This window comes from Achromobacter sp. 1011791174, from assembly GCF_059760925.1.
Map to the genome: position 1 here is coordinate 1 of NZ_JCBANH010000001.1, position 114,289 is coordinate 114,289.

Below are 114,289 nucleotides of genomic sequence, written 5' to 3' on the forward strand. Positions count from 1 at the left end.
CCCCCATTCCCGGTAGCGGCGCGCCAGCGCCCGCGCCGACGGACACAGCACTTTCGGCAATTCACAGCGCGCGTATAGCTGCGCATAGCGCTTGCGGTTGGGCGGCGTGGCCACCACGATGTGACGGATCATCGACCACTTCACGCTGTCGCGGCCGCCATCGAGCGCGCCGCGCCGATCCCTTTCGAACCAGGTCCGGCGCGCGTAGCGCCACAGGCTCAAGGGCGTGGACAGGTCCAGCAGGATCAGACCCGTCGCACGCGCCAGGCGTTGCGGCAGACAAGAGGAATAGTTGCCATCCATCACCCAGCGCTCGCCGGCGATGGCGGCGTCGTGCAGCGTCAGGAATTCCCCGGCGGGACGCGGCTGCCAGTCGGTATGCGGCAGATGGTAGAGACGGTCGAGATGGATGGGCTCCAGGCCCTGTTTCGCCGCGATGGCATCGGCCAGCGTGGACTTGCCGCTGTTGGACGGGCCGAGGATGCAGATGCGCGGGCCTAGCGTGTCGAGGTTCATGGACGGCGGGATGGGGAAAGAGCGGCAGGCGGTCGCCGCCGGCCCGGCGGCGCCATGATGCGCCGCGCGCGCCGTCGCGGTGCCGCGCATGCACCAAGGTGGTTCAGGCGACGCGCCATGATAGCCCCGCCCCATGCGGCGCAACGCCGCCTGGCCGCCTGGCACGGGTCTTGCTTGACTGGGATGCAGGCTTGTCCACAAGCGCCTGCCCATTTCCGACCAGGAGCCCGCATGTCCCGCAACACCGATCGCCTCGCGCCCCACACCTTCAACGCCACCCGCCGCCGGCTGCTGCGCGGCGCCGCGCTGGGCGCCGCCACGCTGGCCGCGCCGGCACTGGCGCGGGCGCAACCGGGCCCGGTCATCCGCATCGGCTACTGGCCGGTCGCGGCGGGCCTGCCGTTCTATGCCGCGATCGAGAAGGGCTACTTCAAGGAAGCCGGCCTGAACGTCGAAGCGCTCAAGTTCGCGGGCGCGCAGCAAGTCATGGAAGCCATGCTGGCGGGCCGCGCCGACGGCAGCGCCAACGGCACTGGCTCGGCTAACCTGGCCATCGGCGAGATCGCCTCGCCCGGCCTGTTCAAGATCTTCGCGTCCAACCCCAGCAACGCCAAGAACGTACTGGACGAGTTCATCGTCGCGAAAGACAGTCCCATCCAATCCATCGCGGACCTCAAGGGGAAAAGGGTCGGTTCCGGACCCGGCATCCAGAATGCCACGCTGGCCAAGGCCGTGCTGGAGCGCGCCGGCGCAACCGGGGCGACCGTGGTCGAACTGGCGATCAGCCAGCACGTGGCCGCGGTCGCCGCGGGCCAGCTGGATGCCTGCTACACGCTGGAGCCCACCGGCACCGTGGGCCGCCTGAACGGCACCACCCGCGTGCTCGAGGCGGGCGTCATCGCCAAGTACGTGCTGGGCGATCCGATGGCGCCCTGGTTCGGCGGTTCGGCCTCGCTGACCACCGCGTTCCTGAAGAAGCATCCCGAGGAAAGCCGGAAATTCATCGCCGCTTATGCGCGCGGCATCGAACTGATCCGCAACCAGCCGAACGAAGCGCGCCCGTACATGAAGGGCTATACCGCCATCGAGGGCCCCATGACCGAGGCGGTGCCGCTGGCCGCCTACACGCTCTACAACGAGTTCAGCCCCAGCGATATCCAGTACTTCCAGAAGTTCTTCGACCTGTTCGCCGACAAGGGCATCTTCGCCCAGAAGGTCGACGTGGCCTCGATGCTGTACAAGGGCTGAGCCATGGACGCGATCACTTCGAGCCGCGGGGGCGCGGCGCAGGCCGCCGGCGCCCGCCACGCGGCCATCGCGGCGCAGGCTTCCCGCGCCCCGCGAACCTGGACCGCCGCGCGCCTGCTGCCGCTGATCGGTCCGCTGGCGCTGTACATCGTGTGGGACCTGGTGGTGCGGCTGCAGCTGGTCAGCCCGGTGCTGCTGCCCACGCCCGGCGCCACATTGGTGGCGCTGGCCAAGGGCATGGCCGGCGGGCCCTTGCTGGGTGACTTCCTCGCCTCGGTCAACCGGACGCTGCAGGCATTCGTCATCGCCGGCGTGATCGGCGTGCCGCTGGGCGTTCTGCTGGGCAGCAACGAGAAAGCCTACCGCAGCGTCGAGTTCCTGGTGGACTTCTTCCGTTCGACGCCGTCGTCGGCGCTGATCCCGCTGTTCCTGATGATCTTCGGCGTGACCGACATGAACAAGATCGCCATCGCCGCCTTCGCCGCGGTGCTGGTCATCCTGTTCAACAGCGCCTACGGCGTCATCAACGCGCGCAAACAGCGCGTGATGGCGGCGCGCGTCATGGGCGCCTCGCGCTGGCAGATCTTCAAGGACGTGCTGATCTGGGAAAGCCTGCAGCCGACCTTCGTGGGCCTGCGCAGCGGCGTGTCGATGGCGCTGGTCATCGTGATCGTGGCCGAGATGTTCATCGGCTCGGACAGCGGGCTGGGCAATCGCATCATCAACGCGCAGCAGGTGCTGAATGTGCGCGACATGTACGCCTCGATCCTGGCCGCCGGCGCGCTCGGCTATGTCCTGAACATTCTCTTCCTGCTCATGGAAAAGCGCGTCGTCCACTGGAGTGGCCGGTAATCATGTCCACCGTCATCAACCCCGCCATCGCGCCATCGCCCGCCCCCGCGCCCTTCGTGCCGGGGCCGGCCGGCACCCACATCACCATCCGCGGCCTGACCAAGTATTTCGCCGGCTGGCCGCTGTACGAGGACTTCAACCTCGACATTCCCAAGGGCAAGATCGTCTCGGTCTTCGGCCCCAACGGCTGCGGCAAGTCCACGCTGATCAACATGATCGCCGGCCTGATTCCCATCGATGCCGGCGAGATCCTGTTCGACGGCAAAGCGCTGGCGCAGACCAAGATCGGCTATGTGTTCCAGAACTACCGCGAGGCCATGTTCCCGTGGCTGCGCACGATCGACAACATCGCCTATCCGCTGCGGCTCGAGGGACGCGGCAAGGCCGAGGTCGACGCGCGGGTCGAGGAGCTGGTGGCTTCGTTCGACGTCAAGTTCGATCTCAAGCGCTACCCCTACGAGCTGTCCGGCGGACAGCAGCAGACCGCCTCGATCATGCGCGCGCTGGCGCCGGGACCCGAGGTGCTGTTCCTGGACGAGCCGTTCTCGGCGCTGGATTTCGAGATGACGCTGTTCATCCGCGAAAAGCTGCAGGAAGTCTTCATGCAGACCGGCACCACCATGCTGCTGGTCTCGCACGATCTGGAAGAAGCCGTCTACCTGGCCGATCAGGTGCTGCTGCTGACCAAGCGCCCCACGCGCGTGGCCGAGATCCTGGACTACGGCGATGCCCGTCCGCGCACCGTCGAGACCCTGACCGAACCCAGCTTCATCGACATGAAGAAACTGAGCCTGGAGATCTTCCAGCGCGAAGTGCGCCGCTAGCGATACACGCCCCACAGGAGCAATCCGCCATGACCCAGGAAACCATCGATCAATACGTGCGCAGCGCGCTGGCGCTGGCCGGCTATGCCCTGCGCGAGCCGGCCACGGCCGAGGTGGCGCAGCAATTCGCGCGCATCCACGACATCGCCTCGACCTTCATCGATGAGGCCCTGCCGGTGGAACTGGAGTCGGCCTCGGTGTTCCGCCCGTGAACAGCGTCGCCCTCGGCCTGGCGCGGCAGATCCGCGACGGCGAGCGCAGCGCGTCGGCGGTGCTGGAGGCCACGCTGGCGCGCATCCGCGAGGCCGACCCGCGCTACCACTGCTTCACCAGCGTCACCGAAACCCGCGCCCGCCAGGAGGCCGCCGCCATCGACGCGCGGCGCGCCCGAGGCGAAGTCCTGCCGCCGCTGGCCGGCGTGCCCTATGCGGTCAAGAACCTGTTCGATACCGCCGACGAGGTCACGCTGGCCGGCGGCCGCGTCAACGCCGCCAACCCGCCCGCGCGGCGCGATGCCGTGCTGGTGGCGCGGCTGCGCGAGGCCGGCGCGGTGCTGGTGGGCGCGCTCAACATGGACGAGCACGCCTACGGCTTCACGACAGAGAACTCGCACTACGGCGCCTGCCGCAATCCGCACGACACCGCCCGCATCGCCGGCGGCTCGTCGGGCGGTAGCGCCGCGGCGGTAGCCGGCGACCTGGTGCCGCTGACGCTGGGCTCCGACACCAACGGCTCGATCCGCGTGCCTGCCGCGCTGTGCGGCGTGTTCGGCCTGAAGCCGACCTTCGGCCGCCTGCCGCGCACCGGCTCGTTCCCCTTTGTCGGCAGCCTTGATCATCTAGGCCCCTTCGCGGCCGACGCAACGGGCCTGGCCGCGGTCTACGACGCGCTGCAAGGCCCCGACGCGGGAGACGGGGCCTGCGCCCAGTATCCGGCCGAACCCACGCTGGCGGCGCTGGCCTCGGACCGCCCCTTGCGCGTGGCCGTGCTGGGCGGCTATTTCACCCACTGGGCCGGCCCGGAGGCGCGCCAGGCCGTGCAACTGGCCGCGCGCGCGCTCGATGCCGCCGATATCGTCGAACTGGCCGGCGCGCAGCAAGCGCGCGCCGCCGCGTTCGTGATCACCGCCGCCGAAGGCGGCGCGCTGCATCGGCGCCGCCTGGTGACGCATTACGACTACTACGAGCCGTATTCGCGCGACCGCCTGGTGGCGGGCAGCCTGGTGCCCGCCGCCTGGGTGCAGCAGGCCCAGCGGGTACGCCATCGCGTCTACCGCGACGCGCTGGCGCTGTTCGCGCGCTACGACGTGCTGATCGCGCCCGCCACGCCGGTGCCCGCCACGCCCATCGGCGCCCAGGACCTGATGCTGGCCGGCCAGTGCCTGCCGGCCCGCGCCAGCATGGGCCTGCTGACGCAGCCCATCTCCTGCCTGGGCCTGCCCGTCTGCGCCGCGCCCGTCTGGCCCGGGATCGGCGCAGACGCCCATCTGCCGCTGGGCGTGCAACTGATCGCCGCGCCGTGGCGCGAGAGCGATTGCCTGCTGGCGGCCAGGCGGCTGGAGCGGGCTGGCGTCGCGACGGTCCGACAGGTCATGCCGACGCCGTTTCGGCGCCTCCAGGCGCCTTCAAATCCAGCCACGCCACCAGCAGAAAGCCACCCGTGAGCCCCAGATGCTCGAAGAAGGCATTGGCGGCCATGAAGCGTTCCTGCCCGACAGGCAGCTCCCAGAAACGCAGCGCCATGCCGGTCGCCGCCAGCGTGAAGAGGGCCAGCGCCGCCGCGCCGAGCCAGCGCAGCCGGCCCGTCAGGATCATGGCGGAAGCGATCAGCTCGAGCGCGATCACCAGCACGGCGTACACCGGCGCCGGCGACAGGCCGAAATGCGCCATCTCGCGCAGGGCGCCGGGAAAATCCGTCAGCTTCACCAGGCCGCCCTGCAGATAGGCGGCGCACAGCCCCAGATAGGCCAGGAAACGGATCGCGGCCGAACCGAACAGCGGACGCGCCGCGCCGGCGAGCCGCCGTTCCCATGCAGAAGGTGCGTTCATGGCGGCGCCCCTCACACGGCCCAGCAGGAGCAGCCCAGCGCGCCGAAGAAGCCCGACAGGTCCGAGCTGGGCGCCTGCGCGCCCCAGGCGCGCGCATGCTCGTGGCCATGCACGCCGCAGGCGCTGGCGCAGCCGCAGGCCGCCATGTTGCGATAGCCCAGCGAATTGCGGCCGGCGCCATCCGGATCGCCCCAGGCGGCGTAGCCGCCGAACAGGCGCGTGGGCGACCAGTCCGGCATGGCGGGCGGCAGCGGGTTGTCGTCCAGCGGACCGAACTCGCCGGCGCCGTAGACGACGCGGCCGCCGACCACGGTCAGGTCCGAGGTCAGAAACGAGATCTCGTCCTCGGCGCAGCTGAAATAGTCCTTGTCCGGCACGATGAAATCGGCCAGCTGGCCCGGCTCGATGCGGCCGCGCTTGCCTTCCTCGTTGGAGAACCAGGCCACGTTCTCGGTCCACATGCGCAGCGCGGTCTCGCGGTCCAGGCAGTTGCGCGCGGGATAGAGGCGCGTGCCGCCGACGGTCTTGCCGGTGACCATCCAGGACAGGGACACCCAGGGGTTGTAGGACGCGACGCGGGTGGCGTCGGTGCCGGCCGACACCTTCACGCCGCGCGCCAGCATCTTGGCGACGGGCGGCGTGGCCTCGGCCGCCGCCGCGCCGTAGCGCTCGATGAAGTACTCGCCCTGGTAGGCCATGCGGTGCTGCACGGCGATGCCGCCGCCCAGCGCGGCGATGCGATCGATGGATTTGTCGGAGATGGTCTCGGCGTGGTCGAAGAACCAGTTCAGGCCGGTCAGCGGCGTGTCGCGATGGACTTTCTCGAAGACATCCAGCGCGCGCGCGATGGTCTCGTCATAGGTGGCATGCAGGCGCCAGGGCCAGCGGTTCTGCGCCAGCACGCGCACCACTTCCTCCAGCTCGCCTTCCATTTCCGGCGGCATGTCCGGCCGCTCGACGCGGAAGTCCTCGAAATCGGCGGCCGAGAACACCAGCATCTCGCCGGCGCCGTTATGACGGAAGTAGTCCGTGCCCTGCTTGTACTGCACGCTGGCGGTCCAGTTGAGGAAGTCCTCCTTCTCCTGCTTTGGCTTCTGCGTGAACAGGTTGTAGGCCAGCCGCACGGTCATCTGATTGTCGTCGGCCAGCCGCTGGATGACGGCATAGTCGTCGGGATAGTTCTGGAAGCCGCCGCCGGCGTCGATCACGCCGGTCACGCCCAGACGGTTCAATTCGCGCATGAAATGGCGCGTGGAATTGAGCTGGTAGTCGAAGGGCAGCTTCGGCCCCTTGGCCAGCGTGGCGTACAGGATGGTGGCGTTGGGCTTGGCCAGCAGCAGCCCGGTGGGATTGCCCTGCGCGTCGCGCAGGATCTCGCCGCCCGGCGGATTGGCCGTGGTCTTGGTGTAGCCCACCGCGCGCAGCGCCGCGCCGTTGAGCAGGGCGCGGTCGTACAGGTGCAGGATGAACACCGGCGTGTCGGGCGCGACGGCGTTGAGTTCCTCGATGGTGGGCAGGCGCTTCTCGGCGAACTGATGCTCGGTGAAGCCGCCCACCACGCGCACCCACTGCGGCGCGGGCGTGATGGCGACCTGACGCTTGAGCATGGCCATGGCGTCGGCCAGCGAGCGCACGCCGTCCCAGCGCAGCTCCATGTTGTAGTTCAGGCCGCCGCGCACCACGTGCGTGTGGTTGTCGTACAGGCCGGGCAGGACGGCGCGGCGCTTCAGGTCGACGCGCCGCGTGCCGGCGCCGGCCAGCGCCAGCACCTCGGCATCGTCGCCGACCGCGACGAAACGGCCGTCCTTGACGGCGACGGCGCTGGCCCGCGGCCGGGAACGGTCCAGCGTGGTGATGCGGCCATTGTGGAAGATGACGTCCGGCGTGGCGGTGGTCATGGCGGTTTCTCCTTGGAATCGGGCAGGGGCGCGAAGGCTCAACCCTGGTCGGTGTTCTGGTCTTGGCGTTGGGGCTGGGCCTGCCGGCCGGGCAGCTGCCCGAACAGATGGCTCACGGTCTTTTCCTTGTCGCAGGCGGCGGCGAAGGCCGAGCCGTTGAGCATATGCTTGCCCACCGGAATCAGCTGTTCGCCCACCAGGATGCCAAGCAGGCCGACCAACGCCACCAGCGGCGGCGCGGGCGAACGCACTTGCAACAGGCTATAGACCACGCCGACCAGCAGCCCGGCGCCCAGGGATAGCAGATAGATCTTCATTTGGATAGTCGTCCATTCACAATTGCGGTTCATGCCAGCGTGTCCGCCAGCAAGGCTTCAACATCATCCAGCGCCGTGATGCGCAGCGTGGTTTCGTCGCGGATGGCGGCGCCATCGCCATCTTCGAGCGATACATCATTGACGGTCAGCCGCCCCTTGGACGCGACCAGATAACCGCGACGTGCACCGCCGGCGAACTGATAGGTGGCCGCCTCGCCCGCCTTGAGCGCGACGGCCAGCACGCGGGCATCGCTACGGATCGGCAACGCATCCTCGTCGCCGGCGATGCCGCTGGCCAGCGTCAGGAAATGACCGTGGCAGGCATCGCGGGCGAAGGTCTTCCTGCCCCAGCTGGGCGGCGCGCCGCGCCGGTCCGGCTCGATCCAGATCTGGACCGCGCGGGCCGGGCCGCCCTCCATATTGAACTCGGCATGGGTCAGGCCGCTGCCCGCGCTCATGACCTGCACGTCGCCGGCCCGCGTGCGGCCCCGGTTGCCCAGGTCGTCCTCGTGCGTCAGCGCGCCCAGGCGCACGCAGGTGATGATCTCCACATCCGTATGCAGCAGCGGCGGAAAGCCCGAGTCCGGCGCGAGGGTCTCGTCGTTCCAGGCGCGCAGCGCGCCCCAGCGCATGCGCGCGGGATCCTGGTAGCCGGCGAACGAGAAATGATGCGTCACGTCGAACCAGCCGCGATGGGCATGGCCCAGGCTGGCGAGAGGACGGCGTTCGATCATGAGAGGGCCTCTGGAAGTCGGAAGTGTGCGGATTCGATGCGCCGAACCGGTAGCTGCTGCCTATGCCTTGCCGCCGGTCCAGCACCGTGGCGTCAGTGTTTCAAGGCCAGGAAGTGATGCACCTCGGGCTTGTCCGGCCCGACATGAAAGCGCAGCGCTTCGGCTTGCAGGTCCGCGTCGGCGTGCGATACGCGATGATGCTGGCGCAGATGCTCGGCCCAGGATTCCACGAAGAACCATTCGACCACCCGCTCCGCGTCGCCCGTATGCTCGACCACGCCCCAGGCATAGGCGCCATCGCGCAGGCGCTCCTGCGACAGGCGCTTCATGGCGGCCAGGAAGGCGGGGCGGTCGGCCTGACGGATGCGGTACTCCACCTGCACCAGCACCGGGCCACGATCGTGCGCCACCGGCTCGGCGACCAGCGGCTCGGGCCAATGGTTCGATGCCTGCAGATCGGCCTCGCCCACCGGCAGGCGGACGCGGTGGAACAGCAGCGCGACCAGGACCAGGCCGGCGGCGCTGGCCGCCAGCGCATAGGGCACGCCGATTTCGCGCGCCACCAGGCCCCAGCCCAGGCTGCCCGCCGCCATCGCGCCATTGAACACGGTCAGGTACACCGCCAGGCCACGGCCGCGCACCCAGTTGGGCAGGATGGCCTGGGCCACGCTGTTGAAGGTGGTGAGCGCCGTGATCCAGCCCATGCCCAGCACGACCAGCAGCAGCACGGCCAGCCACTTGGGCGGCGCGAACACCAGCGCCGCCATCACGGCCGCGCTGGCCACGGACGCCAGCAGCACCAGGCCGTCCGCGTCCAGCTTGCCCAGGCGCGGCAGCAGCAGCGCGCCCAGGATCGCCCCCGCGCCCACCGCGCCCAGCAGCACGCCGTAGAAGCCCGAGGATCCGCCCAGCATCTGGCGCGCCACCAGCGGCAGCAAGGCCCACACCGCGCTGGCGAACAGGAAGAACACGGCGGCGCGCAGCAGCACGCGGTGCAGCTCCTTGCTGGCCCGCGTATAGCGCAGACCGGCGCGGAACGCGCCCAGGAAGTTCTCCGACAGCGCGCTGTCGGCGGCGGCGGGACGCTTCCACCACAACAGGGCGGCGATCACGAACACATAGCTGAGCACGTCCATGCCGTAGGTCACGGCCGCGCCGAAACTGGCCAGGATCAGGCCGCCGGCGGCCGGGCCGATGGCGCGGGCGATATTGATGCCCAGCGAATTGAGCGCGACCGCGCCCTTGAGATCGGCGCGCGGCACCAGCTCGGGCACGATCGATTGCCAGGTCGGCCCCATCAGCGCCGCGCCGATGCCGCCGACGAAGGTCAGCGCGATCAGGTAGTCGACCGTCAGCGCGCCGGTGTGCGACAGGAGCAGCAGCGTGCCGCTGACCGAGGCCAGCAGCAGCTGCACGAAGATCAGGAAGCGGCGGCGGTCCAGGATGTCGGACAGCACGCCGGCCGGTATGGCGAGCAGGAAGATGGGCAGCGTGGCGGCGGTCTGGATCAGCGCCACGGCGGTCGGGCTGGCCGACAGGTCGGTCACCAGCCAGGAGCTGGCCACGTCGCGCATGAAGCTGCCGACGTTGCCCAGCACCGTGGCCGCCCACAGCACGGCGAACACGGGCTGGCGCAGCGGCGCGAAGCTGCCTGCCGGATTAGGGGTGTTGCCGTGCGGCATGGAACGCTCCTGGATCGTTTGGGGTCGCCAGGGGCGTTCATCGCGCCGCCTGCGGTGTTCGGAAAAGAGTCGCGCCGGGCTGGCGGCTTACTTGGCCGGGTTGGGGCCGATGCGTTCGCCGTGCGTCACGCGCTCGGCCAGCTTGTGCACATGGGTGACGGCGTAGTCGATGCCCATGCCGTAGGCGCCGGAGTGTTCCTTGGCGATGCCGGTCACGGCGTCATAGGTTTCCTTGCGCGCCCAGTCGCGCTGCCATTCCAGCATCACCTGCTGCCAGGTCACCGGCACCACGCCGGCCTGGATCATGCGGTCCATGGCGTACTTATGGGCGTCGGCCGAGGTGCCGCCCGAGGCGTCGGCCACCATGTAGATCTCGTAGTCGCCTTCCAGCATGGCGCACAACGCGAAGGTGGTGTTGCAGACCTCGGTCCACAGGCCGGCCACGACGATCTTCTTGCGGCCGTTGGCGGCCAGCGCGTCGCGCACGTTCTGGTCGTCCCACGAGTTCATCGAGGTACGTTCCAGGATCTTGTGGTCGGGGAACACGGCCAGCAGTTCGGGAAAGGTGTTGCCCGAGAAACCGTCGGTTTCCACGGTGGTGATGGTGGTCGGGATGTTGAACGCGCGGGCGGCCTTGGCCAGGCCCACCACGTTGTTCTTCAGCGTCTGGCGATCGATCGACTGCACGCCGAAAGCCATCTGCGGCTGCTGATCGATGAAGATGATCTGGCTGTTTTGCGGGGTCAGGACTTCGAGGTACTTGTTGGCGGACATGGCGGGTCTCTCTTTCAGGAAATCGTTCAGGGAATGCGGCGGCATGAATTCGGGGCAACGCGCGGGCCGTCCGGGCCCGCGCCGTCAGATCGTGTCGGAAGCGCCGCTTGAAGCTCTCGTGCACGTCGTCTGTCGGTAAAGGCATATTAGGGATCGGCCAGGCGCCTGAGAATCCGCGCCATGGAATTCCATCCTTTCCATTTTTTGCATGCTCCCTGTGACGGAGACGTTTTCCAGGCCCGCCAGGCCGATGTTTTCTTGTTCGTCACATAGGCAACCGCTATCATCGACGCGACTGTTATTGCGAGAATCAGATATGAACAAGCTGCCGGATCTGGAAGGGTGGGCGATCTTCGCCAAGGTCGCCGACACCGGCTCGTTCGCCAAGGCGGCGGCCGAGCTGGCCCTGTCCCAGGCCACGGTGTCCAAGGCCATCACGCGCCTGGAAACCAAGATGAAGACCATGCTGTTCCACCGCACCTCGCGCAGCATGTCGTTGACCGAGTCCGGCTACGCGGCGCTGGAACGCGCCGCGCGCATCCTGGAAGAGGGCGAGGCGGTCGAGGCCGAGGTGACCGAGAAATCGACCAGCCTGCACGGCAAGATCCGCCTGTCGGCGCCCATGTCCTTCGGCGTCACGCACCTGGCGCCGATGCTGCCGCCGTTCATGCAGGCGCATCCCGAGGTGGAACTGGAGATCGAGTTCAGCGACAAGCAGTCGGACCTGGTGTCCGAGCGCTTCGACCTGGCGCTGCGCATCTCGAACTTGGTCGACTCCACGCTGCTGGCCCGGCGCCTGTGCTCGGTGCGCATCCTGCTGGTGGGCTCGCCTGCCTACTTCAAGCGCGCGGGCCGACCCAGGCATCCGCGCGACCTGGCGCAGCACACGGCCCTGCAATACATGTACGCGCGCAACGGCGCGAACTGGCGCTTCCGCCACGAGACGCACGGCGAGTTCTCGCAGGCCCTGCCGACGCGCCTGAACGTGAACAACGCCGAAGCCCTGGCGCCGGCCTTGCGCGCCGGCAATGGACTGGCCCTGCAGCCGGAGTTCCTGGCCTGGGAAGACCTGCAATCGGGCGTGCTGGAAACGGCCATGGATGACTGGCGGGTCGATCCGATCGCGCTGCATATCGTCACGCCGCCAGGGAGACGGCGTCCGGCCCGGGTGCAGGCGCTGATCGAGTATCTGGCGGAGCGGTTGACGGCGCAGCCTTGGGCGAGTGACGTGCAGGGGTAGGGTGCGAAAACCAAGGCGGGCGACCCCCGCACCTATGGGCTGAGCGCGAGCGTGAAGTTCTGAGTCCGACAGGCCGGAGGCAACACGTCAGGCGTCCGACCATGCGTTGTACGAGCCGAACGCCCAGACGTGGCCCTCGGGGTCCTTGCAGGAGTAGCCACGGCCGCCGTAGGGCTTGTCCTCGATGGCAATGACGACCTGTGCGCCGGCCGCCACCGCTCGCTGGTAGTGCGCGTCGGGGTCGGCAACGTAGACGATGATCTCGGCGCTGCCGACCCCGCCCAGTTCACGCGGGGACTTGCACAGGCCGGGAAACGGGTAGCGCTCCCCGGAGCTGAGCATGATGCCGCCGTTGCCCAGCGTCAGATGCGCGTGCGCGATCGTGCCGTCGTCTCCCGGCACAAGCGTGCGCGTCTCGAAGCCGAAGGCGCGGCAGAGCCATTCGATCGCGCCGGGCGCATCGTGGTAGAGCAGCCCGGGGGTGATGGTGGGGTGTGACATATCGCCTCGCTGTTTCGACGTGACGCCTGGACGCCGCCCGCCATGAAGGGGAACCAGCCAATTCCCGCACGATACTCCTCGCTTGAATCCGGGCGAAGGGCAAAAAAAAGCCCGGGAAGATCCCGGGCTTTTCCACTGACGCTCGGCGGCGACGCTTACACGTCGATATTCCCCGCCGACAAGGCATGCGCCTCGATGAAGTTGCGACGCGGCTCCACGTCATCGCCCATCAGCGTGGTGAAGACCTCGTCGGCCGCGATGGCGTCCTCGATCTGCACGCGCAGCAGGCGGCGCACCTTGGGGTCCATGGTGGTTTCCCACAGCTGCTCGGGGTTCATTTCGCCCAGGCCCTTATAGCGCTGCTTGGAGATGCTGCGGTCGGCTTCGCTGCGCAGCCACAGCATGGCTTCGCGGAAGTCGGACACGGTCTGCTCCTTGCGCTTGTCGCCTTCGCCGCGCGCGGCCAGCGAACGCGGCAGGACCTTGCCGGAGAAGCTCTTGGCGGCGCGCGACAGCACGCCGTAGTCGGAGCCGTTGATGAAGTCCGCGTCGATGATGCTGACGCGCACGTTGCCGTGGTGCATGCGCTGGATCGACAGGCGATGGCGCTCGGTGGCCGGGTCGAACTCGGCCACGATCTCCACGCCATTGCCGCTGACCGGGTCGCGCAGCGCGCCGGCCAGGCGCTTGGCCGAGTCGGCGGCGGCTTCGGCCGTGTCCAGGTTGATCTCGACGCCTTCGGCCATGGCCGACAGCGCGGCCGGGTCGAACACGCGTGACAGGCGCGCGATCACGCCGTCGGCGGCCACGTACTGGCGGGCCAGGTCGTTGAGCTCTTCGCCGCGGATGATGTTGCCACCGGAGATGATCTCGGCGTCCTTCAGGGCCAGCTGCAGCATGAACTGCGCTTCTTCCTGGTCATCCTTCAGATAGCGCTCTTCGCGGCCGACCTTGACCTTGTACAGCGGCGGCTGGGCGATGTAGACGTAGCCGCGCTGCACCAGCTCGGGCATCTGGCGGTACAGCAGCGTCAGCAGCAGGGTGCGGATGTGCGCGCCGTCGACGTCCGCGTCGGTCATGATGATGAGGCGGTGGTAGCGCAGCTTGTCGACGTTGAAGTCGGGGCCGATGCTGGTGCCCAGCGCGGTGATCAGCGTGGCGATCTGCTCGCTGGCGATCAGGCGGTCGAAGCGCGCCTTCTCGACGTTCAGCACCTTGCCGCGCAGCGGCAGGATGGCCTGGAACTTGCGGTCGCGGCCCTGCTTGGCCGAGCCGCCTGCGGAGTCGCCCTCGACGATGTACAGCTCGCACAGCGCCGGGTCTTTTTCCTGGCAGTCGGCCAGCTTGCCGGGCAGGCCGGCGCCTTCCAGCACGCTCTTGCGGCGCGTCATCTCGCGCGCCTTGCGCGCGGCTTCGCGGGCGCGGGCGGCCTCGACGATCTTGGCGCACAGCGCCTTGGCGTCGTTGGGGTGTTCCAGCAGCCAGGTTTCCAGCGTGCGGGCCACGGCTTCTTCGACGGCCGGGCGCACTTCGCTGGAGACCAGCTTGTCCTTGGTCTGGCTGCTGAACTTGGGTTCGGGCACCTTCACCGACAGCACGCAGGCCAGGCCTTCGCGCATGTCGTCGCCGGACGTCTCGACCTTGGCTTTCTTGGCCAGCTCGTTGTCGGTGATGTACTTGTTGATGATGCGGGTCATGGCCGCGCGCAGGCCGGTCAGGTGCGAGCCGCCGTCGCGCTGCGGGATGTTGTTGGTGAAGCACAGCACGCTTTCGCTGTAGCTGTCGTTCCACTGCATCGCCACTTCCACGCCCACCGTCACGCCGCCGGCCGAGGACTCGGTGGTGACCGAGAACACGTTCGGGTGCAGCACGGTCTTGCTGCGGTTGATGTATTCGACGAAGCCCTTCACGCCGCCGGAGAAGGCGAAGTTCTCTTCCTTGCCCTGGCGCTGGTCGATCAGGCGGATCTTGACGCCGTTGTTCAGGAACGAGAGCTCGCGCAGGCGCTTGGAGAGGATCTCGTAGTGGTACTCGATGTTGTTGAAGATGATCGGGTCGGCCAGGAAGCGCACTTCGGTGCCGCGCTTGTCGGTCGTGCCGGTCACGGCCAGGGGCGCGACGCGCTCGCCCTGGCGGAATTCCATCTGGTGCACTTCGCCGTTGCGGCGGATGGTCAGGCGCAGCCATTCGGACAGCGCGTTGACGCAGGACACGCCCACACCGTGCAGGCCGCCGGAGACCTTGTACGAGTTCTGGTCGAACTTGCCGCCGGCGTGCAGCTCGGTCATGACGATTTCGGCCGCGCTGCGGTGGAATTCGTCGTCCTTGTGGATGTCGGTGGGGATGCCGCGGCCGTTGTCCGTCACCGAGATCGAGTTGTCGGTGTGGATCGTGACGACGATGTCGTCGCAATAGCCCGCCAGGGCTTCGTCGATGGCGTTGTCCACGACCTCGAACACCATGTGGTGCAAGCCGGTGCCGTCGGAGGTGTCGCCGATGTACATGCCGGGGCGCTTGCGCACGGCCTCCAGCCCTTTGAGCATCTTGATCGAGTCAGCGCCGTAGCCGCTGTTCTCGGGAGTGGTGTTCTGCTGATCTGACATGTCTGTTTCGATAAAGCTTTAAAGAACGGCCTGGCGGCCGGACCGCCGGCGGGCGCGCTGGCCCGCGGGCGGCACAAACCCACGTAATGGCGGATTAGATCCGCATGGGCATGACGACGTACTTGAACTGGTCGTCTTCGGGCAGGGTGATGAGCGCGGACGCGTTGGCGTCGGGCATGACCGACCACTGGATGTTGTCGACCTTGACGTTCGACAGCACGTCGAGCAGGTAGCCGACGTTGAAGCCCACGTCCAGCGGCTCATGGCCGTAGTCGATGTCGATTTCTTCCTGCGCCTCTTCCTGCTCGGCGTTGGAGGACGAGATCTTCATCTGGTTCTGCGCCAGCTGCAGGCGCACGCCCTTGAACTTGTCCGTGGTCAGGATGGCGGCGCGTTGCAGGCTGCCTTGCAGCGCTTCGCGGCCGACCAGGAAATGACGCGAGTAGTTCGTGGGAATCACGCGCGTGAAATCGGGAAACTTGCCTTCGACCAGCTTGGACACCAGCTCGACGTCGCCGAAACGGAAACGGATCTGGCCCGGCGCCACGTCGATGGAGACGGGCTCGTCGGAGTCTTCCAGCAGGCGCTGCATTTCCAGCACGGTCTTGCGCGGCACGATGACTTCGTGGCGTTCCTTGATGCCGTCGGCCTCGGTGGAGCAGTGCGCCAGGCGGTGGCCATCGGTGGCCACGGCGCGCACGCGGCCCGGTTCGAACACCAGCAGCATGCCGTTCAGGTAGTAGCGGATGTCCTGCTGCGCCATGGCGAAGTGCACCATGTTGAACAGGTGGCGCAGCGTGCGCTGCGGCAGCGTCAGCGACACGTCCCACTGCTCGGGCTGGGCCACGGTGGGGAACTCGCTGGCGGCCAGCGTCTGCAGCGCGAAGCGGCTCTTGGCCGACTGCACGGAAAGCTTGTTGCTGGCCAGCGCCAGCTTGACCTCGCCCGTGTCGGGCAGGGCCTTGAGGATGTCCAGCAACTTGCGCGCCGCCACCGTGGTGGACTCGTTGTCCTGGCCCACGCCGAAGTCGGCATGCGTGGTGATCTGCACTTCCAGGTCGGTGGCGATGAAGGCAACCTTGTTGCCTTCCTTGCGCATCAGGATGTTCGCCAGGATGGGCAGGGTATGGCGTCTTTCGACGATGCCCGCCACAGTCGACAGCGGTTTCAGCAATGCATCGCGTGTGGTTTGTACGAGTTGCATGTTCATCCTTTTAGAGTTTGTTCCAACACGTGCAGGGTATGGTTGAGTTCCGCTTGCTTGGCGCGGGCGTCGGAGATCTTGCGCACGGCGTGCAGTACCGTGGTGTGGTCGCGGCCACCGAACAGATCACCGATTTCCGGCAGGCTTTTCTGGGTCAGCTCCTTGGCCAGGTACATGGCGACCTGGCGCGGCAAGGCGATATTGGCGGGCCGGCGTTTCGAATACATGTCGGCCACCTTGATCTTGTAGAAGTCCGCCACGGTCTTCTGGATGTTCTCGACCGTGATCTGACCGTTGGACACCGACAGCAGGTCCTTCAGCGCTTCCTTGCAGACATCCACCGTGAGCACGTCGCGGCCGTGGAAGCGGGCATACGCCAGCACCTTGCGCAGCGCGCCTTCCAGTTCGCGGACGTTGCTGCGCAGATGCTTGGCGATGAAGAACGCCACTTCCTCGGGCATGGGCACGCCCTCGGACTCGGCCTTGCGCAGCAGGATCGCCACCCGCATTTCCAGCTCGGGCGGCTCAATCGCCACCGTCAGGCCGGAATCGAAGCGCGAGATCAGGCGGCTGTCGATGCCCGACAGTTCCTTCGGGTACGTGTCGCTGGTGATGATGATCTGCTTGCGCTGCGCCACCATCGCCTCGAAGGCGTAGAAGAACTCTTCCTGCGTGCGGTTCTTGCCGGAGAAGAACTGGATGTCGTCGATCAGCAGCAGGTCCAGCGAATGGTAGTAGCGCTTGAAATCGTCGAACGCCTTGCGCTGGTAGGCCTTGACCACGTCGGACACGTATTGGTCGGCATGCACGTAGCGCACGCGCACCCCGGTGCCGGCCGCGACCATGGCGTTGCCGATGGCGTGGATCAGGTGGGTCTTGCCCAGGCCCACGCCGCCGTACAGGAACAGCGGGTTATAGGACGTGCCGGGGTTCTCGGCCACCTGCAGCGCGGCGGCGCGGGCCAGTTGGTTGGCCTTGCCGGTCACGAAGTTTTCGAAGGTCAGATCGGTGTTCAGGCGCGAGCGCTCGTACACGATGTTGGCGGCGTCGGCGTTGACAGCGGCGGCCGCGTTGGAAGCGGCGGCGGTCTGCGCAACCATCGCAGGCGGCGGCGCCGCGGCGGGCGGCGGCGCGCCCCCCGTGGGCGCGGCGCCCTGCGTCGCGGCAGGGCGCACCGGAGCCACCGGCATGCGCGGCGTGGCGCCATGGCTGGGCAGCTCGAACTGCACCTGCACCGGCCGCTCGAACCACTCCGCGGCCAACGCTTCGATCTGGTGGGAGAAATTCTTCCGCACCCAATCCAGCTTGAAGCGGTTGGGCGCGGCAACGCGCAGCACCGCCTGCGTTTCGTCGTACGCAAGCGGGACCAGCGGTCGTATCCACGCGCTGATTTGTTGGGGGGGGAGTTCCTGCTCAAGACGACTGACGCAGGTCTGCCAGAATTCTTTCATGTCGCTCTTATTCAAACCTCGATTCTACCTTGCCTGGGCATGGGTTATCCACAGGGCGGGACGGGACTGGCACTTGGCCCGGCCCTTAACTGTTTGACAAGACAGGGAAAACTTGCTGAAATGGTGGGCTTTTCCGAATTCTGTCTGTCAGAAGGTTTCGCAGAAGGCCTCGAACACGAGCCTTGCTGAATATCGCCCGGGGTAAATCCCGGCCCGAAGCCCCGTCTCAAGATCGCGCCCTCGCCGGCATGCTTATCGGCCCGCCGGCCGCGCTTCTTGCAGATACCCGCTTTGTGGATAAGCGATCAGGAACCCTCCGGGCAGGTCCCTTCTGACTTTTGTTCTTTTTGTGGATCGTCCATGAAACGCACCTACCAACCTTCCGTCACCCGTCGCAAGCGCACCCATGGTTTCCGCGTGCGCATGAAGACCCGCGCCGGCCGCGCCATCCTGAGCGCCCGCCGCGCCAAGGGCCGCAAGCGCCTGGCCGTCTAAGTCCGGGTTCCGGTTTTCCGGAAACCCCGGCTTCTTGCCCGGACCGGCCACATTGCAGGAATTCTCGCAATCCCAGCCGGGTCCGACGCAAGCGTCCGACCTGCAGTCCATGCCGCGCGCCACGCTTCCCCCGGAGGCGCGGCTGCATCGCCCCTCCGAGTTCGCCGCCGCGCTGAAAGGCCGGCGTCTGGCCCGAGGGGCGTTCTTCGTTGTGAGCGCCGCTCCCAACGATCTCCCCCCCGGCCAGGAGGCCTGCGCCCGCCTGGGCCTGATCATCGCCAAGCGGTTCGCCGCCCGCGCCTCCACGCGCAACGCCATCAAGCGGGTCATCCGCGAAGCGTTCCGCCACCGGCGCCTGGCGCTGCCGGCCAAAGACTACGTCGTGCGCCTGCAATGCAAGATGCCTCCCGCCACGCTCACCGTGCTCAAACAGACGGTTCGCGCCGAAGTAGACGCTCACTTTGAGCGGATCGCGCGATGAGCGGGGCAGGGCCGGACACCCCAGAATCCGACCCGTCGCCACGTTCGGCGGCCCGCCCCCGGGGCGGCCGTGGCCTGGCGGCGGCGCTGCTCATCGCCCCGATCCGGTTCTATCGCTTTTTTTTGAGCCCCTGGATCGGCCGGCAATGCCGTTTCACCCCCACCTGCTCGGCGTATGCGATCGAAGCGATCGAACGCCATGGCGCCTGGCGCGGCTTCTGGCTGGCGGCCCGGCGCATCGGGCGCTGCCATCCGTGGTCGCCGGGCGGTCTGGACCCGGTTCCGCCTTCCCGACAAGCGCCGGGCAAGGGAACCAAGTGCGGCGAGGGCTGCTCCCACAGCCACCGCAGCAGGCATGATTGACGCTAAACTGGCGGGCTTTGCTGGCCCGTATTCACTTCAGTAGGCACCAATGGATATCCGACGAACCGTCCTCTGGATGATTTTTTCCTTCTCGCTGTTGCTTCTTTGGAACAACTGGCAGATCCATAACGGCAAGCCGTCGCTGTTCGGCGGGCCCGCGCCCGCGGCTGCCACCGCCGACGGCCAGCAACAGGCCGCCGCCGGCAACAACGCCACCCCCTCGGTGCCGAACGCGCCCGCCAATGCCACGCCGTCCGCCCCGACCTCGGCGGTGCCCGGTTCGGCCGCTGCCGCCCCGGCCCGTTCCGAGGAAGTCGTGGTCACCACCGACGTGCTGCGCCTGACCTTCGACACGATGGGCGCCCAGCTGGTGCGCGCCGAGCTGCTGAAGTACCCGGCGACCGGCCAGGCCGACAAGCCGACGGTGCTGCTGGACCGCAGCGCCGGCCTGAACTACGTGGCGCAGACCGGCGTGGTCGGCGCGCCCGACGGCCAGAGCTTCCCCACGCACCAGACGCCGTTCCGCGTGGTCTCGACCGAGCGCCAGCTCAGCGGCGACAGCCTGGTCGTCGCCTTCGAAGGCGAGTCCGGCGGCCTGAAAGTCACCAAGACCTTCACGCTGCACCGTGGCCGCTACGACATCGACGTGCGCCATGACCTGGCCAACGTCGGCGCCGCCGCCGTGAAGCCCTCGCTGTACCTGCAGCTCGAGCGCGACGGCAACGATCCGGCCGACACGTCCAGCTTCTATCACACGTTCACCGGCATCGCGGTCTACTCGGAACAGGACAAGTTCCAGAAGATGACCTTCAGCGATATCGAGAAGAAGAAGGCCAACTACATCAAACAGGCCGACAACGGCTGGATCGCCATCGTCCAGCACTACTTCGCCACCGCCTGGGTGCCGCCGCAAGGCAAGCCGCGCAACAACGAAGTGGTCGAGGTGCAGAAGAACCTGTACGCGGCCCGCAGCATCGAGGCCGTGGGCGAGATCGCACCGGGCGCCGCGTCGCGCGTCGACTCGCACCTGTGGGTCGGCCCGCAGGACCAGAAGGCCATGGCCGCGCTGGCCCCCGGCCTGGAGCTGGTGGTCGACTACGGCTGGCTGACCATCATCGCCAAGCCGCTGTTCACGCTGATGACCTGGCTGCACTCGCTGCTGGGCAACTGGGGCTGGACCATCGTCGCGCTGACCGTGCTGATCAAGGCGCTGTTCTACCCGCTGGCCTCGGCGAGCTACCGCTCGATGGCCCGCATGAAGCAGGTCGCTCCGCGCCTGCAGGCGCTGAAGGAAAAGTACGGCGACGACAAGCAGAAGCTCAACGCGGCCATGATGGAGATGTACCGCACCGAGAAGATCAACCCGCTGGGCGGCTGCCTGCCGATGGTGGTGCAGATCCCGGTGTTCATCTCGCTGTACTGGGTGCTGCTGGCCAGCGTGGAAATGCGCGGCGCGCCGTGGATCCTGTGGGTGCACGACCTGTCGATCCGCGACCCGTTCTTCATTCTGCCCGCCATCATGATGGCCACCATGTTCCTGCAGATCAAGCTGAACCCCACGCCCCCGGACCCCGTCCAGGCCAAGGTCATGATGATCATGCCGCTGGTGTTCGGCGGGATGATGTTCTTCTTCCCGGCCGGCCTGGTGCTGTACTGGTGCGTGAACAACACGCTGTCGATCCTGCAGCAGTGGTCCATCACCCGGGCCATCCAGCGCAAGACCGAAGCCGCCGCAAGCCGCTGATCGCGGAACACGGCAATGAAAAACCGGCCTCCAGGGGCCGGTTTTTTCTTGGCTGCGTCACCCTGGAACCACCGCTGCCGCCTCGACGCGCGGCGGACTTCGGATGATGCCGCTGGCAATACCGCCAGCCGCCTATGGCGCGTGCGCCAGCACCCACAGCGCGTACTGCCGGACATACGCGCGCCGATGCGCGCAGCCGGCGGCGGCGGCCAGGATGGCCTGGCGGTCCAGGAGCAGGGCCAGGCGCAGCTGATCCTTGAACTGCTCCGAGAAATTGCCCTCGGTCAGGCGCCGGGCGATGCAGGCCACCAGCTGATCGCGGTGGGTCCGTCCCAGCTGGCAGTGCTTGAAGCGGCGCGCCAGCAGCGCCCGGATCCGGCCGTCGGACACCCCGCGCGATTCGGCCAGGAAAAAGCGCACGCACAGGTCCACCACGTCGGGCGCCTGATGGCGCAACAGCTCATCGGCCATGGCCAGCCATTCGTACTTGGAAAGGTACGGATACATGCGCGAAAAAGGGAGGAAGAAGGCAGGGCATGATAGCCCGCTTGCTAATCACATTAGCCAATGCTAATGTGTTGTCATGATCGAAAACGACATCTTCAAGGCCCTGGCCGATCCGACCCGCCGCGCCATCTTCGAGAAGCTGGCGCCCGGCGGCATGAACGCCAGCGCCCTGCGGGTGGGCATGGACATCAGCCAGTCCGCCATGTCCCAGCACCTGGCGGTGCTGCGCAAGGCCGGGCTGGTGCGCGAAGAGCGGCAAGGCCGCTTTGTGAACTACGAAGTCGATCCCGACGGCCTGGCGCTGATCGCCGGCTGGCTGTCGAAGTACCGCGCCTACTGGCCGGCGCGCGTGGACGCCCTGAAGGCCTTGCTCAAGGACATGGATCAATGAACGACACCCCCGCCCAGGACACGCAGGACGAGCAGGCCGACGCGCTGGTGCTCGAATACACGCTGGATGCGCCGCCGTCACAGGTCTGGCGCGCCGTCAGCATCCCCGCGCTGCGCGAGCAGTGGCTACCCGATGCGGTCGTTTCCGACCCCGATCCCGTCTCGGTCACGCACGAGGAAGAAATCCGCTACCGCATGCGCGACGACGCGCCGCCGTTCCTGGAAAGCCTGGTCACCTTCCAGATCGAGCCAGACGGCGAGGGCGGCACGCGCCTCAGGATCATCCATGAGCTGGCCGACGCGCGCCTGGAACGCCGCCAGCGGCCGGCCGCCAACGACGGCGAGACCTGGCTGATGATGGCCGCCTAGCGGCCGCCCGAACGGTCTCCGGGCCGGCCGCCGAGCCGCCCCGGCCTCCCTTTCCCAAGCAACACAAGGAGTTCGCTCATGAGCGGAGCGATGCAGCTCGTCCCCATGGTGGTGGAACAGTCCGGCCGCGGAGAACGGTCGTTCGATATCTATTCGCGCCTGCTGCGCGAACGCATCGTGTTCCTGAACGGCGAGGTCAACGACACGGTTTCGGCGCTGGTGTGCGCGCAGCTGCTGTTCCTGGAGGCCGAGCATCCCGGCAAGCCCATTCACCTGTATATCAATTCGCCCGGCGGCGTGATCACCAGCGGCCTGGCCATGTACGACACCATGCAGTTCATCAAGTCGCCCGTGCACACGCTGTGCATGGGCACGGCGCGCTCCATGGGCTCGCTGCTGCTGATGGCCGGCGAGCCGGGCGAACGGGCCGCGCTGCCCAACGCCAGCATGCACGTGCACCAGCCGCTGGGCGGCTTCCAGGGCCAGGCCTCGGACATCATGATCCACGCCGAGGAAATGCAGCGCACCAAGGACCGCGTCATCCGGCTGTACGCCGAGCATTGCGGCCGCAGCTATGAGGACGTCGAGCGCAGCCTGGACCGCGACCGCTACCTGACGGCCGACGAAGCCATCGAGTGGGGCCTGATCGACCGCGTGTACCGCGACCGCGCGAGCGAGGACGCGCGGGGCTGAACAACGCCCCTGGCCGGACGCGGCGAACCAGACGACAATGTCCGCATTCCCCATCCGCCTCGAACGCGATGCCCGCCGCCCGTCCCGACCCCGTCCGCGACCCCGTTTTCGCCGCCTGCGTGGTGGTCCTGCGCCGCAACCTGCCGTTCACGCTGGCGGGCATGCTGCTGACCATGGCCCTGGTGATCGCGGCATTGCAGGACGTGGTGCCGCATGCGCAGCTGGCCTGGTGGGCGCTCGGCAACCTGGCGCTGTCCGCCTTGCGCTGGCATGCCATGCGCCGCTTCCGGCCGGTCGAGGGCGAGCCCGGCATCAACGACAACCCCCGGGTGCGGCGCTGGCGCCGCATCACGCTGGTCGGGGTGCTGGCCAGCGGCCTGGCCTGGGGCCTGCCGACGGCGTACTGGCTGCAGCACGTGCCGCTGCCGCACCAGATGTTCCTGATCATCGCGCTGCTGACCATGGGCACGGGCGCCATCTATGCGTACTGCATCGATCTGCCGGTCCTCTACAGCTTCCTGCTGCCGTACTTCCTGCCCATGCTGCTGATGCTGACGGCGCTGGATCAAACGCTGCTCACGGTGATGGGCGTCGCCGGCCTGCTGTACCTGGCCGTGTCGCTGACCTTCGCCCATCGCATGCATCGCACGCAGCTCGATTCGCTGAGCCTGCGCTTCGAGAACCTGGACCTGCTACAGCGGCTGCAGAACGAGAAGATGGCGGCCGAACGCAGCGACCTGGCCAAGTCGCGCTTCCTGGCGGCCGCCAGCCACGACCTGCGCCAGCCCGTGCATGCGCTGAGCCTGTTCGTCGGCGTGCTGAAGGGACATGCGCTGCCCGCGCAGAGCCGCCAGCTAGTGGACAGCATCTCGCGCGCGGTGCAGGCGCTGGGCGGCCTGTTCGATGGCCTGCTCAACCTCTCGCGGCTGGACGCGGGCGTGGTGCGTCCGCAGGTGCAGCCGGTGGCGATCGCCGACGTGCTCGATCGCCTGCATCACGAGTTCGCGCCGCAGGCGCAGGCAAAATCGCTGCGCCTGCGCTTGCGGCCGCTCGCGGCCACGGTCTCGTCGGACCCGGCGCTGCTGGACCGCATCCTGCGCAACCTGATCCACAACGCCATCCATCACACCGAGCGCGGCGGCGTGCTGGTCGGCTGCCGCCGAGACGGCGACGCGCTGCGCGTGGAGGTCTGGGACAGCGGCCCGGGCATTCCCTTGCACGAACAGGAGCGCGTCTTCTGGGAATTCCATCAGCTGGGCAACCCCGAACGCGACCGCGGCAAGGGCCTGGGCCTGGGGCTGGCGATCGTGCAGCGCACGGCCCGGCTGCTCGGCCATCCGCTGGGCCTGCGCTCCTGGCCGGGCCGCGGCACCGTGTTCAGCCTGACGCTGCCGCTGGCCGATCCCCAGGCGCAGGCCCCGGCCCAGGCGGACGAACCGCAGCCCGCCGCCTTGCCTACGCACGGCCGCGAGCCGCTGGTGCTGGTCATCGAAGACGACGTCCAAAGCCGCCTCGGCCTGCAATTGCTGCTCGAAGGGTGGGGCTACCGCGTGCTGGCGGCCGGCAGCGTCGATGAGCTGCTGTTGCAGACCGCGCAGGACATGGACCGCGTCTCGCTGATCATCAGCGACTACCGCCTGCGCGAGCACCAGACGGGCATCGACGCCATCAAGCGCCTGCACGAGGAATACAACGACGAGGCCATCCCGGCGCTGCTGGTCAGCGGCGACACCGACCCGCAGCGCCTGGCCGAAGTGGCCGAACATGGCTGGCCCATGCAGAACAAACCGGTCGATCCGGACCGGCTGCGCAGCACCATCGCGCGCCTGCTGGCCTGAAGCGCCGGATCCCGGGCGTCGGCCTCGGGATCCGGCCGCCGCCCGGACCGGGTTCCGCTTCCGGCCTCAGGCCAGGTCGTAGCGGTCCAGGTTCATCACCTTGACCCAGGCGGCGACGAAGTCGCGCACGAACTTCTGCTGCGCGTCCTCGCTGGCATAGACCTCGGCCAGCGCGCGCAGCTGCGAGTGCGAGCCGAACAGCAGGTCGATGCGGCTGCCCGTCCATTTGGGCTGGCCGGTCTTGCGATCGCGCCCCTCGAAGGCCTCGCGCTCGGGCGACAGCGGCTTCCATTCCGTGCCCATGTCGAGCAGGTTGCGGAAGAAGTCATTGCTCAGCGCGCCCGGCCGGTCGGTGAAAACGCCGTGCCGGTCCTGGCCCACCCGCACCTCCAGCACGCGCAGCCCGCCGATCAGCACGGTCATCTCGGGCGCGGTCAGGGTCAGCAGCTGCGCGCGATCGATCAGCAGCGCCTCGGCCGGCACCGCGAAGCGCGTCTTCAGGTAGTTGCGGAAACCGTCGGCCACCGGCTCCAGCGGCGCGAAGGAATCCACGTCGGTCTGTTCCTGCGTGGCATCCATGCGGCCCGGCGCGAAGGGCACGGTCACGTCGACGCCGGCCTTCTTGGCCGCCTGCTCCACGCCCGCACAGCCCGCCAGCACGATCAGGTCGGCCAGCGAGATCTTCTTGCCGCCGGACTGCGCGCGGTTGAAGTCGGCCTGTATGGCTTCCAGCGCCTTCAACACCTTGGCCAGCTGCGCCGGCTGGTTGACCGCCCAGTCCTTCTGCGGCGCCAGCCGGATGCGCGCGCCATTGGCGCCGCCGCGCTTGTCGGAGCCTCGGAAGGTGGACGCCGACGCCCAGGCGGTGGACACCAGCTCGGACACCGACAGGCCGCTGGCCTGCACCTTCTGCTTGAGCGCCGCCACGTCCTGGTCGTCGACCAGCGGGTGGTTGACCTTGGGGATGGGATCCTGCCAGATCAGTTCCTCGGCCGGCACTTCCGGACCCAGGTAGCGGGCGCGCGGGCCCATATCGCGGTGGGTCAGCTTGAACCAGGCGCGGGCGAAGGCCTCGGCCAGTTCCTCGGGATGGTCCATGAAGCGGCGCGAGATCTTCTCGTATGCCGGATCGAAGCGCAGCGACAGGTCCGTGGTCAGCATGGTCGGCAGCAGCTTCCTGGACGCGTCGAAGGCATGCGGAATCGTAGGCTGGGCGTTCTTGGCCACCCACTGGTGCGCGCCGGCCGGGCTCTTGCTCAGTTCCCATTCATAGCCGAACAGGTTCTGGAAAAAGCCGTTGCCCCATTGCGTCGGCGTGGTGGTCCAGGTGACTTCCAGGCCGCTGGTGATGGCGTCCGCGCCCTTGCCGCTGCCATGGCTGCTCTGCCAGCCCAGGCCCTGCAGCTCCAGCCCCGCGTCTTCGGGATCGGGGCCCACGTTGGAGGCCGGCCCGGCGCCGTGCGTCTTGCCGAAGGTATGGCCGCCGGCGATCAACGCCACGGTTTCCTCGTCATTCATGGCCATGCGCGCGAAGGTCTCGCGGATGTCATGCGCGGCCGCGACCGGATCCGGATTGCCGTCCGGGCCTTCCGGGTTCACGTAGATCAGGCCCATCTGCACCGCGCCCAGCGGGTTTTCCAGATTGCGGCCCGACGGGGTCTTGCCTTCGCCCTTGCCATAGCGCACGTCGCCGCCCAGCCAGGTTTTCTCATTGCCCCAATAGACGTCCTGATCAGGTTCCCAGCTGTCTTCCCGGCCGCCCGCGAAACCGAAGGTCTTGAAACCCATGGTCTCCAGCGCGACGTTGCCGGTCAGGATGAGCAGGTCGGCCCAGGAAATCTTGCGACCGTACTTTTGCTTGATGGGCCACAGCAAACGACGGGCCTTGTCCAGGCTGACGTTGTCGGGCCAGCTGTTGAGCGGCGCGAAGCGCTGCTGCCCGCGTCCCGCGCCGCCGCGCCCGTCGCCGATGCGGTAGGTGCCGGCGCTGTGCCAGGCCATGCGGATGAAGAGCGGACCATAGTGGCCGAAGTCGGCGGGCCACCAGTCCTGGGAATCGGTCATCAGCTTGGCCAGGTCCTTCTTCACGGCGGCCAGGTCCAGGCTCTTGAAGGCTTGCGCGTAGTTGAAGTCCTTGTCCATCGGATCGGACTTGCTGGAATGCTGGCTCAGCAGGTCCAGCCGCAGCTGGTTGGGCCACCAGTCCCGATTCGTCGTACCGCCGCCGGCGGTATGGTTGAAAGGGCATTTCACTTCGCTCGACATGGGCGCTCTCCTTCGGTGATGGACGGCCGGGCGGGCCGGTCCGAACGACTATACGCGAGAGCACCATGCAGAAATATTTGATTGCTGCAATACGATCAATAGCTCATATCAATGAATATGTTCAGGATTCTTGATTTCATCAATGAGCCCGCCGGGCCCTTCCGCCCGGCTCCAACAGCACGCTAGCGCTGCATGCCCCAGCGCCTGACCGTCAACCGCTCCAGCGTGTCGAAGCCCAGGCTTTCCACCAGCAGGCCGATGATGACCACGGCCGCCAGCCCGGCGAACACCTTGTCCGTGTACAGCTCGTTGCGGTTCTGAAAGATGTACCAGCCCAGCCCGCCCTTGCCGCTGGACGCGCCGAACACCAGTTCGGCGGCGATCAGCGTGCGCCAGGCGAAGGCCCAGCCGATCTTCAGGCCGGCCAGGATGGCCGGCAGCGCGGCCGGCACCAGGATCCACAGCACGTAGCGCAGCCCCGTCAGCCCATAGTTGCGCCCCGCCATGCGCAGCGTCTCGGACACGCCCAGGAAGCCGGCGTAGGTGTTCAGCGCCAGCGCCCACAGCACGGAATGGATCAGCACGAACACCAGGCTGCCTTCGCCCAGGCCGAACCACAGCAGCGCCAGCGGCAGCAGGGCGATGGCGGGCAAGGGGTTGAACATCGAGGTCAGCGTGGACAGCAGGTCGCGGCCCAGGCGCGTGGACACGGCCAGCGTGGTCAGCGCGAAGGCCAGCGCCACGCCCGCCACATAACCCTGCACCAGCACCCGCAGCGACTGCCCGGCGCGCGCCGCCAGCTCGCCGCTGGCCAGGCCGGCCGCGAAGGCCTGCGCGGTCTGCCAGGCGCCCGGCAGCAGCAGGTCGTTATCGGTCAGGCGCGCGGCCAGCTCCCACAGCAAGGCCAGCAGCGCCAGGATGAACAGCTTGCGCACGCCGGCGCGGGCCCACAGGCGCTCGCGCCAGGACAGCGGCGCCTCGGCGGTCTGCGCGGGCAGCGGCGGCAGCGCGTATTCGATATCGGGACGCGCGGCCAGCGTATCGGCGTGGACGGAGGTGATGACGGACATGACGGATCTCGGTGATCGCAAACTGTGGATATCGCGCGCGGCAGGGCCCGCGTATTGAACGAACGCGGCAATCAAGCCGCGCGGCGAATGACTGGTGCCAGCCTCAGGCGGCGACGCGGCGCTCGGCCTCGCCCGCCCGCGCGGGCGCCTGGTCGAACAGCAGATCGTGAATGCGCCGCGTGGCCGCCTGGAAGGCGGCCGAGCCCTGGCTGTGCAGGCTGTGCGCCTGCGCGTTCAGCTCGGCGCGCACGCGGCCTGGATGCGGCGACAGCAGCAGCACGCGGCTGCCCAGCACCAGCGCCTCCTCGATGGAGTGGGTGACGAACAGCAGCGTGAAGCGCACCTCTTCCCACAGGGCCATCAGCTCTTCCTGCATGCGCCGCCGCGTCAGCGCGTCCAGCGCGGCGAAGGGCTCGTCCATCAGCAGCACGCGCGGCTGCATGGCCAGCGCGCGCGCGATCGCCACGCGCTGCTTCATGCCGCCGGACAAGGTGTGGGGATAGGCGTCGGCGAAGCCCGCCAGCCCGACCTTGTCCAGGTAATGCATGGCGCGCTCATCGGCCTCGCGCCGGCCCAGCTTGCGCGAGGCGATCAGCGGAAACGCGACGTTCTGCCGCAGCGTCTTCCACGGCGGCAGCTGGTCGAATTCCTGGAACACCACGATGCGGTCCGGGCCCGGGCCTTGCACCGGCCGGTCGTCCAGCGCGATGCGGCCTTCGGTCGGCTTGATGAAGCCGGCCACGGCCTTGAGCAGCGTGGACTTGCCGCAGCCCGACGGGCCCAGCAGGATGAAGCGCTCGGTCGCGTGCACGTCAAAGCTCACCTGATGGGTGGCGCGCACGCGCCGTTCCGGCGTCTTGTATTCGAGCGACACCTTATCCACACGCAGCAGCGGACCTTGGTTTTCAGCGTTATCCACAGGGCTGGCGGAATGGATGGACATGTCGGTTCTCCTTGGTTCTACAGCCGCCCACCTCCAGACCTCATCGGGGCCGGGCTTTACCCTTAGCTGCCCTGGGCGGTGACGGCGTCATCGAAGAAATACTCGCGCCAGCTGGCCGGCGCCGTCTTGATCGCGCCCACCTTGTGCATGAACTGCGCCAGCGGGTAGGTGTTCTGCGGCGCCAGCTTGAACTGCACGTCGGGGTTCTTGATGATCTTGATGAGGAAGTCGCGGTCCAGCTTGGCGCCGGTCACGCGCAGGTAGGTGTCGGCGGCCTTCTCCGGATTGGCGGTGGCGAACTCGGCGGCTTCCTGGAGCGCCAGCTGGAAGGCCTTGTAGGTCTTGGGATTGTCCTTGCGGAATTTCTCGGTTGCGAAGAGCACGGTGGACGAGCTGGGGCCGCCCAGCACGTCATACGAATTGAGCACGATGCGCGCCTTGGGATTCTCGGCCAGCTCCTGTTCCTGGAACGGCGGATTGCCGAAGTGGCCGGTGATCTCCGTGCCGCCGGCAATGATGGCGGCGGCGGCGTCCGGATGCGGCAGCGCCACCGAGATCTTGTCCAGCTTGTCGTAGTGCGCGTCGCCCCACAGCTTGGCCGAGGCCAGCTGCAGCACGCGCGACTGCACCGATACGCCGACGGCGGGCAGGGCGATGCGGTCGCGCTCGGTGAAATCGGCGATGCTCTTCACATTGGGATTGTTGGTCACCAGGTAATAGGGGAAATTACCCAGCGAGGCCACGCCCTTGACGTTCTGCTTGCCGCGCGTGCGGTCCCAGATGGTCAGGAGCGGCCCCACGCCCGCGCCGGCGATGTCCACCGCGCCGGACAACAGCGCGTCGTTCACCGCCGAGCCGCCGGACAGCTTGGCCCATTCCACCGAGATATCCACACCATCGGCCTTGCCATGCTTTTCGATCAGCTGCTGGTCGCGCGCCACGTTCAGCAGCAGGTAGACGATACCGTACTGCTCGGCGATGCGGATGCGGCCCTCGGCCCAGGCCGGCGAGGGCGAGGCCAGCGCCAGTACGGCGAGGACCAGGGCCAGGCCGGCGCTGGCGAGGACTTGCGCGACTCGGTCTTTTGCGGCGGCGGACAAACGCATGGTGTTCCTTGTGGATAAGTCGTGGTGCCGTGCGGGGCGTGGATTCTGACGATGCGCGGGCGCGCTCAGAACGGCGCGTCGCCCTCGATGGTGGTGCGGTACAGCTTGCGGCGCAGATGGTCGGGCGTGCCGCCGGCCAGATGGATCAGCGAGCGGTTGTCCCAGAACACCAGATCATGCTCGCGCCAGTGATGGCGATAGACATGCTCGGGACGCACGCTGTGCGCGTACAGCTCGGCCAGCAAGGCATCGCTTTCGTCTTGCGGCAGGCCTTCGATGCGGGTGGTGAAGCCTTCGCTCACGAACAGCGCGCGGCGGCCGTTCTCCGGATGCGTGCGCACCACCGGATGCGAGACTTCCTGCACTTGCGCCACCTGTTGCGCGCTCAGGTTCGGACGCCAGTTGCCTTCCTTTTGCAGTTGACCGTACTTGGCCAGGTAGGAGTGCACGGCGCGGCGGCCTTCAATCGCATTGCGCAGCGCCTCGGGCAGCGTGTCGTAGGCCAGGTGCATGTTGGCGAACAGCGTGTCGCCGCCCTCGGACGGCAGCTCCTGCGCGTGCAGCAGCGAACCCAGGCTGGGCAGCGCCTTGTACGAGATATCCGAATGCCAGTACTTGCCGGCATCGCCCAGGCCCACCGGCTTGCCGTTCTCGATGATGTTCGAGACGGTCAGGATCTCGGGATGGCCGGGCAGGTGGAACTGATGCAGCACGTGGATCATCAGCGGACCGAAGCGGCGGCTGAAATCGATGTGCTGGCGCGGCGTGATGCGCTGATCGCGGAACACCAGCAGATGATGGTCCAGGTGCGCCTGATGGATGCGGGAAAAATCCTCGCGCGTCAGTTCGCGCGACAGGTCCAGGCCAATGATCTCGGCGCCCAGCGGGCCCGGCAGCGGGCGCAGCTCGAAGGCTTGCGGCTGGGCGGCTTGCGGTTCCGCTTGCGCATCCACATCGCGCAGCAGGGCATTGCTTTGGGGCATCGATCGCTCCTGGGCGTCCGGCGAATCGCCGGACCGGATTGGGGCGGCCCGGCGATGCGCCGGGACTAGGAACGATCGATTATGAAAAGCCGGCCTTGCAACGCAAACGAAGATATTGGCGTTTGAACAAAGCCTGGCGTCATAAGGCGCGGCGTCCGCTATGGGAACGCCGCGCCTTCATGTGGACAACTTATAAGCTAGTGAAAAATCGGCATGAAAGCAGCCGCCCGCTACTTTTCCACAGGCAGGTAGGCCTGAACCAGCTTGACCCAGTACGTGGCACCCACCGGCAGCAGCGCGTCGTTGAAATCGTAGTTCGAGTTGTGCAGCTGGCACGGCCCCATGCCGTGATAGCTTTCCATGCGGTGGTCGCCATCGCCATTGCCCAGGAACAGATAGGCGCCCGGCACTTTTTCCAGGAAGAACGAGAAGTCCTCGGCACCCATGAAGGGCGGCATGTCGCGCAGCACGTGCTCGGCGCCGAACGCGTTCTCGGCCACTTGCGCGGCGAAGGCGGTTTCCTGTTCCCAGTTCACCAGCGGCGGATAGGCGCGCACGAAATCCAGCTCGCCGGTACCGCCATAGACCTGCGGCAGCGTGGTGGCGATGCGGCGCATGTCGGCCTCGATCTTGTCCAGCGTTTCCACCGAGTACGTGCGCACCGTGCCGCGCAGCACCGCCTCGCCCGGAATCACGTTGTAGGCGTCGCCGGCGTGGATCTGCGTGATCGACAGCACGGCCTGTTCCAACGGGTTCTTGCTGCGCGAGATCACGGTCTGCAAGGCATGCACCATGTCGGCCGCGACGATGATCGGGTCCACCGAGGCATGCGGCTGCGCCGCGTGGCCGCCCACGCCCTTGATCACGATGTCCCAGCGGTTGCTCGACGCCATCGTCGGACCGGCGCGAAAGCCGAACTGGTTCACCGGCATGCCCGGCATGTTGTGGATGCCGAACACGGCGTCACAGGGAAAGCGGTCGAACAGGCCGTCCTGCATCATGGCGCGCGCGCCGGCGTTGCCGCCTTCCTCGGCCGGCTGGAAGATGAACACCACGGTGCCGTCGAAGTCGCGGTGCGTGGACAGGTACTGCGCCGCGCCCAGCAGCATGGCGGTGTGCCCGTCATGGCCGCAGCCGTGCATGCGGCCGCTGATGGTGGAGCGGTGCGCGAAACGGTTGTGCTCGGGCATGGGCAGCGCGTCCATGTCGGCGCGCAGGCCCACCGTCTTCTTGCCGCTGCCGGCGCGCAGAATGCCGACCACGCCGGTTTTCCCCAGGCCCGTGTGGACTTCCAGGCCCCAGCCGCGCAGCTTCTCGGCCACCAGCGTGGACGTGCGCGTTTCCTGGAAGGCAAGTTCGGGATGGGCGTGGATGTCGCGGCGCAGCGCAGTGAGTTCGGGATGCGCGCGTTCGATTTCAGCGATGGTCTTCATGGCGGGATCCAGCGGAATCAGGCGGGGAAAAGGGAACAAGGCTGTGGATAAGCCGATGGCGGTGATTGTTCAGGTGTAGCACGGCGGGCAAGAGCCAGAGGGCGCTTTTCCGGGAAAACCCCGTGATCCCGGCCGCGATCCACGGCTGAAATCAGCCTCCACCGATCGATGGCCGTCACGCGACGGCTGCCCATCGGCCGACGCATATCAAGCGCTGGCGCTTGCCGACGCGGCCCCCTCATCGTTCAAGTGGCAGGCGCTGACATGCCCCGGCGCGATCGCGCGCAGCAAGGGCCTTTCGGTCTTGCAGCGCGGCATGGCCTGCGGACAGCGCGGATGGAAGGCGCAGCCGGTCGGCGGATCCAGCGGCGACGGCAGCTCGCCCTTGATCGGCCGGTAGGCGCGCCGGCCCGGCGTCAGCGTCGGCAGCTCCTTGAGCAGCGCCTGCGTGTACGGATGATTGGCGCGCTGGAAGATCTCGTCGGTGGGCGCCAGCTCGACCACGCGGCCCAGGTACATGATGGCCACGCGGTCCGAGATGTGGCTGACCACGCTGAGGTTGTGGCTGATGAACAGGTACGTCAGGTCCAGCTCGCCGCGCAGCCGCTCGAACAGGTTCAGCACCTGCGCCTGGATCGACACGTCCAGCGCCGCCACCGCCTCGTCGCAGACGATGACGGAGGGCTTGAGCGCCAGCGCGCGCGCGATGCCAATGCGCTGGCGCTGGCCGCCCGAGAACTGGTGCGGATAACGCTGCGCATAGCCTGGGTCCAGCCCGACCTGGCGCATCAGCCCGGCCACGTAATCGGCCTTGTCGCGCGCGGCCACCAGCTTGTGCGCCACCGGCGCCTCGCCGATGATCTCGCGCACCCGCATGCGCGGGTTCAACGAGGCATAGGGATCCTGGAAGATCATCTGCACGCCCAGCTCGTAGGCGCGCCGTTCCGGGCCCGGCAGGCCCTGCACCGGCTTGCCGCGATAGCGCAGCTCGCCCGCGCTGGGCGGCAGGATGCCCGAGACGATGCGGCCCAGCGTGGACTTGCCGCAGCCCGACTCGCCCACGATGCCAATGACCTCGCCCGGCATCACATCCAGGTCCACGCCGGCCACCGCGTGCACGACCTGCGTCTTCAGGCCCGCGCCCAGCAGGTTGGCGATGCGGCCGGCCAGGTCCACCGGCTGCACGAAGCGCAGCTCGACGCCGCGCAGCGACAGGATGGGCGTCGTAGCGTCATGCGTCATCGCGCGCTCCCGCGTGCCAGCAGCGCACCCATTGGCCGGGACGGATTTCCTGCGGCTGGGGCTCGGCCAGACAGGCGTCGCTCGCGCGCGGGCAGCGGCCCCGGAACGCGCAGCCTTGCGGCAGGTTGAGCAGCGAAGGGGTCATGCCCGGTATCGGTTCCAATGGCCGCCCGCGCGATTCCGGCGTGGGAATCGATGCGATCAGGCCGTGCGTGTAAGGGTGCATGGGATGGCTGATGACGGCCTCGGTCGTGCCGGTCTCCACCACGCGGCCCGCGTACATCACAGCCACGCGGTCGGCCAGCCCGGCCACCACGGCCAGATCGTGGGTGATCCAGATCAGCGCCGTGCCGGTGTCCTGGCACAGCTTCTGCACCTCGAACAGGATCTGCCCCTGGATGGTCACGTCCAGCGCCGTGGTGGGCTCGTCGGCGATGATGAGCCGCGGCGAATTCAGCAGCGCGATGGCGATGGCCACGCGCTGGCGCATGCCGCCGGACAGCTGGTGCGGATAGGCGCGCAGCCGTTCCTCGGGCGCGGGTATGCCGACCATGGCCAGCGCTTCCAATGCGCGCTTGCGCGCCTGGTCGCGCGATGCGCCGCCGTGCGCCTGCACCGCCTCGATCATCTGCGTGTCCACGCGCAGCACCGGGTTCAGCGTCATCATCGGATCCTGGAAGATCATCGCGATGTCGCGCCCGCGCAGCTGGCGCCAGCGGGCCGGCGCCGCGCCGCGCAGCTCCTCGCCGTTGAAGCGGATGCTGCCGTCGACGATGCGGCCCGGCTCGTCCAGCAGGCCCATCAGCGAGAAGCCGGTGATGCTCTTGCCCGAGCCGGACTCGCCCACCAGGCCCAGGATCTCGCCGGTCGCCAGATGCAAGTCCACGCCGTCCACGGCCCGGACCACGCCGTTGCGCGTGAAGAAATGCGTCTTCAGGCCGCGCACGTCGAGCACGGGTCCGGACGCCGCCGGCGACTTGTCCACAAGGTTTTCCTGCATCGCCTTCCCCTAGTCCGCGTTGCGCGGGTTGAGCACATCGCGCAGGTGGTCGCCCACCAGGTTGATGGCGATGATGGCCAGCGCCAGCGCGATGCCGGGGAAGAAGGAAATCCAGTACTGCCCGGACAGCAGGTACTCGAAGCCGTTGTAGATCAGCATGCCCAGCGAGGGCTCGGACACCGGCACGCCCACGCCCAGGAAGGACAGCGTGGCCTCCAGCGCGATGGCGTGCGCCAGGTCGATGGTGGCGATGACGATCAGGGGCGGCATGCAGTTGGGCAGCACATGGCGGAACAGCACGCGCCCCCAGCCCAGCGACATGCAGCGCGCGGCCTCGACGTATTCCTTGCCGCGCTCGACCAGCGCCGCGCCGCGCGCCGCCCGCGCGAAATACGCCCACTGCACCACGATGAGCGCGATGATCACCTTGTCCACGCCCTTGCCCAGGATCGCCAGCAGCATCAGCGCCACAAGGATGGCCGGGAAGGACAGCTGGATGTCGACGATACGCATCAGCAGCGCGTCGATGCGGCCGCCGAAGTAGGCCGCGATCAACCCCACCGTCGCGCCGATGCCGAAGGCCGCCAGCACCGACACGGCCGCCACCAGCAGGCTGGTGCGCATGCCGTACAGGATGGCCGACAAGAGGTCGCGCGCCAGCCCGTCGGTGCCCAGCCAGTAGCGCATGGCGCCGTCGCCGCTTGCGCTGCCGGGCCTGAGCTTGGAATCCATGATGTCCAGCGCGGCCAGGTCATAGGGATTCTGCGGCGCGATCCACGGCGCCAGCAGCGCCGCGCCCACGATCACGACCAGCATCACCAGGCCCAGCAGGGCCAGCTTGCTGGCGCAGAAATCCGACACGAAGCGGCGCCAGGGCGTCTGTTCGGGGCGCGCGGCGGGCGCGCTGGCAATGGCGGGCGTGGTCATCGGCGGCCGTCCAGTCTGACGCGGGGATCCAGCACCGTGTAGATGATGTCCACCACAAGGTTGAGCATGACCAGGAAGAACACGATCAGGAGCAGATACGCCACCACCACCGGACGGTCCAGGTTGATGATGGAATCGATCAGCAGCTTGCCCATGCCCGGCCAGGAAAACACGGTCTCGGTGACCACCGCGAAGGCCATGACCTGGCCGAACTCCAGGCCGGCCACCGTCACCACGGGGATCAGGATGTTCTTGAGCAGGTGCACGCCCAGCACGCGGCGCTCTGACAGGCCCTTGGCGCGCGCGAACTTGATGTAGTCCATGGGCAGGGCCTCGCGCGTGGCGGCGCGCGTCACGCGGATGATCATGGCGCACTTGGCGAAGGCGATGGTGGCCGCGGGCAGCGCCAGGCTGGCCCAGCCGTCCAGCGTCAGCACGCTGAGCTGCAGCGAGCCGATGCTGACGGTCTGCCCGCGTCCGCCGGCCGGCACCCAGCCCAGCATCACGGCGAACACCATGATGAGCATCAGCCCGACCCAGAAGTTCGGCAGCGAGAAGCCCAGCACCGAGCCCGTCATGATGGCGCGCGAGCCGGGCGCGCGCGGCTTCAGGCCCGCCAGGATGCCCAGCGGCACGCCGATCAGCACCGACAGCAGCATGGCCACCGAGGCCAGCTCCACCGTGGCAGGCATGCGCTCCAGGATCAGGCGCATGGCCGGCTCGCCGGTCAGGAAGCTGTTGCCGAAGTCGCCGCGCACCGCCTGACCCATGAAGATCAGGTATTGCCGCCACAATGGCAGGTCCAGGCCCAGCGACGCGCGGATCGCCGCGCGCTGGGCCTCGGTGGCCTCCGGACTGGCCAGCATCGACACCGGATCGCCCACCATGTAGATGCCGGCGAACACCAGCGCCGACATCACCAGCATGACCACGACAGTCTGCAACAGCCTTCTTACGATAGTCGCCAGCACGTGAAACCGCCCGCTATGCGCGTTACTTCTTCAGGGTGGCGAACTGCGCGAGGGTGACCTGGTCGGGCCGGCCCTGGTAGCGGATGTCGCCCTTCATGGCCCACACCGACAGCTCGAAGTGCACCGGCAACATCGCGTAGTCGTCCATGGCGATGTTGCTGGCGCGCGCAAGCAGGTCGGCGCGCTTGGCATCATCCATGGTGGACGAGGCTTCCTTCACCAGCTCATCCATCTTGGGGTTGGAGTAGCGGCTGCGGTTGGTGGTGCCCAGACCCGCTTCCGGATTGCGCGTCACCAACAGCGCGGTCAGCGCATTGGACATCTCGCCGCTGGTCACCGACCAGCCCGCCAGATAGGCCGAGAACGCGTAGGAATCGCGGTTCTTGAAGAACACCGGCGGCGCCATCGCGTCCACGCTGGTCTTCACGCCGATGCGCGTCCACATGGACGCGATCGCCTGCGCCACCTTGGAGTCGTTCACGTAGCGGCCCGAGGGCGAGCCCAGCGTGATCGAGAAGCCGTTGGGATAGCCGGCTTCCTTGAGCAGCGCCTTGGCCTTTTCCACATCGGCCTTGGGCGCCTTGGAATGCTCTTTGCTCGACCCGGACATGGGGTAGGGCAGCAGGTTGCCGGCGGGCAGCGCCACGCCGCCCATCACGCGCTCGACCAGCGCGTCGCGGTTGATCGCCAGCGACAGCGCCTCGCGCACGCGCTTGTCCTTCATCGGGTTCTTGTCCGTGCCCTGCACGCCGGGCGAGGGCTCGGCGTATTGGTCCAGCGCCACGTACACCACGCGCACCGAGGGGGTTTCCTCGACGTAGAGCTTCTTGTCGCCCTTGAGCTTGGGCAGGTCGTCGGTGGGGGGATCCTCGATCATGTCCACGTCGCCGGCCAGCAGCGCGGCCACGCGCGCGGCGGGATTGCTGATCGGGCGGTAGATCACCTTGTCCCACTCGGGCTTCTTGCCCCAGTAGCTGTCATTGCGCGCCAGCACGAACTCGGCGCCGCGCTTCCAGGACACGAACTTGTAGGGGCCAGTGCCCACCAGGCCGTCGCCGCTGTTCAATTCCGTGGTGGTCTTGCCCTCGGCGGCCGGCCCGGAGGCGGCCTTCTTCGACATGATGGGCAGCTGCGCCAGGTTCACCAGCAGGTTCGGCGCCACGTCCTTGGTGGTGATGCGCAGCGTCATCGGATCGACGGCCTCGGTCTTGGCGACCGAACCCAGGTACAGCGTGAAGGGCGAGGGGCTGTTCGGCACCTTGGGCACGCGGTCATAGGTGAAGACCACGTCCTCGGCGGTGAAGGGCGTACCGTCCGAGAACTTCACGCCGGGACGCAGCTTGAAGGTCCAGACCTTGCCATCCACGGTCCAGGACTCGGCCAGCGCCGGCACCGGCTTCAACTGCGCGTCGGTGGCGACCAGCGTGTCGAAGATGGTCTGGGAGATCTGCGTGTTCGGCGTCAGCGCGTGGTATTGCGGATCCATCGAAGACGGCTCGGTCTTGAGCGCGATCACCAGATCGCGCGCCATGGCCGCGCTATAGGCGCCGAATGCCAACACCACCGCGGCACTGCCGCAGGCCAATACACGCGAAAACCGAGATGCCATCGTGATCTCCCAGGATTGTTTCGGGTTTTGAACCTCTAGCCGGGCACATTAACCAGCAACCAAGCGCTCGCGCAACAGTTATATTCCCTTATTGTTATCGCCTCGCACTATTGATTTCGCCATGTCAGTCCACGCCCCCATCGCCGCCATCGCCACCGCACCAGGAAGGGGTGGCATCGGCGTCGTGCGCGTTTCCGGTGCGGATCTGTCCGGATTGGTGCGCAAATTGTTCCAGCGCGACCTCACGCCGCGCCACGCGCACTACCTGCCGTTCAAATCGATGGACGGCGAGCTGCTCGACGAAGGCATCGCGCTGTACTTCCGCGCCCCGCATTCCTATACCGGCGAGGACGTGCTGGAGCTGCAGGGCCACGGCGGTCCCGCCGTGCTGCGCCGCGTGCTCGACAGCTGCCTGGCCGCCGGCCGCGACCAGGGCCTGCGCCTGGCCGAGCCCGGCGAGTTCACCCGCCGCGCCTTCCTCAACGACCGCATGGACCTGGCCCAGGCCGAGGCCGTGGCCGACCTGATCGACGCGTCCTCGGTGGCCGCCGCGCGCGGCGCCATGGCCTCGCTGTCGGGCGAATTCTCGGCCCGCGTCAACGACCTGTCCGACCGCATCATCCACCTGCGCATGCTGGTCGAGGCCACGCTGGATTTCCCCGAAGAGGAAATCGACTTCCTTGAAAAATACCAGGCCCGCCCGACGTTGGACGCGCTGGCCGCCGACCTCGGCCGCCTGATCGCCCAGGCCCGCCAGGGCGTGATCCTGCGCGAAGGCCTGCACGTGGTGCTGGCCGGCCAGCCCAACGTCGGCAAGTCCAGCCTGCTCAACGCGCTGGCCGGCGACGACATCGCCATCGTCACGCCCATCGCCGGCACCACGCGCGACAAGGTGGTGCAGGAAATCCATATCGACGGCGTGCCGCTGCACATCGTCGACACCGCCGGCCTGCGCGAAACCGAGGACACGGTGGAAAGCATCGGCATCGCCCGCAGCTGGCAGGAAATCGAACGCGCCGACCTCATCCTGCACCTGCAGGACGCCACCCAGCCCGGCGACGAACTCGACGCCCAGATCACCGCCCGCCTGCCGCCGCGCACGCCGATGCTGAAGGTGTTCAACAAGGTGGATCTGTTATCCACAGCTTTTTCCGCCGGGCCGGGCGAGCTGGGCATCTCGGCCAAGCGCGGACTGGGGCTGGACGCGCTGCGCGCGGAGCTGCTGAAGATCGCGGGGTGGAATCCGGGCGCGGAGTCGCCGTGGCTAGCGCGCGAGCGGCATCTGCATGCGTTGCAGGCGGCGGCCGAGCATTTGGAACTGGCCGGGGAGCATGCGGAGCAGGATGACCGGGTACTGGATCTGTTCGCCGAGGAACTGCGGCTGGCGCATGACAGCTTGTCGGGGATCACGGGGAAGTTCACCAGCGATGATTTGCTGGGGGAGATTTTTTCCAGTTTTTGTATTGGGAAGTGAAACTGCTGCTGAAGCAGGCGGATCACTGTCGAACGCGCTTGGTCGAAGTGATAGGGACGGGTAGAGGAAAACCAATGACCCAACCAGACTTGAGCCTGCAACTGAACAGCCTGATCGCCACCTGGGAGAACGAGGTGGCGGAGTTCAAGCAAGCAGGTAGCGACTACAGTACCGACGATATCGGCAAGTACTTCTCCGCGCTGGCAAACGAAGCCAACCTGCGCGGAACCGATGGCGGCTGGCTGGTGTTCGGTGTGAACAACAAAAGCCGTCGCGTGGTCGGCACGGACTATCGCCCGCAACCCGAACGCCTCCACTCGTTGAAGATGCAGATTGCGGAAAATGCAGAACCTCGCATCACCTTCCGTGAAATCCATGAACTGCAACACTGCGATGGCCGCGTGCTGATGTTCGAGATTCCTGCTGCGCCGCAGGGCATCCCGATTGCCTGGAAAGGCCACTACTATGCCCGCGCTGGCGAAAGCCTGACGTCACTGGGCTTGGACAAGCTGGATGATATTCGCCACCAGACACTTGCTCAAGATTGGACGGCGCAGGTGGTTCCTGGCGCCACGCTGGATGATCTGGATGAGGCCGCGGTAAGAAAAGCGCGGGAGTCCTTCGCACAGAAGTACGCCAACCGTTTCCAATCTGGTGAGGTGGCGAGTTGGCCACTGGCATCATTCCTTGATCGCGCGCGCGTCACGCAAAGTGGCCAAATCACTCGTGCCGCACTGCTGTTGCTCGGCAAGGCTGAATCGTCCTACCGCCTGTCTCCCTACCCCGCACAACTGACCTGGAAACTGGAAGGCCAGGAACGGGCCTATGAGCACTTCGGGCCGCCTTTTTTGTTGAGCACGACGCAACTCTACCAGCGCATTCGCAACATCCAGCTTCGACTGCTGCCCCAAGATGAACTGTTGCCTATCGAGGTATCCAAGTACGACCAGAAGATCGTATTGGAGGCCCTGCACAACTGCCTTGCACATCAGGACTACACCCGCAATGGTCGCGTGGTGGTGACGGAATTGCCGGACAGACTGGTATTCGAGAATGAAGGCAACTTCTTCGAAGGACAACCCGACGAGTACATCCAGGGTGACAAGACGCCACGCCGATACCGTAATCCGGCGTTGGCCCAGGCAATGGTCGAGCTGAACATGATCGACACCATGGGCTATGGCATCCACTCCATCTATACAGGGCAGGCAAGACGCTACTTTCCATTGCCAGACTACGACCTGAGCGATCCCGGCGCAGTCAGGCTGACGATCTATGGCGGCGTGGTGGACCCGGCTTACAGTCGATTGCTGATCCAGAACACCGATCTGCCGCTGGCGGATGTGCTGGCACTTGATCGTGTGCAGAAGAAGTTGCCTATCCCTGACGAAGCCGCCACGCGCTTGCGGCGCAGCAAGCTGATCGAAGGGCGCAAACCCAACTTCCACGTATCAGCCTCCGTAGCCGAGGCGACGGCGAACAAGGCCGATTACATCCGCACCCGGGCGCAAGACGACGAGTTCTACGTCAAACTGCTGACCGATTATCTGGAGAAGTTTGGTCAGGCGACCCGTGCCGAGATCAACAAACTCCTGATGAACAAGTTAAGCGATGCTCTTGACGACAAGCAGAAGTACAACAAGATCAGTAACCTGCTGACCAGACAGCGCCGCCATGGAGTGATCGTCAACACCGGATCGGACACGGCGCCGTGCTGGCGACTGACAGAGACAAGAGCAAAGAAAAATTAGAGAGCCGCAGAGAGACGTTCTCTCAATACCATATAAATCAATAGCTTATCTCTCTGCAAAGCACCAGAGTCTAAGTCTTTGCAGAGAGCGCCAAGAAAAGGACACGAAAAATCCGCACCCGATTCAAGCTGTCCCCGATACGCTGGTTGTCCACCGACTTTTCACAAGCATGACCCCCCGCATCGCCATCATCGGCGCCGGCACCGCCGGCCTGGCCTGTGCCATCGCGCTGGCGCGCGAAGGCGCCGAGGTCGACGTCTTCGAACGCCACCCCACGCTGGCCCCCGTGGGGGCCGGCATGCTGATCCAGCCGGGCGGATTGCTGGCCCTGCGCGAGCTGGGCGCCCTCGATGCCTTCGCCCAAGCCAGCGTGCCCATCCACCGCCTGGAGGGCCGCAGCCACCGTTCCTGGCTGCTGGTCGACATCCCCTATGCGCAAGACCTGCCGGCGCGCGCCGTGACGCGGCCCGCGATGACGCGGGTGTTGCAGCAGCGCGCGGGCGAGCTGGGCGTGCGCCTGCTTCTGGACGCGCCGATCGCCGCGCTGGAGCCCTCCCGCGATCGCGTGCTGCTGCGCTGGGGCGAACATGAGCAGGTTTATGAAGGCGCGGTGATCGCCAGCGGCTCGGGCTCCGACCTGGCGCAGCAATGCGGCCTGTCGGCGCCGACCTCGCCCTATGCCTGGGGCGCCCTGAACGGCATGATCAGCGTGGCGGACTGGCAATGGCCGACCATCCTGCATCAGCGCATGCACGGTCCGCGCAAGCTGTTCGGGCTGATGCCGTGCAGCTACACCGGCGCGCAACTGGACATCGCGATGTTCTGGAGCCTGCCCGTCGCCCGCCATGCGCAATGGCAGGCATCGGACCTGGAAGCGTGGAAGGCCGAGCTGGTCCGCTTTTGGCCGCAAAGCCGTCCCGTGGTGGACCAGATCCGCGATCACTCGCAGTTCAGCTTCGCCACCTATCGTCACGCCTGGCCCAAGCGGCTGGCGCAGGGCCGCATCTGCCTGGTGGGCGATGCCGCCCACGCCATGAGCCCGCAGCTGGGCCTGGGATCGACACTGGCCATGGGCGACGCGCTGGCCCTGGCGCGCGGGCTGCGCCGCACGGGTGACATCGAAGCGGGGTTCCTGGCTTACGCGCGGGAACGGCGCAGGCGGGTGCAGGCCTTCCAGCTGCTGTCGCGCGCGCTCACGCCCTGTTTCCAGGCGGACCTGCCGGCATGGTGGCGCGATCTGGCGTTCGGGCTGAGCGTGCGGATTCCGGGATTCAAGCGCTTGATGCGGGCCAGCGTCGGCGGCTGAGGGTTCCAGCTCGCAGCGGTTTCCTGTTGCGTGACGCGCATGGTCAGCAGGTTCCCTGAATTCGATCTGCCGCGCAGCTGAGCGGCGAGTGTTCAAGCGACCTGCGGCTTATCCACAGATGCCGCTTATCCACAGCCCGTCGCTTATCCACAGGCGCTTGCGCATAGTCCTCGCCGCCGACGCGAACGGTCGGCGCTCACGACCCGTTCATCGCCCGCCGGCTTGCGGTGGCCTCATGCGCCGACCGGCCGGCGCGCCACGGACCCGCTCAGTCGTGTCCGCCCAGCAGCGCGAAATACTGCTGCTCCGCGTTGACGATGAACGCCAGCATGGCCGTCTTGATCTTGCGCGGATCGCGTTCCAGGAAACCTTCGAGCAGCGCACGCATGCCGTCGACCACGATCTTCTGCGTGCCCGGGTCGCTCAGCGTGCCCAGCCGCACCTGCTGCGCGTGGTCGGTGAAGCGGCGGATGGTGTCCTGCAGGCGCGCGTTCTGCACGGCGCCCAGCCAGACGTCGCGGAACTCCATGTTGGCCTCGATCATCAGGGCCGCGTCGCGCTTGTCGTGGGCCTTGACGGCCTTCTGGAAGGCGCGCTTGAGCGCGGCGTCCTGGCGGTCGTCCAGGATGGCGACGGCGCCCGCGGCCGCGCTGGGCTCGAGCAGGCGGCGCACTTCGAAGATCTCGTGGATGTCGTCGTTGGTCAGCGTGGGCGTGACGAAGCCGCGCGTGGTGCCGATCAGGTAGCCCTCGCTCACCAGCCGCAGCAGGGCCTGGCGCACGGGCATGCGGGTACAGTCGAACTCCTCGGCCACTTCGTAGTCCAGCACGCGGTCGTTCGGGCCGATCTCGCCGCGCTGCAGGCGCGAACGGATTTCCGCGTACACCGATTCGCTCAGCGTGGTCTGCTTTAGCGCGGTGCGGCGAGGCAATTTGACAAGCTTGGCACTGTCTTGGGCCATCGTGAACTCCCGGTGGAACATGAATTCAGAATTCAAACGAGCCGGGGAATTATACGGTGGCGTGCAGGCTGCCGAAATTGCCATGGTGATAGACCAGGCTGGGTTGCAGCGCCGCGCCTTCGGCGGGCGTGACGCGCTCGACCGCGCCGATCACGATCAGGTGGCTGGCATGTTCGATCAGCTGGAACACGCGACACGAGAACGAGACCAGCGCGTCATTGAGCACGGGCGTCTGGCCATCGGGCCGCGACCATGCGCCCAGCGCGAAGCGCGCCTCCTGGTCCAGGCCCAGCATGCCGCCGAAGGCGCGCGCCAGCCGCTCATGGCCGGCGCCCAGCACGTTGACGGAAAAGGCCATGCCGGGCGCGATGACGCGGCCCAGCGAAGTATCGCGGTTGACGCAGGCCAGCAGCGCGGCCGGCTCGGCGCTGAGCGAGCAGACGGCAGTCGCCGCCAGGCCGATGGGCGCGCCATCGGCGCCGCTGGCGGCCAGCACGGTGACGGCGCCGGCCAGGTGGCGCATGCCGGCACGGAACGCCTCGGAGGAAATGCCGGCGGCCGGCGCGCGGGGCAGGGCGGGAGCGCTCATGACGAACCTCACTCGACGCGCAGGCCGGCGTCGCGCAGCAGGGGCAGAACCCGTTCGCAGAAGTAGGGCAGCTCCTGCACGTAGTTGACGAAGGTGAGCGCCGCGCCGCCGAAGCCCGCTTCGTGCATGCGCGCCAGCTCGGCCGCGATCTGCTCGGGCGTGCCGACCAGCGGATAACTGCCGGTGCCGGCGGCGAAGCGCTGCCGGTACTGCTGGTAGGCCTGCGCGTCGTGGCTGTTGGAAAACCCCTGCTTCTGCTTCATGTGATAGTCCACCGCCGCCGTGTCCTCGTGCACGCGCGAGTAATGCTCGTAGTAGTCGCGCGCTTCCTGCTCGGTCTCGCGGCAGACCACGTGCGCGACCGTGTACACGCCGACGTCGCGCCCGGTCTTGAGCGCGCGGGCGCGCACATCGGCGATGTGCTGGCGGCCGCCTTCGATGTCGGTGAAGGTGGTGAAGAGATAGTCGCAATGCTGCGCGGCGAAGTCGCGGCCGGGTCCGCCGAAGGCGGCGTTCATGGTGACCGGGCGCGGCGATTGCAACGCGGCGGGCTTGGAGACCGCCTGCTTGAGCTGGTAGTAGCGGCCGTCGAAATCCAGCGGTCCCGTCGCGCTGTAGAGGCGCTCTAGGATCTCGGCCCACTCGCCGGCCTGCACGTAAGGCGTGTCGGTAAGCGTCTGGCCGAACATCGCGAACTCGTCGGGGTTCCAGCCGCAGACGATGTTCAGGCCGGCGCGCCCGTGGCTGATGTGATCGACCGTGGCCAGCGCCTTGGCCGCGTACAGCGGATGCACCAGCGGCACATGCACGGTCATGAATAGTGCGATGCGCTGCGTGACGGCGGCCAACGCGGCGGCGAAGGTGAAGGTCTCGAACGACCATTCGCGCGCCTGTGTCGTGCCGCCGAAGCCCTTCCAACGCGCGATGGGCAGGAAGAAGTCCATGCCGCCGCGATCGGCGATGACGGCGGCCTGCTGCACCTCGTCCCAGCGCGCGGCCCAGCGTTCCGGCACGGTGGTGAAGCTCAGGCCGCCATCAGCGTTGGCCGAGAACACGCCCAGCTTGAATGGATTCGGGCCGCGCATGGGGTTGGGCAGCAGGGCAGGGCTCGCATGCGCGCGCGCGGCCGGGTCTGGGGTCTGGGTCTGGATCATGGACGCTCCGTAGCGGAAAGAGAGGCGGAGGAAGCATGCATCGGCGCGCTGCGCGTTGTCATCGGGTAGTGGACGTTGCCGCCGTGGAAAATGGGCGAGGCTTCGAAATCGCGGCGCATCTCCATGCGCACGTCAGAGCGCAGGGCCGCGTCCAGCGCGAACGCATCGTCGAACACGACCTTGTTGCGCTGGACTGCATCCTCGCGCGGCCACCGCAGCCCGCCGCGCCAGTCCAGCCGCGTGCAGACCTCCAGTGCGCGCAGTCCCGGCAGGCGCAACATCAGCGGCACGTGCCGATCCAGGTAATGACCCAGCCAGGCATCGTGATCCTGGGCATGCCCGTGATAGGCGACCAGATAGGTGCAGCCGCCCGGCGCCGCGGCATAGCGGCGCGACATCATGGCCTGGTGGCTGATGTCCGCCTGCCCGAGCCAGGGGTCGACACGCGGGTCCAGCCAGCGCGCCAGCGCGCCCCGGGCCGTCGCCGCCGCTTCCAGCGCCAACAGATTGTCGAAATGCAGTTCCGCCACCAGCGTGGGCGGCGCTTCCGTTTCCAGGCAGGGATCGGACGCGCTGGCCGGCTCGTGCAACAGCGCCTCGCGCAATCCCGGAATGGCCGAAGCGCTCGCGGCCAGCCGGCGCACCAACGCATCACCGGCCAGCCGGCCGGCCCTGCATGTGAGGAACATCACGACGTCCATGCCCGCTCCTTTCTCCGCCTGGCGCGCCGTTCATCGCTTTGCGCGACGACATGCCAAATAAAAGAATTCTGAATTCAATTTATAGAGCTGATGCCGGATTGTCGATCAGCGTATCGGCGCACACCATGCTCGCTATCCCTGAGATCCTGACCCCGAATACGCGGCGAAATGCTCGTTTACCCGAGCTATTAAGCAAATGGGCCAGGACAGGTTTGACTTTTGCGCCAGCCATTCCTATTCTGAAAAAACATTCTGAATCCTGAATTCAAAACAAATAAACTGCGCCACAACTCGCTTCGAGCCGCGCGGAACAGGAGCGCCTTCCATGCTGTTTCCTTCCCTCAAGCCGATCCTGGCGGGCAACACCGCCATCGACCTGGTCTGGCTGGCCCTGGGCAGCGCGCCCATGGCGGAGTTCGCCGCGCATGCGCGCCCGGCCGCCATCGTGCTGGACCTGCAGCACGGCCTGTGGGAGCGCGGCACGGTCGAGGCCGCCATCGCCTCGACCGGCCAGCGCGTACCCGTCATCGCCCGCTGCGCCGACAACACCCACGCCGCCATCGCGCAAGCGCTGGACGCCGGCGCGGCCTCGGTGCTGGTGCCGCTGATCGAAACCGTCGACGACGCGCGGCGCGCGCTGGACGCCAGCCGCTACCCGCCGCGCGGCAGCCGCTCGGCCGGCGGCGTACGGCCGCTGCTGGGCGGCGTCGCCGCCATGCTGGAAGCCGACACGCAGGTCTCGGTCGGCCTGATGATCGAGACCGTGGCCGGCGTGGAAAACGCGCAGGCCATCGCGGCGCTGCCCGGGATCGACTATCTGTTCATCGGCACTGGCGATCTGTCCCTGTCGCGCGGCTCCTCCGATCCCGACGTGATCGGGCACGATTGCGCGCAGGTCTTGGCCGCCGCCCGCGCGCACGGCCTGCCTTGCGGCATCTACACCGGCAGCGCCGAGGCGGCGCGCCAGGCTCACGGCCAGGGCTACCGGATGGCGGTGGCGGCCAGCGACATCGACTTGCTCAAGCAGGGCCTGCAGTCGGCCCTGGCGGCCGCGGCGCCCGCCTAGCGCATCCCCGGCCGCGCCGCCAATTCCAGACGTCCCACTCCCGTCAGCGAGACGACCATGCGCAACAGCCTTTCCGATGCAGCCGATACGCCCGACGCCGACCGCAAGCTGTTCCGCAAGGCGGCCTGGCGCCTGATGCCCTTCCTGTTCGTGTGCTACCTGTTCGCGCAGGTGGACCGCATGAACATCGCCTTCGCCAAGCTCGACATGCTGGACGACCTGGGCTTCTCGGAAGCCGTCTACGGCCTGGGCGCGGGCGTGTTCTTCATCGGCTACGTGCTGTTCGAAGTGCCCAGCAACATGCTGCTGCGGCGCTACGGCGCGCACCGCTGGCTGGCGCGCATCATGGTGTCCTGGGGATTGGTGTCGGCGGGCATGATGTTCGTGCAAACGCCAATGCAGTTCTACATCATGCGCTTCCTGCTGGGCATGGCCGAGGCGGGGTTCTTTCCCGGCGTCATCTTCTACCTCACTGGCTGGTTCACGCGCGAGCACCGCGGCAGGATGACGGCGGCGTTCATGACCGCCATCGCGGTCGCCGGCGTCGTGGTCGGGCCGGTTTCCGGCGCGGTGCTGCATCATTTCCACGAACTGGGCGGCTATGCCGGCTGGCAATGGCTGTTCCTGATCGAAGGCGTGCCCTCGGTGCTGCTGGGCCTGGCCACGCTGTACTGTCTGCCGGTCTCGCCGGAACGGGCCCGCTGGCTGACGCCGCAAGAAGCCGGCAGGTTGAACGCGCTGCTGCAGGCAGAACGCGAAGGGGTCGACGACACGCCGGTGCGCCAGGCACTACGCGGCGCGCGCCTCTGGATCCTGTCGGGCATCTATGCCTGCTACGGCATGTCCTTCTTCGGCTTCGTGTTCTGGCTGCCCACCATCATCAAGTCCTCCGGCGTCGCGGATCCGCTGTCCATCGGCCTGATCTCGGCCATTCCCTGGGGCGTGGCCATTGTCGCGATGTGGGGCGTCGGCGCCTATGTCGACCGCCGCCAGAACACGCGGCCGGTGCTAATGGCGCTGTCCGTGGCCGCGGCGGCGGGCTGGGCTGCCAGCCCCTGGGTGGCCGACAGCGTGAGCGCGTCGATGGCCGTGCTGAGCATCGCGATGTTCGGACTGATGGCCTCGCTGCCCGTGTTCTGGAACCTGCCCACCGCCGCCTACCAGGGCGCTTCCGCCGCGGTCGTCATCGCGGTCATCACGTCCGTCGGCAACGCGCCCGGACTGGTGTCGCCCTACATCGTCGGCTGGATCAAGACGCTGACGTCGCGCCTGGACGTAGCCATGTACATGTTCGCCGCCGCCTCGCTGCTGGCCGTCGCGCTGCTCGCCTGCCTGAGCGAACGGCCCGCCCCCCGACGCTGAATATCACGCACCGCCAGGAGACGCCGCATGCCCGCCCTCGATATCCTGTCCGAACTGCGCCGCGTGCTCGGCGGCGATGCCGTCCTGCCGCGCGCGCAGATCCAGCAACACCGCCATGCCGACTGGAGCGGCCTGCCGGCGCAGGCGCCGCTGGCGCTGCTGCGGCCGCGCGATACCCCGCAGGTATCGGCCGCGCTGGCCATCTGCAACAGACACGGCCAGCCCGTAGTGACGCAGGGCGGGTTGACGGGCCTTGCGGGCGGCGCCTGCACCACGGCCGGCGACATCGCGCTGAGCCTGGCGCGCATGGACGCCATCGAGGAAATCGACCCGCTGTCGGCCACCATGACGGTGCAGGCCGGCGCGCCGCTGGAAACCGTGCAGCAGGCGGCGGCGCGTGCGGGCCTGCTGTTTCCGCTGGACCTGGGCGCGCGCGGCAGTTGCACGCTGGGCGGCAATCTCGCGACCAACGCCGGCGGCAACCGCGTGATCCGCTATGGCATGGCGCGCGACCAGGTATTGGGGTTGGAAGCGGTGCTGGCCGACGGCAGCGTGCTGGATGGCACGCGCAAGATGGTGAAGGACAACACCGGCTACGACCTTCGCCACCTTATGATCGGCAGCGAAGGCACGCTGGGCGTCATCACGCGCGCGGTGCTGCGCCTGCGGCCCAGGCCGCAGGCGGTGGCGACTGCATATTGCGGCCTGTCCGGCTACGACGCCGTGACCCGGCTGCTGGCCGAGGCGCAGCGCCGGCTGCCCGCCGGCGTCTCGGCCTTCGAAGTGATGTGGCCGAGCTACCTGGACTACATGCTGGCGCAGGTGCCGGCGCTGCGCGCGCCGCTGTCCAGCCGGCACGCGTTCTATGTGCTGCTGGAATCCGAAGGCGCCGATAGCGACGGCCACCAGGCCGCATTCGAGCAGTTCATGGGCGCCATGCTGGACGCCGGCGTAATTGAGAACGCCGCCATCGCGCAGTCCACGTCCGACGCGACGGCATTCTGGCGCGTGCGCGACGCCACCGCCGAATTCCGGATGCTGCTGCCGGACCTGGTCGCGTTCGACGTCAGCTTCGCGATCGCCGACATCGGCCTCGCCGCGCAGCGCTGCGACGCGGCGCTGCGCCAGGCCTGGCCCGCCAGCACAGTGCTGGCCTACGGCCACCTGGGCGACGGCAACCTGCACCTGATCGTGCAGGTGCCAGACGAACAGGGCATCGGCCAGGCCGCGCTGGCCGATGCCGTCGAGGCCATGGTCTACGGCATCGTGCGCGAGCATCGCGGCTCAGTGTCGGCCGAACACGGCATCGGCGCCAAGAAGCGCGACGTCCTCGGCCATACCCGCAGCCCGGCCGAGTTGGCCGCCATGCGGGCCATCAAGGCCGCGCTGGATCCTCGCGGCATCCTCAACCCCGGCAAGCTGCTGCCCGCGACGCCGCCGCTCGCCCAACACTAGGAGCATCGACATGCTGAAGACCCTGGCGCAAGCCCTGCAAAGCGGTTCCGTGCGCGTGGTGGACCTGAGCCAGACGCTGCACGCGCGCACGCCCATCATCCCGCTGCCGCCGCAATACGGACAGAGCGCGCCGTTCCGCCTGGACGAGATCTCGAACTTCGACGAGCGCGGGCCGGCCTGGTACTGGAACAACATCTCCTGCGGCGAACACACGGGCACGCACTTCGACGCGCCGATCCACTGGATCACCGGCAAGGACTACCCGAACAACACTACCGAAACGATAGACGTGCAGAAGCTGGTGGCGCCGGCCTGCGTCATCGACGTGTCGGCCGAGGCGCGCGACAACCCTGACTACCTGCTCACCATCGAGCGCGTCGAGCAATGGGAAGCCGAGCACGGCCGCATCGCGCCGGGCAGCTGGGTGCTGATGCGCACGGACTGGTCGCAGCGCGACGATCCCGCCGCCTTTCTCAACCTGCGCGACGACGGCGCACACACGCCGGGCGGCCATCCCGATCTGCCGGCCTTCCTGGCGCGCGAGCGCGACGTGGTGGGCTGGGGCACCGAAGGCGTGGGCACCGACGCCGGCCAGGCCCATGCCTTCACGCAGCCCTTTCCCTGCCACTCGGTGATGCACGGCAACAACCGCTACGGGCTGGCCAGCCTGGTGAACCTGGACCAGCTGCCGCCCACGGGCGCGATCCTGATCACGCCCCCCTTGAAGATCCGGCGCGGTTCGGGCAGCCCATGCCGGGTGCTGGCGCTGGTCGAGGCGTAGCGCGCTGATTCGGGTTTTTCCCAGGCTCCCGCGCGTCCGAAAACACGCTTGCGAGGTTTGACTTTTGCCCGGGCCAGACCTAATCTTCACGCACAAAATAAAAACTGAATCCAGAATTCATAATCATGGGAGACAAGGCCATGAACCCCACCAGAGCATCGATCCTGACGATGCCCGATTCGCCCATCATCGATGTCTGGCGCCTGGGCCAGGGCCGCGACGACGTCATCGGCCTGTGGGCCGGCGAGAGCGACCTGCCCACGCCCAAGGCCTATAGCGACGCGGCGGCGCAGGCGCTGGCCGCGGGCCATACCTTCTACTCGCAGAACCGCGGCATTCCCGCGCTGCGCGCGGCCATCGCCGGCTACTACGAACGCCTCTGCGGCGTGCGGCTCGATGATGAACGCATCGCCGCCACCTGCGCCGGCATGAACGCCGTGATGCTGGTGGCGCAGGCCATCGTCGAGCCGGGCGACAACGTGGTCTGCGTCACGCCGTCCTGGCCCAATATCCTGCGCGCCATCACCATCACCGGCGGCGAGGCGCGCGAAGTGGCGCTGGACCATGACGACAGCGGCTGGCATCTGGACCTGCAGCGCCTGTTCGACGCCTGCGACGGCCGCACCCGCGCCATCTACTACGCCTCGCCCGGCAACCCCACCGGCTGGATGCTCGAAGACGCGCAGCAGCGCGAGCTGCTGGCCTGGGCGCGCGGGCGCGGCATCGCCATCATCGCCGACGAGGTCTACCAGCGCATCGTCTACGACCGCCCCCACGCGCCGTCCATCCTGGAAATCGCCGCGCCGGACGACCCCGTATTCGTGGTCAACAGCTTCTCCAAGTCCTGGGCCATGACGGGCTGGCGCATGGGCTGGCTGATCTATCCGCGCGGCATGGTCGACACCTTCGAGAAACTGATCCAGTTCAACACCAGCGGCGGCCAGGCCTTCCTGCAGGCCGGCGGCGTGGTCGCGCTAAACGAGGGCGAAGCCTTCGTGCGTTCCTTCGTCGAGCGCTGCCGCGGCGGCCGCGCCATCGTGCTGGACCGGCTGGCGGCGCTGGATCGCGTGCGCATCGTGCCCAACAAGGCGTCCTTCTACGTGATGTTCGACGTGGACGGCATCGACGACTCGCTGGCGTTCTGCAAGCGCGCCGTGCACGAGGCCGGCGTCGGCCTGGCACCCGGCATCGCCTTCGGCGCGGCATCCGCGCGCCAGATCCGCCTGTGCTACGCGCGCAGCGACGCCCAGCTCACCGAGGCCATGGACCGCCTCTCCGCTTTCATCCGCCGCGCGCGCTGAACCGCCGCGGACCGGCCGGCCGCCTCATGCCGCGGCCGGCGCATTGCGCCGTCTTCGCTGTTCCACATACCGACAATCAGGGGAAGGTAGACCATGCAACGCAATCTCCGCGCGGCCGCGACGGCCGCGGGCTTGGCTTTGTGCGCCTGTGCGCAGGCCCAGAGCGCCAGCAACGTGACGCTGTACGGGATCATCGACCAGAGCATCCGCTACACCAATCACGTCGATGACGGCGGCGGCTCCAAGCTGCAGCTCGCCAACGGCGCCATCACCAACAGCCGCTTCGGCCTGAAGGGCGATGAAGACCTGGGCGACGGCAGCCGCGCCGTGTTCCGCCTGGAGAACGGCTTCGATCCGCAGACCGGCATGGCCAACCAGAACGGCCGGCTGTTCGGACGCTACGCCTACGTGGGCCTGTCCAACGACCGCTGGGGCACGCTGACGGCGGGCCGCCAGGGCGCCGAGTCCTTCAACTTCTTCGGCGAGTTCGACCCGCTGACCGTGGGCAACTACATGGGCAATTCCTGGCCCTTCCTGATCACGGTCGGACGCCTGGACAACCTGCTGACCTACGCCGGCAAGTTCGGCGGCCTGAACCTGGGCCTGACCTACGGCTTCGGCAACCAGTTCGGCAGCATGCGGCGCGGCAGCTATTGGGGCGCGCGCGCATCCTACGACGCCGGCCCGCTGAGCTTTGGCGGCACCTACCAGGAAATGCGCGACCCCGACGACCGCGCCCAGCGCATGTGGGGCCTGGGCGCGCGCTACGCGCTGGACGCGGCCAAGCTCTTCGTAGGCTACATGGGCGGACGCGACGCCAGCGGCTTCGTCGACAGCCTGCTGAACGCGCCGACGCGCACCGTCGCGCAGGGCTCGCCCGGCGCCAACCCGCGCAAGGACATGACGCTGTACACCGGCCTGACCTACCAGGCCACGCCGCGCCTGGCGCTGACCGGCGCCTACTACTACAGCGACGCCAAGAACATCAACGGCTTCGAAGGCAACCGCGGCAAGCGCCACGCCGCCGTGCTGCTGGCCGAGTACAGCCTGTCCAAGCGCACCCAGGTGTACGGCACGGTGGACTTCAACCGGACCAGCGGCGGCGCCAACGCCGAGATGCCGGGCAAGAACAACCAGACCGGCCTGGGCGTCGGCCTGCGCCACATTTTCTGACGGCGCGCCGCGCCCGCGACATCCAAGGATCCCCATGAGCACCACACCCCAGGAACACGACAAGGCCGGCTGGCTGCTGTACCACTCGGTCGGCATGTTCCCCGGCCAGCAGGCCGCCATGCGCGCGGCGCTGGAAGGCTTCACGACCAGCTGGTGCAGGCCCGGCCTGCAACGCTGGGACGAGCACCTGGCGGCGCGCCGCCAGGTGCTGGACCTGTATGCGCGCCTGCTGCGCGCGCCGGCCGACGCGGTCTACGCGGCCGAGAACGTGACCCAGGCCTTCGCGCAGTTCGTCGGCGCACTGGGTCGCGCACGGCTGACCGGCAAGCGCGTGCTGATCGCCGCAGACTGCTTCCCCAGCCTGCACTACATGCTGACCGGCCTGGCGCCGCTGCTGGGCTACACGCTGGACACGGTGCCGGTGGACGCGGCCGCCGGCTACGTCACCGACGACGGCTATATCGCGCGCTGGCAGGACGACGTGGCGCTGGCCATCATCACCCTGGTCACCTCGACCGCGTCCAAGCGCGCCGGCCTGCAAAGGCTGGCCGCCCATGGCCGCGCGCAGGGCAGCCTGATCGCGGTGGACATCACCCAGGCCGCCGGCATCGTCGACGTGGACGTCAGCGCCCCCGCCATCGACTTCGCCGCCACCACCACGCTCAAGTGGCTCTGCGGCGCGCCCGGCGCGGGCCTGGCCTACATCAACCCGGCGCTGCTGGACGAGCGCCTGCAGCCGCTGGTGCAGGGCTGGTTCAGCCAGCCCGATCCCTTCAACTGGGACCTGGACAAATACTCGCTGGCCACGCAGGCGCGCCGCTTCGACAACGGCACGCCGTCCTTTCTGCCCTACGTGGCCTCGGCGCCGGGATTGTCTTGGCTGCTGTCGCCGGCCGCGCAGGGCATGCGCGCGCACAACCAGGCGCTATCGCGCAAGCTGATCGCGCTGGCCGATGCCAAGGGCTACCGGCTGCGCTCGCCGCGCGATGCCAGCGAACGCGGCGGAAGCGTCATGGTCGAGCTGCCCGCGCCTATCGACGCGCAGGCGCTGGAAGCGCGCCTCGCAACCGAGGGCGTGCTGGCCGACACGCGCGGCCAGGTGCTGCGCCTGTCGCCGGGCGTGCTGACGCAGGCCGCCGTGATCGACGAACTGGACCGCCTGCTGCCCGCGGCCTGATTGCCGTGGCCTGAAAGCACCCATCGCATCCATCGCACACCGCATATTCACAAACTAGGGGAACGCGGCATGGAATCATCCAACATCACCACGCGCGAGGCCGGCCTGCACAAGGCGCTGACCAAGCGCCAGATCACCATGATCGCCATCGGCGGGGCCATCGGCACCGGGCTCTTCATGGGCAGCGGCATCGCCATCGGCTACGCAGGGCCGGCGGTATTGATCAGCTACGCCATCGCCGCGCTGATCGCGGTCATCATGGTGTTCAGCCTGGCCGAGATGGCGGTGGCGCATCCGTCGGCCGGCTCGTTCGGCACCTACGCCGAGATGTACCTGAACCGCTGGGCCGGCTTCGTGGTGCGCTACACCTACTGGATCATCCAGGTCGTGGCCGTGGGCGGCGAGGCGGTGGCGGTGGGGCTGTACATGACCTACTGGTTCCCCGGCACGCCGGTATGGATGTGGTCGGCGGCGTTCGGGCTGATCCTGATCTACGTGAACTGCAAGTCGGTGGCGAACTTCGGCTCGTTCGAATACTGGTTCGCGCTGATCAAGGTGGCCGCCATCATGGCCTTCATCGTCATCGGGCTGGCGCACGTGTTCGGCATCGGCACTGGCCGGCCGCCGGTCGGCATGCACAACCTGACCGGGCTGGAGGGCGGCTTCATGCCTCACGGCTTCAGCGGCGTATGGATGGGCGTGCTGATGGCGATCTTCTCGTTCTACGGCGTGGAGATCGTGGCCGTGACCTCGGGCGAGGCGGAGAACCCCAAGCAGGCCATCCCGCACGCGCTCAAATCCATGGTGCTGCGGCTGACGCTGTTCTATGTGCTGGCGCTGGGCATCATGGTGGCCTACCTGCCCTGGACCGAGGCCGGCGCGAAGGTGGTGCAGCAAAGCCCCTTCGTGAAGCTGTTCGCGCACGCCGGCATCGCGCAGGCGGCGGGCATCATGAACTTCGTGGTGATCACCGCCGCGCTGTCCAGCATGAACACCAACATCTACCTGTCCTCGCGCATGCTGTTCTCGCTGTCGCGCGGCGGCTATGCGCCGGGCTTCGTCGGCAAGCTCACCGCCAACGGCACACCGCTGCGCGCCACGCTGATCTCCGGCGCGGGCGTGCTGGCCACCACCAGCGTGTCCTTCTTCAGCCCGCATGCCTACAACTACCTGTTCGGCGTGGCGCTGTTCGGCGGCATCTTCGTCTGGATCATGATCCTGGTCACGCACCTGCGCTTCCGTCGCGCCTGGCGCGGCGCCGCGCTGCCGGTGCGCATGCCGCTGTTCCCGATCGCCCAGATCACCGGCATCGCGCTGCTGGTCGGGATCCTGGTCACGATGGGGCTGGACACCGAGTTCTGGAACATCTCGTGGATCATCGGCGTGCCATGGCTGATCGGCGTATCGCTGGCGTATGTGTTCTGGCGCAGGCGGCAGGGACCGGCCGGCGCGCCGGCGGTGGCGCGAGGGTAGGGCGTGACGCTCCCCGGGAGGCGGCGAATCCGTCGCCCCCGGGCCTCGATCCGCGCAGTGCTGGTCTGCCAATAGGGTGGAAAAAGCAGGCTTGCCGTCGCGTTCCATAGGGAAAAACCGCCACTTGCCCACACACTATCCACACCCTGCCCACACCCTGCCAACAGCTTGATCACAGACTAGCCAACAGGCTTATCCACAGGCATCCCGCCCGATTTCCCTGCCGCCGCCGGGTTCCGGATCGATCCGTCCCCGTTCCTCCACAGCCTATTTTTCCTGCGCTCCGGTACAAGCCAGCGCCGCCCCCCGCTCATTAACGTAGCCCCATGGCCGTCCTCGAAGACGGCGCTCGATCAAGGGGAACATGATGAGCAAGCAAACCGCCGGCGCGCCGGTGGACCCGATCACGCTGGCCGTGGTGCGCGGCGCGCTGGAGACGGCGCAACGCGAAATGACGCTGACGCTGGAGAAGACCGGCCGCTCCAGCGTCTTCAACCTGGCGCACGACTACAGCAACGCGCTGTTCGACCATCACCCGGAAATGATCCTGCAGGGCCAGGACATCCCGATTCACCTGGGTTCGCTGATCCCGGCCATGAAGGCGGTCGCCGATTTCTTTGGCGACGACCTGCACGAAGGCGACATCATTTATCACAACGACCCGGTCTACCAGGGCAGCCACATCCTGGATTGCTGCATGTACAAGCCGGTGTTCCACGAGGGCGAGCTGGTGTTCTGGGCGGTCTGCAAGGGCCACCTGACCGATATCGGCGGCCCGGTGCCGGCCGGGTACAACCCGGATGCGCGCGACCTGTACGCCGAAGGGCTGCGGATCCCGCCGGTCAAGCTCTGGGACCGCGGCGTGCGGCGCGACGACGTGATCAACCTGCTGCTGTGCAATATGCGGGCGCGGCGCGACCAGGAAGGGGACCTGAACGCGCAATACGGCGCCTGCCGCGTCGGCGAACGCCACCTGCGCGCGCTGCTGGCCAAGTACGGGCTGGCCACCGTGCAGGCCGCCATCGCCGAGCTGAAGGACATGGCCGACCGGCACATGCGCTCGCTGATCGCGTCGATCCCGGACGGCACGTACCACGGCCGCGCGCGGCTGGAGGACGCCGGCCACGGCCATGGCGACATGACCATCTCGGCGGCGGTGACGGTCAACGGCGACAGCGTGCACATCCGCATCGACAGCCCGCCGCAGGTGCCGTACTTCATCAATTCCTACGCGGGCAATTCGCTGTCGGGCATCTACCTGGGGCTGATGATGTTCGCCCAAGTGCCGCCGCCCTACAACGCCGGGCTGTACCGCTGCGTGACGGTGGACCTGGGCGAGTCGGGCACGCTGTGCAACGCGCGCGAGCCGGCGCCGCACGTGAACTGCACCACCACGCCGATGGAGACGCTGACCGACGCGGTGCGCCAGGCCTTCGAGGCCGCCGCGCCGGAGCGCGTGACGGCGTCCTGGGGCCATGCCAGCGGCGTCAATATCGCCGGCGTGGATCCCAAGACCGGCGAGCAGTACGTGACCATGGTGCTGGCCTCGATCATCTCGGGCGCCGGCGCCACGCGCCAGATGGACGGCTGGCACGCCTGCGGCCCGCTGTGCTGTTTCGGCGCCCTGAGTTCGGGCGACATCGAGCTGCTGGAATACGCCTATCCCATCATCATCCATCGCTATGGCCTGCAGCAGGACAGCGGCGGCGCCGGGCAGCATCGCGGCGGCAGCGGCACCGTGTGGGAAGTGGAGCCGATCGGCCACGAGATGACCGTGGTGGCTTTCGGCGAGGGCCGGCAGATTCCAACCGGGGGCGCGGCCGGCGCCTACAACTCGCTGCCCGAGCGCAAGCTGGGCCGGCTGGAGCACCGTCACGCCGACGGCCAGGTCACCACGCATCGCAAGAACACCATCCTGAAAGTGACGCCGGGCGAACGCGCGCGCAACGTCAATCCGGGAGGGGGCGGCTACGGCGATCCCTATAGCCGCGCGCCGCTGGACGTGGCGCGCGACGTCGGCAACGGCCTGGTCTCGCGCGAGGCCGCGCAGGCCGAGTACGGCGTCGCCATCGGCGCCGACGGCCAGCCCGACCTGACCTCCACCCATGCCCTGCGCACCCGCGATCCCCGTTAAGGAGCCCACCATGCAAGGACAATATCGCCTCGGCGTGGACGCCGGTGGCACCTTCACCGATTTCGTGCTGGCGGGCCGCGACGGCAAGATCCGCCTGTTCAAGAGCGCATCCACGCCGCAGGACGGCACCCGCGCCATCGCCGCCGGCCTGGCGCAGATGGCCGAAGAACTGGGCCGCCCGGTCGAGGACATCGTGCGCGACTGCGATCTGTGCATCAATGGCACCACCGTGGCGCTGAACGCGCTGATCGAGTTGAAGGGCGTCAAGGTCGGTCTCTTGTGCACCGCTGGCCACGAGGACAGCATCGAGATCCGCCTGGGCCACAAGGAAGAGGGCTACCGCTACGACGCCGACTACCCGCCGGCGCCGCAGCTGGTGCCGCGCCGGCTGCGCCTGCCGGTGCGCGAGCGCGTGCTGGCCGACGGCTCGGTGCGCCAGCCGCTGAACGAGGACGACGTGCGCGCCGCCATCGAGGTCTTCAAGCGCGAGGGCGTGCAGGCGGTGGCGGTGTCCTTCGTCTGGGCGCCAGCCAATCCCGCGCATGAACAGCGCGCGCTGCGGATGGTGGCCGAGGCCATGCCCGATGTGTTCGTCTGCGCCGGCCATGAGGTTTATCCACAGGTGCGCGAATACACGCGCACGTCCACCACCATCGTCAACGCCTACCTGAGTCCGGTGATGGCGCGCTACGTGGCGCGCATCGACGACTATTTCCGCGGCCTGGGCGCGCGCGGCGCGGTGCGCTACTTCCAGTCCAACGGCGGGCTGGCGGTGGGCGAGATCATGCGCCGCCGCGCGGTCAACGCCATCAACTCCGGCCCGGCCTCGGCGCCGCAGGCGGGCCTGTACGTGGCCGCGCCCTTCGGCATCGACAACATCATCACCGTCGACATGGGCGGCACCTCGTTCGACATCACCCTGGCGCGCGGCGGCCAGACCAACCTGAACCGCAACATCGATTTCCTGCGCCACCGCATCGGCGTGCCGATGATCCACGTCGAGACGCTGGGCGCGGGCGGCGGCTCGATCGCCCACCTGAACGCCTTCGGCATGCTGGAAGTGGGACCGCGCAGCGCCGGCGCCATGCCCGGGCCGGCCTGCTACGGCCAGGGCGGCGAGGAACCGACCGTCACCGACGCCAACATGGCGCTGGGCTACCTGCGCCCGGACGCGGTGCTGGGCGGCGCCATCCGCCTGGACCGCGAGCGCGCCGTCGCCGCCATCCGACGCGGCGTGGCCGAGCCGCTGGGCCTGAGCCTGGAACGCGCGGCGCACGGCATCGGCACGCTGGTGAACCTGAACATGGCCAACGGCATCCGTCGCATCTCCATCGAGAACGGCTACGATCCGCGCGACTTCGCGCTGGTCTGCGCCGGGGGCGCGGCGGGCATGCACATCACCGCGCTGGCCGAGGAAATCGGCAGCCGCAACGTACTGGTGCCCAAGATCGCCTCCTGCCTGTGCGCCTTTGGCCAGGTGATCTCCGACGTCAAATACCACTTCCTGGCCAGCGCCGTCATGCGCCTGGACGAGCACGCCGATCTGGCGCGGCTGGACCAGCTGTTCAGCGACATGGAAGCGCGCGGCCGCGAGTTGCTGGCGGCCGACGGTTTCGCGCCGGAACGCATCAGCCTGGACCGCAAGGTCGAGATGCGCTATCAGGGCCAGATTCACGAATGCCAGGTGGACGTTCCGCCCGGCCCCGTCACCGCCGACACGCTGGACGCGCTGCTGCGCGCTTTTCATGCGCGCCACGAACAGCTCTACACCTATGCCGAACCGCACAACGTGGTCGAACTGGTGAACCTGGAAGTGATGGCGGCCGGCGCGGTGGACAAGCCCGCCTTGCCCGAGCTGCCAAGCGGCGACGGCGATACGGCGAGAGCGCTGACGGACATGCGCGACATGCTGTTCGAGGGCGACGGCCCCTGGACCGCCACCCCGGTGTATGACGGCGGCAAGCTGCTGGCCGGCGACGCGATCGCCGGCCCAGCGGTGATCGAGGAGCCCACCACCACCATCGTGGTGCGGCCAGGCTGGCAAGCCCTGCTGCACGGCTCGGGTACGTACTTATTGACCCGCGCGGCTCGCTGATCCAGATTGGCGTCTGTTATGCACGCGGAGGGCAGTCCCGTGGACACCCGCTACGACACCGCCGGCCTGGCCGCTCCCGACCGCTCCCGCCACTGGGAGGCGGCGGTCGGAAACACCTACTTCAGCCTGCAACTGCAATTCCAGGACGCCGCGCGCTTCGAGGGCTCGCTGCGCTCCTGGCGGCTGGGCGCGCTGTCGCTGTCGCGGCTGGCCTCGTCGCCGCTGTGCTACCGGCGGCTGAAGACGCATCTGCGCGACTGCAACGACGAGCAATATCTGGTGACGGTGCCGCGCCAAAGCGGCATACGCTTCGCCCAGGCCGGCCGCGAAACGCTGTGCCGGCCCGGCGCGTTCCTGCTGGAACACGGCCACAGCCCCTATGAATTCTCTTATGCGCAGGACAACGCGTTGTGGGTGCTGAAGGTGCCCGGCGCCCTGCTGCGCGGCCGGCTGCGCACGCCCGACCGCTATTGCGCGCTGTCGTTCGACGCCAGCAGCGGCGCGGGCTGGCTGTTCGCGTCCTATGTGGATCTGGTCGGCCAGCAGCTCGGGCAGCAGCTGGATGGCGGCGACGGCCCGGCGCGCGAACTCGCCGCGCAGCAGCTGGTGGACCTGCTGGTCTGTTCGGTGCAGGCCGATGCGCGCGTGCTGTCCTCCAGCGATTCGGCGGTGCGCGCCGCGCACCTGTGCCGCATCGAGGACTACGCGCGCCGCCACCTGGGCGACCGCGACCTGACGCCGGAACGCACCGCGCAGGCCTGCGGCATCTCCACGCGCTACCTGCACGCGCTGTACCGCGACGCGGGCCAGACCTTCGTCCAGTGGCTGCACGAGCAGCGCCTGGACCGCGCCGAGCAGGCGCTGCGCGGCGCGCCCGTATCCGTGGCCAGCGTCGCGCATCAATGGGGCTTTGCCGACCAGTCGCATTTCTCGCGGCTGTTCAAGCGCCGCTATGGACACACGCCGGGGCAAGCGCGCCGCCGCATGGATTGATACGAAGCGCGGCCGGTGTGACCGACCACGCATCGTCGCCCTGATCTAGCCGGCCGCAGCCACCCGGCCCGCCGCGCCGGCGCACAACCGGTACACCAGCGCCGACACCACGAAGCTGGCCGGCGCGGCCAGCGTGGCCGCGAAGCCCGCCGTGTGCATCAGGGCCAGTCCGCAGATCGCGCCAGCGAACCAGCCCGTCAGGCCCGCCCGATTGAACGCCGCGCCGCCGGACGACACGGTCCCGTCATCGCCCGACAGGATGTGCACCAGCGCCACCGCGACCCAGGACACGACGAAGATGCCCTGGTAGGCCAGCGCCTGCAGCAGATACGAGAACACGTCCAGCAGCATCAGCGCGTAGGTCACCGCGCCCACCGCCACGGCCCAGGCGGCCTTGGGCCAGCGCATGCCGGAAAAGCGCGCGAAGAAGGCCTGCATGTTGATGGTGGCCAGGTAGTAGTTGGCGGTATTGATGCGGGTCTGCGTGATCCAGACGAACAGCAGGCCGCCCAATCCCATGAGCTTGAGCAGGGCCAGCACCACCGACACTTCCGACAACGCCGCATCGCTGGGAATCGTGCTGACCAGGTAGATGCCGGCCACGCCGTTGAGCAGGAAGGTCACCAGGTAGAACGGCATGCCGAAATTGAAACGGCTGTGATACGCCTGATCCTCGCGCTTGCCGAAACGCGCATAGTCGAAAGTGAACATCATCAGGATCCACACGCCCATGTAGTACACGAACGCATCCCACCAGCCGCCCTCCACCGGGCCGCCAGCAGGTCCGAAGGACAGCCAGGCGTCGCTGTAGCCGTATTCGCGCGTGGCCATTACCACGGCCAGCAGCAGGCCCAGCAGATAGAAGGGCAGCAGCACGCCGTTGAACTTGTCTAGCCAACGCTGCACGCTGCCGAAGATCAGCAGCACGCTGTAGATCACCACCGCCAGCGCCACCAGCCAGTACGGCACGGCGGGATAAAGGTGGTGCGCCGCCACGGCGATGACGGCGCCTTCGAACACCGCGTAGTAGATGGCGGTGGCGAAGAAGATCAGCGTGGCCAGCGCCGCGCCGGACGTTCCGAACAGCTTGCGCGAGAACAGCGCCACCGACAGGCCGGTGCGGATCGCGTAGCGGCTGATGATGCCGTTGACGATGCCATAGCAGACCACCGACAGCGCCATGCCGATGATGGCGTTGCGCGCGCCGTACTTCAGCGCCAGCGTCGCCCCCACGACGATATAGAACATCGCGCTGCACACGGCCCACCATGCCATGGTGAGCGAGTAGCGCGGCATGCGGTCGGCATCGGCGACGGCATGCAGGGAATTGTCCGTCTCGTCGGACGGTTTGTTGCGGACCAGGTTGGCCATGATCGATCTCCCGGCGGGAATCAGTGCTGCGATGAATGAAGCGACGGATGCTGCGTGCCTTGCGGCGTGCTTTGCTGCGGTTCAACTGCAACGGACGCGCCGACGCGCGCAACCCGTGCTGCGGGCTGCGGCGTGGAACGTGAAAGAAAGCGGGGAAAACGCGCCGCTCAGGGCGCGGTCGAGGATGCCGGTGTCTTAACCGCTGAGCGCCTGCCGCAAACGGTCGTAGCGGGCGTGGTGCTCACGCCTGGCGGCCAGCGCCTGCTCCAGCGTCACCTTTTCGAAGCGCGCGCTCTGGTTGGGCTGCATCTGTCCGACCTTGTCCATGTCGGCGCTGATGACCGTGCCGATCATGGCGTAGCCGCCGCCGGACACGGCATCGCGGTGCAGGATGATGGGCTCCACGCCGGCCGGCACCTGGATCGAGCCGATGGGATAGCAGGCGTCGACGATGTTGGACGGATCCGCGCCCGCGCCGAAGGGCTGTTCGCGCTCGCGAAAACGCAGCGCGCGGCCCTGCTTGTAGCGGTAGCCGATGCGGTCGGCCTCGGACGTGACGGTCCAGGCGTCCTGGTAGAACGTGGCGGCCGATTCCGGTTCCAGCCGATGATCGTACAGGCCCGGCAATACGCGCAGCGTCTGCGTCTTGGGACAGTGCGCCGCCAGGTCCAGGGGCAATTCGCGCCCGGCCCGCGCGCGCGGCGAGGGTTGGCCGATGGCCAGCTTGTCGCCGGCCTTGAGCCGGCGGCCCTCGTGCCCGCCGATGGCGCCCAGTGTATAGGTCGAGCGGCTGCCCAACACCACCGGCACGTCGATGCCGCCGGCCACGGCCAGGCAGGCGCGCGCGCCCGCCGAGACGAACTCGAACGACAGGCGGCTGCCGGCGGGCACGGCCAGCGCCATGTTGCAGGGCATGGGCTTGCCATCGATCTTCGGCGCCATGGTGGCGCCGGTCACGGCGATCAGCGCGGCGCGGTGGAACAGCAATTCCGGGCCGAGCAGCGTGCATTCCAGCACCGCCGCGTCCTCGGCATTGCCCACCAGCAGGTTGGCCGCCGCCAGCGCGTACTGGTCCAGCGCGCCCGACGGCGGAATGCCCAGGTGGTAGTAGCCCTGGCGGCCCTTGTCCTGCACCGAGGTGGCCAGTCCGGGCTTGAGGACTTCGATGTGGGAAGCGTCAGCCATGTAGCGTCTCCAGCAGGCGGGCGTTGCACGATTGCGGCGCCCGCAGGAATTCCGCGAGCGAGAAGGAAACCGGACGGATGCGCAGCGCGAAGCTGCCGTCCTCGACCTGGGCCTCGGCCCGGTCGTATTCCTCGCGATTGATGGGCTTGAACTTGACGATGTCGCCGGGCCGGAAGAACACCATCGAATCCCGCAGATGCGCCAGGCGCTGGCCCGGCTCGAAGATTGGCGCGGGCGTCACGCCGAACATCTGATAACCGCCGGCGCCGCGCACGGAATAAATGCAGCCGAAGCAACCGCCATGTCCCACAGTGTGCCTGGGCGTGTCGGTGCGCGGCCGCAGGTACTTCGGCACCTGCAGCTGGCGCTCGCGCTCGACCATCTGGAACATGAAGGGCAGGCCGGCCACGAAACCCACCATGGACACGAACCAGGGCGAGCCGGCATGCGCGTCGATGAAGGCCTGCACCGACGTAAAGCCGTTGATGCGCGCGGCGTACTCCAGATCGGTGGATGCCGGGTCCTGGTGCCGCTCGCGAAAGCGCATCAGCGTCTCGTGCGTCCATGGGTCGTTGTAGTACACCGGGACTTCGATGATGCGCGTGTCCAGGCTGAGGTTGGCCATGTCGATGCCGTCCTCCAGCTCGCGCAGCAGGGCCAGCAGCGCGTCGGGCGCGATGCGATCGGGGTCGTAGCGCACCTGATAGGACGCGTTGGCCGGGCAGATCTCGGTCACGCCGTCGACCGCGCGCTCGCGCAGCGCGCGGGTGATGGCCATGCCCTTGAAGAAGGATTCCAGCGACATGTCCTCGCTGATCTCGGCGAAGATGAATTCGTCGCCGCCATGGGTGTAGCGCACGCTCATCGCTGCTCCTCCCGCTCCGCCCGCATCCAGGCTTCCAGCCAGTTCGTGTGGTAGTCGCCCGCCACCACCTCGGGATCCTGTGCCAGCGCGCGGTGCAGCGCCAGCGTGGAATGCACGCCTTCCAACTCGACCTCGTCCAGCGCCCGCGACAGCCGCGACAACGCCGCGCCACGGTCTTCGTCCCAGACAATGAGCTTGGCCAGCAGCGAATCGTAGTAGGGCGATACCGTGCAGCCCGGATACAGCATGGAATCCACGCGCACTCCCGGTCCGCCCGGCCAGCGCAGCTGATCGACGCGGCCCGGGCTGGGCGCGAAATTACGCTGCGGGTCCTCCGCATTGAGCCGGCATTCGATGGCCGCGCCGCGCAGCGAGATATCCTGCTGGCGCCAGCGCAGCGGCTCGCCATCGGCGATGCGCAGCATCTCGCGCACCAGGTCCACGCCAGTCACGGCCTCGGTGATGGGATGCTCGACCTGGATGCGCGTGTTCATCTCGATGAAATAGAAATCCTGCGCGCCACGGCTGTCGTCGTACAGGAACTCCAGCGTGCCGGCGCCGCGATAGCCGACCGAGCGCGCCAGCTGCGCCGCCGATTCGCACAGGCGCTGGCGCGTGGCGGCGTCCAGCGCGGGCGAGGGCGCTTCCTCGAATACCTTCTGGCGACGCCGCTGCAACGAGCATTCGCGTTCATAAAGATGGATGGCGTTCTTGCCGTCGCCCAGCACCTGCACTTCGATGTGCCGCGCGCGCGGCAGGTAGCGTTCCAGGTAGACGCCGCCATAGCCGAACGCCGCCTGCGCCTCGGCCTGGGCCTGCGGCATCTGCGCGCGCAGCTCGGCCTCGTCCTGCACCACGCGGATGCCGCGCCCGCCGCCGCCGGCCGCCGCCTTGATCATCAGGGGATAGCCCATGCCGCCCGCATGCGTCAGCGCTTCATCGAGCGAGGACACCACGCCTGCGCTGCCGGGCACGGTCGGCACGCCGGCCGCCAGGGCGCAGGCGCGCGCGGCGGCCTTGTCGCCCATTTTCCGTATGGTCTCCGCATCCGGGCCGACGAAGATCAGGCCCGCGTCGCTGACGGCCTGCGCGAAGGCGGCGTTCTCCGAAAGAAAGCCGTAGCCGGGATGCACGGCCTGGACGCCGGTTTCGCGCGCGGCCTTCAACACGGCGTCCACGTTCAGGTAGCTGCGCCTGGCGTGGGCCGGGCCGATGTGCACGGCCTCGTCCGCCATGCGCGTGGCCAGCGCGTCGCGGTCCGCGTCGCTATAGACCGCCACGCTGCGCATACCGAGTTCGCGGGCGGCGCGAATCACGCGCAAAGCGATCTCGCCTCGGTTGGCCACCAGCAGCTTGTGAATGCGGCGCGGGCGGTAGGAAGAGTCAATCACGGACATGGAACGCTCACTCCTTAATGCGCAGCAGCGGCTGGCCGATATCCACCGGGTCGCCGTCTTCGGCCAGGAAAGCCTCGACCACGCCGGCGACCGGCGTTTCCACCTGGTTGAACTGCTTCATCACCTCGACGATGCCGATCACGTCGCCCGCCGCGACCGTCGCGCCGGGCTCGACGAACGGCGGCGCGTCGGGGCTGGGCCGGCGATAGAACGTGCCGGGCAAGGGGCTGGGGATTTCCTGTGACGACATGGTTTTCTCCTTGGAATGTTCGTATGGGTTGCAAGCGCGCGCGGGTTCAGGGTCCGGTGACGCTGGGCGGCGCGACATGGATGCCGGCCTCGTCCAGCGCCGCGCGCGTGGCGCGCACCAGCGCCAGCGCGCCTGGCGTGTCGCTGTGGATGCACACGGAATCGAAGTCGATGGCAATGTCCTGGCCGTCAACGGTGCGGACCTTGCCGTCGACGCAGGCGCGCAGCACCTTGGCGGCGACCTTGTCCGGGTCCAGCGGCTGCGGGCGACGGGTGAAGACGATGGAGCCGCTGGCGTCGTAGTCGCGGTCGGCATAGAACTCGCGCACGACGGGCTGGTTCAGTTCGCGCGCGATGCGGCAGGTCACCGAGTTTTCCATGCAGTACAGGGCCAGCGTCGGCTCCAGTTCACGCAGCGTCTCGACCAGCCGGCGCGACAGCGCCTCGTCGCGCGCGGCCAGCATGTACAGCGCGCCATGCGGTTTCACGTGCTGCAGCCGCAGCCCGTGCAGGCGGGCGAATTCGCGCAACGCCCCCAGCTGATAGACGATGTCGTGGACCAGGGCGTCGGCGCTTTCGCGCAGATCGCGGCGGCCGAAGCCGGCCAGATCGCGAAAACCGGGATGGGCGCCGATGCAGACGCCATGCTCGCGCGCCAGCAGCACGGTGCGGTTCATGATGTTGGGATCGCCGGCATGAAAGCCGGTGGCGATGTTGGCCGAGCTGATCAGCGGCATGATGGCGTCGTCCACGCCGTCTCCGATGGTCCATGGGCCGAATCCTTCGCCCATGTCGGAATTCAGGTCGATGCTCCGCTTGCGCATTGTGGGATGTCTCCGTCTTGTTGCGGGCCGCGTGTGGCGCGGCGCTTGACGTGAACAGTAGCCAAGGCGGACGGGGATAAAAAGTTCTTTTTATTGATCGTTCAGTATCTGAAATTCAGATATCACGCAGTTGCGCCGAAGCGGACAGATTTGAACTTTCACTATAAAAACCAAGGGAAATCCCCAGGTTTTGATTTCTGGTTCCCACCAGGATTAATAGATATTCTGCGTGCTTGATATCGAATATTCAGATAACACCCGCCATGTCGATCACGCTGCGCCAGCTCAAGTACTTCGTCGCCGCGGCCGAACTGGGCCAGATTTCGCAAGCGGCGATCCAGCTGGCGATCTCCCAGTCCGCCGTCACCAGCGCCATCCGCGAGCTGGAGGAAACCGTGGGCGCGGCGCTGTTCGAACGCGGCGCCCACGGCGTGACGCTGACGCACAGCGGCCGCGGCTTTCTCAATCATGCGTACAACATCCTGTCCTCGGTCGACGAGGCGCTGCGCATGCCCAGCGCGGCCGAGGATGTGTCGGGCCGCCTGCTATTGGCCGCGTCCTATACCGTCATCGGCTATTTCCTGCCGTATCACCTGCAGCGGCTGTCGCAGCAGTATCCGCAGCTGGACATCCAGCTGCACGAGCTGAACCGCAGCGCCATCGAGGAAGGCTTGATCGCCAACCGCTACGACATGGCGGTGCTGCTGACGTCCAATGTGGCCAACCCGGACCTGGCGGTCGAGCATTTCTTCGGTTCGCCCCGGCGGCTATGGCTGCCGGCCCGGCATCCCTTGCTGGAGCGCGATACCGTCACGCTGGAAGACGTGGCGCGCGAGCCTTTCATCATGTTGACGGTGGACGAAGCGGCCTATACAGCACTGCGCTACTGGAACGAAACGCCGTTCAAGCCGGACGTGCGGCTGCGCACCTCGTCGGTCGAGGCCGTGCGCAGCATGGTGGCCAACGGCAGCGGCGTGGCGGTGCTGTCGGACATGGTTTACCGGCCCTGGTCGCTGGAAGGGCGGCGCATCGAGACGATCCAGCTCAAGGATCCGATTCCGCCCATGAACGTGGGACTGGCCTGGCGCAAGGGCGCGGAGATATCGCCGGCGATGCGGGCGGTGCGCGAGTATTTCCGGCATGCCTATACGGCGCAGCGGGTAGGCCAGGCTTGATTATGAGCAATAGCTCATATTTAAAGAGCATGTCACTCAGGAAGATCGCCCACTCACATCCCGGCCCCCGCCGAATCTTGCACGCGCCAACCGGTTGCTCGCCAGCGACTTCGCATACACGGATGCCGGCCGTATCCGCTGCGCCAGGGCATACCCCGTGATGCAGGCCAGCATCAGCGGCAGCATCACCTCATAGCTCAGCGTCATCTCGAAAATCATCAGGATGGACATGAGCGGCGCATAGGTCGTGGCGGCCAGCATCGCCCCCATGCCGACCACGGCATAACTGGCGGGCGTGGACACCGCGCCCGGCGGCAGCAGGGCCTGCAGGCCCACGCCATAAAGCGAACCCAGCGCCGCGCCGACGAACAGGGTAGGCGTGAACACGCCGCCGACCGCGCCCGAACCGGCGCTGGCGGCCGTGGCGATGATCTTCAGCAGCAGGATGGCGGCGACCGCCGACCAGGCCCACTGCGTATGCAGCATGCTGTTGACCACGCTGTAGCCATTGCCCCAGACCTCGGGCTTGTACAGAGACAGCGCGCCTACGATCAGGCCGCCCAGGGCCATGCGGGTCCACAGCGGCGCGGGCAGGCGGCCGAAACCGGCGCGCGACAGGTCGAGCAGGCGCAGGAACTGCGGCGCCAGCAGGCCGGCCAACAGGCCCAGTCCCAGATAGCTGGCCACTTCCCATCCCGATACGAAGTCGAAGGGCGGCATATGGAATACCGCGTCGTAATGCAGGATCTGCCGCGTCACGATATTGGCCACGACCGAGGCCACCACCAGCGGCACCAGCGTGGCCGAGGAAATCACGCCATAGACAATCTCGGAAATGAACAGGGCGCCGGCGATGGGCGCGTTGTACGCGGCGGTGATGCCCGCCGTCGCGCCGCATGCCACCAGCAGGCGCAATTGCCGTGGCGGCAGGACCAGAAAGCGGCCGCTCAATGAGGACAGCATCGCGGCCAGCTGCACCATGGGCCCTTCGCGCCCGATGGAAGCGCCGGATCCGATGGAAAGCAGCGAGGACGCGCTGCGCGCCAGGGTCTGGCGAAAGCCGATCACCCCGCGCCCGACGGCGATGGCTTCCATGTAATCGGCCGCGCCGCGTCTGGGCAGCCAGCGCGAGGCCAGTTGCAGAACCAGGCCGGCCAACGCGCCACCGGCCGCCGGCAACAGCAGCCGCTGCCAGGACTCCAGGCCGCGCGCCAGATGGACCATGCCATGCGGCGTGTCCTCTCCGCCCAGCACCACCTGTATCCAGGAAAGCAGCTCGCGGAACACCACGGTGGCCAGCGCGCCCAGCAGTCCCATCAAGGCGGCTGTGAACAAGGTGTAGGGCAGGTTTTCGGCCACCAATTGGCCACGCAACGCCCCGGCCCAGCGGAATTTTCCGATTCGAATTTCTTTTGCCATGGCCAGAATTCTACGGCGGCAGCTGCTCACTTTTTGTTCAGCGGACCGTCAACCGAACGCGCGCATGGGGCCTGGAATGCCTGCCCGCGAACGTGCCTCACAGGGCTTTCTGGAGGCTTCCAGGGGGTGAAAAACAGGATGGGCAAAGCGGGTTTTTCAGGGGTAAAAATGGCGATCCGGAGCCTGTCCGGCAAGAATCAGCCTGTGGATAACTACTGGGGCGCGTTGTTGTGCACATGTTGTGGAGGCAAGTTGAACAAGCGGGGGTTTTGGCGGGGTCGCCAAATCTTGTCCAACTTCGACTTTTTTCCCACACAGAGTTCTTGCACAGCCAAAAACCGTCGCAAGGCTATGAAAAAAAACAGGTTTCCAAGGTTAAGGTAGTTATCCACAGGCCTTATTAATCATTAGTCTTTATATAAAGAGAACTACAGGGAAAAGACAAACATGCTCTCTCTCACCTCCCAGCCACGCCCCCCCGGACTTCGTCCATGCGCATCCTTCTGATAGAAGACGAAGCTGAACTTGCCCGCTGGTTGGCACGCAGCCTGGCCCGTCACGCGGGTTTCGTTGTGGAATGGGCAGATGACGGGCTGGTTGCCGAACGGCGTTTGGCAATGGAAGAATTCGACGCGGTCGTACTCGACCTGGGATTGCCGGGCATGGATGGCCATTCCTTGCTGGCCAGGATGCGCGCGCGCGACGATCGAACGCCGGTGCTGGTCCTCACTGCGCGCGACTCACTCGCCGAAAAAATCGGCACGCTGCATGAAGGCGCCGATGATTTCCTGCCAAAACCCTTTGTTGTGGAAGAGTTGGAAGCGCGTTTGATCGCGCTGATCCGGCGCAGCCGAGGGCGAGAACGTCCGCGGCACATCCTGGGAAACCTGGTTTTCGATACCGCGACACAGAAATTCACGGTCCACGGACAGCCCCTGCAGTTATCCCCACGTGAACACGCAGTGCTGCGCACGCTGATCCAGAAAAGTGGCGAACCGATCAACAAGCAGCAGATCCTGGACCGGATCCTGACCGACGATGCGGACATCAACCTGGAAGCGATCGAAGTGCTGGTCCACCGCTTGCGCAAGAAATTAGCGGATACCGATGTGCAGATCGTGACCATGCGCGGCATGGGCTACTGCCTGGAGAACGCTGTTGACAACCCGTAGTACGGAAAAAATCGGCGCGAAAAATAGCCTGCCGGCACAGGGCAGGCGCCCCCGGACGCTGAAAATGCAGTTGCTCTGGTGGCTGATTCCGACGCTGGTCCTGGTGATGATCGCCGCGCTGTGGCTGTCGAACCACCAGCTGCGCAACCAGGTCGACATGGCCTATGACCGCTCGCTCGCCGGCGCGCTGCGCGCGATCGACCACAACATATCCACAGCCAGCGGTGGATTAGCCATGGAGCAGCCATACCTGATGCTGGAATTCTTCGAGCTGACAGCCAATGGCAGCGTGTTCTACCGGGTGGCCACCGAGGACGGGCTGGCCGAGATCGGTCATCCGGACCTGCCCATGCCCGACCGGCCGCTGGAATCTGGCGAGCCGCAGTTTTTCTATGCCGACTACCTGGGCACGCCGGTGCGAGTCGCGGCGCTGGCCCGTCCGATGGATCCGCCGCTGTACGCGAATAAAGGGGGACGTATAATCGTGCAGGTCGCGGAAGGCCTGGGCACCCGCCAGGAATTTCTGCACCGGGTGCTGTTGCGCTCGGTGGAACGCGACCTGGCCGTGATCGTCATAAGCGTCCTGGTGGTCATCCTGGGGGTTTTCATGGCCCTGAGGCCCCTGGAACGGCTGCGCCAGGATGTGGAAAAGCGGTCCTCGGACGATTTAAGCCCCGTAGACGCATCGGACATGCCAGGTGAGGTCCTACCCCTGGTCAGCGCCATAAACCTCCACATGGCCCGTTTTGCGGCTCAGGCGAGGGTGCAAAGCCAGTTCTTGGACGACGCCTCGCACCAATTGCGCACGCCTTTGTCGGTTTTGCGGACCCAGACGGCCTATGCCTTGCGCGAAACAGACCCCCAGGAGGTCCGTACAGCCCTTCTGGCGATGCAGGAAGGCTTGGACAGGGCCGTGCGTACCACCAACCAGATGCTGGCCCTGGCGCGCGCTAAAGACGCCTCCCTGGCCGAAGGCGGGTTCGCGCCCGAGCCGGTCGACCTGGTCGACACGGCGGACGCCGTCATCCGCGCCCTGCTGCCGGCGGCCCGTACCCGCCAGCTGGACGTGGGCATGGACACGCCGTCTGGACCGGTCAAGGTGCCGGCGGCCGACTGGCTGCTGCGGGAGGCGGTCAGCAACCTGGTGGACAACGCCATCCGTTACAGCCCGCAGGGCGGGGATCTGACGGTCCGGGTGCTGGTCGGGGACGGGACGGCCTGGCTGGTGGTGGAGGACAGCGGCCCGGGCATGTCGGCCGAGGACATCGCCCGCGCCTGCGTGCGTTTCCGCCGGGGAGCGGCGGGCAGGAACAAGCCGGGCGCCGGCCTGGGCCTGGCCATCGTCGGCACCATCGCCGAGATCCTGGGCGCGAAGCTGGTCCTGGAGAACCGGACGCCGCAGCCCGGCTTGCGCGCGGCGCTGGTGTTTACCCTGGAAAACACCGCGGATGCTGCGCTGCGTCACGAAAATCACAGAATTTGAAAGGTGTTGGAAAGGTTCGATTTTGTACGGTTGCGTCCGCGGGGCCAGCAGAGCCGCGCATGGGACGGCCTGCAAGGCGGGCATCGGATCCAGACCTATAAATTTCGGAGACGCAACAATGCAGACCAGTTTGAAGCTGCGCCTGGCCGCCGCCACGGCGGTGGGCGCCCTGACCCTGTCGCTGGGCGCCGCCCAGGCCGCCGCCGAACCCCGCCGTCCGGAGTGCATCGCCCCCGCCCAGCCCGGCGGCGGCTTCGACCTGACCTGCCGCCTGGCCACCGAGGGCCTGAAGCAGAGCGGGGCGCTCAAGACCGCCATGCGCATCGTCTACATGCCGGGCGGCATCGGCGCCGTGGCCTACAACAACATCGTGGCCCAGCATCCGAACGAGCCGGGCACCATCGTGGCCTTCTCCGGCGGTTCGCTGCTGAATCTGGCGCAGGGCAAGTTCGGCAAGTACAACGTCGACAACGTGCGCTGGCTGGCCGGCATCGGCACCGACTACGGCGTGGCCGTGGTGCGCAACGATTCGCCGTACACCGACCTGAAGGGCCTGATGGAGGCCTTCAAGCAGGATCCGACCAAGATCGTGCTGGGCGCCGGCGGCACCGTCGGCAGCCAGGATTGGATGAAGGCCGCGCTGACCGCCAAGGCGGCGGGCGTGGACTTCAAGAAGATGCGCTTCGTGGCCTTCGAAGGCGGCGGCGAGGCCGTGACTGCGTTGCGCGGGGGCCATATCCAGGCCTACATGGGCGACGCGGCCGAAGCCTTCACCATGCTCGAGGGCGGCGCTCCCATCCGCGTGCTGGCCGTGTTCAATGACCAGCGCCTGCCGGGCAAGCTGAACACCGTGCCCACCGCGCGCGAGCAGGGCTATGACATCGTCTGGCCCATCATCCGCGGCTTCTACGTGGGGCCGAAGGTGTCCGACAGCGACTATGAGTTCTGGGTCCAGGCGTTCAACAAGGCCACCGGCACGCCGGAATTCGCGAAGCTGCGCGAGCAGCAGGGCCTGTTTCCCTTCAGCAAGACCGGCGCCGAGCTGGACGCCTACGTGAAGCAGCAGGTGAAGCAGTACGGCGAACTGGCCGAGAGTTTCGGCCTGGTCAAGAAGTGATCTAGGCCGCCGGCCTTCATCCCAACCCGAGCGCTGCGTGGCAGCCCGCCCGCGGTTCATTCGCGGGCGGCGGGACGAGGCTACGCCGCGTTCCGGCCATCACGGAAAGACATCACCATGAACGATCGAACCCTGGGCATCGCGGCGCTTGCGCTGGCGGCCTTCATGACCTGGGCGGGATGGGACATCGAGGCGCCGTTCGCCTACGAGCCCGTCGGCCCGCGTGCCTTCCCGCTGCTGCTGGCGCTGATCATCGGCCTGTGCGGCCTGCGGCTGGCCATCAAGGGTGGCAACCCGGTGCAGGCCAACGCGCCCGGCGCCAACGGGCGCATCGCGCTGATGGTGCTGTTCTGCGCGGGCTACGCCTTCCTGTTCCAGTGGCTGGGCTTCATCGTCGCGACCGCGTTGATGACGGTGGCGGTGGGCCGGCTGTTCGGCGGCGGCTGGGGCAAGTGCGCCATCGGCGGCGTGGTCATGAGCGCCTTCTTTTTCGTGTTGTTCGACAAGGTGCTGGACGTGGTCCTGCCCGGCGGACTGCTGGAGAACCTGATATGAGCGGCATCCTCGATCATCTTTCCATCGGCTTTGGCGTCGCGTTCTCGCTGACCAACCTGCTGGTCGCGGCCATCGGCTCGTTCTTCGGCACGCTGGTGGGCGTGTTGCCGGGACTGGGCCCGATCAACGGCGTGGCGATGTTGATTCCCATCGCCTTCGCCATGAACCTGCCGCCCGAAACGGCGCTGATCCTGCTGGCGGCCGTATACGTGGGCGCCGAGTACGGCGGGCGCATCACGTCCATCCTGCTGAACGTGCCGGGCGAAGCCAGCGCCATCATGACCACGCTGGACGGCTATCCGCTGGCGCGCCAGGGCCTGGCCAACGTGGCGCTGTCGCTGTCGGCCTGGTCGGCGTTCTTCGGCGCCATCGTGTCGGTGGTGGGCATCATCCTGCTCGCGCCGCTGCTGGCCAAATGGGCGCTGGCCTTCGGTCCGGCTGAATACTTCGTATTGATGATCTTTGCGTTCTGCTGCCTGACCAGCCTGCTGGGCAAGCAGCCCGTCAAGGGCGTGCTGGCGGCGATGATCGGGTTGTCGATTTCGGTGGTCGGCGTGGACGCGAATTCGGGCGTATACCGCTATACCTTCGATCTGGTGCACCTGTCCGACGGCATCGAGTTCGTGGTGGTGGTGATCGCCCTGTTCGCGGTCAGCGAGATGCTGGAAATGCTGGAGAAGGTCATGGCCGGGCACAGCGTCGAGGTCAAGCCCAGCGGCCGCAAGCTGTTCAATCTGAAAGAGCTGGCGTTCACGTGGTGGAGCGTGGTGCGCAGCGCCTTCGTCGGCTTCGGCGTGGGCGTGCTGCCGGGGGCGGGCGCCAGCGTGGCCGCGGCTGTGGCCTATTCGCAGGAAAAGCGCATCATCGAAGGCAAGGATCCGGACGCCAAGTTCGGCAAGGGCGACATGCGCGGCCTGGTCGCGCCCGAGGCGGCGGCCACGGCTTCGGCGGTGGGTTCCTTCGTGCCGATGCTGACGCTGGGCGTGCCGGGCTCGGGCACGACGGCGGTGATGATGGGGGCGCTGACGCTCTACAACATCACGCCGGGGCCTGTGCTGTTCGATTCCAAGCCCGAGCTGGTCTGGGGCCTGATCGCCTCGCTGTTCGTGGCCAACGTGCTGCTGTTCATCATGAACGTGCCGATGGTGCGGCTGTTCTCCAAGGTGCTGTCGGTGCCGGGTTGGCTGATGGTGCCGGGCATTCTCTGCATCAGCTACATCGGCGTGTATGCGATCAACGCGGGCACGTTCGACCTGTTGCTGGTGGCCGGTATCGGCACGCTGGGCTACTTCCTGCGCAAGTTCGGCCTGCCGATGGCGCCGCTGGTGCTGGGCGTGGTGCTGGGCAACATGATGGAACAGAACCTGCGGCGCGCCTTGTCCATCACCGATGGCAATGTGTCGGTGCTGTTTCATAGCCCGGTCGCCATCAGCTTGTGGGTGGCAGCCGGCGCCGTGGTTGTGGTGCCGCAGCTCATGCGCCGCCTGCGCGCGCAGAAGAAGGTTGCCGTCGGGCCGGCATGACCGGACGCCGCAGTGGGCCGCGCACCGGCAGGCGCGGCGCCGCGGGGTGCCTCTGCCGGTTCTTGGACAGGGCGCCTTGCGGCGCCCTTTTTTATGCGCGAATTCTCGCTGGCTTTGCTTGCAAAACGTTAATAGCGAGTATTTGCTCGTATTGGTGAAAATGAAAAGAGCGCGCCATTTGGCGCGCTCTTTCAGGCTGCTGCAGCGTTTGGACTACACCGAGGCAAGCCGCTCCAGCGCGGCATCCAGCGTCGCGTCCTTCTTGGCAAAGCAGAAGCGCACGATGCGGTGATTGGATTCCGGCGCGTCGGGTTGGTGGTAGAAGGCCGACACGGGAATCACGGTGACGCCGTGGTTCACGGTCAGGTCGCGCGCGAAGTCGGCTTCGGCCTGCTTGGAGATATCGCTGTAGTCGGCCAGCAGGAAGAACGTGCCGGGGCTGGGCAGGGGGCGGAAGCGCGTCTTGGCCAGGCCTTCGGACAGGCGGTCGCGCTTGGCCTGGTAGAAGGCCGGCAGGTCCAGGTAAGGCTTGGGATCGCGCATGAATTCGGCCAGCGCGTACTGCATGGGTGACGGCACGGTGAACACCATGAACTGGTGCACCTTGCGCAGTTCGGCGCTGAGCTGGCGCGGCGCGCAGCAGTAGCCGATCTTCCAGCCGGTGGTGTGATAAGTCTTGCCGAAGGAAGAGATGACGAAGGCATGCTCGGCCAGCAGCGGACGGCGCGCGACGCTGGCATGAGGCTTGCCGTCGAACACGATATGTTCGTAGACCTCGTCCGACAGCAGCAGTACGCCGGTGTCGCGCACGATGGCTTCCAGCGCGTCCAGGTCGCTGTCGTCGAGCACGGCGCCGGTGGGGTTGTGAGGGAAGTTCAGCATCAGCAGGCGCGTCTTGGACGTGATGGCGTCGCGCACGCGCTGCCAGTCGATGCGGTAGTAGGGATCGTCGGCCGTGGGTGCGCGCAGCGGCACGGGCACGGCGGTGCCACCGGCCAGGCGGATCGCGGGCAGGTACGAGTCGTAGCAGGGCTCGATGACGACGACCTCGTCGCCGCTGCCGACGGCGGCCAGCACGGTGGCCATCAGCGCCTCGGTGGCGCCGCTGGTGACGGTGATCTCGGTCTCGGGATCGTAGGCGTGGCCGTACAGCTCGCGCGCCTTGGCGGCGATGGCTTCACGCAGCGGCGCGACGCCGGGCATGTAGGGGTATTGATTGTGGCCGTCGGCCATGGCCTTGGATACCAACGCGCACAGCGCCGGGTCGGGATCGAAATCGGGAAAGCCCTGGCCGAGGTTGATGGCCTTGTGCTCGATGGCCAACCGGCTCATCACGGTGAAGATGGTGGTGCCGACGTCGGGCAGTTTGGATCGGATCATGGTTGACGCAATAGTGGACGCGATAGGGCGATGAGAGTTTCCGTAAGTATCCCACTAACTCATAATCTGGTTTTCCGATGAGCATATGCGTGGACGGGATGAAGGGCGGCAAAGTGGGGTGGCGGGTAGCGGCAGGCCTGGTGCTTGCGTTGGCTGGAGCGCTGGTGGCGGTATGGGCCCACATGCCCTTGCCATGGATGCTGGGCGCGCTGCTGGTCACGGCGGCCACGCGCATCGCGGGCTTGCGCACAGCCTGTCCACGGCCGGCGCGCAATGCCGGGCAGTGGGTCATTGGCACATCGCTGGGCTTGTACTTCACACCGCAGGTCGTCGAGCATATCGGCAACAACGCGGGGCCTATCATCGCGGGCATGTTGTTCGCGCTGGGACTGTCCTTCATTGGTACAGCGATTTTGCGCCGATATACGGACGCGGATTTCAAGACGGCCTGGTTCTCGTCGGCGATCGGCGGCGCCAGCGAAATGGCGAACCTGGCAGAGCGCTACGGCGCGCGCATCGATCGCGTGGCCACGGCGCACAGCGTGCGCGTGCTGCTGGTGGTGGTGACGGTGCCCTTCATCTTTCAGGGGTGGGGCGTGGCGGGGTTGGATCCGACCGTGCCGGGGCCGCGCGTGGTGCATTGGCCCGGGCTGGCGGCGCTGGTGGCGTTGACCTGCATGGGCGGGCTGCTGTTCATGAGGCTGAGGCTACCCAATCCCTGGGTGCTGGGATCGATGTCGGTGGCGATGACGCTGACCCTGTCCGGCATCGAATTGTCGGCGCTGCCCGACTATGTGCCGAAGATCGGGCAGCTGTTCATTGGCTGGTCCCTGGGGGACCGCTATCGTCCGGACTTCTTTCGCGCCGCGCCCCGTTTCATCGCGGCCGTGGCCGTGTTCACGGTGATCGCATTGGCGCTGGCGTTCGGGCTGGGCGCATTGCTGTCGCTATGGTCCGCCGCGCCGGTGCCCACGTTGATACTGGGTACGACGCCGGGCGGAATCGCCGAGATGGCGATCACGGCAAAGGTGCTGCAACTGGGGGTTCCGGTGGTGACGGCGTTCCATGTGACGCGCATGGTGTTCGTGGTGCTGGTGACCGGACCGATGTACAACTTTCTGGCGCGCAGGCAGCGGGATTCCGCATAACGGTATTACCCGAAGACGTCCGACGAGTCTGAAAAATGCGACATTCGGGTAAACAACTATATGACTCGGTAATGTGTGGTGGGTATGCTGGTTCCGCAGTTGATTCAAGCAGCGCGCGATCGCGTTCTGTCGTCGTTTGACGAACGTGAACGCAGCAGCAACGCAGGTATCCCTACCGGTCGTTCAGTTGTCACGGCGTCCTTGATTCATTGCAATCTCGTTAATTACAGGACGCTAGGAAAATGGCTCAGAAGGGCAAAGTCAAGTGGTTCAATGCTGACAAGGGTTACGGCTTCATCACGCCGGACGCTGGCGGCACCGATGTTTTCGCACACTTTTCCGCCATCCAAGGCCGCGGTTACCGTAGCCTGAACGAAGGTCAGGAAGTCGAATTCGAAGTCAAGGATGGTCCGAAAGGACCTCAAGCGGCCGAAATTCGCCCGCTCTAAATCGGGAAATCCCAATTTCCCGTCAGCCAGGTTGAATCCTGGCTACAACGCCCCAAGACCTTGCGGTCTGGGGCGTTGTTTCATTTGGGCCTGCCCTTATCGATGTTGATCTCGCGCGACCAGTATTTTCGGGCTTGCCGAGCACAATGTTAGTGAATACTAACTTAGCGTGAGTCCTTTGGATAAGTCTGTGGATAATTTTCCCGGGCCGGTCTTGGTTTTGTGGGCAATCTTGGATCAATAGGTATTCGGCGGCGCGGTTTTGCACAATTTTGGATATTTGTTTGAATCGCGTGTCTGCCGGGTTCATGTTTCTCATGAAGCTCGCCATATCGTCTTCCACGCAGGGGGATACCTGCTTTTTCCCCAGGAAATTCGGGCTCTTACCGATTATTCAGTGCTTCGACGGCGTATTGGCCGCAAGCTGGCCGACGCGCTCTGGCGCTCTGTTGGGGCAGTTTTTGATGGTCTGACAGACGGTTGTTCACAAAGATATCCCCATCTTGGTTATGCACAGAATCCCCCTTGGTTTACGCCAAAGTGGGGTATCCAGTCTGTGGATAGAAATGGGGATATCGGCCAGCGAGCGGCTATTGATTCCGGTTTGCGCGACTGCTTCAGTGCAGCGGAAAGCCAGGATGCCGTAACACCCTGGTAGCGTTGAGCGGGCTTTGGCCGGGACAGACACGCGTGGGTATTGCCGCCAAAAAAATAGATCAAACGCGGCTAGAGATGTTGTCCACAGCGTTTTCCCGTGGATCAGCCAAAAGGATGAGGGCGGCCGTATCCGGCTGGGCTATATGAATTGTGCGGCCAGGGATTGAGTGCGCGAGCGGGATGTGGTGGCTGAGTGTCTGACGTGCAATTACAACTTTGTGGAAAAGTCGTGGATCGGCCTGACGAGCGGAAGGTGCGGTTGGACAGCAAATTCATCAGCCAGTTCCTGCTGACGATAGTTGTAGGAGTTGTCCACAAAATTCGGGCGGGTGCAATCTTGCCTATCGCAGCCATAGACCGCAGCTTATCCACAATGTTCTGCCGCCTTGCTCGTGCTTGGGTAATCGGCGTATCCATTGATTCGAAAGCCTATTTTGTCGTGGCAGGCGAATCAGCAACAGGCGGATTGCCTACCTGGCATGGCTCATGGATTTATGGGCCGAGTGGGCGGCCTAAGTCCTAGGTTGAGGTTGTCCACTTTTTTGTCCACAGGCCTGGCTAATCTGGGATGAGGATTTCATGTGGATAAGGTGAACTCAGATATTCAGCGTTGTTGGCTTGCTCTTGTTCTCACGTGCGTGTTGGAGAAGGGAAGCTGTGTGGTTTCACATGAAAATGGGTACGGCTGGCGCTGATCTTCGGAAATACGCTGGTGCTGTGGATAAGGCATATCACGATCGGTCGGCCTTTGCCGGTCAGCGATCTGGGTATGAACCAGACTCGGACATTGGTAAGCCCTTATCTGTCCTAGTCGGAATCGGAGTATGGACTGATGGATCGGTCTGCTTAGCGTGATGAAGATGATCGAGAGAATCGATGGTGCGTGGTCGTTGTGTTCAAAGAAGGACCGATTGTTTTGGGGGTAGGGGATGGGTAGGGCTAGAAAACCGTGATTTTCATCAGATGTTTCACGTGAAACGGGAACAAGGATTGCTTGGAGCGATGTGGGTGCAGCATTAAAAGGAACTGGGGATTTTGGTTTCACGTGGAACATCACGAGCCTTGGACAATCATCAGCGCAGTTCAAGGGTGGTTGTTCCACGTGAAACATGAAACGAATTCCAGCCCTTGCACCCAACACAGGAAAACTGAGCATTAAATGTTCCACGTGGAACATTGAAATCCGCACCGCCGAACATGAACGTTGCATCATTCGAATGATGTTTCACGTGAAACAACAACGGAAGAGCAGTGCTATCTGGTGGGTAGGGATGCGCCGGTCCGTATTTAATGTCGATGGCAGATAGGTATATGTTCCACGTGAAACATTGGAATCTGAGCATGGACATCCCCGTTGTTCAGAGTCAACGCGATAGCATTGCTGACTCTCATGAAGCCCACATCGGTTTGGCGGATACCCATCTACGGATATCAACAGGGCCATCATGTGTTCCACGTGAAACATGAGACTTGGGCAGATGCCGACATATTCAGGCTGGGATGCTTGTATCCCCGTCGCGTTTTCCTCACGTCTTACCGGTGCGACGGCCAATCCAGCCGCAGTAAAGCATGTTTCACGTGAAACATCCCCCCCCTGCATCTATAATGAGCACCGAACGCTCTCTTATCTTCTCCCCCATCATGGATTACCCCCGCGAATTCGATGTCATCGTTGTCGGTGGCGGTCACGCCGGCACCGAGGCGGCGCTGGCGGCTGCGCGCACCGGCGCACAGACGCTGCTGCTGACCCACAACATCGAGACCCTAGGCCAAATGTCTTGCAATCCCTCCATCGGTGGGATCGGCAAGGGACATCTTGTCAAAGAGGTCGATGCGCTGGGTGGCGCCATGGCCTTGGCGACGGACGAGGCTGGCATTCAGTTCCGTATTCTGAACGGCTCCAAGGGGCCGGCGGTGCGTGCGACGCGAGCCCAGGCCGATCGTGTGCTGTACCGCAAGGCGATCCGTGGTCGCCTGGAAAATCAGCCGAATCTCTGGCTATTCCAGCAGGCAGTCGAGGATTTGATGGTGGAGGGCGACCGCGTCGTGGGCGCCGTAACCCAGGTGGGTCTGAAGTTTCGCGCCAAGACGGTAGTCCTGACCGCAGGGACGTTCCTGAACGGACTGATCCACGTGGGCCTGCAGAACTATTCCGGCGGTCGTGCCGGAGATCCACCGGCGATTTCCCTGGGCCAGCGCCTGAAGGAACTGAAGCTTCCGCAAGGCCGCCTCAAGACCGGAACGCCGCCCCGTATCGACGGCCGCACGATTAACTACTCGATCCTGGAAGAGCAGCCGGGCGATCTGGATCCGATTCCCGTGTTCTCGTACATGGGCAATGTGGCCATGCATCCTCGGCAGCTGCCTTGCTGGATCACGCACACCAATACCCGCACGCACGACATCATTCGCGGCGGGCTGGATCGCTCGCCGATGTATAGCGGCGTGATCGAAGGTGTGGGCCCGCGCTACTGTCCGTCGATCGAAGACAAGATCCACCGCTTCGCCGACAAGGAGTCGCACCAGGTATTCCTGGAGCCGGAAGGGCTGGACACGCATGAGGTGTATCCCAATGGCGTTTCCACCAGCCTGCCGTTCGATGTGCAGCTGGACTTGATCCATTCGTTGCCTGGCCTGGAGAACGCCCATATCCTGCGTCCCGGTTATGCCATCGAATATGACTATTTTGATCCACGTGGATTGAAGAGCACGTTGGAAACCAAGGCGATCGAAGGTCTGTACTTCGCCGGCCAGATCAATGGCACCACGGGTTACGAAGAGGCCGCGGCCCAGGGCTTGCTGGCTGGCGTGAATGCCGCGCTCAAGTCGCTGGACCGCGATCAATGGACGCCGCGCCGCGACGAAGCCTATCTGGGTGTGCTGGTCGACGACCTGGTCACGCGCGGCGTGACCGAGCCCTATCGCATGTTCACCTCGCGCGCCGAGTATCGTCTCAGCCTGCGCGAAGACAATGCTGACCTGCGTCTGACCGAAATCGGTCGCCGCCTCGGTATCGTTGACGATGTGCGCTGGGATGCGTTCAATCGCAAGCGCGATGCGGTTGCCGCCGAAGTCGAGCGCTTGAAATCGTCCTGGGTCAACCCGCGCGTGTTGCCCGCCGAAATCGCGGAACCGCTGCTGGGGAAGGCGATAGAACGTGAGTACTCACTAGCTGACCTGCTGAAACGGCCGGGCGTTTCCTATGAATCGCTGATGGCCGCCCGCAACCTGGATGGCTCGCTGCTCGCCGGTCCTGGCGTGGTTGCGGACGAGGTGCTGGCCGAGCAGGTCGAGATCCAGGTGAAGTACGCCGGCTACATCGCCCGCCAGCAGGACGAAGTGCAGAAGCAGATTTCGCACGAGCTGCAGCCCATTCCCGCGGACGTCGACTACGACGCCGTGACCAGCCTGTCGTTCGAAGTGCGCCAGAAGCTCAAGACGCACCGGCCCGAAACCATCGGCCAGGCGGCCCGCATTTCCGGGGTGACCCCGGCGGCGATCTCGCTGCTGATGATCCATCTCAAGCGCCTGCACTATGGCACGCGCAAGCTGAGCCGCGATGCCTCGTCCGAGGCGGGCCCCGAGGAGGCCGCGGCATGACGTCACAAGCGCAAGCGGCCGGCGCCGACATGGCCGGCCGCTTGTCCCAGGCATGCGCGCAACTCGGCCTGCCGGTCGACGCGCAAGCTGTGGACAAGCTGCTCGGCTATCTGGCGCAGATGCAGCGCTGGAACCGTACCTACAACCTCACCGCCATCCGCGATCCGCAGCAGATGCTGATCCAGCATCTGTTCGACAGCCTGTCCGTCGTGGCGCCGCTGAGCGCCGCGCTGGGCGAGGCGTCTGCCAGGATCTATGACGTGGGTTCGGGCGGTGGCTTGCCCGGCGTGGTGCTGGCCATCATGCGGCCGCATTGGTCCGTGACCTGCATCGACGCCGTCGAAAAGAAAACCGCATTCGTGCGCCAGATGAGCGGCGCGCTTGCCTTGCCCAATCTGCAGGCCCGCCACGCCCGCATCGAAACGCTGGAGCCGGGCGAGTGCAATATTGTGACGTCGCGCGCCTTCGCATCATTGGATGATTTTGCCGAACTCGCGGGTCGCCATGTGCGCAACGATGGTACCCTCGTTGCGATGAAGGGCAAGGTCCCCGACGATGAAATCCAGGCGTTGCACGCGCGCGGGACATGGCAAGTCGACCACATACAGCCGCTCCAAGTGCCGGAGCTGCAAGCAGAACGCTGCCTGATCTGGATGCGCCGCAGTCAAGGAACCCTATGAATAACATTCCCCCCAGCGAAACCGCTCGCGTTTTCTGCATTGCCAACCAGAAGGGCGGTGTGGGCAAGACGACGACCGCCATCAACCTGGCGGCCGGCCTTGCCACGCACAAGCAACGCGTGCTGCTGGTGGACCTGGATCCGCAAGGCAACGCCACGATGGGCAGCGGCATCGACAAGAACTCGCTGGCTTCCAATCTCTATCAAGTGCTGATCGGAGAGGCCACCATCGCGCAGGCGCGCGTGCGCTCCGAGTCGGGCGGCTATGACGTGCTGCCGGCCAACCGCGAGCTGTCGGGCGCGGAAATCGACCTGGTGCAGATGGACGAGCGCGAGCGTCAGCTCAAGGCCGCCATCGATTCCGTCAAGCACGAGTACGACTTCGTGCTGATCGATTGCCCGCCCACGCTGTCGCTGCTCACGCTCAACGGCCTGGCCGCGGCGCACGGCGTCATCATTCCCATGCAGTGCGAGTACTTCGCGCTCGAAGGTCTGTCCGACCTGGTCAACACCATCAAGCGCGTGCACCGAAACATCAACGACGACCTGCGCGTGATCGGTTTGCTGCGCGTGATGTTCGATCCGCGCATGACGCTGCAGCAGCAGGTGTCCGCGCAGCTGGAATCGCACTTCGGCGACAAGGTCTTCAAGACCGTGGTGCCGCGCAACGTGCGCCTGGCCGAAGCGCCCAGCTATGGCATGCCTGGCGTGGTGTACGACCGCGGCTCGCGCGGCGCGCAGGCCTATATCTCGTTCGGCGCCGAAATGATCGAGCGCGTCAAGGAACTCAACTGACGCCGCAGCCACCATGTCCGCAGCAACGCTCTTTTCCCGCCCCACCGCAGCGCCTGCCGCGCGTCCCTCGGACGATGCGCGCGACCGCCTGCGCGTGCGGCTGGAAGAGGCCGCGCTGAACGCCACGGCCGTCTCCGCGCAGCTGCTCCACGACGGCTGGCTGGTGCGTTTTGCGCCGTCAGCGGCCAAGCGGGTGCGCAGCATCAATGTGCTGGGGTTATCCACACGTCCGCTCGATGAGCGGCTGGCGTATTGTTCTTCGTTGTACGCGCGCCGTGGCCTGCCGATGCTGTTCCGCCTGACGTCCATCGGACCGGATTTTTCCCTGGACGACAAACTGGCCGCGCGCGGCTATGCACTGATCGAAGAAACCCGCGTCATGTCCGCGCCATTGGCGCCTCGGCCGCAGGCCGCGCCTGCCGGGCTGACGTTCGCAATGGTGGATCCGGTCCGCTTTGCCGATGAAGTTGGACGCATGCGCGGCGCCTTGCCGCAGCATGTCGAGGAACATCGCGTACGCCTGGCGGGGTTGGCTGTGGATATCTCGCCGGTGCTGGCGCATGCCGGCGACGGCCGTTGCGTGGCTGCGGGATTGGCCGTGCGCGATGGCGACTTGCTGGGCCTGTTCGATATCGTTACGCATCCCGATGAACGGCGCAAAGGCCATGCCGGCGCGCTGGTGGAATATTTGTTGGCCGCAGGCGCGGCCGACGGCGCGGCAACCGCCTATTTGCAGGTGGAGCCGGACAATGCCGCCGCACGCGCCTTGTACGCCCGCTACGGTTTCAAAGACTGTTACGCGTATTGGTACCGCCTGCCCGCCGAGCAGGCGGCCGCCTGAGCCCGGCTCGGGATACAAAAACAGAAGGAAAGAGGATTTAACTATGGCCACCAAGAAACCCAAGGGTTTGGGTCGCGGACTGGATGCCCTGCTGGGCGCTGACGCGCCCGCCATCGAGAATATCGGCAAGGCGCAGGCCAAGCCCGAGGGTCCGCCGTCCACCTTGCCCGTCTCCAAGATGCGCGCCGGCAAATACCAGCCGCGCACGCGCATGGACGAGGGCGCCTTGGGCGAACTGGCCGAATCGATCCGCACGCAAGGCATCATGCAACCCATTCTTGTGCGCGAACTGGGCGAAGAACCCGGACAGTACGAAATCATCGCCGGCGAGCGGCGATTCCGCGCGGCGCAGCTGGCCGGCCTGAAGGAAGTGCCGGTGCTGGTGCGTGAAGTGGCCGACGAGCACGCCGCCGTCATGGCGCTGATCGAGAACATCCAGCGCGAGGACCTGAACCCGCTTGAAGAGGCGCATGGCGTGCGCCGCCTGCTCGACGAGTTCGGCCTGACGCACGAACAGGCGGCCCAGGCCATCGGCCGTTCGCGCTCGGCGACCAGCAATCTGCTGCGCCTGTTGAACCTGGCCGCGCCGGTGCAGACCATGCTGCTGGCCGGCGATGTGGACATGGGCCATGCGCGCGCGCTGCTGGCCGTGGACGCGGCCACGCAGATCCAGCTGGCTAATCAGATCATCGCCCGCCGCCTGTCGGTGCGCGAGGCCGAGAAGCTGGTCGCCAAGACCGCCAAGGATGCCGAGTCGGCATCGGCGCCGCGCAAGAAGGCCAATGGCGTGTCGCGCGATCTGACGCGCCTGGAGGAAGCCTTGTCCGATCACCTGGGCACGCGCGTCGCGCTCAAGGTCGGCGCCAAGGACAAGGGCCAGATCGTGATCGACTTCCACGGCTGGGAACACCTGAATTCCTTGCTTGAACGCCAGGGCCTGTCCGGAGTAGTCGATGCCTGACGCGCTGCCCGTGGTGGCGGTGTTGGCGACCGGCGGCACCATCGCCGGCGCCCAGGCCGACGCGACCTCGGCCGGCTACAAGGCCGGCTCCTTCTCGGTGGACGATCTGTTGGCCGCCGTGCCGCAGCTGGCGGGGATTGCCCGCATTCGCGCCGAGCAGGTGGCCAACGTCGGCAGCCAGAACATGACGCATGACGTCTGGCGCGCGCTGGCCGCGCGCGTGGATGCCTTGTGCCAGGACGCGTCCGTGGCCGGCATCGTCATTACCCACGGCACGGACACGCTGGAAGAGACCGCGTATTTCCTGAGCCTGGTGGTGCGCCACGACAAGCCTGTCGTGCTGGTTGGCGCGATGCGACCGGCCACCGCGCTGGGCGCCGAAGGTCCCGCCAATCTGTACAACGCGGTGGCGCTGGCGCGCCATGCCGAGGCCGGCCGCGGGCCGCTGGTGGTGATGAACGAGGACATCCACTACGCGCGCGAGGTGCAGAAGATCGCCAGCGCCGGCCTGTGCGCGTTCAGCTCGCCCAATCGCGGCCGTGCCGGTGTCATGCACGGCGGTGTGCCGAAGTTCTATTCGCGCAATGCCACCACGCATTCCACGCAAAGCGAGTTTTCACTCGCATTGTTGGAAAAGTCGGGCTGGCCCCGCGTTGGCATCGTGTACGCGCACGCGGACCTGCAGGCCGACGTGATTGATTTCATGGCGTCCGTGTGCCAAGGCATCGTGCTGGCTGGCGTCGGGGATGGCAATGCGACCGACGCGGCCATCGCCGCCCTGACGCGCGCCGCCGCCGCAGGCGTGGCCGTGGCTCGCTCCAGCCGCACCGGCAGCGGCTTGGTCGCGCGCGACGTCGAACTCGATGACGCCGCGCTGGGCTTCATCGCGGCGGCAGACCTGAACCCGCAGAAGGCACGCATCCTGTTGATGCTGGGCCTGTCCGCCACGCGTGATCCGGCGGCGCTGCAGCATTGCTTCGAACGCTATTGAAGAGGCCGCGCGCCATGCGCTCGATCTGAGCGCACGGCGCAGTCAGGCAATCGACACCGCGCCCACCACGGATTCCAGCGCCGCATAGGCGGGTAAGGCTTGCGCCGACGCGTTGGTGACGAGGTGGTCGATGCGGTTCGCGGCGCAGTACGACATGCGGCTGCATACGCCGATCTTGCTGAAGTCGGCCAGCAGTACCCGCTGCCTGGCGTTGTCGGCCATGGCCCGCGCCACGTCGGCTTCGCGCAGGTCGTAGCTGGTGGCGCCGCATTCGGCATCCACACCCACCGGTGACAGCAGCGCCAGGTCCGCGCGATAGCGGTGGATCTCGGCCACGGTGACGCCGCCGGCGGTGGCGCAGACGGGGCCGCCCACCGTTCCGCCCAGCATGAGCACTTCATTGGCGCCGTTGCCCGCGGCGCCGATTTTCCTTGCCACGTCGAAGGAATTGGTGATGATGGTCAGCCCGCTCTGCCTGGCTAGTTCGTCGGCCAGCACGCTGGTGGTGCTGCCGGCATCCAGGAACAGGGTCTGGCCGCTGGCGGTCAGGCTGGCGGCAAGGCGCGCGATGGCGCGCTTGTACTTCACGCGGGTATGCACGCGTTCGGCGATGGGCGGCTCGCTGTGCACCGGCACCGCGCCGCCATGCACACGGCGCAGTTCTCCCAACGCTTCCAGCTCGAGCAGGTCGCGCCTGACGGTTTCCCGGGAGACCCCCAATTCGCCGACGATGCGGTCGGTCGAGACTTGCTGCAATGCAGACAGCAGCGCGCGGATTCGCTGATACCGCTCTTCTTGCCACATAACGGATGCTTCCTATCTATAGCCGGCGCGTTGCACGCCGGACGCCCGGGACGACCGATTCATGCCTAGCCGTCCCGGCGCAGTTGGCATGATACGGCCCGGGCTTGCCACGCAGGTCCCCGGGACGGGGAATTCGTCCGGATACGGAACGGCAAGCGCCCGCCGCGGCAATGGCGGATTCAAGTCGGGAGGCGGGCCAACAAAAGCTGCGCAAGAAATTGCCCACAGCCTTGTCCACAGGGTTGTTCGGAAACGGGTCGGATCGCATGGAGTCAGAGACAGCCCTGATCTTGAAACCGCCGCAGGCGCGAGGCGCGTCGTCGGCGTGGCCCATTCGCGGCATCATGGAGCGATGCCGCGCGCCCGGAATGGCCAAGAATTCGCTTTATCGCGGGCTGCCATCCAGATGTCAGAATCCGGGTTGCATTTATAGGTATATTTGCAAATTTGTGGCAAAACGTCCAGCCGGGATCTGTTTGCCTGCAACGGAACAGGCGCTTTTGCGTCAACGAACAGCAGGCAGGCGTTCGAGCCAGTGCGCGGCGCTTGCCTGACGGGTCCAAGTATCCGGGCCTGCCCTGTTTTGGAGTACAGCTATGCATACCTCGACGCCGCTCGCGGCACAGCAGTTGGCCGCCTACGCCGCATTTGCCCAGACCCTGGCGGACCGGGTTCGGCCCTTGTCGCGGCAGTGGTTCCGGCATCCCTTGTCCATCGACACCAAGGCCGACGAGAGCCCGGTCACCCAGGCCGACCGCGAAGTCGAAGCCGCGTTGCGGGCGGCTATTTCGCAGCAGTACCCCGAGCACGGCATTTTTGGCGAAGAGTATGGCGTGCAGCAGGCCGAGGCGGAATTCGTGTGGTCGCTGGACCCCATCGACGGCACGCGCGCCTTCATTTCCGGCAATCCCCTGTGGGGCACCTTGCTGGCGTTGCTGTACCGGGGCAAGCCGGTGCTGGGCTTGATCGATGTGCCGATGCTGGACGAGCGCTGGATCGGTACGCAGGGGGGCGTGTCGAATCTGAACGGACAGCTTTGTTCGGCCAGCCGCTGCGCAAGCCTGGACCAGGCCATTCTGTATGCGACTTCGCCCGATATCTTCAATACCGCCGAACTGGCCGCATTCGACGCCCTGGCGCGTTCGACGCGCATGCGTCGCTATGGCGGCGATTGCTACAGCTATGGCTTGCTCGCCAGCGGCCATGTCGACCTGGTGGTCGAGGCGGGATTGCAGCCCTATGACTATATGGCTTTGATACCGGTGATCGAAGGCGCGGGCGGCGTCATCACGGATTGGGCCGGCCAGCCGCCAGGCCTGGATTCTGACGGCCGCGTGATTGCCGCCGCGACGCCGCAGCTGCATCAGCAGGCCATGCGCGCGTTGGCGCACCTGGCTTGAAACGAATCAGGAACGGCAGCGATTCGAGCGCCGCGGTCTCGCGTTGAATGCGAGCAATCGCTTCACTTCGTGCATTGAGGTTTTACGAGCAAAGCGTCGGATATTTTGCGAGTAAAGATTTGCATATGGAAATTCATGAGCTAAAGCTTGCTTATTCATATAAGCGAGTAAATACTCATAAATTGGGCTGGGCGGCGTATCGCAAGAAGATGATGGATTTGGCTTGGTGCGCCCGGATTGCGAGAATTGCGCCATTTCTTCGGCCGGGAAGCGCATGAGGATGGAGGTTGGCCGGTCTGGCGCATAGCCGCGCTTGTGATTGGTCGGCGTGCGGGCGGGGAGGGTGTGACCGTCGTCCGTTGCGCATCTGTTGGAGGATGGGTGAAAGCGGGGAGGCGGTTCTGTCTATCTGCCGCGTCCCTTTTTGGGGTGGGCGCAAGAGGGCAGGCTGCTGAAAGGGTTGTGAGCAGAGGCAGGGCGAAACGCGGCGGTTCGGATGCGGCTTGTTTGGCCGGGAAGGGGGCAGCCTGGTCCGGCAGACGGATCAACCCGCCCTCCGGGCCCGCAGTCCCCGGGTCCGGAGGGCGCAACTTTTCCGTGCAGCGTTTCGCAGAAACCTGTAAGCTTCGCCCCCTCTGCGCGGAAACGCGGCGGAGGCAGGACTGGAAATTGGAAATTTTCGATCCCGGCGTTTGACACCGGATTCGAAAGTGTTCATAATCTCAAGTTCTCCGCTGGAGGGGTGCCCGAGTGGTTAAAGGGGGCAGACTGTAAATCTGTTGGCCTTGCGCCTACGTTGGTTCGAATCCAACCTCCTCCACCAGAGACCCTATACCTAAATCCAGGCGCGGCTAGAGCATCAGCGGCCTGGATTTTAAAATGCAAGCCCAGGGAGCTGGGCGGCCTTTGCAACGAAGGCCGTAAGGCTTCAGGGGTCTGGATTTGAAGGTGTTGGGAAGTACGAGAAGGTGAAAGGGTAGCCGCGGGTGTAGCTCAATGGTAGAGCAGAAGCCTTCCAAGCTTACGACGAGGGTTCGATTCCCTTCACCCGCTCCAAGATTTATACGCCCATGTGGCTCAGTGGTAGAGCACTCCCTTGGTAAGGGAGAGGTCACGCGTTCGATCCGCGTCATGGGCACCACAACTTCTTTTCTTCAGTCAGAAGCGCAATCCAGGTCAGGAGTCAGCCATGGCAAAAGGCAAGTTTGAACGTACCAAGCCGCACGTGAACGTGGGTACGATTGGTCACGTTGACCACGGCAAAACGACGTTGACGGCAGCCATCACGACGGTTCTGTCGACCAAGTTCGGCGGCGAAGCCAAGGGCTACGACCAGATCGATGCAGCTCCTGAAGAAAAGGCACGCGGCATCACCATCAACACCGCGCACGTCGAGTACGAAACGGAATCGCGTCACTACGCGCACGTTGACTGCCCGGGCCACGCCGACTACGTCAAGAACATGATCACGGGCGCCGCCCAGATGGACGGCGCGATCCTGGTCGTGTCGGCCGCTGACGGCCCGATGCCGCAGACCCGCGAGCACATCCTGCTGTCGCGCCAGGTCGGTGTGCCGTACATCATCGTCTTCCTGAACAAGGCTGACATGGTCGACGACGCCGAGCTGCTCGAGCTGGTGGAAATGGAAGTTCGCGAACTGCTGTCCAAGTACGACTTCCCGGGCGACGACACCCCGATCGTCAAGGGTTCGGCCAAGCTGGCGCTGGAAGGCGACAAGGGCGAGCTGGGCGAGCAGGCCATCCTGGCCCTGGCCCAAGCCCTGGACACCTATATCCCGACGCCCGAGCGTGCCGTTGACGGCGCGTTCCTGATGCCGGTGGAAGACGTGTTCTCGATCTCGGGTCGCGGCACCGTGGTGACCGGCCGTATCGAACGCGGCATCATCAAGGTCGGCGAGGAAATCGAAATCGTCGGTATCACCCCGACGGTCAAGACGACCTGCACGGGCGTGGAAATGTTCCGCAAGCTGCTGGACCAAGGTCAAGCCGGCGACAACGTGGGCATCCTGCTGCGCGGCACCAAGCGTGAAGACGTCCAGCGCGGCCAGGTTCTGGCCAAGCCGGGCTCGATCACCCCGCACACGGACTTCACGTCCGAGGTGTACATCCTGTCCAAGGAAGAAGGCGGCCGCCACACCCCGTTCTTCAACGGCTATCGTCCCCAGTTCTACTTCCGCACGACGGACGTGACGGGCACGATCGACCTGCCGGCCGACAAGGAAATGGTTCTGCCGGGCGACAACGTGACGATGACCGTCAAGCTGCTGGCCCCCATCGCCATGGAAGAAGGCCTGCGCTTCGCCATCCGTGAAGGCGGTCGTACCGTCGGCGCCGGCGTCGTCGCCAAGATCCTGAAGTAATTCCAGAAAGGGTGGAGAGGCTTTTCAAGCCCCTCTACCCTTTTTGCTGTAAAAGTAGTATGATTTCGGGTTCCGCAAGTCAACTGTGCGAAAGCACAGCAAAACAAGCGGGGTCTGATCAGAAAGTGATCAGTAGTAGTTCAGTCGTAGCGCCAATGTAGTGCCAACAGCGCCACCGCTAGCTGTGCGAAGCAGTGCCGAGCACGAGTAGTGTTTTAGGGGTATAGCTCAATTGGCAGAGCGTCGGTCTCCAAAACCGAAGGTTGTAGGTTCGATTCCTACTGCCCCTGCCACCGCCAGGATAAACCCGCGGGAGATCATCGCGAGTTACGCATTCAGGCGGCTCGCGTCGCAATATGTCTAATACCAGCGTTGAAACTGTTACCAGTACCGCCGACCGGGTCAAGCTCGGGCTGGCGGTTCTTGTCGTTATTGCTGGCATCGTCGGGTTCTCCGTGCTCAGCGCGCAACCCATGCCTGCACGTATCGGCGTGTTCGTCGGCAGCCTCGTGATCGCTTTCGCGATCGCCTGGTTCAGCGAGCCGGGCCGCCGCACCTTGAGCTTCGCCAGCGAGTCCTACAACGAAGTCAAGCGCGTGTCCTGGCCCACCCGCAAGGAAACGACCCAGATGACGGGCATCGTTTTCGCGTTCGTGGCGATCATGGGCATTTTCATGTGGGTGCTCGACAAGGGCATCGAATGGATTCTCTACGGCCTGTTGCTGGGCTGGAAATAAGGACGGCGAATGAGTAAGCGTTGGTATGTCGTCCATGTGTACTCTGGCATGGAAAAGAGTGTGCACAAGGCCCTGAACGAGCGCATCGAGCGCGCGGGCCTGCAGACGTCTTTCGGCCGTATCCTTGTGCCCTCCGAGGAAGTCGTCGAGGTCAAGGGTGGTCAGAAGTCGATCACCGAGCGCCGCATTTTCCCCGGTTATGTCCTGGTTGAAATGGACCTGACCGACGAAACGTGGCACCTGGTCAAGAATACGAACCGCGTCACCGGCTTTTTGGGTGGCTCGGGCAATCGTCCGACCCCGATTTCCGAGAAGGAAGTCGAAAAGATCCTCTCCCAGATGGAAGAGGGCGTCGAGAAACCGCGTCCCAAGATCCTCTTCGAGGTGGGCGAGATGGTTCGGGTCAAGGAAGGTCCGTTTGCGGACTTCAACGGCAACGTCGAAGAAGTCAACTACGAAAAGAGCAAGGTGCGCGTGTCGGTCACCATTTTTGGTCGCGCCACGCCCGTCGAACTCGATTTCAGCCAGGTCGAAAAGACCTGACATCAACCCCCGGGGAGCCTCGGTCCGTCTGGTCCGGGGCGATATAACCCGCAAGGAGCATAAGCATGGCGAAGAAGATCGTCGGCTTTATCAAGCTGCAAGTGCCGGCTGGTAAGGCTAACCCCTCCCCCCCGATTGGCCCGGCCCTGGGTCAGCGTGGCCTGAACATCATGGAATTCTGCAAGGCGTTCAACGCCAAGACCCAAGGCATGGAGCCGGGTCTGCCGATCCCCGTGGTGATCACCGCCTTCGCGGACAAGAGCTTCACCTTCATCATGAAGACCCCGCCTGCGACGGTCCTCATCAAGAAGGCCGCCGGCGTGCAAAAGGGCTCGTCCAAGCCGCATACCGACAAGGTCGGCACGCTGACCCGCGCCCAGGCTGAAGAAATCGCCAAGGCCAAGGGTCCGGACCTGACCGCCGCCGATCTGGACGCCGCCGTCCGCACGATCGCTGGCAGCGCCCGCAGCATGGGCATCACGGTTGAGGGGATCTAATCATGGCAAAACTGTCCAAGCGCGCCGCCGCTATCGCTCAGAAGATCGACCGCAGCAAGCTGTACCCGGTCGCCGAAGCCTTGGCCCTGGTCAAGGAAACCGCTGTCGCCAAGTTCAATGAATCGATTGACGTGGCCGTGCAGCTCGGCATCGACCCGAAGAAGTCGGACCAACTGGTTCGCGGTTCGGTCGTGCTGCCCGCCGGCACCGGCAAGTCGGTCCGCGTCGCCGTGTTCGCCCAAGGCGACAAGGCTGAAGCCGCCAAGGCCGCTGGCGCCGACATCGTCGGTCTGGACGACCTGGCCGACCAGATCAAGGCCGGTCAAATGGACTTCGACGTGGTCATCGCCTCGCCCGACACGATGCGTGTCGTCGGCGCCCTGGGTCAGATCCTGGGCCCGCGCGGCCTGATGCCGAACCCGAAGGTCGGCACCGTGACCCCGGACGTCGCCACCGCCGTCAAGAACGCCAAGGCTGGCCAGGTGCAGTACCGCACCGACAAGGCCGGCATCATCCACGCCACGATCGGCCGCGCGTCGTTCAACGTGGATCAGCTGCAAACCAACCTGGCCGCTCTGGTCGACGCCCTGCAAAAGGCTCGTCCCGCAGCTGCCAAGGGCATTTACCTGCGCAAGCTGGCCGTCTCGTCCACGATGGGCGGCGGTGCGCGCGTGGAAATCGCCTCGCTGTCGGCCTAAGCCGACGGCTGTAACGTACTTTGGGCCGCATCCGGATCCTTCCGGATGCTGCTGTCAAAGACCGCTGGAGCAGGGTGGTGAACCGGATAGTCCGCAAGGGCCCTCCAACCCGCCTCCCCGCTTAATCCCGGAGCTTGCCTAGTCCGGATCCAGCGTAGACGGCGTCCCCAGGAAGATTTCTTTATTCGAAGAACTCGACCAGGCGCCGCATTCGGTTGACGTGCAAGGCATCTGCCCCAAGCGTCTTTTGATGGAGTGTTCAAACCGTGAGTCTCAATCGTCAAGAGAAAGCGGTGGTGATCGAGGAAGTCTCGGCGGAAGTCGCCAAGGCCCAATCGATCGTTATCGCCGAGTACCGTGGTCTGGACGTCGCCTCTGTCACCGTACTGCGCAAAACTGCGCGTGAATCGGGCGTGTATCTGCGTGTTCTGAAGAACTCGCTGGCCCGTCGTGCTGTTGCCGGCACGGCTTTCGAGCCGTTGTCCGAACAACTGACCGGTCCGCTGATCTATGGCATCAGCGCCGACCCGGTTACGGCGGCCAAGGTCCTCGCAGGTTTCGCGAAAAGCAACGACAAGCTGGTCATCAAGGCGGGCGCTCTGCCCAACAACTTGCTGAACCAAGAAGGCGTGAAGGCCCTGGCCACCATGCCCTCGCGCGAAGAGTTGCTGTCGAAGCTGCTGGGCACCATGCAAGCCCCCATCGCGCAATTCGTGCGTACGCTCAACGAAGTTCCGACCAAGTTCGCCCGTGGCCTCGCCGCCGTGCGCGACCAGAAGGCCGCGGCTTAATTGCCCGTCCTTTCCGGAATTCGCTGAACGACCGAGCGACACCCAAACCCTGGCATTACCCAATATCTGGAGTTCTGAAAAATGGCACTTAACAAAGCTGAAATCCTTGACGCCATCGCTGGCATGACCGTGCTCGAACTGTCCGAGCTGATCAAGGAAATGGAAGAGAAGTTCGGCGTGTCGGCTGCTGCCGCCGCTGTGGCCGTGGCCGCCCCGGCCGCTGGTGGCGCCGCCGCCGCTGCTGAAGAGCAGACCGAGTTCACCGTTGTGCTGGCTGAAGCCGGCGCCAACAAGGTGAGCGTCATCAAGGCCGTGCGCGAGCTGACCGGCCTGGGTCTGAAGGAAGCCAAGGACCTGGTCGACGGCGCTCCGAAGCCCGTCAAGGAAGGCGTTGCCAAGGCTGACGCCGAAGCCGCCAAGAAGAAGCTGGAAGAAGCTGGCGCCAAGGTCGAAGTCAAGTAAGACCTTGCGTCATCTGCCCGGGGACAGCGCAGTTCGCAGTCCCCGGGCTTTTGCGTTTCCAGGAAACCCCTACTGGGGGCAGGCCCTTCGCAGTGGGGTTTCCTGGAGTCGTATCACCTGGGGCCGTGGTTGACGGCCCATGCAACCTCGAGTCGGAGTGCTCATGCCTTACTCGTACACCGAAAAAAAGCGCATCCGCAAAAGCTTCGCCAAGCGTGAAGACGTTCAAAACGTTCCTTTCCTGCTGGCGACTCAGCTTCAATCCTACCTAACTTTCCTGCAGGCGGATACCGCCCCGTCCGAACGCGTAGCCGACGGTTTGCAGGCGGCGTTCACGTCGATTTTCCCGATCGTTAGTCACAACGGTATGGCGCGCTTGGAGTTCGTGAGCTATGTGCTCGGCGAACCGGTGTTCGATGTCAAGGAATGTCAGCAACGTGGCCTGACCTATGCGTCGCCCCTGCGCGCGAAGGTGCGCCTGGTGCTGCTCGACCGCGAGGTCAGCAAGCCCACGGTCAAGGAAGTCAAGGAACAGGAAGTCTACATGGGCGAGATTCCGCTCATGACCGGCACCGGTTCCTTCGTCATCAACGGCACCGAGCGCGTCATCGTGTCGCAGCTGCACCGCTCGCCCGGCGTGTTCTTCGAGCACGACCGCGGCAAGACCCACAGCTCCGGCAAGCTCCTGTTCTCGGCCCGCGTGATTCCTTACCGCGGTTCGTGGCTGGACTTCGAATTCGACCCGAAGGACGTGCTGTTCTTCCGCGTCGACCGTCGCCGCAAGATGCCTGTCACGATCCTGTGCAAGGCCATCGGCATGACGCCGGAAACCATCCTGGCCAACTTCTTCGACTTCGATAATTTCGAGCTGAAGAGCGAAGGCGCGATGATGGAATTCGTGCCCGAGCGCTGGAAGGGCGAAATGGCCCGTTTCGACATCTCGGACCGCTCCGGCAAGGTCATCGTCGAAAAGGACAAGCGCATCAACACCAAGCACCTGCGCGATCTGGCTGCCGGCGGCATCCAGCGCATCTCGGTGCCTGAAGAGTTCCTGTACGGCCGCGTGCTGGCCAAGAACATCGTTGACGCGGACACCGGCGAGGTCATCGCCAACGCCAACGACGAGATCACGGAAAGCGTGCTGGCCGCCCTGCGCGCCGCCAACGTGCACGACATCCAGACGCTCTACACGAACGACCTGGACCGCGGCCCCTACATCTCGCAGACCCTGCGCACCGACGAAACCGCCGACCAGATGGCCGCGCGCGTGGCGATCTACCGCATGATGCGCCCCGGCGAGCCGCCCACCGAGGAAGCCGTCGAGGCCCTGTTCCAGCGCCTGTTCTACAGCGAAGAGACGTACGACCTGTCGCGCGTCGGCCGCATGAAGGTCAACAGCCGTCTGGGCCGTGGCGAGGACATCACCGGTCCGATGACGCTGACCAACGAAGACATCCTTGAAACCATCAAGGTGCTGGTCGAGCTGCGTAACGGCCGTGGCCAGATCGATGACATCGATCACCTGGGCAACCGCCGCGTGCGTTGCGTGGGCGAACTGGCCGAGAACCAGTTCCGCGCCGGCCTGGTGCGCGTCGAGCGCGCCGTCAAGGAACGTCTGGGCCAGGCCGAGACCGAAAACCTGATGCCGCACGACCTGATCAACTCCAAGCCGATTTCGGCCGCCATCAAGGAGTTCTTCGGTTCGAGCCAGCTGTCGCAGTTCATGGACCAGACCAACCCGCTGTCGGAAATCACGCACAAGCGTCGCGTTTCCGCACTGGGCCCGGGCGGTCTGACCCGCGAGCGCGCCGGCTTCGAAGTCCGCGACGTGCACCCGACCCACTACGGCCGCGTCTGCCCGATCGAAACGCCGGAAGGCCCGAACATCGGCCTGATCAACTCCATGGCGCTGTACGCTCGCCTGAACGAGTACGGCTTCCTGGAAACGCCTTACCGCAAGATCATCGACGGCAAGGTCAGCGACCAGATCGACTACCTGTCGGCCATCGAGGAAAGCCACTACGTCATCGCGCAGGCCAACGCCGCGCTGGACGAAGACGGCCGTTTCGTCGACGACCTGGTGGCCTGCCGCGAAGCGGGCGAAACCATGCTGACCGCGCCGGCCAACGTGCACTACATGGACGTGGCCCCGTCGCAGATCGTGTCGGTCGCGGCCTCGCTGATTCCGTTCCTGGAGCACGACGACGCGAACCGCGCGCTGATGGGCGCCAACATGCAACGTCAGGCCGTGCCTTGCCTGCGTCCGGAAAAGCCGGTCGTGGGTACGGGCATCGAGCGCACCGTGGCCGTTGACTCGGGCACCACCGTGCAGGCGCTGCGTGGCGGTCTGGTCGACCATGTCGACGCCGAACGCGTGGTTATCCGCGTGAACGACGATGAAAACGTGGCCGGCGAAGTCGGCGTGGACATCTACAACCTGATCAAGTACACGCGTTCCAACCAGAACACGAACATCAACCAGCGTCCCATCGTCAAGCGCGGCGATCGCGTCGCCAAGGGTGACGTGCTGGCCGACGGCGCGTCGACGGACCTGGGCGAACTCGCCCTGGGCCAGAACATGCTGATCGCGTTCATGCCCTGGAACGGCTACAACTTCGAAGACTCGATCCTGATCTCGGAAAAGGTCGTGGCCGATGACCGCTACACCTCGGTGCACATCGAGGAACTGACGGTCGTCGCCCGTGACACCAAGCTCGGACCGGAAGAAATCACGCGCGACATCAGCAACCTGGCCGAAACCCAGCTGAACCGCCTGGACGATTCGGGCATCTGCTACATCGGCGCCGAAGTCAGCGCCGACGACGTGCTGGTCGGCAAGGTCACGCCCAAGGGCGAGACCCAGCTGACGCCGGAAGAAAAGCTGCTGCGCGCCATCTTCGGTGAAAAGGCGTCCGACGTTAAGGACACCTCGCTGCGCGTGCCCTCGGGCATGACCGGCACCGTCATCGACGTGCAGGTGTTCACCCGCGAAGGCATCGTGCGCGACAAGCGCGCCCAGTCCATCATCGACGATGAACTGCGCCGCTACCGCCAGGACCTGAACGACCAGCTGCGCATCGTCGAGAACGACCAGTTCGACCGTATCGAGAAGCTGCTGGTCGGCAAGACCGTCAACGGCGGCCCGCGCAAGCTGGCCAAGGGCGCCACGATCACCAAGGCCTACCTGGCTGATCTGGACCGCTGGCAGTGGTTCGACATCCGCCTGGCCGACGAGCCGCACGCCGTCGTGCTGGAGCAGGCCAAGGAATCGCTGGAGCAGAAGCGCCACCAGTTCGACCTGGCTTTCGAAGAAAAGCGCAAGAAGCTGACGCAAGGCGACGAGCTGCCGCCGGGCGTGCTCAAGATGATCAAGGTCTACCTGGCCGTGAAGCGCCGCCTGCAGCCTGGCGACAAGATGGCCGGCCGTCACGGCAACAAGGGCGTGGTCTCGCGCATCACCCCGGTCGAGGACATGCCGCACATGGCTGACGGCACCCCCGCCGACATCGTTCTGAACCCGCTGGGCGTGCCCTCGCGGATGAACGTGGGCCAGGTGCTGGAAGTGCACTTGGGCTGGGCCGCCAAGGGCGTGGGCCATCGCATCGCCGACATGCTGCGCGACGAGCGCACCGCGCAGGTCAAGAACGTCCGCGCCTACCTGGACAAGGTCTACAACACGACCGGTTCGGGCGCGCGCATCGACGAGCTGACCGACGACGAAGTCATGGAAATGGCGCAGAACCTCAAGAACGGCGTGCCGTTCGCGACGCCCGTGTTCGACGGCGCGACCGAAGAGGAAATCACGACGATGCTCGAGCTGGCCTATCCGGACGACGTCGCCAAGCGCATGCAGCTGACCCCGTCGCGCACGCAGGCCTGGCTGTTCGACGGCCGCACCGGCGAGAAATTCGAGCGCCCGGTGACCGTCGGCTACATGCACTACCTGAAGCTGCACCACTTGGTCGACGACAAGATGCACGCGCGTTCCACGGGTCCGTACTCGCTGGTCACGCAGCAGCCTCTGGGCGGCAAGGCGCAGTTCGGCGGCCAGCGTTTCGGGGAAATGGAAGTGTGGGCGCTGGAAGCGTACGGCGCGTCCTACACCCTGCAGGAAATGCTGACGGTGAAGTCCGACGACATCACCGGCCGCACCAAGGTATACGAAAACATCGTCAAGGGCGATCACGTCATCGATGCCGGCATGCCGGAATCGTTCAACGTGCTGGTCAAGGAAATCCGCTCGTTGGCCCTGGACATGGATTTGGAGCGTAACTAATGAAAGCGCTACTCGACCTCTTTAAGCAAGTCTCGCAAGACGAGCAATTCGATGCCATCAAGATCGGCATCGCCTCGCCGGAGAAGATCCGTTCGTGGTCCTACGGCGAAGTCCGCAAGCCCGAGACGATCAACTACCGCACCTTCAAGCCCGAGCGCGACGGTCTGTTCTGCTCGAAGATCTTCGGCCCGATCAAGGACTACGAGTGCTTGTGCGGCAAGTACAAGCGCCTGAAGCACCGCGGCGTGATCTGCGAGAAGTGCGGCGTTGAAGTGACCGTCGCCAAGGTGCGCCGCGAGCGCATGGGCCACATCGAGCTGGCCAGCCCGGTCGCGCACATCTGGTTCCTGAAGAGCCTGCCCTCGCGTCTGGGCATGGTGCTCGACATGACCCTGCGCGACATCGAACGCGTGCTGTACTTCGAAGCCTGGTGCGTGATCGAACCCGGCATGACCCCGCTCAAGCGCGGTCAGATCATGTCCGACGACGACTTCCTCGCCAAGACCGAGGAATACGGTGACGACTTCCGCGCGCTGATGGGCGCCGAAGCCGTGCGCGAACTGCTGCGCACCATCGACATCGACCGCGAAGTGGAAACGCTGCGCGGCGAACTGAAGGCCACCAGCTCGGAAGCCAAGATCAAGAAGATCTCCAAGCGCCTGAAGGTGCTGGAAGGCTTCCAGAAGTCCGGCATCAAGGCCGAGTGGATGGTCATGGAAGTGCTGCCCGTGCTGCCGCCGGACCTGCGTCCGCTGGTGCCGCTGGACGGCGGCCGCTTCGCGACCTCCGACCTGAACGACCTGTACCGCCGCGTCATCAACCGCAACAACCGTCTGAAGCGCCTGCTGGAGCTGAAGGCCCCTGAAATCATCCTGCGCAACGAAAAGCGCATGCTGCAGGAAGCCGTCGACTCGCTGCTGGACAACGGCCGCCGTGGCAAGGCCATGACGGGCGCCAACAAGCGCCAGCTCAAGTCCCTGGCCGACATGATCAAGGGCAAGAGCGGTCGTTTCCGTCAGAACCTGCTGGGCAAGCGCGTCGACTACTCGGGCCGTTCGGTCATCGTGGTGGGTCCGCAGCTCAAGCTGCATCAGTGCGGCCTGCCCAAGCTGATGGCCCTGGAACTGTTCAAGCCGTTCATCTTCAATCGCCTGGAGATGATGGGCCTGGCCACGACCATCAAGGCCGCCAAGAAGCTGGTGGAAAGCCAGGAGCCGGTGGTCTGGGACATCCTGGAAGAAGTCATCCGCGAACACCCGGTCATGCTGAACCGTGCGCCCACGCTGCACCGTTTGGGCATCCAGGCGTTCGAACCGGTCCTGATCGAAGGCAAGGCCATCCAGCTGCACCCGCTGGTCTGCGCGGCGTTCAACGCCGACTTCGACGGTGACCAGATGGCCGTGCACGTGCCGCTGTCGCTGGAAGCCCAGCTCGAAGCGCGCACGCTGATGCTGGCCTCGAACAACGTGCTGTTCCCCGCCAACGGCGAACCGTCGATCGTGCCGTCCCAGGACATCGTGCTGGGTCTGTACTACACGACCCGCGAGCGCATCAACGGCAAGGGCGAAGGCATCTTCTTCACCGACGTCGCTGAAGTGCAGCGCGCCTACGACAACGGCGAAGTGGAACTGCAGACGCGCATCACCGTGCGCCTGAAGGAACACGAGCGCGACGAAGCGGGCGAATGGCAGCCGGTGATCCGCCGTCACGAGACGACGGTCGGCCGCGCGCTGCTGTCCGAGATCCTGCCGAAGGGCTTGCCCTTCACGGTGCTGAACAAGGCGCTGAAGAAAAAGGAAATCTCGCGCCTGATCAACCAGTCGTTCCGCCGTTGCGGCCTGCGCGACACGGTGATCTTCGCCGACAAGCTGATGCAGTCGGGCTTCCGCCTGGCCACGCGCGGCGGCATCTCGATCGCCATGGGCGATATGCTGATCCCGTCGGCCAAGGAAAGCATCCTGGCCGAAGCCAGCCGCGAAGTGAAGGAAATCGACAAGCAGTACTCGTCGGGTCTGGTCACGTCCCAGGAACGCTACAACAACGTGGTGGACATCTGGGGCAAGGCCGGCGACAAGGTCGGCAAGGCGATGATGGAACAGCTGGCCACCGAACCCGTGACCAACCGTCACGGCGAGGAAGTGCGCCAGGAATCGTTCAACTCGATCTACATGATGGCCGACTCGGGCGCCCGTGGTTCGGCCGCCCAGATCCGCCAGCTGGCCGGCATGCGCGGCCTGATGGCCAAGCCGGACGGCTCCATTATCGAGACGCCCATCACGGCGAACTTCCGTGAAGGCCTGAACGTGCTGCAGTACTTCATCTCGACCCACGGCGCGCGTAAGGGTCTGGCTGATACGGCACTGAAGACCGCGAACTCGGGCTACCTGACCCGTCGTCTGGTCGACGTGACGCAGGACCTGGTCATCACCGAAGACGATTGCGGCACCTCGCAAGGCTACGCCATGAAGGCGCTGGTCGAAGGCGGTGAAGTGATCGAGCCGCTGCGCGACCGCATCCTGGGCCGCGTTGCCGCCATCGACATTGTCAACCCGGACACGCAGGAAACGGCCATCGAAGCCGGCACCCTGCTGGACGAAGACATGGTCGACACCATCGACCGCCTGGGCGTGGACGAAGTCAAGGTCCGCACGCCGCTGACCTGCGAAACGCGTCACGGCCTGTGCGCGCACTGCTACGGTCGCGACCTCGGCCGCGGCTCGCCGGTCAACCAGGGCGAAGCGGTTGGCGTCATCGCCGCCCAGTCCATCGGTGAACCGGGCACGCAGCTGACGATGCGTACGTTCCACATCGGCGGCGCGGCGTCGCGTTCGGCCCTGGCCAGCGCGGTGGAAACCAAGTCTGCCGGTACCGTCGGCTTTGCCAGCACGATGCGCTACGTCACCAACGCCAAGGGCGAACGCGTGGCGATCTCGCGCTCGGGCGAACTGGCGATCTTCGACGACAACGGCCGCGAACGCGAACGCCACAAGATCCCGTACGGCGCGACCGTGCTGGTGGGCGACGGCGAAGCCGTCAAGGCCGGCGCCCGTCTGGCGACCTGGGACCCGCTGACCCGTCCGATCGTGTCGGAATACGGCGGCGCGGTGCGCTTCGAGAACATCGAGGAAGGCGTTACCGTCGCCAAGCAGGTGGACGAAGTCACCGGCCTGTCGACGCTGGTCGTCATCACGCCCAAGACGCGCGGCGGCAAGATCGTCATGCGTCCGCAGATCAAGCTGGTCAACGAGAACGGCGACGACGTCAAGATCGCCGGCACCGATCACTCGGTGAACATCTCGTTCCCGGTGGGCGCGCTGATCACCGTGCGTGACACGCAGCAAGTGGCGGTTGGTGAAGTGCTGGCGCGTATTCCGCAGGAATCGCAGAAGACCCGCGACATTACCGGGGGTCTGCCGCGCGTGGCCGAGCTGTTCGAAGCCCGTTCGCCGAAGGACGCCGGCATGCTGGCCGACGTCACCGGCACGGTCTCGTTCGGCAAGGACACCAAGGGCAAGCAGCGCCTGGTCATCACCGACCTGGAAGGCGTCAGCCACGAGTTCCTGATTCCGAAGGAAAAGCAGGTGCTGGTGCACGACGGCCAGGTGGTGAACAAGGGCGAAATGATCGTGGACGGCCCGGCCGATCCCCACGACATCCTGCGCCTGCAGGGCATCGAGAAGCTGGCGACCTACATCGTCGACGAAGTGCAGGACGTTTACCGTCTGCAGGGCGTGAAGATCAACGACAAGCACATCGAAGTGATTGTTCGTCAGATGCTGCGCCGTGTGAACATCGTCGATGCGGGCGATACCGAGTTCATCCCGGGCGAGCAGGTCGAGCGCTCTGAGCTGCTGAACGAGAACGACCGCGTCGAGGCTGAGGGCAAGCGCCCGGCTTCTTACGACAACGTGCTGCTGGGCATCACCAAGGCCTCGCTGTCGACCGACTCGTTCATCTCGGCCGCTTCGTTCCAGGAAACCACCCGGGTCCTGACCGAGGCCGCCATCATGGGCAAGCGCGACGACCTGCGCGGCTTGAAGGAAAACGTCATCGTCGGCCGTCTGATCCCGGCCGGTACCGGTCTGGCGTACCACCATGCCCGCAGGGACAAGGAAGCGCTGGAGGCCGCGGAACGCGAAGCCGCTCGCCAGCTGGCCAACCCGTTCGAGGACGCGCCGGTCACGGTGGGTTCCGATGCGGACGCCCCTGTCGCCGATCTGGGCGCCGAGGACGCCGCCGAATAAGCGGAGCCTTCGGACAACTCCCCGCGCGCAGTCCGGCGCGGGGAGGCCGGAAACAAGAAAGGCCGCCGATGCGAATCGGCGGCCTTTCTGTTTTTCCGCGCGGGCTTTTGCGCGGACGGGATTCGCGGGGCGCGGGCCTTAGCGTCCGGCCTGCTCCCGGGCGCGCTGGAAGGCCGGTCCCCAGGCCGGGTGGCCTGCTTCATTGGGCGCCAGCTCGAACGAGGGATCCAGGGCCAGGATGCGGGCGAAGCTGTCCACGCACAGCTGGGTGTAGCGCGTGACGCAATAGCTGAAAGCCTGGAGCTTGTAGGCCTCGACGCGCACCGCCCGGGTGGAGCCGGCCAGCTCGTCCGACTTCGCCACCTGGCGCACCACTTCGCCGTAGTGGCCGGCGGCGTACTGGTCGCGTACTTGTTGCAATTGTTCCAGCGCCTGGGGCGTGGCGGGCGTTTCGGGCAGCGCGCGTTGCATGCCGGCGCAACCGGCAAGCATGGTGACGGCGCCGGCCAGCGCGGCGAAGGAGCGGATTTTCATGGGCATGCGCAGAATTGGTGAGGATTGGCGATGGCGCTATCGTGCCACAGCCTGATGCGGTCGGACATTTTCGGCAATGTCCTTGTGTTGCAGATTCGATAATATTCGGGCTAATAACCGTCATTCCCGGGTACGCACGTCCCGAGCACCGCCTTGAACATGTCATCATCCGCCGGCCTGTTGACGCCGCGTGGCCCTTTTTCCGGCGCCGCGCCATTGGCGTTGCGTCCCCTGAGCGCCATCGCCGCGACCGCGGCGGGAGGCGTGCCGGAGGCGCGCATCAAGCGCCTGCTGTCCGATCTGTTGCCGTCGCTGATGTCCTTGCATGCGCAGGGCGAGATCTGTGGCGACATCTCGCTGGACACCGTCGGCATGGACGAGGGTGCCCGCGCCCACCTCTTGCCTGAGCTGGTGGTGGCCCGCTCGCGCCGCAACTCCCTGCCGCCCGCGCCCGGATTCGCGCCGATCGAACTGTATGCCGACACGGCTCAGTGGCCGCGCGGGCCCTGGACCGACGTGTATGGGCTGTGCGCGGTGATGCACTCGCTGGTCACCGGCCTGCGTCCGCCGCCCGCGCCGGAACGGCGCGTCGACGACCCCTACGAACCCTTGGCCCAGCTGGGCCTGTCCAAGTACAGCCAGGAGTTCCTGCGCGTCATCGACGAGGGCCTGTCCATGCAGCCGGCCGAGCGGCCGCAGTCGCTGGCGGATCTGGCGGGCAGGCTGGGCATGGTGGTCTACGCAGATGCCGTGCCCGCGTCCCCGGGCGCGGCCGGCGCCTCGCAGCAGGCCTCGCCGCCGGTTGGCGACGCGCATCTGCGCCAGCCGGCTGCGAAGCGCGGCAAGCCGGTATGGATCGGCCTGTTGCTGGCGCTGGTCATCGTGGGTGGCACCTTTGGCTGGTTCCAGTCCGGCCGCGCGCCCAATGCGCTGATCACCAGCTCTGAGCTGATGCCGCCGAACCCGCCCATGGTCCGACCGGAGGCGCCGGCGCAGCCGTCCGCGCCGCAAGCCGAGCCGCAAGTGGCGCGCGCCGAGCCGCCCGGGCTGCAGCCTGCGCAGCAGACGATGCCCGTGCTCGTCGCGGAGTTCAAGCCGCCGGCCGTCGCGGATGCCGCGCCGCCTTCAACGGAGGCCCTGATCGGCGCGGCCCGTTCCCTGGACAACAGCGCCTTCCAGGCCGAGCCGGCGGTGCCGGCGCAGCCGCAGGAGGAACCCAAGCCCCGGCCCATCGCGACGCCCGTGACGGTACGGCTGGACATCAGGCCCTGGGGCGAGGTCTGGGTCAACGGCGTCGCGCGTGGCATCAGTCCGCCGGTGAAGGAGCTGCGCCTGATTCCCGGCAAATATCAGGTGGTGCTGCGCAATGCGGATCTGCCGCCATACCGCGGCACGCTGGAAATCAAGGCGGGCAAGCCCGCGGTGATTTCACACGTCTTCGAATAGCGCGGGGGCGCGTGGCTATTGGCCGTCGTGCTCCGGCGCCATCGGCAGCCGCAGGCTGAAGACCGAGCCCCGGCCCGGTTCACTGCTGACCTCCGCGGTGCCGCCGTGGCGTTGCGCCACCGTGCGCACGAAGGCCAGGCCCAGGCCGGCGCCGCCCACGTCCTTGCGCGTATCGGCGGCCACGCGAGAAAACGGTTCGAACAGGCTGTCCAGGTCCTGCGCGGCGATGCCCCGGCCCTGGTCGCGCACGCTGATGCGCCAATAGCCGTCGTCTTCCTCTATGCCGCAATCGATGCGGGTATCGGCCGGGCTGTACTTGATCGCGTTGTCGATCAGGTTGCACAGCGCCCGCATCAGCAGCGTCTGGTCGCCCAGCGCATAGGCCACGGGCAGGTCAGGCTGCGTCGCCAGCGCGATGTTCTTTTTCTGGGCGGCAGCCCAGAACTCGTCCACGCCATCCTGCAGCAGGCTGCCCAGGTCCAGCTCGACCGGACGGATGGCCATCGATTCCGCACGGGTCAGGTGCACGAAATCGTCCACCAGGTTCAGCGTGCGGCGCGCCAGCATGGCGATACGCCGCAGGGTATCGTCCTGGCTGTCGCGCGCGTCCGCTTCGTGATGCATGTCGATCAACGCCAGGATCGAGCTTTGCGGCGCGCGCATGTCGTGCGACACGAAACGCAGCGTTTCCTCGCGCTGGCGCTCGGCCTGGCGGATGCTGGAGATGTCGGTGAGCGTGGCCACCGTGCCGGCAAATTGGCCTTCCGCCGTGTGGATGGGCGCGCACTTGAGGATCAGGTCGCGTCCCGCGCGATCGCGCACTTCCAGGTCGGCGCTCCAGGGCGAGGATTCGCGTTCCTGTCCGCTCAGCGCGTCGGCCAGGCGCTGGCGCGCGTCATCATCAGAAATCGTGCGTTCGAGCAGATGCGTGGCGGGATGGCCGACGCGCGGCGGGCGCATGCCCAGCCGCTGGAAATACATCACCGCGGCCTGATTGCGGAATTGCATGCGGCCTTGTTCGTCGAACACCAGGGTTGCGTCCGGCATGCCGTCCAGGCCGTCCGCCAGGAAGCGCCGCAGGTTGCGCACGCGGGCCAGGGCGCGGCTCAGTTCGCCGACGCGATGCTCGAGCGAGGCGCTGTGGCCGAAAGACTGCGCGCGGGCTTCGTTCAGCACCGGCGGGTACTCGCGCTGCAGACGGCGCAGCTCGTAGTCCATGTAGCGCAGCGCGGCCTCCTGGCTGCGCCAGCTCCACATCGGATAGCTGAGCGCGACGCCCAGCAGCGCCGCGCTGGGGGCGAACCACAGATTGGCCTGCGACAACAGCAGCAGCGATGCCGCCAGCACGGCGGCCAGCAGCGCGAGGCACACCAGCAGGGCGCGCTTGGGCGAAAGCCGCCACAAGGCCAGGCAGGCCAGCAGCGCCGGCAGCGCGGAGAACAGCGCGTTCAACCAGGGCGGCGGCGCCTGGTAGGCGATATCGTCGCGCGCCGCCTGCAGCACATTGGCCACGATTTCAACGCCCGACATGCCGCTCGTGTCATGGGACACCGGCGTCGGATAGGTGTCGCTCAGGCCGGTGGCCCAGGCGCCGACCAGCACATACTTGCCGCGTAGCGCGTCCGCCGGCAGGTCGCCGCGCAGCACGGACAGATAGGACACGGTGCGGGTATGGGCCGGCGGACCGGAATAGGGGATCAGGATGCCGCCGTCCGGTTGCGCGCGCTTGAGCAGGCGGCCGGCGACGTCGGATTCGCCGCCGATGCGCAGCAGCGTCAGGGCCAGATGGCGCCACCAGTCGCCGTCGTAGTGCACGCGCAGCACGCTTTCGCGCACCACGCCGTCGGCGTCGATGCGCGCGTTGATGAAGCCCAGCCCCGCCGCGGCCTGGGCCAGCGCCGGGATGGGCAGGCTCATGCTGCCCGGGTGGTCGAGTCGGTCCAGCACCACGGGCAGCACCGCGCGGCCGTTGCGGCGCAGGCTGTCGGCGAGAATCGCGTCGTCGTTCGGGTTGATCGTGTCGGGTTCCGCGAAGATCACGTCCAGGCCCACCGCCCGCGCACCCTGCAGGCGGTCGAGCAGGGCGGCATGGATGGCGCGGCGCCAGGGCCAGCGGCCCAGTGCGTCGATGGTGGCGTCATCGATCGCGACGATCAGGATGTCTGGCGATGCCGGGCGCGGCGTCATGACGACCGCGCGGTCATACAGGATCTGGTCGACGCGGCCCAGCCCGTTCAGCGCGCCCAGCAGAGCCGCCAGCGCGATCAGCGCCGCCGCCAGCCACAGTCCTGAGCGCGAGCTGCGGTCCTGCGGGTGGGCGGCGTCGGCCATGGCGCGGGGAAACTCAGTAATCAGTCAGCGTCACGAAGCCGCCCGTGCCGGTGGCCACGCCCAGGCCGAACGCGGTGGACAACTGGCTCATGCCTTCGAAGGTGGCGACGGCATCCTGTCCGTGCAGGCCCAGGTCGTCGACCGCGCGCACCGAGACATAGTAGGTGCCCGCGCCGGGGGCGCGAAAACGGATGTCGTTGCTGGCGAAAAGCGCGGAAGACACGGGCTGCGCGCCATCGGCGTCGCGCGATACGCGCACCAGATAGCTCTTGGCGCCGGGCACCGGCTCGAACGCGCTGGTCCATTGACCGCCGGCGCGCGTCGGCGCGGCCAGCTGCGGAGCCGGCAGCAGTTGGCGCAAACCGGCAACCGTGCCGTCTGCGCCGACCGCCGCGCCGAAGCCGCGGGCCACGGCCACGGGCTTGGCCGGCGTGGCGCCGGGGGCGTGCGGCTGCAGGCGCACGCTGCCTTCCAGGACTTCGCTATGCACGCCGCCGCTGCCGCTTTGCACGCGGAAGCGCGTGCCACGCACGCCCGTGACGGCGACCGGCGTGCGGATTTCGAAACGACCCACGCCCTGGCCCTCCGGGGCCACCGAGGATTCCACGCTGCCGCGCTGCACGCGCACCACCGAGTCGGTCAGGCCGGTGCCTTCGAATTGCCGCATGCGAGACAGTTCCACCGAGCCGTCCGCGGGCAGCGTGAGCTTGGAGCCGTCGGCCAGTTCCAGCGTCACGAAGCCATTGGGCGCGGTGACGACGGTGCTGCCTTCGGGCAGGCTGGCGCCCGGCGCAAGCGTCTTGCCGGCGGCGGAGGCCTGGCCGCTGACGTGCACGACGCGCGCTTCTGCAGGCCGGACCGGAATCATGGACAGCGGGATGTGCAATTCCAGGCCGATCGGCAGCTGTTCGGGCGCGACGATCTTGTTCAGCGACTGCAGCGGATTCCAGTTGGCGGAATTGCGCGTGTACGTGTTGGCGATGTTGATCAGCGTATCGCCGGCGCGCACGCGGTAGATGAAGTCCTCTCCCAGCGAACCCGCGGGCTGGCCATGCGCGACGGCACCCAGCAACAGGCTGGAAAACAGGACAAGCGAAGCAAGGGCGCGGTGGCGGCGCATGGCGGGCGATTCTCCGGATGTGGCATGGGCTGGGGCGTTCACGGCGCGGGCTGGCCGTCGTCCTGGGCGCTGGTCAGCTCCAGGCGGTAACCCAGCGCATAGGACGAGGTCAGGCGCACGCCGTGTTCCGGCCGCAGCTGCAGCTTTTGCCGGATGTTGGACAGGTGCGTGTCCAGCGTGCGCGAGGTGGCCGGAATTTCCCTGTTCCACACGCATTCGGCCAGCACGTCGCGCGACATGAGCCGGCCCAGATTGCGAAAGAACAGCAGCGCGAGCTCGAATTCCTTGGGCGCCAGCGTGACAGCCTTGCCGTTCAGCGCGATGGTGCGGGCGGAGGGCTCGACGCGGTAGTTCGCCACGTCGAACGATTCGTCCGCGGGTTCGGCGATCTGGCTGCGGCGCAGCAGGGCGGCCACCCTGGCCAGCAATTCCAGGGGGCGCAATGGCTTGACGATGTAGTCATCGGCGCCGGCGCGCAGCCCTTCGACCAGGTCGTCCTCGCTGGAGCGGTTGGTCAGGAAAATGACCGGGATGCGCGGGCCGATATTGGCGCGCAGCCAGCGCACCACGTCGTCGCCGTCGATATCGGGCAGGTGCCAGTCCAGCAGTACCAGATCGAAGCTCTCGTTGCGCATGGCCGAGAGCAGGTCGCGGCTCTGCTGATAGCTGCTGCATGTATAGCCAGCAGCCGTCAGAACCTGCTGGATACGGCGTGCTTGGTCCAGGTCGTCTTCCAGCGACGCGATTTTCATAGGCGGCGTTGTGTCTCGCGGAGGGGGCTGCGCACGTACGCGTAGCGGCTTCCTGTTGCGGAGTGGGGAAATTTGTGTAAACGAATGATAACTCGGGCGGCGGATCCCTGACGAAGTCATGCCAACAACCGTCAAACTTTGCAAACTTGACGAATCTTGACTGGAGTTGTTGCGCAACAAGCCGCCACACTGTCTCAACTGCGTCGCCCGCCGCCAGGCATGACAAGCCGGCGGCGATGCGGGACTTGGGGTTGGGGTGGGATGGAAAATGAATCAACTGCGCATACTTATGATGTCGCCGGACGAGCAGGCTCGCACTGCTGCCGTTTCGGCGCTGCTGCAGGCTGGCATTTCGGCCCGCGGCTGTTCGACTTCTCTCGAACTGTTCGGCTTGTTGAATAGCGGCGTCCACGACGCCGTCGTACTCGATGTGGATGCCCTGGGCGAAATTGGCTACGCCCTGATCGCCCGGCTGCATGGCTCTTCGGCGCTGGGCATCATCGTGACCGGCAAGGCGCTTTCGCTGGATGACCGCTTGCGTTGCCTGCAAAGCGGCGCCGACGCCTGCCTGCCCGGCGCGCAGGATCCGCGCGAACTGGCCTGCATGCTGCTGGCGCTGGCGCGCCGTCTGCCCGTGGGACAGCCGGCCGCAGGCGCGGACGGCGCCGCCAGCGGGCAGTGGGAACTGCGCGACCAGGGCTGGACGCTGGTCGCGCCGTCGGGCACCGCCATCTCGCTGTCGGCCAACGAACGCCTGATCGTCCGCTCGCTGCTGGAAGTGGCGGGGAGGGCGGTCGGCCGCAATGAATTGGGCGATGAGCTGCGTGTCGAAGGCGGCGGCGCCCGCTCCAGCGGCTCGCGCAGCATCGACGTGATCGTCAGCCGCCTGCGGCGCAAGGCCGAGCTGGCCGGCGTGATGCTGCCCATCCGTACCGTGTACGGCAGCGGCTACCTGTTCGCCGACCAATAGGGTCCTTCGGCAGCGTGCGTCGCACCGAGCCGTGCCGTGCCGTGCCGGCAATGGCCGCACGCCCCTGGGCGCTGCGCGTTCATGCCGTTCCGCCGGATTGCCGGTTAGCCTTGGATTCTCCGCCCTGCGGTCAGGCCGCAGCCGTGCTCCTTGAGCCTGTCACGGGCGCGCTTCTTGCGCGTAATGCGGCCCCATTTCCGATCAGCTACGCCGAATCGGCTGTCTTCTGCCGCCAACACGCCGCTGCGCTGCGCATATAAAGTTCTTTGACAGTGCAGCGCTTTCCAAGTTATGCTAAAGGGCTTACTGCTTTATTTGCGCGCAGAGCCCGTATGGTTTTCGGGCGCGGAAAAAGGTGGAAAGGACAGGCATGGCTTGCTTCTTGCAGGTCACCGCAGGGTCAGGAGGTGCGTCACGAGCCGTCCCGCCCCGCAGCCAGGTGTGTGTACAGGCATGCGATGCATGCTCATGTGATACATGCCGTGGCCGCCTCGCTTTCCGCAGTTTCCGGTACTGCGCGTTCCATGGTTTGCTGGCAGGCCCGCTCTTTTACGTATCTGACGTTAGAGGCGGTCTTGCGCGAGCCGCCTTCTCCGAGAGCATATCGCTCGAAGAGACGAGTACGTAAGTACTTACCAGTGGTACGTAAAAGGGATTTCAAAGGTCATGCCTACCATCAGCCAACTCGTGCGCAAGCCGCGCGAAGTCAGCATCATCAAGAGCAAGAGCCCCGCGCTCGAAAACTGCCCGCAACGCCGCGGCGTGTGCACCCGCGTGTACACCACCACCCCCAAGAAGCCGAACTCCGCTCTGCGTAAGGTCGCCAAGGTGCGTCTGACCAACGGTTACGAAGTCATTTCGTACATCGGCGGTGAAGGCCACAACCTGCAAGAGCACTCGGTCGTTCTGGTGCGTGGCGGTCGTGTGAAGGACTTGCCCGGTGTGCGTTATCACATCGTGCGCGGTTCCCTCGACCTGCAAGGCGTCAAGGACCGTAAGCAAGCCCGCTCGAAGTACGGCGCCAAGCGTCCGAAGAAGGCTTAATCGCTGTATCGCAGTACCCCGGCCGCGGATGTTCCGCAGACCGGAAAGTGTGCAGCTGCGCCAGTGGAAGCTGGAATAGTGTGCAGCACGTAAGGGGCCGTCACTGTAATGGGCGGCCATGGCCGTGTAATGAAACACGGTTCAACTGAACAGACACAAGGAAGCAACAATGCCCCGTCGTCGCGAAGTACCCAAGCGCGAGATTCTGCCCGATCCCAAGTTCGGCAGCGTCGAGCTCGCCAAGTTCATGAACGTCGTCATGCTGGACGGCAAGAAGGCCGTCGCCGAGCGCATCGTTTACGGTGCCCTCGAGCAAGTCGCCACCAAGACCGGCAAGGAGCCGATCGAGGTGTTCAGCACGGCGATCAACAACATCAAGCCGATCGTCGAAGTGAAGAGCCGCCGCGTTGGCGGTGCCAACTACCAAGTGCCGGTTGAAGTGCGCCCCGTGCGCCGCCTGGCCCTGGCTATGCGTTGGCTCCGTGAAGCCGCCAAGAAGCGTGGCGAGAAGTCGATGGATCTGCGTCTGGCTGGCGAACTGATCGATGCGTCCGAAGGTCGTGGCGCCGCGATGAAGAAGCGCGAAGACACGCACAAGATGGCCGAAGCCAACAAGGCTTTCAGCCATTTCCGCTGGTAATTTAAGGACTACCCACCATGGCCCGCAAAACCCCGATCGAGCGCTATCGCAACATTGGCATCTCTGCGCACATCGATGCAGGGAAAACCACCACGACCGAACGCATCCTGTTCTACACCGGCGTCAATCACAAGATTGGCGAAGTGCATGATGGCGCAGCCACCATGGACTGGATGGAGCAAGAGCAAGAGCGTGGCATCACCATTACGTCGGCTGCTACGACGGCGTTTTGGCGTGGCATGGCCAAGAACTACCCCGAACACCGCATCAACATCATCGACACCCCGGGACACGTGGACTTCACCATCGAGGTGGAACGTTCCATGCGCGTCCTGGACGGTGCCTGCATGGTCTACTGCGCGGTGGGCGGTGTTCAGCCTCAGTCCGAAACCGTGTGGCGCCAAGCCAACAAGTACGGCGTGCCGCGTCTGGCCTTCGTCAACAAGATGGACCGCACCGGCGCCAACTTCTTCAAGGTCTATGACCAGCTGAAGAACCGCCTGCGCGCCAATCCCGTGCCCATCGTGATCCCGATCGGCGCCGAAGACTCGTTCAAGGGCGTCATCGACCTGGTCAAGATGAAGGCCATCATCTGGGACGAAGCCAGCCAAGGCATCAAGTTCGACTACGAAGACATTCCGGCCGAGCTGCAAGGCGCTGCCGAAGAATGGCGCGAGAAGCTGGTCGAGGCCGCCGCCGAGTCGTCCGAGGAACTGATGAACAAGTACCTCGAGACCGGCGCGCTGGACGAAGCCGAGATCAACACGGCCATCCGTCAACGCACCATCGCCGGCGAAATCCAGCCGATGCTGTGCGGCACCGCCTTCAAAAACAAGGGCGTGCAGCGCATGCTCGACGCCGTCATCGACTACCTGCCGTCGCCCGTGGACATCCCCCCGGTCGAAGGCACCGATGACGACGGCAACGAAGTCAAGCGTCAAGCCGACGACGGCGAGAAGTTCTCCGCCCTGGCGTTCAAGCTGATGACCGACCCGTTCGTGGGTCAGCTGACCTTCGTGCGCGTTTACTCGGGCGTTCTGAAGTCGGGCGACACGGTCTACAACCCGATCAAGGGCAAGAAGGAACGTATCGGCCGCATCCTGCAGATGCACGCGAACAACCGCGAGGAAATCAAGGAAGTTCTGGCCGGCGACATCGCCGCCGTGGTGGGCCTGAAGGACGTGACGACCGGCGAAACGCTGTGCGACGTCGACTCGCACGTCACGCTGGAACGCATGGAATTCCCCGAGCCCGTGATCTCGCAGGCCGTGGAACCCAAGTCCAAGGCTGACCAGGAAAAGATGGGCCTGGCGCTGTCGCGCCTGGCGCAGGAAGATCCGTCGTTCCGCGTGCGCAGCGACGAAGAATCCGGCCAGACCATCATTTCGGGCATGGGCGAGCTGCACCTGGAGATCATCGTCGATCGCATGAAGCGCGAATTCGGCGTGGAAGCCAACGTCGGCAAGCCGCAGGTGGCCTACCGCGAAACGATCCGCAAGACCTGCGACGAAGTCGAAG

97 protein-coding genes and 4 tRNA genes (1 of these 101 cut by a window edge) are annotated in these 114,289 nt (G+C 66.1%); 61 read left to right on the forward strand and 40 right to left on the reverse strand.

Translation table 11 applies throughout. The annotated features are described in order from the left end of the window. Positions 1–516: P-loop NTPase family protein (locus tag AC6LJ5_RS00005; RefSeq protein WP_498139513.1), on the reverse strand; the 516-nt coding region annotated here is incomplete at its 3' end. Positions 517–747: 231 nt separating this feature from the next. On the opposite strand from AC6LJ5_RS00005, the gene AC6LJ5_RS00010 reads away from it, so the two are divergent. The 5 genes from AC6LJ5_RS00010 to AC6LJ5_RS00030 are packed head-to-tail and all read left to right on the forward strand — an operon-like array spanning position 748 to position 5,103. Then, entirely contained in the window at positions 748–1,764 is a 1,017-nt protein-coding gene (locus AC6LJ5_RS00010; protein WP_498139514.1) for an ABC transporter substrate-binding protein, read from the forward strand. A 3-nt stretch (positions 1,765–1,767) separates the two neighbouring features. Further along, positions 1,768–2,616 (forward strand): ABC transporter permease, encoded by an 849-nt coding sequence (locus AC6LJ5_RS00015; protein ID WP_498139515.1) that lies wholly within the window; start codon positions 1,768–1,770, stop codon positions 2,614–2,616. Positions 2,617–2,618: 2 nt separating this feature from the next. Continuing rightward, complete coding sequence (locus tag AC6LJ5_RS00020; protein ID WP_498139516.1) at positions 2,619–3,440, forward strand: ABC transporter ATP-binding protein; 822 nt, start codon at positions 2,619–2,621, stop codon at positions 3,438–3,440. A gap of 29 nt (positions 3,441–3,469) precedes the next feature. Next, positions 3,470–3,652: a DUF4089 domain-containing protein gene (locus tag AC6LJ5_RS00025; RefSeq protein ID WP_498139517.1), complete on the forward strand. Its 183-nt coding sequence runs from the start codon at positions 3,470–3,472 to the stop codon at positions 3,650–3,652. Further along, positions 3,649–5,103: an AtzE family amidohydrolase gene (locus AC6LJ5_RS00030; protein WP_498139518.1), complete on the forward strand. Its 1,455-nt coding sequence runs from the start codon at positions 3,649–3,651 to the stop codon at positions 5,101–5,103. The genes AC6LJ5_RS00025 and AC6LJ5_RS00030 overlap by 4 nt, the downstream gene beginning before the upstream one ends. Here the strand turns inward: AC6LJ5_RS00030 and AC6LJ5_RS00035 are convergent. The 6 genes from AC6LJ5_RS00035 to AC6LJ5_RS00060 form a co-directional block, all read right to left on the reverse strand. After that, positions 5,030–5,488, reverse strand: a complete 459-nt coding sequence (locus AC6LJ5_RS00035; RefSeq protein WP_498139519.1) for a DoxX family protein — start codon at positions 5,486–5,488, stop codon at positions 5,030–5,032. The genes AC6LJ5_RS00030 and AC6LJ5_RS00035 overlap by 74 nt on opposite strands. A gap of 11 nt (positions 5,489–5,499) precedes the next feature. Then, a complete protein-coding gene (locus tag AC6LJ5_RS00040; protein ID WP_498139520.1) occupies positions 5,500–7,386 on the reverse strand; it encodes an amidohydrolase in 1,887 nt (628 codons plus the stop codon). 38 nt (positions 7,387–7,424) lie between these two features. Next, positions 7,425–7,703 (reverse strand): XapX domain-containing protein, encoded by a 279-nt coding sequence (locus tag AC6LJ5_RS00045; RefSeq protein WP_103271824.1) that lies wholly within the window; start codon positions 7,701–7,703, stop codon positions 7,425–7,427. A 29-nt stretch (positions 7,704–7,732) separates the two neighbouring features. Further along, positions 7,733–8,437, reverse strand: a complete 705-nt coding sequence (locus AC6LJ5_RS00050; protein ID WP_498139521.1) for a pirin family protein — start codon at positions 8,435–8,437, stop codon at positions 7,733–7,735. A gap of 92 nt (positions 8,438–8,529) precedes the next feature. Next, complete coding sequence (locus AC6LJ5_RS00055) at positions 8,530–10,119, reverse strand: MFS transporter (RefSeq protein ID WP_498139522.1); 1,590 nt, start codon at positions 10,117–10,119, stop codon at positions 8,530–8,532. Positions 10,120–10,206: 87 nt separating this feature from the next. Next, the gene (locus AC6LJ5_RS00060; RefSeq protein WP_392412563.1) at positions 10,207–10,893 is read right to left on the reverse strand and encodes a hydrolase; all 687 of its coding nucleotides are present in this window, start codon (positions 10,891–10,893) and stop codon (positions 10,207–10,209) included. 316 nt (positions 10,894–11,209) lie between these two features. Here AC6LJ5_RS00060 and AC6LJ5_RS00065 point away from each other — a divergent pair, with 316 nt between their 5' ends. Then, positions 11,210–12,133 carry a LysR family transcriptional regulator gene (locus AC6LJ5_RS00065; RefSeq protein WP_392412565.1) on the forward strand — a complete coding sequence of 308 codons (924 nt, stop codon included), beginning with the start codon at positions 11,210–11,212 and terminating at the stop codon, positions 12,131–12,133. Positions 12,134–12,220: 87 nt separating this feature from the next. On the opposite strand, the gene AC6LJ5_RS00070 is transcribed toward AC6LJ5_RS00065, so the two are convergent. The 4 genes from AC6LJ5_RS00070 to dnaA form a co-directional block, all read right to left on the reverse strand. Then, the gene (locus tag AC6LJ5_RS00070; protein WP_498139523.1) at positions 12,221–12,634 is read right to left on the reverse strand and encodes a VOC family protein; all 414 of its coding nucleotides are present in this window, start codon (positions 12,632–12,634) and stop codon (positions 12,221–12,223) included. A gap of 155 nt (positions 12,635–12,789) precedes the next feature. Next, positions 12,790–15,237: a DNA topoisomerase (ATP-hydrolyzing) subunit B gene (gyrB, locus tag AC6LJ5_RS00075; protein WP_392412568.1), complete on the reverse strand. Its 2,448-nt coding sequence runs from the start codon at positions 15,235–15,237 to the stop codon at positions 12,790–12,792. A 94-nt stretch (positions 15,238–15,331) separates the two neighbouring features. Next, a complete protein-coding gene (gene dnaN / locus AC6LJ5_RS00080; protein ID WP_199770955.1) occupies positions 15,332–16,441 on the reverse strand; it encodes a DNA polymerase III subunit beta in 1,110 nt (369 codons plus the stop codon). A gap of 2 nt (positions 16,442–16,443) precedes the next feature. After that, positions 16,444–17,892 carry a chromosomal replication initiator protein DnaA gene (gene dnaA, locus AC6LJ5_RS00085; RefSeq protein ID WP_103271815.1) on the reverse strand — a complete coding sequence of 483 codons (1,449 nt, stop codon included), beginning with the start codon at positions 17,890–17,892 and terminating at the stop codon, positions 16,444–16,446. Positions 17,893–18,252: 360 nt separating this feature from the next. Between dnaA and rpmH the strand changes: the two genes are divergently transcribed. The 4 genes from rpmH to yidC all read left to right on the forward strand — a co-directional run bounded on the left by rpmH (position 18,253) and on the right by yidC (position 20,974). After that, on the forward strand, positions 18,253–18,387 hold the full coding sequence (gene rpmH / locus AC6LJ5_RS00090; RefSeq protein WP_006228069.1) for a 50S ribosomal protein L34: 135 nt from the start codon (positions 18,253–18,255) through the stop codon (positions 18,385–18,387). A gap of 109 nt (positions 18,388–18,496) precedes the next feature. Then, the gene (locus tag AC6LJ5_RS00095; protein WP_103276256.1) at positions 18,497–18,868 is read left to right on the forward strand and encodes a ribonuclease P protein component; all 372 of its coding nucleotides are present in this window, start codon (positions 18,497–18,499) and stop codon (positions 18,866–18,868) included. Positions 18,869–18,942: 74 nt separating this feature from the next. After that, positions 18,943–19,230 (forward strand): membrane protein insertion efficiency factor YidD, encoded by a 288-nt coding sequence (gene yidD, locus AC6LJ5_RS00100; protein ID WP_103276255.1) that lies wholly within the window; start codon positions 18,943–18,945, stop codon positions 19,228–19,230. A 49-nt stretch (positions 19,231–19,279) separates the two neighbouring features. Next, positions 19,280–20,974, forward strand: coding sequence for a membrane protein insertase YidC (gene yidC / locus AC6LJ5_RS00105; RefSeq protein WP_498139524.1), 1,695 nt, complete (start codon positions 19,280–19,282; stop codon positions 20,972–20,974). A gap of 132 nt (positions 20,975–21,106) precedes the next feature. Here yidC and AC6LJ5_RS00110 read toward each other — a convergent pair whose 3' ends face one another. Next, positions 21,107–21,481: a hypothetical protein gene (locus tag AC6LJ5_RS00110; protein ID WP_103271813.1), complete on the reverse strand. Its 375-nt coding sequence runs from the start codon at positions 21,479–21,481 to the stop codon at positions 21,107–21,109. 76 nt (positions 21,482–21,557) lie between these two features. On the opposite strand from AC6LJ5_RS00110, the gene AC6LJ5_RS00115 reads away from it, so the two are divergent. The 4 genes from AC6LJ5_RS00115 (at position 21,558) to AC6LJ5_RS00130 (ending at position 24,771) form a co-directional block, all read left to right on the forward strand. Continuing rightward, the gene (locus AC6LJ5_RS00115; RefSeq protein ID WP_103271812.1) at positions 21,558–21,872 is read left to right on the forward strand and encodes an ArsR/SmtB family transcription factor; all 315 of its coding nucleotides are present in this window, start codon (positions 21,558–21,560) and stop codon (positions 21,870–21,872) included. Then, a complete protein-coding gene (locus AC6LJ5_RS00120; RefSeq protein ID WP_498139525.1) occupies positions 21,869–22,240 on the forward strand; it encodes an SRPBCC family protein in 372 nt (123 codons plus the stop codon). Before AC6LJ5_RS00115 ends, AC6LJ5_RS00120 begins: the two co-directional genes overlap by 4 nt. A 78-nt stretch (positions 22,241–22,318) precedes the next feature. Further along, on the forward strand, positions 22,319–22,933 hold the full coding sequence (locus AC6LJ5_RS00125) for an ATP-dependent Clp protease proteolytic subunit (RefSeq protein ID WP_103271810.1): 615 nt from the start codon (positions 22,319–22,321) through the stop codon (positions 22,931–22,933). 68 nt (positions 22,934–23,001) lie between these two features. After that, a complete protein-coding gene (locus AC6LJ5_RS00130; protein WP_103271809.1) occupies positions 23,002–24,771 on the forward strand; it encodes an ATP-binding response regulator in 1,770 nt (589 codons plus the stop codon). Between the two features lie 66 nt (positions 24,772–24,837). Here AC6LJ5_RS00130 and katG read toward each other — a convergent pair whose 3' ends face one another. The 11 genes from katG to AC6LJ5_RS00185 form a co-directional block, all read right to left on the reverse strand. Beyond that, on the reverse strand, positions 24,838–27,036 hold the full coding sequence (gene katG / locus AC6LJ5_RS00135) for a catalase/peroxidase HPI (RefSeq protein WP_498139526.1): 2,199 nt from the start codon (positions 27,034–27,036) through the stop codon (positions 24,838–24,840). 182 nt (positions 27,037–27,218) lie between these two features. Next, the gene (locus tag AC6LJ5_RS00140) at positions 27,219–28,106 is read right to left on the reverse strand and encodes an ABC transporter permease (protein ID WP_498139527.1); all 888 of its coding nucleotides are present in this window, start codon (positions 28,104–28,106) and stop codon (positions 27,219–27,221) included. A gap of 103 nt (positions 28,107–28,209) precedes the next feature. Continuing rightward, on the reverse strand, positions 28,210–29,049 hold the full coding sequence (locus AC6LJ5_RS00145; RefSeq protein WP_498139528.1) for an ABC transporter ATP-binding protein: 840 nt from the start codon (positions 29,047–29,049) through the stop codon (positions 28,210–28,212). A 62-nt stretch (positions 29,050–29,111) separates the two neighbouring features. Continuing rightward, the gene (locus AC6LJ5_RS00150; RefSeq protein ID WP_498139529.1) at positions 29,112–30,155 is read right to left on the reverse strand and encodes an ABC transporter substrate-binding protein; all 1,044 of its coding nucleotides are present in this window, start codon (positions 30,153–30,155) and stop codon (positions 29,112–29,114) included. Positions 30,156–30,220: 65 nt separating this feature from the next. Further along, on the reverse strand, positions 30,221–31,138 hold the full coding sequence (locus AC6LJ5_RS00155) for a TauD/TfdA dioxygenase family protein (RefSeq protein ID WP_498139530.1): 918 nt from the start codon (positions 31,136–31,138) through the stop codon (positions 30,221–30,223). A 230-nt stretch (positions 31,139–31,368) separates the two neighbouring features. Beyond that, a complete protein-coding gene (locus AC6LJ5_RS00160; RefSeq protein WP_498139531.1) occupies positions 31,369–32,571 on the reverse strand; it encodes a M20 aminoacylase family protein in 1,203 nt (400 codons plus the stop codon). Between the two features lie 207 nt (positions 32,572–32,778). After that, positions 32,779–33,813: an ABC transporter ATP-binding protein gene (locus tag AC6LJ5_RS00165; protein WP_498139532.1), complete on the reverse strand. Its 1,035-nt coding sequence runs from the start codon at positions 33,811–33,813 to the stop codon at positions 32,779–32,781. Beyond that, positions 33,803–34,813: an ABC transporter ATP-binding protein gene (locus tag AC6LJ5_RS00170; protein WP_498139533.1), complete on the reverse strand. Its 1,011-nt coding sequence runs from the start codon at positions 34,811–34,813 to the stop codon at positions 33,803–33,805. The genes AC6LJ5_RS00165 and AC6LJ5_RS00170 overlap by 11 nt, the downstream gene beginning before the upstream one ends. 9 nt (positions 34,814–34,822) lie before the next feature. Next, complete coding sequence (locus AC6LJ5_RS00175) at positions 34,823–35,740, reverse strand: ABC transporter permease (protein WP_103271800.1); 918 nt, start codon at positions 35,738–35,740, stop codon at positions 34,823–34,825. Then, positions 35,737–36,711, reverse strand: coding sequence for an ABC transporter permease (locus tag AC6LJ5_RS00180; RefSeq protein WP_392412586.1), 975 nt, complete (start codon positions 36,709–36,711; stop codon positions 35,737–35,739). The genes AC6LJ5_RS00175 and AC6LJ5_RS00180 overlap by 4 nt, the downstream gene beginning before the upstream one ends. Positions 36,712–36,733: 22 nt before the next feature. Further along, a complete protein-coding gene (locus tag AC6LJ5_RS00185; RefSeq protein WP_498139534.1) occupies positions 36,734–38,320 on the reverse strand; it encodes an ABC transporter substrate-binding protein in 1,587 nt (528 codons plus the stop codon). A gap of 121 nt (positions 38,321–38,441) precedes the next feature. On the opposite strand from AC6LJ5_RS00185, the gene mnmE reads away from it, so the two are divergent. From mnmE to AC6LJ5_RS00200, 3 genes are all read left to right on the forward strand, one after another. Further along, positions 38,442–39,794, forward strand: coding sequence for a tRNA uridine-5-carboxymethylaminomethyl(34) synthesis GTPase MnmE (mnmE, locus tag AC6LJ5_RS00190; RefSeq protein ID WP_498139535.1), 1,353 nt, complete (start codon positions 38,442–38,444; stop codon positions 39,792–39,794). A gap of 74 nt (positions 39,795–39,868) precedes the next feature. Continuing rightward, positions 39,869–41,545: an RNA-binding domain-containing protein gene (locus tag AC6LJ5_RS00195; RefSeq protein ID WP_498139536.1), complete on the forward strand. Its 1,677-nt coding sequence runs from the start codon at positions 39,869–39,871 to the stop codon at positions 41,543–41,545. A 169-nt stretch (positions 41,546–41,714) separates the two neighbouring features. Further along, complete coding sequence (locus AC6LJ5_RS00200) at positions 41,715–42,851, forward strand: FAD-dependent oxidoreductase (protein ID WP_498139537.1); 1,137 nt, start codon at positions 41,715–41,717, stop codon at positions 42,849–42,851. Positions 42,852–43,119: 268 nt separating this feature from the next. Here the strand turns inward: AC6LJ5_RS00200 and AC6LJ5_RS00205 are convergent, their stop codons facing one another. The 4 genes from AC6LJ5_RS00205 to AC6LJ5_RS00220 are packed head-to-tail and all read right to left on the reverse strand — an operon-like array spanning position 43,120 to position 46,256. Next, positions 43,120–43,812: a GntR family transcriptional regulator gene (locus tag AC6LJ5_RS00205; RefSeq protein ID WP_158658313.1), complete on the reverse strand. Its 693-nt coding sequence runs from the start codon at positions 43,810–43,812 to the stop codon at positions 43,120–43,122. A gap of 49 nt (positions 43,813–43,861) precedes the next feature. Beyond that, positions 43,862–44,401 carry a flavin reductase family protein gene (locus AC6LJ5_RS00210; protein WP_103271791.1) on the reverse strand — a complete coding sequence of 180 codons (540 nt, stop codon included), beginning with the start codon at positions 44,399–44,401 and terminating at the stop codon, positions 43,862–43,864. 8 nt (positions 44,402–44,409) lie between these two features. Then, positions 44,410–45,555, reverse strand: coding sequence for an LLM class flavin-dependent oxidoreductase (locus AC6LJ5_RS00215; RefSeq protein ID WP_498139538.1), 1,146 nt, complete (start codon positions 45,553–45,555; stop codon positions 44,410–44,412). Next, complete coding sequence (locus AC6LJ5_RS00220) at positions 45,552–46,256, reverse strand: EthD domain-containing protein (RefSeq protein WP_498139539.1); 705 nt, start codon at positions 46,254–46,256, stop codon at positions 45,552–45,554. The genes AC6LJ5_RS00215 and AC6LJ5_RS00220 overlap by 4 nt, the downstream gene beginning before the upstream one ends. 325 nt (positions 46,257–46,581) lie before the next feature. Here AC6LJ5_RS00220 and AC6LJ5_RS00225 point away from each other — a divergent pair, with 325 nt between their 5' ends. The 11 genes from AC6LJ5_RS00225 (at position 46,582) to AC6LJ5_RS00275 (ending at position 61,266) form a co-directional block, all read left to right on the forward strand. After that, complete coding sequence (locus AC6LJ5_RS00225; RefSeq protein ID WP_498139540.1) at positions 46,582–47,322, forward strand: HpcH/HpaI aldolase family protein; 741 nt, start codon at positions 46,582–46,584, stop codon at positions 47,320–47,322. A 57-nt stretch (positions 47,323–47,379) separates the two neighbouring features. Then, positions 47,380–48,684: an MFS transporter gene (locus AC6LJ5_RS00230; protein ID WP_498139541.1), complete on the forward strand. Its 1,305-nt coding sequence runs from the start codon at positions 47,380–47,382 to the stop codon at positions 48,682–48,684. 27 nt (positions 48,685–48,711) lie between these two features. After that, positions 48,712–50,139 (forward strand): FAD-binding oxidoreductase, encoded by a 1,428-nt coding sequence (locus AC6LJ5_RS00235; protein WP_498139542.1) that lies wholly within the window; start codon positions 48,712–48,714, stop codon positions 50,137–50,139. Between the two features lie 10 nt (positions 50,140–50,149). Next, a complete protein-coding gene (locus tag AC6LJ5_RS00240) occupies positions 50,150–50,920 on the forward strand; it encodes a cyclase family protein (RefSeq protein WP_392411134.1) in 771 nt (256 codons plus the stop codon). Between the two features lie 140 nt (positions 50,921–51,060). Next, positions 51,061–52,221, forward strand: a complete 1,161-nt coding sequence (locus AC6LJ5_RS00245; protein ID WP_158658311.1) for a pyridoxal phosphate-dependent aminotransferase — start codon at positions 51,061–51,063, stop codon at positions 52,219–52,221. Between the two features lie 93 nt (positions 52,222–52,314). Continuing rightward, positions 52,315–53,394, forward strand: a complete 1,080-nt coding sequence (locus AC6LJ5_RS00250) for a porin (RefSeq protein WP_498139543.1) — start codon at positions 52,315–52,317, stop codon at positions 53,392–53,394. A 34-nt stretch (positions 53,395–53,428) separates the two neighbouring features. Next, on the forward strand, positions 53,429–54,571 hold the full coding sequence (locus AC6LJ5_RS00255) for an aminotransferase class V-fold PLP-dependent enzyme (RefSeq protein ID WP_498139544.1): 1,143 nt from the start codon (positions 53,429–53,431) through the stop codon (positions 54,569–54,571). Between the two features lie 69 nt (positions 54,572–54,640). After that, positions 54,641–56,044: an amino acid permease gene (locus tag AC6LJ5_RS00260; RefSeq protein ID WP_392411130.1), complete on the forward strand. Its 1,404-nt coding sequence runs from the start codon at positions 54,641–54,643 to the stop codon at positions 56,042–56,044. Between the two features lie 367 nt (positions 56,045–56,411). Continuing rightward, positions 56,412–58,178 (forward strand): caprolactamase subunit beta, encoded by a 1,767-nt coding sequence (gene capB / locus AC6LJ5_RS00265; RefSeq protein WP_498139545.1) that lies wholly within the window; start codon positions 56,412–56,414, stop codon positions 58,176–58,178. A gap of 10 nt (positions 58,179–58,188) precedes the next feature. Continuing rightward, positions 58,189–60,273, forward strand: coding sequence for a caprolactamase subunit alpha (gene capA, locus AC6LJ5_RS00270; protein ID WP_498139546.1), 2,085 nt, complete (start codon positions 58,189–58,191; stop codon positions 60,271–60,273). 39 nt (positions 60,274–60,312) lie between these two features. Further along, complete coding sequence (locus AC6LJ5_RS00275; protein WP_498139547.1) at positions 60,313–61,266, forward strand: AraC-like ligand-binding domain-containing protein; 954 nt, start codon at positions 60,313–60,315, stop codon at positions 61,264–61,266. A gap of 45 nt (positions 61,267–61,311) precedes the next feature. Here the strand turns inward: AC6LJ5_RS00275 and AC6LJ5_RS00280 are convergent, their stop codons facing one another. From AC6LJ5_RS00280 to AC6LJ5_RS00305, 6 genes are all read right to left on the reverse strand, one after another. Then, on the reverse strand, positions 61,312–62,637 hold the full coding sequence (locus tag AC6LJ5_RS00280; protein WP_103271778.1) for a purine-cytosine permease family protein: 1,326 nt from the start codon (positions 62,635–62,637) through the stop codon (positions 61,312–61,314). 195 nt (positions 62,638–62,832) lie between these two features. Then, positions 62,833–63,822 (reverse strand): 5-oxoprolinase subunit C family protein, encoded by a 990-nt coding sequence (locus AC6LJ5_RS00285; RefSeq protein ID WP_392411125.1) that lies wholly within the window; start codon positions 63,820–63,822, stop codon positions 62,833–62,835. After that, a complete protein-coding gene (locus tag AC6LJ5_RS00290) occupies positions 63,815–64,687 on the reverse strand; it encodes a 5-oxoprolinase subunit B family protein (RefSeq protein WP_498139548.1) in 873 nt (290 codons plus the stop codon). The genes AC6LJ5_RS00285 and AC6LJ5_RS00290 overlap by 8 nt, the downstream gene beginning before the upstream one ends. Next, positions 64,684–66,084, reverse strand: coding sequence for an acetyl-CoA carboxylase biotin carboxylase subunit (locus AC6LJ5_RS00295; protein ID WP_498139549.1), 1,401 nt, complete (start codon positions 66,082–66,084; stop codon positions 64,684–64,686). The genes AC6LJ5_RS00290 and AC6LJ5_RS00295 overlap by 4 nt, the downstream gene beginning before the upstream one ends. A gap of 7 nt (positions 66,085–66,091) precedes the next feature. Beyond that, the gene (locus tag AC6LJ5_RS00300) at positions 66,092–66,334 is read right to left on the reverse strand and encodes an acetyl-CoA carboxylase (RefSeq protein ID WP_103271774.1); all 243 of its coding nucleotides are present in this window, start codon (positions 66,332–66,334) and stop codon (positions 66,092–66,094) included. Positions 66,335–66,380: 46 nt separating this feature from the next. Further along, positions 66,381–67,157, reverse strand: coding sequence for a 5-oxoprolinase subunit PxpA (locus AC6LJ5_RS00305; RefSeq protein WP_498139550.1), 777 nt, complete (start codon positions 67,155–67,157; stop codon positions 66,381–66,383). 263 nt (positions 67,158–67,420) lie between these two features. Here AC6LJ5_RS00305 and AC6LJ5_RS00310 point away from each other — a divergent pair, with 263 nt between their 5' ends. After that, positions 67,421–68,332 carry a LysR family transcriptional regulator gene (locus tag AC6LJ5_RS00310; protein ID WP_103271772.1) on the forward strand — a complete coding sequence of 304 codons (912 nt, stop codon included), beginning with the start codon at positions 67,421–67,423 and terminating at the stop codon, positions 68,330–68,332. 36 nt (positions 68,333–68,368) lie between these two features. Here the strand turns inward: AC6LJ5_RS00310 and AC6LJ5_RS00315 are convergent, their stop codons facing one another. Then, on the reverse strand, positions 68,369–69,751 hold the full coding sequence (locus AC6LJ5_RS00315) for a ClcB-like voltage-gated chloride channel protein (protein ID WP_498139551.1): 1,383 nt from the start codon (positions 69,749–69,751) through the stop codon (positions 68,369–68,371). Positions 69,752–70,242: 491 nt separating this feature from the next. On the opposite strand from AC6LJ5_RS00315, the gene AC6LJ5_RS00320 reads away from it, so the two are divergent. The 5 genes from AC6LJ5_RS00320 (at position 70,243) to AC6LJ5_RS00340 (ending at position 75,601) form a co-directional block, all read left to right on the forward strand. Next, complete coding sequence (locus AC6LJ5_RS00320) at positions 70,243–70,923, forward strand: response regulator (RefSeq protein ID WP_103271769.1); 681 nt, start codon at positions 70,243–70,245, stop codon at positions 70,921–70,923. After that, the gene (locus tag AC6LJ5_RS00325) at positions 70,910–72,406 is read left to right on the forward strand and encodes a sensor histidine kinase (RefSeq protein ID WP_498139552.1); all 1,497 of its coding nucleotides are present in this window, start codon (positions 70,910–70,912) and stop codon (positions 72,404–72,406) included. Before AC6LJ5_RS00320 ends, AC6LJ5_RS00325 begins: the two co-directional genes overlap by 14 nt. 118 nt (positions 72,407–72,524) lie before the next feature. Further along, positions 72,525–73,523, forward strand: a complete 999-nt coding sequence (locus AC6LJ5_RS00330) for a Bug family tripartite tricarboxylate transporter substrate binding protein (protein WP_498139553.1) — start codon at positions 72,525–72,527, stop codon at positions 73,521–73,523. 117 nt (positions 73,524–73,640) lie between these two features. Next, the gene (locus tag AC6LJ5_RS00335; protein WP_498139554.1) at positions 73,641–74,078 is read left to right on the forward strand and encodes a tripartite tricarboxylate transporter TctB family protein; all 438 of its coding nucleotides are present in this window, start codon (positions 73,641–73,643) and stop codon (positions 74,076–74,078) included. Next, positions 74,075–75,601, forward strand: coding sequence for a tripartite tricarboxylate transporter permease (locus AC6LJ5_RS00340; RefSeq protein ID WP_103271766.1), 1,527 nt, complete (start codon positions 74,075–74,077; stop codon positions 75,599–75,601). Before AC6LJ5_RS00335 ends, AC6LJ5_RS00340 begins: the two co-directional genes overlap by 4 nt. A 213-nt stretch (positions 75,602–75,814) precedes the next feature. On the opposite strand, the gene AC6LJ5_RS00345 is transcribed toward AC6LJ5_RS00340, so the two are convergent. Continuing rightward, positions 75,815–76,981, reverse strand: coding sequence for a pyridoxal phosphate-dependent aminotransferase (locus AC6LJ5_RS00345; RefSeq protein ID WP_498139555.1), 1,167 nt, complete (start codon positions 76,979–76,981; stop codon positions 75,815–75,817). A 77-nt stretch (positions 76,982–77,058) separates the two neighbouring features. On the opposite strand from AC6LJ5_RS00345, the gene AC6LJ5_RS00350 reads away from it, so the two are divergent. The 8 genes from AC6LJ5_RS00350 (at position 77,059) to AC6LJ5_RS00385 (ending at position 87,102) form a co-directional block, all read left to right on the forward strand. Continuing rightward, complete coding sequence (locus AC6LJ5_RS00350; RefSeq protein ID WP_498139556.1) at positions 77,059–78,129, forward strand: AbrB family transcriptional regulator; 1,071 nt, start codon at positions 77,059–77,061, stop codon at positions 78,127–78,129. A gap of 242 nt (positions 78,130–78,371) precedes the next feature. Beyond that, entirely contained in the window at positions 78,372–78,578 is a 207-nt protein-coding gene (locus AC6LJ5_RS00355; RefSeq protein WP_006389561.1) for a cold-shock protein, read from the forward strand. 2,298 nt (positions 78,579–80,876) lie between these two features. Further along, positions 80,877–82,835 carry a tRNA uridine-5-carboxymethylaminomethyl(34) synthesis enzyme MnmG gene (mnmG, locus tag AC6LJ5_RS00360; protein ID WP_498139585.1) on the forward strand — a complete coding sequence of 653 codons (1,959 nt, stop codon included), beginning with the start codon at positions 80,877–80,879 and terminating at the stop codon, positions 82,833–82,835. Further along, the gene (gene rsmG, locus AC6LJ5_RS00365; RefSeq protein ID WP_498139557.1) at positions 82,832–83,515 is read left to right on the forward strand and encodes a 16S rRNA (guanine(527)-N(7))-methyltransferase RsmG; all 684 of its coding nucleotides are present in this window, start codon (positions 82,832–82,834) and stop codon (positions 83,513–83,515) included. Before mnmG ends, rsmG begins: the two co-directional genes overlap by 4 nt. Next, complete coding sequence (locus tag AC6LJ5_RS00370; protein WP_103271761.1) at positions 83,512–84,309, forward strand: ParA family protein; 798 nt, start codon at positions 83,512–83,514, stop codon at positions 84,307–84,309. Before rsmG ends, AC6LJ5_RS00370 begins: the two co-directional genes overlap by 4 nt. 13 nt (positions 84,310–84,322) lie before the next feature. Next, entirely contained in the window at positions 84,323–85,150 is an 828-nt protein-coding gene (locus AC6LJ5_RS00375) for a GNAT family N-acetyltransferase (RefSeq protein WP_498139558.1), read from the forward strand. A gap of 43 nt (positions 85,151–85,193) precedes the next feature. Then, on the forward strand, positions 85,194–86,111 hold the full coding sequence (locus tag AC6LJ5_RS00380) for a ParB/RepB/Spo0J family partition protein (RefSeq protein ID WP_103271759.1): 918 nt from the start codon (positions 85,194–85,196) through the stop codon (positions 86,109–86,111). Further along, entirely contained in the window at positions 86,104–87,102 is a 999-nt protein-coding gene (locus AC6LJ5_RS00385) for a type II asparaginase (protein WP_498139559.1), read from the forward strand. The genes AC6LJ5_RS00380 and AC6LJ5_RS00385 overlap by 8 nt, the downstream gene beginning before the upstream one ends. 42 nt (positions 87,103–87,144) lie before the next feature. Here the strand turns inward: AC6LJ5_RS00385 and AC6LJ5_RS00390 are convergent, their stop codons facing one another. Further along, positions 87,145–87,906 (reverse strand): DeoR/GlpR family DNA-binding transcription regulator, encoded by a 762-nt coding sequence (locus AC6LJ5_RS00390; RefSeq protein ID WP_498139560.1) that lies wholly within the window; start codon positions 87,904–87,906, stop codon positions 87,145–87,147. Between the two features lie 596 nt (positions 87,907–88,502). Between AC6LJ5_RS00390 and hisN the strand changes: the two genes are divergently transcribed. The 14 genes from hisN (at position 88,503) to rpoC (ending at position 103,934) form a co-directional block, all read left to right on the forward strand. Next, positions 88,503–89,306 (forward strand): histidinol-phosphatase, encoded by an 804-nt coding sequence (gene hisN, locus AC6LJ5_RS00395; RefSeq protein WP_392411108.1) that lies wholly within the window; start codon positions 88,503–88,505, stop codon positions 89,304–89,306. 736 nt (positions 89,307–90,042) lie between these two features. Next, a tRNA-Tyr gene (locus tag AC6LJ5_RS00400) sits at positions 90,043–90,129 on the forward strand. A 159-nt stretch (positions 90,130–90,288) separates the two neighbouring features. Further along, positions 90,289–90,362 (forward strand) — tRNA-Gly (locus AC6LJ5_RS00405). A 10-nt stretch (positions 90,363–90,372) separates the two neighbouring features. Beyond that, positions 90,373–90,447: transfer RNA gene (locus AC6LJ5_RS00410), tRNA-Thr, on the forward strand. A 48-nt stretch (positions 90,448–90,495) separates the two neighbouring features. Continuing rightward, positions 90,496–91,686: an elongation factor Tu gene (gene tuf / locus AC6LJ5_RS00415; RefSeq protein ID WP_103271742.1), complete on the forward strand. Its 1,191-nt coding sequence runs from the start codon at positions 90,496–90,498 to the stop codon at positions 91,684–91,686. A 217-nt stretch (positions 91,687–91,903) separates the two neighbouring features. Beyond that, positions 91,904–91,979, forward strand: a tRNA-Trp gene (locus AC6LJ5_RS00420). Positions 91,980–92,042: 63 nt separating this feature from the next. Next, positions 92,043–92,423: a preprotein translocase subunit SecE gene (gene secE, locus AC6LJ5_RS00425; protein WP_103271755.1), complete on the forward strand. Its 381-nt coding sequence runs from the start codon at positions 92,043–92,045 to the stop codon at positions 92,421–92,423. A 9-nt stretch (positions 92,424–92,432) separates the two neighbouring features. Next, positions 92,433–92,966 (forward strand): transcription termination/antitermination protein NusG, encoded by a 534-nt coding sequence (gene nusG / locus AC6LJ5_RS00430; RefSeq protein WP_006389586.1) that lies wholly within the window; start codon positions 92,433–92,435, stop codon positions 92,964–92,966. A 65-nt stretch (positions 92,967–93,031) separates the two neighbouring features. Beyond that, entirely contained in the window at positions 93,032–93,463 is a 432-nt protein-coding gene (gene rplK, locus AC6LJ5_RS00435; RefSeq protein WP_006389587.1) for a 50S ribosomal protein L11, read from the forward strand. Between the two features lie 2 nt (positions 93,464–93,465). Then, positions 93,466–94,161 (forward strand): 50S ribosomal protein L1, encoded by a 696-nt coding sequence (rplA, locus tag AC6LJ5_RS00440; RefSeq protein ID WP_103271754.1) that lies wholly within the window; start codon positions 93,466–93,468, stop codon positions 94,159–94,161. 266 nt (positions 94,162–94,427) lie between these two features. Further along, positions 94,428–94,952, forward strand: coding sequence for a 50S ribosomal protein L10 (gene rplJ / locus AC6LJ5_RS00445; protein ID WP_103271753.1), 525 nt, complete (start codon positions 94,428–94,430; stop codon positions 94,950–94,952). An 81-nt stretch (positions 94,953–95,033) separates the two neighbouring features. Continuing rightward, positions 95,034–95,414: a 50S ribosomal protein L7/L12 gene (gene rplL, locus AC6LJ5_RS00450; RefSeq protein ID WP_006389590.1), complete on the forward strand. Its 381-nt coding sequence runs from the start codon at positions 95,034–95,036 to the stop codon at positions 95,412–95,414. A gap of 163 nt (positions 95,415–95,577) precedes the next feature. Next, complete coding sequence (gene rpoB, locus AC6LJ5_RS00455) at positions 95,578–99,690, forward strand: DNA-directed RNA polymerase subunit beta (RefSeq protein ID WP_103271752.1); 4,113 nt, start codon at positions 95,578–95,580, stop codon at positions 99,688–99,690. Beyond that, entirely contained in the window at positions 99,690–103,934 is a 4,245-nt protein-coding gene (gene rpoC, locus AC6LJ5_RS00460) for a DNA-directed RNA polymerase subunit beta' (RefSeq protein ID WP_103271751.1), read from the forward strand. The genes rpoB and rpoC overlap by 1 nt, the downstream gene beginning before the upstream one ends. A 138-nt stretch (positions 103,935–104,072) precedes the next feature. Here rpoC and AC6LJ5_RS00465 read toward each other — a convergent pair whose 3' ends face one another. Next, positions 104,073–104,468, reverse strand: coding sequence for a TssQ family T6SS-associated lipoprotein (locus AC6LJ5_RS00465; protein ID WP_103271750.1), 396 nt, complete (start codon positions 104,466–104,468; stop codon positions 104,073–104,075). Positions 104,469–104,627: 159 nt separating this feature from the next. Here AC6LJ5_RS00465 and AC6LJ5_RS00470 point away from each other — a divergent pair, with 159 nt between their 5' ends. After that, positions 104,628–105,914: a serine/threonine-protein kinase gene (locus AC6LJ5_RS00470; protein WP_498139561.1), complete on the forward strand. Its 1,287-nt coding sequence runs from the start codon at positions 104,628–104,630 to the stop codon at positions 105,912–105,914. A gap of 15 nt (positions 105,915–105,929) precedes the next feature. On the opposite strand, the gene AC6LJ5_RS00475 is transcribed toward AC6LJ5_RS00470, so the two are convergent. From AC6LJ5_RS00475 to AC6LJ5_RS00485, 3 genes are read right to left on the reverse strand one after another with little or no spacing between them, the layout of a single operon-like run. Continuing rightward, positions 105,930–108,245, reverse strand: a complete 2,316-nt coding sequence (locus tag AC6LJ5_RS00475; protein WP_392413081.1) for a CHASE2 domain-containing protein — start codon at positions 108,243–108,245, stop codon at positions 105,930–105,932. Positions 108,246–108,258: 13 nt separating this feature from the next. Further along, complete coding sequence (locus AC6LJ5_RS00480; protein WP_103271747.1) at positions 108,259–109,365, reverse strand: FecR domain-containing protein; 1,107 nt, start codon at positions 109,363–109,365, stop codon at positions 108,259–108,261. A 38-nt stretch (positions 109,366–109,403) separates the two neighbouring features. Further along, positions 109,404–110,117 (reverse strand): response regulator transcription factor, encoded by a 714-nt coding sequence (locus tag AC6LJ5_RS00485; RefSeq protein ID WP_103271746.1) that lies wholly within the window; start codon positions 110,115–110,117, stop codon positions 109,404–109,406. Positions 110,118–110,385: 268 nt separating this feature from the next. Between AC6LJ5_RS00485 and AC6LJ5_RS00490 the strand changes: the two genes are divergently transcribed. The 4 genes from AC6LJ5_RS00490 to fusA all read left to right on the forward strand — a co-directional run. After that, entirely contained in the window at positions 110,386–111,087 is a 702-nt protein-coding gene (locus tag AC6LJ5_RS00490; RefSeq protein ID WP_103271745.1) for a response regulator transcription factor, read from the forward strand. 666 nt (positions 111,088–111,753) lie between these two features. Continuing rightward, a complete protein-coding gene (rpsL, locus tag AC6LJ5_RS00495; protein WP_005017264.1) occupies positions 111,754–112,131 on the forward strand; it encodes a 30S ribosomal protein S12 in 378 nt (125 codons plus the stop codon). A gap of 169 nt (positions 112,132–112,300) precedes the next feature. Next, positions 112,301–112,771 (forward strand): 30S ribosomal protein S7, encoded by a 471-nt coding sequence (rpsG, locus tag AC6LJ5_RS00500; protein ID WP_103271744.1) that lies wholly within the window; start codon positions 112,301–112,303, stop codon positions 112,769–112,771. A 17-nt stretch (positions 112,772–112,788) separates the two neighbouring features. Then, positions 112,789–114,289: the 5' portion of an elongation factor G gene (gene fusA, locus AC6LJ5_RS00505; protein ID WP_103271743.1), read on the forward strand. The gene runs 602 nt beyond the window's last position; the window shows 1,501 of its 2,103 coding nt (coding positions 1–1,501); its start codon is at positions 112,789–112,791; the stop codon falls past the right edge of the window.

Coding starts and splice junctions, on each gene's coding strand:
- AC6LJ5_RS00010 (WP_498139514.1), top strand. CDS start 748: ATGTCCCGCAACACCGATCGCCTCGCGCCCCACACCTTCAACGCCACC.
- AC6LJ5_RS00015 (WP_498139515.1), top strand. CDS start 1,768: ATGGACGCGATCACTTCGAGCCGCGGGGGCGCGGCGCAGGCCGCCGGC.
- AC6LJ5_RS00020 (WP_498139516.1), top strand. CDS start 2,619: ATGTCCACCGTCATCAACCCCGCCATCGCGCCATCGCCCGCCCCCGCG.
- AC6LJ5_RS00025 (WP_498139517.1), top strand. CDS start 3,470: ATGACCCAGGAAACCATCGATCAATACGTGCGCAGCGCGCTGGCGCTG.
- AC6LJ5_RS00035 (WP_498139519.1), bottom strand. CDS start 5,488: ATGAACGCACCTTCTGCATGGGAACGGCGGCTCGCCGGCGCGGCGCGT.
- AC6LJ5_RS00040 (WP_498139520.1), bottom strand. CDS start 7,386: ATGACCACCGCCACGCCGGACGTCATCTTCCACAATGGCCGCATCACC.
- AC6LJ5_RS00045 (WP_103271824.1), bottom strand. CDS start 7,703: ATGAAGATCTATCTGCTATCCCTGGGCGCCGGGCTGCTGGTCGGCGTG.
- AC6LJ5_RS00050 (WP_498139521.1), bottom strand. CDS start 8,437: ATGATCGAACGCCGTCCTCTCGCCAGCCTGGGCCATGCCCATCGCGGC.
- AC6LJ5_RS00055 (WP_498139522.1), bottom strand. CDS start 10,119: ATGCCGCACGGCAACACCCCTAATCCGGCAGGCAGCTTCGCGCCGCTG.
- AC6LJ5_RS00060 (WP_392412563.1), bottom strand. CDS start 10,893: ATGTCCGCCAACAAGTACCTCGAAGTCCTGACCCCGCAAAACAGCCAG.
- AC6LJ5_RS00065 (WP_392412565.1), top strand. CDS start 11,210: ATGAACAAGCTGCCGGATCTGGAAGGGTGGGCGATCTTCGCCAAGGTC.
- AC6LJ5_RS00070 (WP_498139523.1), bottom strand. CDS start 12,634: ATGTCACACCCCACCATCACCCCCGGGCTGCTCTACCACGATGCGCCC.
- gyrB (WP_392412568.1), bottom strand. CDS start 15,237: ATGTCAGATCAGCAGAACACCACTCCCGAGAACAGCGGCTACGGCGCT.
- dnaN (WP_199770955.1), bottom strand. CDS start 16,441: ATGCAACTCGTACAAACCACACGCGATGCATTGCTGAAACCGCTGTCG.
- dnaA (WP_103271815.1), bottom strand. CDS start 17,892: ATGAAAGAATTCTGGCAGACCTGCGTCAGTCGTCTTGAGCAGGAACTC.
- rpmH (WP_006228069.1), top strand. CDS start 18,253: ATGAAACGCACCTACCAACCTTCCGTCACCCGTCGCAAGCGCACCCAT.
- AC6LJ5_RS00095 (WP_103276256.1), top strand. CDS start 18,497: ATGCCGCGCGCCACGCTTCCCCCGGAGGCGCGGCTGCATCGCCCCTCC.
- yidC (WP_498139524.1), top strand. CDS start 19,280: ATGGATATCCGACGAACCGTCCTCTGGATGATTTTTTCCTTCTCGCTG.
- AC6LJ5_RS00110 (WP_103271813.1), bottom strand. CDS start 21,481: ATGTATCCGTACCTTTCCAAGTACGAATGGCTGGCCATGGCCGATGAG.
- AC6LJ5_RS00115 (WP_103271812.1), top strand. CDS start 21,558: ATGATCGAAAACGACATCTTCAAGGCCCTGGCCGATCCGACCCGCCGC.
- AC6LJ5_RS00120 (WP_498139525.1), top strand. CDS start 21,869: ATGAACGACACCCCCGCCCAGGACACGCAGGACGAGCAGGCCGACGCG.
- AC6LJ5_RS00125 (WP_103271810.1), top strand. CDS start 22,319: ATGAGCGGAGCGATGCAGCTCGTCCCCATGGTGGTGGAACAGTCCGGC.
- AC6LJ5_RS00130 (WP_103271809.1), top strand. CDS start 23,002: ATGCCCGCCGCCCGTCCCGACCCCGTCCGCGACCCCGTTTTCGCCGCC.
- katG (WP_498139526.1), bottom strand. CDS start 27,036: ATGTCGAGCGAAGTGAAATGCCCTTTCAACCATACCGCCGGCGGCGGT.
- AC6LJ5_RS00140 (WP_498139527.1), bottom strand. CDS start 28,106: ATGTCCGTCATCACCTCCGTCCACGCCGATACGCTGGCCGCGCGTCCC.
- AC6LJ5_RS00145 (WP_498139528.1), bottom strand. CDS start 29,049: ATGTCCATCCATTCCGCCAGCCCTGTGGATAACGCTGAAAACCAAGGT.
- AC6LJ5_RS00150 (WP_498139529.1), bottom strand. CDS start 30,155: ATGCGTTTGTCCGCCGCCGCAAAAGACCGAGTCGCGCAAGTCCTCGCC.
- AC6LJ5_RS00155 (WP_498139530.1), bottom strand. CDS start 31,138: ATGCCCCAAAGCAATGCCCTGCTGCGCGATGTGGATGCGCAAGCGGAA.
- AC6LJ5_RS00160 (WP_498139531.1), bottom strand. CDS start 32,571: ATGAAGACCATCGCTGAAATCGAACGCGCGCATCCCGAACTCACTGCG.
- AC6LJ5_RS00165 (WP_498139532.1), bottom strand. CDS start 33,813: ATGACGCATGACGCTACGACGCCCATCCTGTCGCTGCGCGGCGTCGAG.
- AC6LJ5_RS00170 (WP_498139533.1), bottom strand. CDS start 34,813: ATGCAGGAAAACCTTGTGGACAAGTCGCCGGCGGCGTCCGGACCCGTG.
- AC6LJ5_RS00175 (WP_103271800.1), bottom strand. CDS start 35,740: ATGACCACGCCCGCCATTGCCAGCGCGCCCGCCGCGCGCCCCGAACAG.
- AC6LJ5_RS00185 (WP_498139534.1), bottom strand. CDS start 38,320: ATGGCATCTCGGTTTTCGCGTGTATTGGCCTGCGGCAGTGCCGCGGTG.
- mnmE (WP_498139535.1), top strand. CDS start 38,442: ATGTCAGTCCACGCCCCCATCGCCGCCATCGCCACCGCACCAGGAAGG.
- AC6LJ5_RS00195 (WP_498139536.1), top strand. CDS start 39,869: ATGACCCAACCAGACTTGAGCCTGCAACTGAACAGCCTGATCGCCACC.
- AC6LJ5_RS00200 (WP_498139537.1), top strand. CDS start 41,715: ATGACCCCCCGCATCGCCATCATCGGCGCCGGCACCGCCGGCCTGGCC.
- AC6LJ5_RS00205 (WP_158658313.1), bottom strand. CDS start 43,812: ATGGCCCAAGACAGTGCCAAGCTTGTCAAATTGCCTCGCCGCACCGCG.
- AC6LJ5_RS00210 (WP_103271791.1), bottom strand. CDS start 44,401: ATGAGCGCTCCCGCCCTGCCCCGCGCGCCGGCCGCCGGCATTTCCTCC.
- AC6LJ5_RS00215 (WP_498139538.1), bottom strand. CDS start 45,555: ATGATCCAGACCCAGACCCCAGACCCGGCCGCGCGCGCGCATGCGAGC.
- AC6LJ5_RS00220 (WP_498139539.1), bottom strand. CDS start 46,256: ATGGACGTCGTGATGTTCCTCACATGCAGGGCCGGCCGGCTGGCCGGT.
- AC6LJ5_RS00225 (WP_498139540.1), top strand. CDS start 46,582: ATGCTGTTTCCTTCCCTCAAGCCGATCCTGGCGGGCAACACCGCCATC.
- AC6LJ5_RS00230 (WP_498139541.1), top strand. CDS start 47,380: ATGCGCAACAGCCTTTCCGATGCAGCCGATACGCCCGACGCCGACCGC.
- AC6LJ5_RS00235 (WP_498139542.1), top strand. CDS start 48,712: ATGCCCGCCCTCGATATCCTGTCCGAACTGCGCCGCGTGCTCGGCGGC.
- AC6LJ5_RS00240 (WP_392411134.1), top strand. CDS start 50,150: ATGCTGAAGACCCTGGCGCAAGCCCTGCAAAGCGGTTCCGTGCGCGTG.
- AC6LJ5_RS00245 (WP_158658311.1), top strand. CDS start 51,061: ATGAACCCCACCAGAGCATCGATCCTGACGATGCCCGATTCGCCCATC.
- AC6LJ5_RS00250 (WP_498139543.1), top strand. CDS start 52,315: ATGCAACGCAATCTCCGCGCGGCCGCGACGGCCGCGGGCTTGGCTTTG.
- AC6LJ5_RS00255 (WP_498139544.1), top strand. CDS start 53,429: ATGAGCACCACACCCCAGGAACACGACAAGGCCGGCTGGCTGCTGTAC.
- AC6LJ5_RS00260 (WP_392411130.1), top strand. CDS start 54,641: ATGGAATCATCCAACATCACCACGCGCGAGGCCGGCCTGCACAAGGCG.
- capB (WP_498139545.1), top strand. CDS start 56,412: ATGAGCAAGCAAACCGCCGGCGCGCCGGTGGACCCGATCACGCTGGCC.
- capA (WP_498139546.1), top strand. CDS start 58,189: ATGCAAGGACAATATCGCCTCGGCGTGGACGCCGGTGGCACCTTCACC.
- AC6LJ5_RS00280 (WP_103271778.1), bottom strand. CDS start 62,637: ATGGCCAACCTGGTCCGCAACAAACCGTCCGACGAGACGGACAATTCC.
- AC6LJ5_RS00285 (WP_392411125.1), bottom strand. CDS start 63,822: ATGGCTGACGCTTCCCACATCGAAGTCCTCAAGCCCGGACTGGCCACC.
- AC6LJ5_RS00290 (WP_498139548.1), bottom strand. CDS start 64,687: ATGAGCGTGCGCTACACCCATGGCGGCGACGAATTCATCTTCGCCGAG.
- AC6LJ5_RS00295 (WP_498139549.1), bottom strand. CDS start 66,084: ATGTCCGTGATTGACTCTTCCTACCGCCCGCGCCGCATTCACAAGCTG.
- AC6LJ5_RS00300 (WP_103271774.1), bottom strand. CDS start 66,334: ATGTCGTCACAGGAAATCCCCAGCCCCTTGCCCGGCACGTTCTATCGC.
- AC6LJ5_RS00305 (WP_498139550.1), bottom strand. CDS start 67,157: ATGCGCAAGCGGAGCATCGACCTGAATTCCGACATGGGCGAAGGATTC.
- AC6LJ5_RS00310 (WP_103271772.1), top strand. CDS start 67,421: ATGTCGATCACGCTGCGCCAGCTCAAGTACTTCGTCGCCGCGGCCGAA.
- AC6LJ5_RS00315 (WP_498139551.1), bottom strand. CDS start 69,751: ATGGCAAAAGAAATTCGAATCGGAAAATTCCGCTGGGCCGGGGCGTTG.
- AC6LJ5_RS00320 (WP_103271769.1), top strand. CDS start 70,243: ATGCGCATCCTTCTGATAGAAGACGAAGCTGAACTTGCCCGCTGGTTG.
- AC6LJ5_RS00330 (WP_498139553.1), top strand. CDS start 72,525: ATGCAGACCAGTTTGAAGCTGCGCCTGGCCGCCGCCACGGCGGTGGGC.
- AC6LJ5_RS00335 (WP_498139554.1), top strand. CDS start 73,641: ATGAACGATCGAACCCTGGGCATCGCGGCGCTTGCGCTGGCGGCCTTC.
- AC6LJ5_RS00340 (WP_103271766.1), top strand. CDS start 74,075: ATGAGCGGCATCCTCGATCATCTTTCCATCGGCTTTGGCGTCGCGTTC.
- AC6LJ5_RS00345 (WP_498139555.1), bottom strand. CDS start 76,981: ATGATCCGATCCAAACTGCCCGACGTCGGCACCACCATCTTCACCGTG.
- AC6LJ5_RS00350 (WP_498139556.1), top strand. CDS start 77,059: ATGAGCATATGCGTGGACGGGATGAAGGGCGGCAAAGTGGGGTGGCGG.
- AC6LJ5_RS00355 (WP_006389561.1), top strand. CDS start 78,372: ATGGCTCAGAAGGGCAAAGTCAAGTGGTTCAATGCTGACAAGGGTTAC.
- mnmG (WP_498139585.1), top strand. CDS start 80,877: ATGGATTACCCCCGCGAATTCGATGTCATCGTTGTCGGTGGCGGTCAC.
- rsmG (WP_498139557.1), top strand. CDS start 82,832: ATGACGTCACAAGCGCAAGCGGCCGGCGCCGACATGGCCGGCCGCTTG.
- AC6LJ5_RS00370 (WP_103271761.1), top strand. CDS start 83,512: ATGAATAACATTCCCCCCAGCGAAACCGCTCGCGTTTTCTGCATTGCC.
- AC6LJ5_RS00375 (WP_498139558.1), top strand. CDS start 84,323: ATGTCCGCAGCAACGCTCTTTTCCCGCCCCACCGCAGCGCCTGCCGCG.
- AC6LJ5_RS00380 (WP_103271759.1), top strand. CDS start 85,194: ATGGCCACCAAGAAACCCAAGGGTTTGGGTCGCGGACTGGATGCCCTG.
- AC6LJ5_RS00385 (WP_498139559.1), top strand. CDS start 86,104: ATGCCTGACGCGCTGCCCGTGGTGGCGGTGTTGGCGACCGGCGGCACC.
- AC6LJ5_RS00390 (WP_498139560.1), bottom strand. CDS start 87,906: ATGTGGCAAGAAGAGCGGTATCAGCGAATCCGCGCGCTGCTGTCTGCA.
- hisN (WP_392411108.1), top strand. CDS start 88,503: ATGCATACCTCGACGCCGCTCGCGGCACAGCAGTTGGCCGCCTACGCC.
- tuf (WP_103271742.1), top strand. CDS start 90,496: ATGGCAAAAGGCAAGTTTGAACGTACCAAGCCGCACGTGAACGTGGGT.
- secE (WP_103271755.1), top strand. CDS start 92,043: ATGTCTAATACCAGCGTTGAAACTGTTACCAGTACCGCCGACCGGGTC.
- nusG (WP_006389586.1), top strand. CDS start 92,433: ATGAGTAAGCGTTGGTATGTCGTCCATGTGTACTCTGGCATGGAAAAG.
- rplK (WP_006389587.1), top strand. CDS start 93,032: ATGGCGAAGAAGATCGTCGGCTTTATCAAGCTGCAAGTGCCGGCTGGT.
- rplA (WP_103271754.1), top strand. CDS start 93,466: ATGGCAAAACTGTCCAAGCGCGCCGCCGCTATCGCTCAGAAGATCGAC.
- rplL (WP_006389590.1), top strand. CDS start 95,034: ATGGCACTTAACAAAGCTGAAATCCTTGACGCCATCGCTGGCATGACC.
- rpoB (WP_103271752.1), top strand. CDS start 95,578: ATGCCTTACTCGTACACCGAAAAAAAGCGCATCCGCAAAAGCTTCGCC.
- rpoC (WP_103271751.1), top strand. CDS start 99,690: ATGAAAGCGCTACTCGACCTCTTTAAGCAAGTCTCGCAAGACGAGCAA.
- AC6LJ5_RS00465 (WP_103271750.1), bottom strand. CDS start 104,468: ATGAAAATCCGCTCCTTCGCCGCGCTGGCCGGCGCCGTCACCATGCTT.
- AC6LJ5_RS00470 (WP_498139561.1), top strand. CDS start 104,628: ATGTCATCATCCGCCGGCCTGTTGACGCCGCGTGGCCCTTTTTCCGGC.
- AC6LJ5_RS00475 (WP_392413081.1), bottom strand. CDS start 108,245: ATGGCCGACGCCGCCCACCCGCAGGACCGCAGCTCGCGCTCAGGACTG.
- AC6LJ5_RS00480 (WP_103271747.1), bottom strand. CDS start 109,365: ATGCGCCGCCACCGCGCCCTTGCTTCGCTTGTCCTGTTTTCCAGCCTG.
- AC6LJ5_RS00485 (WP_103271746.1), bottom strand. CDS start 110,117: ATGAAAATCGCGTCGCTGGAAGACGACCTGGACCAAGCACGCCGTATC.
- AC6LJ5_RS00490 (WP_103271745.1), top strand. CDS start 110,386: ATGAATCAACTGCGCATACTTATGATGTCGCCGGACGAGCAGGCTCGC.
- rpsL (WP_005017264.1), top strand. CDS start 111,754: ATGCCTACCATCAGCCAACTCGTGCGCAAGCCGCGCGAAGTCAGCATC.
- rpsG (WP_103271744.1), top strand. CDS start 112,301: ATGCCCCGTCGTCGCGAAGTACCCAAGCGCGAGATTCTGCCCGATCCC.